The following is a 113,702-nucleotide window of genomic DNA, read 5'->3' as shown; positions in this document are numbered from 1 at the left end:
TGCCAGCCTGGATCGAATCGAGCCACACGGGGCCCTGATCGAACTTAGACAGAATCCCGCGTTGCTGGGACCGCACATGCAGTCCCTCGAAACGCCGCCGCGCAAATCGGGCCAAATCGACATAGATCTCGCGATCGGCCGGGCCAAGATTGAGCAGAGCGACGATTTCGAGGAAGTCGTCAGCAGCCTCAGCGCACGCGAGACGCTTGCCGTGCTGAAGCACCCACACGCCCTCGAGCAGGTCATGCGCATGCCGCGAGCTACCGCTTCCGCGGAAGTCTAGGTCATGGCGGTGTAGGACAGGGGTTGACGACCCGGCTGGGCTTGGGCCGAGAGCGAGATGTCTGCTGTGCGCGCGGTCCCAGCCTACAGCGAACTGCCACCCAAATTCCAGCCGCGACCACCCTCGCCAAAGATCTCGTAACCCGTCGCCGTCACCGCAACCGTGTCCTCGAGCTTGATGAACCCGCGCTTCGGATGCTTCATCGTGGTCTCGATCGACACCACCATGCCAGTTTCGAGCGGCAGCCGCGCATCCGTGTCGTCGTAGGGGATCGGACCTTTGGCCGTCAGGCGAGGGGCCTCGTGGCTGACGAGGCCCATGCCGTGGGCCAAAAACTCCGTGCAGTCGCGCTGGGTGATCTTCGCGAGCTGCCGCTCGGCCGCGACGTAGATGTCGCCGCCCATGGCGCCCGGCCTGACCGCCGCGAAGGCGGCGCGCTGGACCGCCTCGATCTCGGCCAGACAGTCCTTCAGCTCGACATCGGGATCGCCGAGCACGGCCATGCGCGCGAGGTCGCCGATATAGCCGTGATAATTGCCGCCGGAATCGAGCGACAGCACGTCACCTTGCTCCCAGCGCTGCGCCGAGGGCGCCCGGTTGTGGCTGTTGCCGCAGGCGAGCAAGCAGTATTCGAAGGTCAGCCCGCGATTGGCTTCGGCGAGCCGCAAGGCGTCCGACAATTGCTGCTTGGTCGTGCCCGGCCCGTGCCCGGCGATCACCGCCAGCATCGAGGCGATCACCAGTTCGGACGCCGTCTTGAGCTTCGCAAGCTCGTCCGCCGACTTCACCGCCCGCAGCCGCTCCAGCACCAGCAGCGCGTCCTTGAGCTCGGCGCCGGGCAGGGCGTCACTGAGCGCCCGGCCCGCATCCATCGGCAGGAACGCCATCTCGACCCCGACCCGCTTCAGGGGCACGCCGGCATCGCGGATCAGGCTTACGGCCCGCGTAATCGCATCGACCGAGCCGTTGGACTCGGTCCGCACCTGCGCCACCCATGGCGGCGCCACGGCGCGCTGATGGGTTTCCAGACGGTGGCCGACATAAACCGCCTTGTCGGGTGCGCCCTTGGGATAGACCAGCACCGGCAGATAGCGGCTGACGCCGAGCGCATCCATGTAGTCGAAGAAGATCGCGCGCTCGGCACCCAGCAGGTACTGCACATTGTGCTTGGAGGTCGCGACCAGGACGTCGAGCCCGGCAGCCTCCATCAGGCGGTCGAGCTTGGCGGCGTCGAATGGAATGGCGCGCGAGCGGTCTGCGCGGGCGACGTTCTCCTGCATGACGAACCTCCCAATGCTGCCGTGGCGACAACCGCTGCGTCGGTTTGCCCGGGGATTTGTTGGCACAAGTTTGATCCGAAAGAGGGGTTCTGGGTAGCTGCGGAATGATCTGGCCTGACCTGCACAGCCATATCCACGATTCGCATAAGGTATATTATGGAATATCATTATATCAAATCAGATCAGTTATTTAGCTAGAATTCCTCTCATCGCACCTTCGTTCCCGGTCCTTTTCCAGGCTGGCCGTCGGACCTGGTCCCGACTTTGACGGCTACTGTGCATGGGGTTGTTTTTCGGTTTTTGAATCGGGCCGATGCCGCCGAAAGCCGATATTGCCGTGAGGATGTCCGGCTGCAATAAGCGAGGCTTCGCGAGATCGCAGATGACCTTCTGACCTTCCGTCCGTATAGGTTTGCATCTCAGAACAACAACAAACTTTCCGAGGAAGCAGACCCATGAGCTTTTCCCGCCGCACGCTTCTCAAGGCCTCCGCCGCGACCGCGGTCCTGGGCGGCCTCAGTGCGCCCCATGTGGCCCGCGCCCAGAGCGCCGAGTTCACCTACAAATACGCCAATAACCTGCCGGACACGCATCCGCTGAACGTGCGCGCCAAGGAGATGGCCGCGGCGATCAAGGCCGAGACAGGCGGCAAGTTCGACCTCCAGATCTTCCCGAACAACCAGCTCGGGTCTGACACCGACATGCTGAGCCAGATCCGGTCCGGCGGCGTCGAGTTCTTCACGCTGTCGGGGCTGATCCTGTCGACCCTGGTACCGGCGGCGTCTATCAACGGCATCGGCTTCGCGTTCCCGGACTACGGCACGGTCTGGAAGGCGATGGACGGCGATCTCGGCGCCTTTGTCCGCGGCGAGATCAAGAAGGCCGGGCTCGAAGTCATGGACAAGATTTGGGACAACGGCTTCCGCCAGACCACGTCGTCGAGCAAGCCGATCACCCATCCGGACGATCTCAAGGGCTTCAAGATCCGCGTGCCGGTGTCGCCGCTATGGACCTCAATGTTCAAGGCATTCGATGCGGCGCCCGCCTCGATCAATTTCGCCGAGGTCTATTCCGCGCTGCAGACCAGGATCGTCGAGGGCCAGGAGAACCCGCTGGCGATCATCTCGACCGCCAAGCTCTACGAGGTGCAGAAATACTGCTCGCTAACCAACCACATGTGGGACGGCTTCTGGTTCCTGGCCAATCGCAAGGCGTGGAGCAGCCTGCCCGAGGATGTGCGCACCATCGTCGCCAAGAACATCAATGCCGCAGCGCTCAAGGAGCGTGAGGATACCGCCAAGCTCAATGCCAATCTGCAGCAGGAGCTCGCGGGCAAGGGCCTGACCTTCAATCAGCCCGCGGTCGCGCCGTTCCGCGACAAGCTGCGCTCCGCCGGCTTCTATGCCGAGTGGAAAGGCAAATATGGCGACCAGGCCTGGGACCTGCTGGAAAAAGCCGTCGGCAAGCTGTCGTAACGCGTTGGAGCCGTCATGGCTCATCTTGAGGTCGAAGTGAGCGGAGTGGCGGGCGAGGCGGCTGTTCGGTCCCCTCGCCGGCCTTCCTTGCTGGCCTCGACGGAGCGCGCACTCGGTCTCCTCGTCGAAATTCCGGCGGCCATTTTGGTGGTCGCCGAGATTGCGATCCTGTTTGCCGGCGTGGTCGCGCGCTACGGCCTGCACCGGCCGCTGATCTGGTCGGACGAGCTGGCCTCGATCCTGTTCCTGTGGCTCGCCATGCTGGGCGCGGCGGTGGCGTTCCGCCGTTCCGAGCACATGCGCATGACCGCGGTCGTCGCCAGCGCCAGGCCGGCCACGCGGGCCTGGCTCGATCTGGTCGCGACCTGCGCGGCGCTGGCCTTCCTGGCGCTGATCGTCTGGCCGTCCTGGGACTACGCCTACGAGGAAAGCTTCATCACCACGCCGGCGCTGCAGATCTCCAATATGTGGCGCGCCGCGGCATTGCCGGCCGGCATCTGCCTGATGGCGGCGTTCGCGCTGTTGCGGCTGCTGCGCGCAGTCGATTACCGCATGGTGCTGACGGCCGCGGTCGCCGTTGCCGTCGTCGTCGGCTTGTTCTGGCTGGCGCAGCCATATCTGCGGCCGCTCGGCAATCTCAACCTCGTCATCTTCTTCGTCGGCGTCGCCGGCTTCTGCGTCTTTGCCGGCGTTCCCATCGCGTTCGGCTTCGGGCTCGCCATCTTCGGCTATCTGGCACTGACCACGCGCACGCCGGTCATCGTACTGATCGGGCGGATGGACGAGGGCATGAGCCACCTCATTTTGCTCTCGGTGCCGCTGTTCGTATTTTTGGGGCTCCTGATTGAAATGACCGGCATGGCACGGGCCATGGTGGCGTTCCTGGCCAGCCTGCTCGGCCATGTCCGCGGTGGGCTGCATTACGTGCTTGTCGGCGCGATGTACCTGGTCTCCGGCATCTCAGGTGCCAAGGCCGCGGACATGGCCGCGGTCGCGCCCGTGCTGTTCCCGGAGATGAAGCAGCGCGGCGCCAAGCCCGGCGATCTCGTCGCGCTTCTTGCGGCCACCGGCGCGCAGACCGAAACCATTCCGCCGAGTCTCGTGCTGATCACGATCGGATCGGTCACGGGCGTCTCGATCGCCGCTTTGTTCACCGGCGGCCTGCTGCCCGGGGTGGTGCTGGCGATCACGCTGTGCATGCTGGTGTGGTGGCGCTACCGCCACGAGGACATGAGCCATGTCCGTCGCGCCACAGGCGGCGAGATCGGCAAGACCTTCGTCATCGCCCTGCCCGCGCTCGCGCTGCCCTTCGTGATCCGCTACGCCGTGGTCGAAGGCATCGCGACCGCCACCGAAGTCTCCACCATCGGCATCGTCTATGGCGCCCTGGTCGGCCTCCTGGTCTACCGCCGCTTCGACTGGCGGCGGCTGTTTCCGATGCTGGTCGAAACCGCGGCGCTGTCGGGCGCGATCTTGCTGATCATCGGCACGGCGACCGGCATGGCCTGGGGCCTGACGCAATCAGGGTTCTCGCGCTCGCTGGCGTCGGCCATGACCGGACTGCCGGGCGGCGCGGCGACCTTCATCGCCGTCTCGATCCTGGCCTTCACCATCCTCGGCAGCGTGCTCGAGGGCATCCCGGCGATCGTGCTGTTCGGGCCGCTGTTGTTTCCGATTGCGCGTGCGGTCGGCGTGCACGAGGTGCACTATGCCATGGTGATCATTCTCGCCATGGGTATCGGGCTATTCGCCCCGCCCTTCGGGGTCGGTTATTATGCCGCCTGCGCCATCGGACGCGTCGATCCGGCCGAAGGCATCAGGCCGATCTGGGGCTATCTGCTGGCGCTGCTGGTAGGATTGATCGTGGTCGCCGTCTTTCCGTGGATCTCCATCGGATTCCTGTAGGCCGGCGCGTAAGGGAGGTGTCGATGAGCGAGCGGCAGAACCAGTACAATATCGGCCTCGACAAGACGCCCGCCAACTACGTGCCGCTGAGCCCGTTGAGCTTTCTCACACGCAGCGCCGCGGTCTATCCCGATCACGTCAGCACGGTCTACGAGGGGCGCAGCTTCACCTGGCGCGAGACGCATGAGCGTTGCAAGCGCTTTGCTTCGTACCTTGCCGGCAAGGGCATCGGCGTCGGCGACACCGTCGCGGCGATGCTGCCGAACATTCCGGCGATGAACGAGGTGCATTTCGCCGTCCCCATGACGGGTGCGGTGCTCAATGCGCTGAACATCCGGCTGGATGCACCTTCGATCGCATTTCAGCTCGACCATGGCGGCGCCAGGATCATTCTGGTCGACCCCGAATTTTCCGGCGTGATCACCGATGCGCTGTCACAGATGAGTGGCCCAAAACCGTTCGTGATCGACGTCGACGACGCCGCCTTCAAAGGCGGCGGGCGCATCGGCGAGATCGAGTACGAGGCCGCGCTCGCGCAAGGCGATCCTGACTTCGCGGCGATCCTGCCGGGCGATGAATGGGATGCGATCGCGCTGACCTACACCTCGGGCACCACGGGAAATCCCAAGGGGGTCGTCACCCATCACCGCGGCGCCTATCTGAACGCCGTCAGCAATATTCTCGCGGGCCAACTCGGCCAGCATCCGGTGTACCTCTGGACGCTGCCGATGTTCCACTGCAACGGCTGGTGCTTCCCCTGGACCATCGCAGCCGCCGCCGGCATCAACGTCTGCCTGCGCAAGGTCGAGCCGACGAAAATCTTCGAGCTGATCAAGCAGCACGGCGTCACCCATATGTGCGGCGCGCCGATCGTCTACAACACGCTGATCAACGCGCCCGATGCACCGAAGGGCGATGCCGCGCGCCGCGTCGTCGGCCTGATCGCCGGTGCCGCGCCGCCGGTCGCGGTGCTCGAGGGCGCCGAGAGCATCGGCATCAAGCTGACGCACGTCTATGGCCTGACCGAGGTCTACGGCCCCGCTTCCGTCTGCGCCGAGCAGCCTGGCTGGGATGATCTGCCCGCAGCCGAGCGCGCCAGCCTGAAGCGGCGGCAGGGCGTGCCCTACCCGCTCGAGGAAGCCGTCACCGTCATCGATCCGCAGACCATGAGGCAAGTACCGCGCGACGGCGAGACTATCGGCGAGGTCATGTTCCGCGGCAACATCGTGATGAAGGGTTACCTCAAGAACGACAAGGCGACGCAGGAAGCCTTCGAGGGCGGCTGGTTTCACACCGGCGATCTCGGCGTGCTCGACGCGCAAGGCTACGTCATCATCAAGGATCGCTCCAAGGACATCATCATCTCCGGCGGCGAGAACATTTCCTCCGTCGAGGTCGAGGACATCCTCTACAAGCACCCGGCCGTGCTGTTTGCCGCCGTGGTCGCAAAGCCCGATCCGAAATGGGGCGAAGTGCCCTGCGCCTTCGTCGAGCTGAAGGACGGCGCAAGCGCGAGCGAAGCCGATATCATCGCCTTCTGCCGCTCGCATATGAGCGGCTTCAAGACGCCGAAGGCCGTGGTGTTCGGGCCCATCCCGAAAACGTCGACGGGAAAGATCCAGAAATTCCTGCTGCGCAACGAAGCGGGATCGGCGAAGGCGATCTCGGCCTGAGCTTGTCTCGACCTCCGCGGCGGTTGGGTGTCGCCGCGAAATCATTGCGTAGTTTCGACTAGTCGGCTTCGCCGAGGCCCCGTCGTCCTCACATCTTCTTGTAGGCGTCAACCAGCGCCTGGCCGTCGGCTCCCGCCTTCTTGAGCCAGTCGGCAGTGAGCTGCTCGCCAATCTTCTGGAAGCCGGCCTTCAGGGCCGGGCTCGGCGGCTCGACCGTCATGCCCTTTGCCTTGAGCTGATCGATGTACCAGGTGCTCTTGTCCTGCCAGGCCTTCCAGCCGCGGGTTTCCGCGATCGCGGCGGCCTTGAGGATGGCCTCCTGGGTCGGCTTGTCGAGCGCCTCGAACGCAGCCTTGTTGACGAAGGTGTAGTCCTTCGGGATCCAGGCTTGCACGTCATAGAAGTACTTCAGCGACTCCCATGCCTTCGCATCGTAGCCCGTGCCGCCTGACGACATGAAGGAGTTCACGACGCCGGTCGCAAGTGCCTGCGGCAGCTCGGCGGCTTGAATGGTGACCGACTGCGCGCCAACCAGCTCGCCGATGCGCGCGGTCCCAACGTTGTAGGCCCGCCATTTCAGGCCCTTCATGTCTTCGATGGTCGCAAGCGGCTTGCTGACATAGACGCCCTGCGGCGCCCACGGCACGACGAACAGGAGCTTCAGACCCTGCGCATCGAGCTTCTTGGTAATCAGCGGCTTCGACGCCTGGTACAGCTTCATGGCATCCGGGAAGCTGGTCGCCAGAAACGGCACGACGTCGACGCCGAATACCGGATCCTCGTTCTCGTGGATCGACAGCAAGACTTCGCCCATCTGCGCCTGCCCGGTCATCACCGCGCGCTTGATGTCGGGCGCCTTGAACAGTGAGGCGCCCGGATGAACCGTGATCTGGAGCTTGCCGGACGTGCCGGCTTCGACGTCCTTGGCGAACGCGACGAGATTCTCGGAGTGCGGATTGTCGGCCGGATATGCCGCCGGCAGATTCCATTTGGTCTGAGCCAAAGCGGGTGTCGCAGCCAGCACGGCGCTGGCGATCAAGGATGCGCGGAATAAACGAGACATCATCGGGCTTCTCCTCACAGTCAATTTCAAAACCGGTACGCTCAGTCTGGGAAAGCAAGCTTGGGCAGGAACATCACGATCTGCGGATATTCCGTGATGATGAACACGGCGGCGAGCAACAGGACGAAGAACGGGAACGCCGCCCGCGCGACGGTCAAGGTATCACGCCCGCTCATGTTCTGGAGCACGAACAGATTGAAACCGACCGGCGGCGTGATCTGCGCCATCTCCACGTGGATGATGAGATAGACGCCGAACCAGACCAGGTCGAGACCGGCCTGCTTGACCATCGGCAGCACGATCACGGCGGTCAGAACGATCATCGAGATGCCGTCGATCAGGCATCCCAGGATGATGTACATGATGCTCAGATACAGCGCGAGCATGCCCGGCGTCAGCTGCTGGCCCTGGACCCAGGTGGCGAGCGCCGCCGGAATGCCCGTATAGGCCATCGCTGCGGTCGTGTAGGCAGCGCCTGCCAGGATCAGCATGATCATGCAGGTCAGGCGCGTCGCGCTCATGATGCTCTCGAGGAAGTTCTTGCGCGTGAGCGTGCGGCTCCACCACGCCAGCAGCAAAGCGCCGCTGACACCCCAGGCCGCACACTCGGTCGCGGTCGCAAACCCCAGCACGAGCGAGAGGAAGACGGCCAGGATCAGCAGCAGGCACGGAACGAGCTTGGCCGACTCCTGGAGCTTCCGCCGAAACGACATCGGAGGGTCACGCGGCGGAATCTTGCTGGGGTTCAGCAGCGACCAGACGATGATGTAGCCGGAATAGAGCACCATCACGAGCACGCCGGGCAGGAAGCCGCCGAGGAACACCTGAAGCACGGAGACATTCGCCGTGACCGCATAGACCACCATCGGGATCGACGGCGGGATCAGCAGGCCGAGCGTGCCGGAGCCCGCGAGCGAGCCTAGACTCAAGCCCTTATCGTAACCACGCTTGTCCAGTTCGGGCAGCGCGATCTTGCCGATGGTCGCACAGGTCGCCGCCGACGAACCCGACACTGCCGCGAAGATGCCGCAGCCGATCACGTTGACATGGGTCAGACGCCCCGGCAGCCACTGCACCCAGGGCGACAGGCCCCGGAACATTTCCTCGGATAATTTGGTGCGGAAGAGGATCTCGCCCATCCAGATGAACAACGGCAGCGCAGCCAGCGTCCATGACGAGCTTGCGCTCCATGTCGTGGTCGCGAGCACGGAGCCGAGCGGCAGGCTCGTGGTCAGCGCCATCGCCACGAAGCCGACGAGCCCCAGCGAAACCGCGATCCAGATGCCACTTCCCAGCAGCACGATCATGACGCCGAGCAGAATGAACGATAGTTCGATCATGCCGAGATTGGCCATCGTCAACCTCCGCCGCCCTGCGATATCCGCTCGATGAATTCGTCCGGAGTCTCGTCCGGCGAGCCCTTCTCGTAGCTCGGCCGGTTGCCGCTGATGACACTGACCATTTCATCAATGAGCGCGATCGAGAGGATCACGAGTCCGCCGGAAAACCCGAGCTGCGGAATCCAGAGCGGAAGCGCGACGACGCCCTGCGCCACGTCGTTGAAGCGCCAGGAATCGTAGGTCATCTGCACGGCATGCCGGGTGAAATAGAGGATGAAAGCGGCGGCAATACCAAGGGCCACGACCTCCGCCACCTGTTTGGAGCGCCCATGCAGACGCTCCAGCAACAGGCCGACCCGGATCATCTCTCCGCGCTTGAAGGTGTGAGCGAGGCCGAGGAATGCCATCGCGGCCATGCACCATGAGGCGAAATCATCGCCGGCGGGAATGTTGACCGCAAACTGGCGCCCGATCGACATGATCATCATGATTGCAAAGATCGCAACCATGAAGGCGCCGGCGGCGTAGCCCGCACCGAGATAAAGGAGATCCAGCGCGCGTCGCACCGGCCCCCGGCTCGTGACATCGTCCCCTGCCAACGCGATCCCCATCCTCATACGAAGCGATTCAGAAGGTCCCGGCGATCGCACGTCGCGCGCCGGTCCTGCATGAATATCGCCCCTGCCCAGCGCCTGTCTTTCAGACGTTAGATCAACATGATGGGGCTAGCGCAAGCAAGGAGTATGCCGGCTCTCGCCGGAATTTCCCCCGCAGGTTCAGCGGGTCTCCAGCCGCAGCCCGTCATACGCGGGCACCACTCCCGCCGGCAGCGACTGCCGGATCACCTCATAATCGACGTCGGCCGTCATGTTGGTGATGACGGCGCGCTTCGGCTTGAAGCGCTCGATCCAGGACAATGCGTCGTTGATGCTGAAGTGGCTGACATGGCTGGTGTAGCGCAGGCCATCGACGATCCAGAGATCCAGATTTTCCAGCGCGCCCCAGCTCTCGCGTGGGATGTCGTTGAGATCGGGTGTGTAGGCGGCGTCGCCGATGCGATAGCCCAGCGCGGGAATGTTGCCGTGCTGCACCAGGAAGGCCGTCATTGTCACCGGGCCCCCCTTCCCCTGGATGGTCTGGCTGTCACCGGCCTCGATCGACTGCGCCGTCAGGATCGGCGGATAGTCGCTGCCCGCCGGCGAGACGAAGCAATAGGAGAACCGCGACATGATGTCGTTCGCAGTCGTCTGATTGAGATAGGTCGGAATCCGCCGGCGCATGTGCATCACGACCGAACGCAGATCGTCCATGCCGTGGGTCTGGTCGGCGTGCTCGTGGGTCAGGAACACTGCATCGATGTGGTCGACATTGGTCGAGAGCAATTGCTCGCGCAGGTCCGGCGAGGTGTCGATCACGATACGCGTGGTGCCCTCGTCCGATGTCTGCTCGACCAGCAGCGAACAGCGGCGACGGCGGTTCTTGGGATTGTTGGGATCGCAGGCACCCCAGCCGAGTGCCGGACGCGGCACGCCGGCGGAGGAGCCGCAGCCCAGGATCGTCAGCGTCAGCGTCATGCGGCTCCCAGTTCTAAGGTTTCACCCTGGAGAACAGGCGAAAGAAGTTTTCGCTTGTCTGGCGCGAGATCTCGTCAAACGACACGCCGCGTGTTTCGGCGAGCACTTTTGCGACCTCGACCACATAGGCCGGTTCGTTGCGCTTGCCCCGGAACTTGCCCGGCGCAAGGTAGGGCGAGTCTGTTTCAACCAGAATACGGTCGGACGGCAGTTCGGCCGCAAGCGCGCGCAAGGCCTCGGACTTCTTGAAGGTCAGGATGCCCGTGAAGCCGATATAGAGCCCGAGCGAGACCGCCTTCAGCGCCAGCTCGCGCCCGCCGGTGTAACAATGCAACACCGCGCGAAACGATCCCTTTGCCGTCTCCTCTTCAAGGATACGGCCGCAATCCTGGTCAGCCTCGCGGGTGTGGATCACCAGCGGCAGGCCGGTGGCGCGGGCGGCGGCGATGTGGGCACGAAAGCCCCTCGCCTGCGCCTCCGGCGAGCCGTTGTCGTAGAAATAGTCGAGCCCGGCTTCGCCGAGCGCGACGACCTTGGGATGCTGCGTCAAAGCGATCAGCTCGTCCGGCGCGATGCCGTCTTCTTCATCAGCGTTATGCGGATGGGTGCCGACCGAGCAATAGACGTCGTCATAGCGCTCGGAGATGGCCAAAAGCTGGTTCAGTTTCCTCACCCGCGTCGAGATCGTGACCATGCGGCCGATGCCGGCCGCTCGCGCCCGCGACACGATCCCGTCGAGATCCTCCGCAAAATCCGGAAAATCCAAATGGCAGTGGCTGTCGACCAGCATGGTGCGAACGCCTTTAGGCTGCCGGCTCGATATAGCGCGGGAAGGCCGGCGTCGGCGCGGGCAGCGTCGTACCGGGCGCGATGCGCGTTGCGCCACCAAGCGCGGCGAAGTTGCGCTCCGCTTCGGGGATACCGAGGCTGTTCAGCAGCAATCCCGAGGCCGTCGGCATCGCCGGCTGGGCCAGGATTGCGATCTGGCGCACGACTTCGGCGGTGACGTAGAGCACCGTCCTCTGCCTGACAGGATCGGTCTTGGCGAGCGCCCACGGCGCTTCGCCCGCGAAATAGCGGTTGGCTTCCGCGACCACGGCCCACACGGCATTGAGCCAGTGATGGATTTGCTGCGTCGCCATCGCTTCGCGGGACGCCGCGAGCATGTCGTCAGCCTGTGACAGGATCGCCTTGTCGTTGTCGCTGAATTCGCCGGGCTCCGGGAGCACGCCGCCGAGCTGCTTCGCGATCATCGACAGCGAGCGCTGCGCGAGATTGCCGAGATCGTTGGCTAGATCGGCATTGATGCGCGCGACGATGGCCTCGTGATTGTAGTTGCCGTCCTGGCCGAACGGCACCTCGCGCAGAAAGAAATAGCGCATCTGGTCGACGCCGTACTGGTCGGCGAGGTTAAAGGGATCGACCACGTTGCCGACCGACTTCGACATCTTCTCGCCCCTGCTGAACAGGAAGCCATGGGCATAGACCCGCTTCGGGAGGGGGATCCCGGCCGACAGCAGGAAAGCCGGCCAGTACACCGCATGGAAGCGGATGATGTCCTTGCCGATGATGTGCACGTCGGCAGGCCAATAACGCCAGTTGTTGTCGCTCTCGTCGGGGAAGCCGACGCCGGTGATGTAGTTGGTGAGCGCGTCGACCCAGACATACATCACGTGATCCTCGTCGCCGGGCACCTTGACACCCCAGTCGAACGTCGTGCGCGAGATCGAGAGGTCGCGCAGGCCACCCTTGACGAAGCTCACCACCTCGTTCTTGCGAGAGTCGGGCCCAATGAAATCGGGCTGCGTCTCGTACAGCTTGAGCAGCTTGTCCTGATAGGCCGACAGGCGGAAGAAGTAGCTCTTCTCCTCGACCCATTCGACCGGCGTGCCCTGCGGCCCGAGCCTCACGCCGTCCTCGTTCAGGCGCGTCTCGTCCTCCGCGTAATAGGCTTCGTCGCGCACGGAATACCAGCCGGCATAGATGTCGGCATAGATATCCCCGTTCGCTTCCATGCGCCGCCAGATCTCCTGGCTGGAGCGGTGATGCTGCTCCTCGGTGGTGCGGATGAAGCGGTCGAACGACACGTTCAGGCGCTCGTCCATTTGCTTGAAACGGCCGGCATTGCGGGCGGCGAGCTCCGAGACGGACATTTTTTCGCCGGCCGCGGTCTGAACCATCTTCTGGCCATGCTCGTCGGTGCCGGTCAGGAAGAACACATCCTTGCCGTCGAGTCGGGCGAAGCGCGCCAACGTATCGGTCGCGATCGCCTCATAGGCGTGGCCGATATGCGGGCTGCCATTGGGATAGGCGATCGCAGTCGTGATGTAGAAGACGTTGTCGCGCGCGGGGACGGCCACGGGCGTGTTGGCGTGCGGCGCTGCGACGGACTTCGGCGCGCGCGGGGCCTTGGGTTTCGATACATCGGGCTTCGCAGTCTTCGGCGGCGTGGCGACAGGAGCTGGTGCGGCGGTCACTGCGGGCGCAGCCACCCTCGCCGTCTTGGCTATCTTCTTCGCCGGGGCCTTGTTTTTCGCCGAGGCCTTGTTCTTCGCCGAAGCCTTGGCTGGCTTTTTGGTTCCTGTCTTCACCGTCTTCTTGGCGACGACCTGCTTCTTCGCTGCCTTCTTTGCCGTCTTCGCGGCGCTCTTCTTCCCGGTTTTTTTGGCGGCCGTCTTTTTGGTCTTCGTGGCTTTCTTGACGTTCTTGGCAGCTTTGCGCGCGCGCGCGTTCACGGCCTTCTTCGCGCCTTTCTTGACGGCCTTGGTGGCAGCCTTCTTCTTGCTGCTCTTGCCCTTAGCGATTTTCTTAGCTCGCGCTGCCACGACGAATTCCTTTACCGGCTTCTCGAAATTGGGAAACGAACCTGCGTTAGTTTATTGTCTTGAGCACGATCCTATCGGAAAAACCGCTGCACACTTTTCCGGATCATGCTCTAGCGCGTTGCGTCCGCCAGCCAGCCGAACACCGAGAAGACTAAGGGCTTTCGCTCCAGATTATAGGTTTCGGTGTCGCGCGCGGCGCGGACGATCTTTTCCCATACCTCAGCTAGGCGCGCAAGGCGCGGCAGGTTCTGGTTGGCATTGGCCTCGTCGGCGTGCAGGCGTTCCGCGATCCAGCGATCGATGCCGTCGATGAAGGCGGCAAGCGCAACGCGGTCGCTGGTGCCCAGCGAATCGCCGAGCGTATGCAATTCGCGCGGATCGACCTGCGGCAGTCGCGCCAGCAGCGCGGCCGTGCGCTGCTGAAGCTTCAGGGCGTCGCCGCCGAGCAGCGTCAGCGCCCGCGCGACGCTGCCCTCGGACGCCTCCGCCGCCTCGCGCAACGCCGGATCGTTCGGGTCGAGATCGGCAGCGGTTGCGGCTGCAGCAATCACGTCGTCGGTTGCGAGCGCGCGCAGGCGCAGCTTGCGGCAGCGCGATTGGATCGTGGCGAGCACGCGCGCTGGCGCGTGGCTCACCAGCAGGAACAGCGATTGCTGCGGCGGCTCCTCGAGAATTTTCAGCAGCGCGTTGGCGGCATTCGGATTGAGCTCGTCGACGGTATCGACGATGCAGACGCGCCAGCCTTCGGCCGCTGCGGTCGAGCCGAAGAAGCCGATCGTCTCGCGCGTCTCGTCCACGGTGATGACGGTGCGCATCACGCCGCGGTCGTTGGCGGTGCGCTCCAGCGTCAGTAGGCCACCGTGCGAGCTCGCCGCAACCTGCCGCGCCACGGCGTGATCAGGATTGATGGCGAGGTCTTCGGCGCGCTGCACGGAAGGCGCCGACGGCTGGCCGTGAGCGAGCACGAAGCGCGCCATCCGATATGCCAGCGTCGCCTTGCCGATGCCTTGCGGTCCGCCAATCAACCAGGCGTGCGGGATGCGCCCACTGCGATAGGCGGCGAGCAGCACGGTCTCGGCTTCGCGATGGCCGAACAGAACGCTCGTCTCGCGCGGATGAGACATGGCGGTTTCGCGCTCGGTCTGACGCGGGCTCATATGGACACCACCGTTGCCGGCGTCGGGAGCAGGCGATCACGCATCGCGATCCAGATGCGACCGGCAACCGTGTCGGGATCGGAATTGGCGTCGATCAGCACGCAGCGCGCGGGCTCGTCCGCCGCGATCTTGCGATAGGCCTCGCGCAGGCCCTGATGGAAACCGAGCTTCTCGGCCTCGAACCTGTCCGGCGTGCCGCTGCCGCGGCGCGCGGCGGCGCGCTGCAGGCCGATCTCGACCGGCAGGTCGAGGATGATGGTGAGGTCCGGCTTGAGATCGCCGATCGTGACCCGCTCCATCGCGTTGATCAGCGCGGCCGGCACGCGGCCGAGGCTGCCCTGATAGGCCCGCGTCGAGTCGGCGAAGCGGTCGCACAGCACCCACGTGCCCTGGTTGAGCGCTGGCTGGATCACGGTGTGGACATGATCGTCGCGGGCGGCCGCGAACAGCAGCGTCTCGGCTTCGGGTCCGAGCAGCTTGCCCATGCCTGACAGCACCAGATGGCGCATGATCTCGGCGCCCGGCGAGCCGCCCGGCTCGCGCGTGACGAGGATACGCATCCTGGCAGCCTTGAGACGGTCGGCGAGCTTCTTGATCTGGGTCGACTTGCCCGTCCCCTCGCCGCCTTCAAAGGTGACGAAACGCCCGCGTCCGGACGGCCACTTTACCGCGCTTTCACTCATGATCAGAGCTTCTCGGCGCCCGCACGGAACATGCCGATCACCAGCTCGCTGGCGCCGTCGATCGCGCGGCGCACGGTCGAGCCGGTGCCGATCGCGTCAGCGGCATAGACCGGCGTCTCCACTGCGATGTTGCCGCTGCGCCAGACCCTGACCAGCCCGACCTTCTGCCCGGCCTCGACCGGCGCGCGCACCGGGCCGTTATAGACGACGCGCGCGATCAGCTTGTCGCTGCCGTTCTTGTGCACCATCACCTTCACGGGCGTCTTGGCGACCAGTTTGACCGAGCGGCTCTCGCCGCCGAACACCTTGGCGTAGCCGACCGGCTGATCGGCCGCGATCAGGGTGCGGGTCTCGAAATTGCGAAAACCCCATTCAAGCATCTTCTTGGCTTCGGTCGCGCGATCGTCGGGGTCTTCCAGCCCGTTAATGACAACGATCAGCCGCGTGCCGTTCTGCACCGCCGAGCCGACCATGCCGTAGCCGCCTTCCTTGGTGTAGCCGGTCTTCAGACCGTCGGCGCCTTCCATCGAATTGAGCAGCGGATTGCGGTTGGGCTGGCGGATCTTGTTCCAGGTGTATTCCTTCTCGCCGAACAGTTTGTAGAATTCGGGGAAGTCGAGAATGATGTGCCGGGCGAGAATGCCGAGCTCGCGCACCGTCATCTTGTTGGCGGGGTCCGGCAGGCCGTTGGAATTGCCGAAGGTCGATTTCGTGAGGCCAAGCTCGCGAGCTCGCTTGGTCATGAAGTCGGCGGCGAAAATCCGCTCGCTGCCCGCCATGGCCTCGGCCAGCGCAATGCAGGCGTCGTTGCCGCTCTGGATGATCGCCCCGTGCAGGAGATCGTCGACCGTGACCTTGCTGTTGATGGCGGCGAACATGGTCGAGCCGCCGGAGGGTGCGCCGCCCTTGCGCCAGGCGTTCTCGCTGATCCGGTATTCGTCGGTCAGCTTGATGTCGCCCTTCTTGATGGCGTTGAAGACGACCTCGGCGGTCATCAGCTTCATCATGCTCGAGGGCGCGCGGAGCTCGTCGGCGTTCTTCTCGAACAGCACACTGCCGCTGGAGGCCTCGATCAGGATCGCGGTCGGGGCGTCGCCGTCGAAGCCGGAATCATCTGTTTTCTTGGCGCCCTGGACGCTCTGGTTGGCGGCGTAGAGCGCCCCGCTCCAGCCAATGGCCGCCACCAGAGCCGTCGCGATCAGCCCGCGCGCCAGCGCTCCGGCGGTAAACCGGGTGCGCCTAAACGAGGAAAGATGAAATTCCATGGCCAAGCCCTGAGAGCGGCGTTCTAACAGTTGGAGCCGGTGCAAACAACACGGGGTGGCCGCTTGTCCCGAGATTGCACGATTCTCATCCCGCCCCTATCGTGGCACCTCAGATTTTCTGACCAAACCCCTGAAACAAGGCGGAAAAGCGATGTCATCCACCCGCGTGATCAAGGCCAACGGGATCGACCTGTTCATCCGCGAAGCCGGTCAGGGGCCGCTGGTGGTGCTGTGCCACGGCTGGCCGGAACTCTCCTACTCCTGGCGCCACCAGATCCCGGCGCTGGCGCAGGCCGGGTTTCGCGTCGTCGCCCCCGACATGCGCGGCTATGGCCAGAGCTCAGCGCCGCCCGAGGCGACGGCCTATTCGATCTTCGACACGGTCGGCGATATCGTCGGCCTCGTGCAGGCGCTTGGCGAGACCAAGGCCATGGTGGTCGGCCACGACTGGGGTGCACCGGTGGCTTGGCACGCGGCGCTGTTCCGGCCCGACATCTTCACGGCGGTCGCCGGCCTGAGCGTGCCACCGCCGTTCCGCGGCCGCGGCAAGCCGCTCGAACTCCTGCGCCAGGGCGGCATCACCAATTTCTATTGGCAGTACTTCCAGGCGCCGGGCGTTGCCGAAGCCGAATTCGAGCGTGACGTCGCGCGCACCATGCGCATCGTGCTCGGCGGGCGCGGCCTTGCCGATCCCTCCGCGGCCATGTTCGTGCTGGAGGGCAAGGGATTCCTCGGCCACGGCAACCCGGAGGAGCCTCTGCCGGCCTGGCTCACCGAGACTGACCTTGCCTATTTCACCGAAACCTTCCGCAAGTCCGGCTTCCGCGGCGGGCTGAACTGGTATCGCAACCTCGATCGCAATTGGGAGCTGACGGCGCCCTGGCAGGACGCGCAAATCCATCAGCCGTCGCTCTTCATTGCCGGTTCGAAAGACGCCGTCATCACCGGCCTGATCGGAGCCAAGCGCGTCAACGAACTCGAGCGCGTGCTGCCCAATCTGAAGCGAAAGCTGATCATCGAGGGCGCCGGCCATTGGGTCCAGCAGGAGCGGCCCGACGAGGTGAATGCGGCGCTGGTGAAGTTCTTGAAGGAAAGCGCGGCTCAGTAGAGGCCGCGACCGCTCAGGATGCCGCGGGCCTCGGCAGCGCCGTCCGAGGCGTAGGCGCCGGACGATGTGCTCTCGGTCGCATAGCGGCCGTCCCCGTCGTAGGACACGGCGCGGGCGTTCTGTAGCGCCCGGCCCCGGTTGCGGCTCGAGGCCGACATTTCCGAGGTCGCACTGAGTGAAGCCATGTCGGCGGAGGTGTTGCCGAGATTGTAGGGCCGTCCCTCCGGCGTCGGAACTTCGCCGCGCATGGCGCCGCGGTTCGACGACGGCAGCTCCGGCACGAACGGTCGCGCCGAGGCGACCCGGACCATCGAGGGCGACGGCGCCGGGGTCCCGGTGCGCAAGGTCGCCATCAGCTGGCGGTCGTCGGAGCCTTCCAGCGGCGCCCGGCCGACATACTCGACACGGACCTTGGCGATCCCATTGCCTTTGAATTCAAGCAGTTCGGCGGCCTTGTTCGAGACGTCGATGAGCCGGTTGCCGTGATAGGGCCCGCGGTCATTGACGCGGACGATCAGCGACTTGCCGTTCGAGACGTTGGTGACCCGCGCATAGGACGGCATCGGCAGGGTCGGATGCGCCGCGGTCAGCGAGCCCATGTCGAACACCTCGCCATTGGCGGTCAGGCGGCCGTGGAAATCGTCGCCGTACCAGGACGCCATGCCCTCGGCGCGGTAGTTGACGTCCTCTTCGGGCACATAGGTCCGGCCACCCACCACATAGGGCTTGCCGACGCGATAGGCGCCGCCGCCCTTCGGGACCGGATCGCCCAAAGCCACGACCCGGGGGCTCGAGGACACGCCGTATTTCGGATCGACCCGGCTGGCGAATTTGTTGGAGGAGGCGCAATTGGCGAGCGCAAGGCAGGTCGCGGCCATCGCAGCAGCGCGCGCGGCCCGCAAAACCGAATCTGACCGTCGGATCCCCATTCGCCCCAAATACCACTTTGCCGGAGGCGTACCTAACCCGCTTTGGCTACGGGTAGCGCTGTCCGGTCCTTTGCTCCGAGGCGGCCCACCACCGCGTCGGAAGTGGTAACGATAACGCAACCCGAACACGGCGGAAATGGGGAGCGCACGGCGTTCACGCCGGGATGGTAAACAGGGCGTATGCGCTCGCCCCGTTGAACTACGGGGCGCCGGTGCCCTGCTCTGTGCCACGCCTGGACATTCTGTTGCGCCAAATCCTCACTCCACCCCCATTGTCGCGCCGCTCAGTGGAATTCTTTTGACTGTGCAAGGCCGCCCGCGTTTTCTCGCGTGCAGGGCGGAATGGAATGAGACGATGATCGAGACGGTTTCGGCACTGATGGGTTTGGTAAGCGCGGGGATCTTCCTGGCCCATGCGTTTGAAGGTTACCGCACGAGGGCCTGAGGCACTCGCGCGGACGGCAAGCATCACCCTTTCAAGACGGCGCGTTCGGACATTTTTAATCGATCCGATCGAGCATCGCAGACGAGAGCGGCAGGTGTCCCATGCGCAACCATGACCTCGTATCCGATGGCTTCCTGGCATTGACCGCCGGTGGTCTAGTCCTGCTGTGCTCCAGCCTCGTGGCCTTGGCCTTCGCCTGAGCACCCAGCACTTCCCGAACAATACGCTTACCGCAGTCCAAGCAGCGAACGCCGATAAAGACTGTCACGGGCTTCGCTCAGGCAGACGAAGCTGCCGTCAAAACCCTGGCCGTACCGCTTCTGGCCTTTGCCGTAATAGACACCTTTGCTGAAATCGAGCCAGACAACCCGGTCGTGCGGGCAGTGACGCTGCGCCTGCGCCTCGTAGCGAAATGGCGTCAGCGGCGTGGCCGATACCTCAGCGCCGCAGCAGCCGACCAGGATCGTAGCAGCGAGTGCGATCGCGCTGGCCCATTTGCGGAAGCTGCTCCAAGATACTCCGCAAGATATTCCGCAAGACACCACCCGCCTCCCGATCCCAGCCGTCGAGGGCCGGCCTGCTTTCACTTGTCCGCTTCGAGTTGCTGCAACGCCTGGTGCATGCATTCCTGAAGCCTGGCTGCGACCTGTTCGCGCGCGACGCCTTTGGCGGCAAGATCGCCTGCCACCTTGTCGAGGATCTCGTCCATCGAGTGGTTCTCCAGATGGTCCGTCACCAACGCCGTCGCATAGCCGGCCGCGGCATCGCCGCTGAGGCCGAGCTGGGTTGCGGCCCAGAGCCCGAGCAGCTTGTTGGACCGGGCCGTGGCCTTGAACATGAGCTCCTCGTCGTGGACGAATTTGGCCTCAAAGCCCTGCTCGCGCTTGTCGAACGTGGTCATGGTCAGCTCCATTTCGTTTTTCGCTGATCGGGATCGGACTGGCTGGAAGCGAACGTCTCCGTGGTTCAAATCAGGGTCGTTGGAAGCTTCCGGCGGAAGCCAAACGCCGTCAAGCCCGCTGGGCGTGCCCAAGGCACCCACCAGCTCTACGCCAGCCAACCCGGCTAGGCAGAGATGTTTACTGTTCATTAAGCAGACTCAGCGCCGCATGGCCGGGGACATCGAGAGCTGACGCATGAACAAAGAACTGCGGGAGTTTCGACGGCTTGAACGGGTCTGCCTGGAGCAGGCAGCCCTCTCCACCATGGACCTCGCGCGAAGCGGGTTGCTCAAGGTCGCTGACGATTGTCGCGTCGCAGCGGAAGCGATCGAGGCGCAATCGCCTCGCAGACCTTTCGCAAGTGCCGTTCAGGCGCTGAAGCAGGCGTTGAGCGTGACCCGCATCCCTCACCGGCACTGAGACCGGCGCTCGCGGGCAAGGACATCCTTGACGGGGCGACCGCGTACGGTCAGCCCTTCGCCTCCGTCTGTTCACGTGCCAACCGTTCGGCCCTCAGCCGTTCCTTGTTGGCATAAAACGCCTTCTGCGCAGCTTCATGATCGCGCATGGCTTTTTCGGCTTCGACACGGCGTGTCGCATCGCGCGCCTGCCGCTGCTCGGGAGTCAAGGGCTTGCGCCGGTAGGAAATGTCTTCCGTCATGGCCAGATAATGCTGAGGTGAGGAAAGAGTTCCTCGTGGTCCCGCTGAGCGGCACTGCGGGCCGACTGCATAATGTGCGAAAACAACCCCATGCACAGTAGCCAAGTCCTTCTGCAGACAGCACTTTTTTATCGCACTTTCGATGCGTTTGACCCCGCAGGGATCTCGATGTCCGCAATAACAGGCAAATGGTCTGAATAGGCCCTCGCGCCTTCGTCGGTCCAAACCTTCCCGATCGGGCTGTCGGACGTCGCATAGATCCGGTCAAGCCGCAGCAGGGGCAAATGCGACGGGAAAGTTCGCAGCCGCGTACGGTTTGGGCAGACCTGCGCGAGCACGCGCCGCACCGATTTGATCCAGAACCAGTCGTTGAAATCCCCGAGGACGACGGTCCTTCCAGGTTTCACCAGGCTCACCAGCGCCTGAGCCTGCGCGTGGCGCTCGTGGATGCTCAGGCCGAGATGCGTGGCCACCACGCGAACATCGCCAACCGGTGTCAGCAGTCCCGCGGCGATCGCTCGGCGCGGCTCCCGCTCACGATACGACACATCGACGATCTCGGGCGGGCCGGAGAATGGAAAGCGGCTCAGGAGCGTCTGGCCGTAGTCGCCATCGGCCGTGACGATCGACTTGGCGTGAACACCGTGATCGCCGACGACGCTCGCCAGCTTCGCAAACGGATCGTCCGATCGCGATCGCGAATCCACCTCCTGAAGCGCGACGACATCGGGAGCCCATTTGCGAATGATGGAACAGATCCCTTCCAGATCGAACTTCGGATTGAGATTGAAGGTGCCATGCACATTCCACGTCATGAAGCGCATCAGCGCCTCCCGGCGAGCCACGTCGCGACGAATTGCGCGCCGGCGCAGATCGCGAGCCAGCCCAGGAACGCCAGTGCGAGCAGCAACATGTTGACCCAGGAGGCGTTCCTGGCGAGATCAGCGATCTGAGCCCCCAAAACTGCCATGGCGAGAATGCCGGGCGTCATGCCGAGCAGCGTTCCGACCAGGAAGTCACGCAGAGGCAGCGTGCTCGCGCCAGCCACGACATTCACCACTGAGAACGGCGCGATCGGGATCATCCGGATGACGACGACAGCCAGAATGCCCTTGCCGACAACACGTTCCTGGATGCGCGCGGTACGTCGTCCGAGCAAACGCTGGAGGCGTTCGCGCCCGAGTGCCCGTCCGATCGCAAACAGGATAAAGGCGCTGAGCACGACCCCCGTCATGGCGGTGACGAAGCCTAGCCATGGTCCCAGTGCGGCAGCAGTCGCCGCAATGAGCACGAGAACCGGAAACACGACCAACCCGCCGACGACGAAAGCTGCAATCGCGAATGGCGGACCCCAGACGGACTGCGAATAGGCAGACAGGAATGTCGACATTCGGTCCGCGTCGGCGAAATCGCTCAAGGAGGTGTACGACCAGGCCATCGCGAGGCCGAAAAGCGCCATGGCTATCGAGACGATCCCGATGATCGTCTTCGTGCTCCACATCCGCGATGCCGCCCGCTCCAGATGAAGAGGCGCCTCAGGGTCCGCCACCGGCTGAACCATCGTGGCCAGAGCGCTGGTCAGGACCGAAGATTCAACGTCCCGCAGCGCCTTCGTCCCGCTTGCGACGTCGTCCAGGAGCGCAAAAAGACGATCTTCGTTTTGCGCGACGGTCTGTTCATCGAGACCGCAGAAATGGGCGATCAGGCGACGGCGGACCGAGGCGATGAACTCCCGATGCTCGTCTGATGCGGCTTCGAAGATCAGGTCACATTCGCTATCGGCACCCATCGATCGATTGTTCAAATTGGCCGAACCGATCCTCAAGATTCGATCGTCGACGATCATGAGCTTGCTGTGCACCATCACGGCCGCTTCCGTATCCCCGTTCCCCGAGACCGGGTAGACGAAGCGGATGCGATCGGCGACGCCGGCCGAACTGAAGCAATCGATGAAAGCGCCCCGGCCGTTCTGCATCGCTTGGGATTCCAGCCATGAGGAGTGCAGTTTTGGGGTGACGATCAGAACCCGAAGCGAAGGCACGCGCAGCATCTGCTCCGCCAATTCGCGCGCGATCTTGGTGGCGCTGGTGAACTGGTTCTCGATGTACACGAATTTCGTCGCGGACCGCATCGCTGCAATCAGCGAGCGTTCGACCTCCCGGAGCGTCGAACCTGCCGGACAAACCACCTCGGTCCTGGCGATACCCACCGGAATATGTTCAGCCTCGACCGGCACAATCGCCGGCCAGCGCAAGCTTTTCAGCGGGCGCCGATCATCAATCTGTTGGCCCGCCGCGCGCCAGCGTTGCTCCACGAGGTCGAACAACTGCGCCGCCGCATCCCCATCGACCACGCATTGAACGTCATGAAACGGCAGGTATGGCTTGCCCTGGGGATCACAGCGCGATGCGTGATCGGCGCGATGATCACTGGTGTCCCAACGCCTGATCGTCAGATCGAGCCCGCCGACGAACGCCAGTGAACCATCGACACAGACGATCTTCTGGTGTTGGGCCGACCCAAAGGGAAGCGTGGCATCCAGGTGAAACCGGACGCGGCCATCTGTGTCGGCGGTAAATTTGGCCGCGGAATTCCATTCCCTCTCGGAGGCGTAGAACGAGACGAAGTCCCAGACGAGAATGTTGATGTGCAAGGTGGGACGGCGGTGGACCAGCGCGCGCAAGAATGGGCCGAGTTGCTCCGGCAAGCCATCATCCGCTCGCCCGGACTCGCCGACCAGCTTGGTCTCACTATGGATATCCCACCCGACGATATAGACGAGGTCCTGCGCCTGCAGCAGGGTCTGCCGCAGGGCCGCGAAATAAGCGGCAGCATCGTTCAGAACCGCCACACGCCGCGCCTCGCACCGCCGCCAGACGGTGTCGCCGGGGATCAGGGTCGATGAGCTCTGAAGCAGGGAGACCTCGCAATCTGCGTTCGCGTTGAAACGCACTGACGCGCAAGGGGTTCCCCGACTCAGAACCAGAGTGGCCGTTCAGCGTGCGCGGATTCCGGCGCCACAGTCGCCCATTGTCGCTACTTGGTTCGGACAGTCTTCGCACCTGCGCCTTTCAAGGCGTCCGCGATCTTCTCAGGCGCATCGCCGTGAAAATCCACGGAGACCTCGATCCGGCCTTCCAGCTTCTGGTGTCCCTCCGGCGCAGGCGCGGCCTTGGCGTCAGGACCGGCCGGGCGTGTCCCCGACGTGTTCGCGCCACCGACGGGCTGGACGAAGACGTCGCTTCGCGGCACGCCGCATTCCTGCACGACATGCTCAACCGCAAGCTCGGCGCCGCGGCGCGTGTCGAATTCTCCGATGATCGTACTTTCCAAGGGCGCCCTCCATGGCTGGACGAGAGTGCCAACAACGGGTCAGCGAGGGCCAGGTTCCTGAACCCGCGGGCGGTTAGAACCGAACGATCCCGAACAGAACAAGCAGCGCGAGAGTGATCAACCCGGAGACCAGCAGCGAGCCGAGACATCCCAGCCGGTTCGAGAAAAAGAAGAACATACCTCGCCCATCCCATAGCTTCGTGACGAGCTAAGTTCTCCCATTCGACAGCGTTCCTGGAGGCGCTTTGGGGCGCGCGAACGAGGACCAATCCAAGAACCAATCGTTTCGCGGGACGTTGAGTCCGCGATGTCAGACGCTTTTGATTATTTCCGAGCGCACGCGGTCCGAGCCCTTTGCAAGGCCCGGGCGATGCCGCGCGGACGAATGAAACATCTGCAAACCGTCGTGGCCCGGATCTACCACCTGCTGACCAAGGAGGCTGCGCATGGGCCCAACCTGCAGCACATGGACGACTTCCGGGCAGCCCAGAAGCTCGAGAAGTCGATCGACTGAACTGCAATGACGGTGACGCTGCACGCCCTCCCCCGACGCGCTCAGCTCCCTTTGGGAGCGGTCCTTGACTGCGACCCTGCAAGCCCGGGATTGATGGCCAGCGACGCGCCGGCGGCGCCGCCGGCTTCATAGGCCGTCATCGACACCATCCGGCTGCTGCTGCGCTGGGTCCGCATCTTCAGGTCGAGCTTGTCGAACTCCGCATCGACCACCGACGTCTTGAGAACCACCAGCCCGCGGCCGGTGCTTTCGTTGATGTGATCGCGACTGGCCTTGATCGCCACCAGCCTGTCCGCGATGGACCCCACCATCCCGAGCGCGAAGGAGGCATTGGCCAGATGCCGCTCCTGGTGCCGGAACCTGCTGTAGTCGACCGAGGTCTTGAAGCGGCCGAGCTCGGCGCGGACGGCGCCGTCGATCAATTCGGCCAGATAATGCGCGACCTCGATGTCCGCGCCGAGGCCGAAGAACACATAGCTGCTCTCGCCGGCCGTGTTCTTCTCGCGCCAGACCCGACAATCGCAGAAACGAGCGATCGCCCCGATGCAGTCGTCCAGGGGAATTCGCTTCTTGCGAAAAGTCTCGTAGACCTTCCGCTCGCACGGCGACGCCCGCAGTTCGACGTCGGACAGCGACAAATCGTGGCGATCCAGCAGTTCGGCGACCTTGGCGGCCGCAGACAGCGCCTCGTCCTCGGTGCAGCCATTGGCGATGGTCTTGGAACGCAACGCCTGAATGCGGAGCTTCAGCTTGTCGAGTGCAGCTGGATTGGATGTCTGATTCACCGATCACCTGTCCGGGTAAACCCGACGGATAGAACCCGGTCGGATAGACCGGCGGAAGGGGTCTCTTGTCAACTGTATTGATCTTCGACTTTTTTCGAACGGACCTCACTCCTTCTACGTGCGGTGCACGACCTCGCGGCACTGACCATAGAATGCAGAGACGAGGCTTCACTACAATCGCGCTCTCGCTCGATTTCCACCGCAACTGACAAATCACTGTCGGGAGCAGACCACCACAAGCCGAACGGGGTTGCGTGAGCGCCTTGGCTTTGGCGGCGTCGTCGTGTTCACAGTATTTCGAGCTTGCAGCCAGCCGGCTTTGATCCCTGCGCTTGTTGAGGTTAGCCGCAGCAGAGTGGTGGATTGAAGGACGCACTGATCAAGGCCGTCGATCGGTTTTGTGCCGCGACACATAGGGACTGGACCCGCTGTTAAGGTTTAGCGGTCAGGTTAACCCCAGCGAACGTTTGGCTGAGAGCGTCGAACTCGATATGACCTCGAATAGAGGAATATTCGAATGTCCAATAGAACCGCATTTCAAACTGCAGATGCAGACGAGCCCCACAACTTTTTTGATCTCGTCATTCCCCTCACCTTCAGCGCTGTAGCCCTCCTGGCCACAGCTGTTTCGCTGGAGGCGATTGGGTTCATCGCTTGGCAGCCATCCACCTTTCTGGTTGCCTATATCTTTGACTGACGCGATTGGCTGGCATGAGCGAATTCGAAGGCCTCTCTGACCACTTCATTCTGCGGATGCACGAGTTCATTCGCCAAGAGGTTCAAGCAGATAGGCTAGCCGGCGCGCGTTTTGTCGGATTGCCAGCGAGGCTGCGCGCGGAAGCTCTTGCACGGGAAATCGAGCGACGCTGGGCTGGTACGTAGACTTCCCAGATTCCGGAGTCGCTACCGCCACAGCCGGCGCGTGACGTTGAACAACGCCGCAAGCGGGACGCCCACCAACACACCCAGCATGCCGTACGATGTGACCAGCAGCGCAGCGCTAAGCGGCCCTGCGCTTTTCGCAAATCCGTAAGCTGCGCCTAAGCCTCCCAGCGTCACGGCAAAGACGACCATATTGCGGTCGTTGCGCGCCTCGATGTTATAGATCGGGGGCCTTTTGCGGTGAAGAACGGGAGGACCGAACGGCACCTTCGAGCCGCAATTTGGACAGGCCGACGCACTCGGTGAAACCGGGTGGTCACAGTCGTGGCAATCGATCAGCTTTTTGGTCTGTCCCATGCCGCAAATCGTAGCGGCGGAGCGGCCAGTCCACAAGTTCGGCAGCTACTCCCAGCACACCGTCCTGCATGACCACAGCAGGGCCGCTCTGATCCTCCAGCATTCTCCGCGCTTGACCGGCTTGAAAACCTGCGCGCCGCGCGGAAGGTTGACCAGCTCGGGACCTTTCTCGCCCACCATGGCGAGTCCACTCGGGGCCGAACTGGTGCCGCTTGCGAACATGGGAATGGAGAGGCCGCCCGCTCCGGCGCCGAGAGCGGCACCAGACCACGTGGGCACGCTGCTGGAGCCCGCGCTGCCACCAAGCCCAAGCAACGAACCCAACCGTTTTAGATCAAGCGCTTCTTCGACACAGAAAGACGGATTAGGGCACTATTGGACTAGGAGGTGGCGGAAGGGGTGCCGGTCAACCTCGCTGAATCGCTCGTCTTTTCCACCTGCGCCGAGAACAATCTACGGTCCTATCCACGGTTAGTCTCGCAACCTCACGGCCGAAGTTTTCGGCCATCTTAAGCAGCGCGCCGGCCTCGCCTCGCACCCTGCTCTCCTCCACCAGGTCGCGGCACAGTCGCTCCATTGCCGGGAGTTCGTCGGTGTTGTGCTGATCTCGCCCCATGCGGGCGATCAATCATGAACGTATTCGTCGGCGCAGCAGCAGCCTCCGTAGCCAGCATGCCTCTAGAAGCGCTGGCCTCGCCGCTTCCAGCCAGCGTGCCAAAGCTTGCCTTCGATGGCTCCCAATGCGGCGACGCAATGCGCGAGGCCTATTACAAGCTCGATGAAGCGAACGAGGCCTTGAAGCTGACGGCTGCGGACTTCCAAAGGGTATGGAAGGCTTGCGGCGAATGGCAAAAAGCCAATCCGCAGCCGGGCGCCCACCGCGCTCACAAGAAGTATTGCCGGCGCTACGATAAGCACATGGACGAGATCAACTATGATGCGGTCTTCGATGCGCATCAGAAGGCGCGCGACGCCTTCAAGGCCGCACAACTTGCCTTGGCGAACGTCAAGGTCCGCGACCTTGCCGAATTGTGCCTCAAAGCTTGCATGATCTATGTCTTTGAGGACGTCAGGCAGCCGCACCTACGCCATGTCGATCCGGTGATTTCAGTTTCCGTCGCGATGGATCTGGCCGCAATGGCTGCCCCGACGAAGGGCGAAGCCTGAGCCTCCAGGCCCGCCGGTTCACGGCGGGCCCGTTGTTCTCCGGGCGAGAACAGATTGCGCTAATAATAAATCTTCGTTTGTTCCTTGCGCGTGTATTTATAAGCGGAACACGTAGAAGTACGTTGCCTTAGTTGGCGGCCGTATGCGCCGGTTCACGCTGGCGGGCCTTTGCGAACCCATCGTTACGTTGGCTTTCGCAAGCTCGTGGAGCTCAGCCATTGCTGAATATGCAGCGCGTTCTCACTGAGCTGCGCGGCCTTCAAAAGAGCTTCCCGCTTTGGCCCCGGAGGCGTTGCTTCGGCCCGGGTTCGAGCGGCGCTCGCCATTTGAGTTAGGCGTTCAGTGAGAGAAGGGATGAGCTTGACCATAGATGGCTCCGCGTATTTGGCGGGAGCACGTGGCTCTCAGTCACCGATATATGCCGTGATGGGCCGGTGATCGAATTACTAGGCGCCGGTTCCGCAAGAATAGATAGTCAATTCGCCGTAGGTTCTCGGCCCTTCAGAGGACCCCTGTTGCCTCACCTGGCGGCCCTTCGCGCCGCCTCAACATGGCGGGGCTTTCCTGTAGTTGCCGGCGATCTCCAGCAGCGCCGCGCGCTCTACCGGATCGTCAGTCTGGGCCGCCAACGTGCGGCAGATTGACTCAATGTCGGGCTCGCGATAGCGCGCGCTGATTGTACGTTCGATTGTGCGCTGGAGCCAATCTACAAGTCTAAGTAGCTGATTTTGCTGGTGTTTTGGCGGAAGGGGTGGGATTCGAACCCACGGTACCCTTGCGGGCACGCCGGTTTTCAAGACCGGTGCCTTAAACCACTCGGCCACCCTTCCAAGTTCGGAATTGCTGTCGCTTAACGCAGTCGACGGCGCATGGCAACGCGAAGTTGGCGCCCGCCCCTTCCCCGGCATCGGATCTGTCAGGCGAGCGTCAGCCTGTTCCCTTACCCTATGCCCTCTCGGCGATCCCGGACACTGGCGACATCTCCCAGGGCGTCGCCGGTTGCGAGGCCCGGTTTGGAGTCGCCTCCGTTTCCGGGCCTCGTTTGCTGGCTGCAAAGAAAAGCGGCGCTCCCGTTGGGAGCGCCGCTTGAATTCTTCGTAAGCTAGCTTGGCTCAGTACCCGCAGGAGGCACAGTTCATCTGCACCGGGGCGTAATAGGAATAGCCCGGCTGGACCATCTCGACGCGCTGGCGCGTGGCGTATTGCGGCGGGATGCGCTCGTACTGGACGCTCGGCGGCGCCACCATCACGGTCTGCGGCACCATCACGGTGCGGTACTGCGCCGGTGCGCGGTGCGCCACGACGGAGCCGGGCGACACCATCACGGTCTCGTCGACGGTGCGGTATTGCGGCTGCACGTATTGCTGCTGGTAGCAGGTCGTGCACGGCGGCGGCGTGTAGCAATTGTAGCAGCCGGCGGAAGCCGCGCCGGTCATTGAAATCGCAGCGACGACTGTTGAGAAAACGACAGCGAGAGTGCGAGACATTATTGTGGTGCCCCAATTGCCCGAAACGGATTTGCGAAGATCGATGGCAGTATACGCCGCAAAATTCTGAGCTGCCGAAGTTCATCGGGGCATCCTTAATGCAAACGGCCGGCTTGCGCCGGCCGTTCAGAACTTGTTGACCATGCGCGATGCGTGATGCTTGCGATCACACCCGCACGTGACGCACTTACTTCGAGCGCCGCTTCACCTCGCGCACCGCGCCGCGCGCGGCGCTGGTGGTGAGCGCGGCGTAGGCCTGAAGCGCGGTCGAGACGTTGCGCTTGCGGCCGATCGCCTGCCATGCGGCATCGCCCTTCGCCTCTTCCACGGCGCGGCGCCTGGCGAGCTCCTCGTCGAAGACCTCCAGCGTGATGCTGCGGTTCGGGATGTCGATGGCGATGCGATCGCCGGTCCTGACCAGACCGATGTTGCCGCCTTCGGCCGCTTCCGGCGACAGATGGCCGATCGACAGGCCCGACGAGCCGCCCGAGAAGCGTCCGTCGGTGACGAGCGCGCAGGCTTTGCCGAGGCCCATCGATTTCAGATAGCTGGTCGGATACAGCATCTCCTGCATGCCGGGACCGCCGCGCGGGCCTTCATAGATGATCACCACGACCTCGCCGGCAACGACCTTGCCGCCCAGAATGCCTTCCACGGCGGCGTCCTGGCTTTCGAATACGCGGGCGGGGCCGGAGAATTTCAGGATCGAGGCGTCGACGCCGGCGGTCTTCACAATGCAGCCGTCCTGCGCGAGATTGCCGTAGAGCACGGCGAGGCCGCCGTCCTTGCTGAAGGCGTGCTCGAGGTTGCGGACCACGCCCTTCTCGCGGTCGGTATCGAGCTCGTCGTAGCGGCGCTCCTGGCTGAAGGCGACCTGGGTCGGGATGCCGCCGGGCGACGCCCGGAAGAAGGTGCGGACAGACTCGCTCCTGGAGCGCTTGATGTCCCAGCGCTCCAGCGCGTCGCTCATGGTCGGCGCGTGCACGGTCGAGACCGACGTGTCGATCAGGCCGGCGCGGTCGAGCTCGCCCAGGATGCCCATGATGCCGCCGGCACGATGCACGTCCTCGACATGCACGTCGGCAACCGACGGCGCGACCTTGCAAAGGACAGGCACGCGGCGCGACAGCCGGTCGATATCCTGCATGGTGAACTTGACCTCGCCTTCATGGGCGGCGGCGAGCAGATGCAGCACCGTGTTGGTCGAACCGCCCATCGCGATGTCGAGCGTCATCGCGTTCTCGAACGCCTTGAAGTTCGCGACATTGCGCGGCAGCACGCTAGCGTCGTCCTGCTCGTAGTGGCGGCGCACGATATCGACGATGGTGTGGCCGGCCTCGACGAACAAGCGTTTGCGATCGGCGTGGGTTGCGACCACCGTGCCGTTGCCGGGGAGCGCAAGGCCAAGGGCTTCAGTGAGGCAGTTCATCGAATTGGCCGTGAACATGCCCGAGCACGAGCCGCAGGTCGGGCACGCCGAGCGCTCGATCACCTTGACGTCCTCGTCGCTGACCTTGGAGTCGGCGGCTGCGACCATGGCATCGATCAGGTCGACCGCCTTGGTCTTGCCCTGCAGCGTGACCTTGCCGGCCTCCATCGGTCCGCCCGAGACGAACACGGCGGGGATGTTGAGCCGCAGCGCCGCCATCAGCATGCCGGGGGTGATCTTGTCGCAGTTCGAAATGCAGACCATGCCGTCGGCGCAATGGGCATTGACCATGTACTCGACGCTGTCGGCGATCAGCTCGCGCGACGGCAGGCTGTAGAGCATGCCGTCATGGCCCATGGCGATGCCGTCGTCGACCGCGATGGTGTTGAACTCCTTCGCCACGCCGCCGGCCTGCTCGATCTCGCGGGCGACGAGCTGGCCGAGGTCCTTGAGATGGACGTGGCCGGGCACGAACTGGGTGAAGGAATTGACCACCGCGATGATCGGCTTGCCGAAATCGCCGTCCTTCATGCCGGTCGCGCGCCAGAGGCCGCGGGCGCCCGCCATGTTGCGGCCGTGGGTGGTGGTGCGGGAGCGATAGGCTGGCATGGCGGTTTCCGTCCTCGGGTTTGGCTGGCCGGGCGCGGCAAAATTTCGAAGCCGCCTCAGGCCTTTCCGGCCGGATAGCGCACGGGGGGAACGCGCGCAACGGGAACTTGGGCCGGACAGGGCTCCCCTGCTCCCGGCGCGTGGGCACCGGCGGATCTGCGCCGTCATGCCCGGGCTTGTCCCGGGCATCCACGTTCTTGATGCGGAAAGGTCGTGGATGGCCGGGACAAGCCCGGCCATGACGGAATTATTGCAGTTCGGGATCGAGCCGGTCGGCGATCACGGAGACCGGCAGCGTGGTCACGACGATGGTGGTCGCCGGTGCCGGCATGATGAGGGCCACATGCGCTCGCGCGCTTGCATTGGTTTCAGGCAACCGCGCGTGCAGGCGCATGCGCCGCGAAAATTCAAGCGCGATGAAATCCGTAGTGATCCGGAATGGAATCCTATTCCGATGTCGCGTACATCGCGGTACATCGATCGGCGGCCTTCCAAGGGCATCACCCTCTGATCGCGCACCACGGGGTTGGGGGACCACATGGGGCGGGGGGATCAAAGGCTGGGGCAAGGTTACGAGGTCCGGACTCCTAGGCACTCCGGACCTCGGGACTTTCTAGTTTGAACGTGATTTCGCGCCGCCGGTTTGATCAGCCGTGCGGCGCGAAGTCGTTTTGGCGTCGTTATGCCGACACGGCGCTAGCGTGTCTGCGGCTCGATCGTCACCGTGCAGTCGCCCTGCCCTTGCGTCGCGACCACGATGTTGCCCGCGGGAGCGCCGAGGGCGATCGGCGCGGATGAGCCGCCGCCGGGCATCTGGACAGTCACGCTCAGGGAGTCCGTTCGCGCGGTCGAGCCCACGGTCGAGGGTTCTGCCTGGGCCACATTACCCGAGGCGTCACGCCGCATGATCTGGCAGTTCACATTGCTGCCCCCGGCGGCCGCCATGCTCGATGAGGTGCCGCCGCTCATCTGGGCGCGGGCTCGTGAGGGATCGCGGGGCACCTGGCTGACGATGCGATGCGTCCGCGGCTCCACAATGACGACGTCGTCGCCCGTCGAAAAATATTCGTAGTCCCGATACTCGGGCTCGATCGCGACGATCTCGGGCGGAAGCCTGTGGAGGCGCACGCGCGAGGGAATGGTTTCACCGACCCGGATCGAGATGTTCAGATTACGCTCCGGCTCCGCCAGGCGTGCGCGGCTCACCGTTTCGGAGATCCGCACCTGCTTCTCGGACGTCACCTGGGTCTGCTGATTGGCCTGCGTGTTGGTCTGGGGCGTCTGATTGGCTTGATTGGTCTGCGTGCCTGAAGTGGCAGGCGCGGTCTGCGCATTGTTGGTCGGGGCCGTCCGGTTCGTGTCGGTCGCTGTGGCCGGTCGGTTGTTCTGTTGCGCCGGCTGCTGCTGCTCGGCCGCGTTGCGCGGCGGCTGGGTCTGGTTGCGCTCGTTCTGGTTGGCCGCAGCTCCCGTGCGCTCGTTCTGCTGGCCAGACGTGCCGGACTTGGACTTCTCGGACTCGGCCGTTGATTTCTGCGGCGCGGACTTGTCCTGCTTCGTCTCGGCGCTGTTCTTGCCGTCGCGTCCCGGTTTCGGGCTCTCCGCCTCACGGTTGCGATCGCGCGAAGGCTCACGAGATTCCTGGGCCTGATCCTTCGACTTCGGCTGGCTGCGCTCGGCAGAACTGGCCGGCTGGCGCTTGTCGTCACTCGCGTCCTGCTTGGCAGCGCCGCCCTTCTCCTCGCGGCCCGCACCCTGCAATCGCTCCTGGGCGCCCTGCGCGCGCTCTTGAACCCGTTCTTGGGCGCCGCCGCGTTGCGGCCCGGCACCTTTCGCCGGCTCCTCGGTCCGTCTCGGCTCGTCCCTTCGCTCACCGGGCGCCTGGGCGTAGGCGAAGCCGGAAGCAAGCATCAGTCCGATAGCCGCGGTCGATAACATCAAGTGCTTGCGCATGGTCCCTCTCCTGGAAAATTCGCAACGACAGACGCGAACGTTCTGTGGGTGCGAAGGTTCCTGATCAGGAACGAGGGCTGATCACGCGGGTCTCACATCGGGTCCTTCAGCGTGAGCCGCGCCGTGAATGTCACGCTGGTCTTGCCAACCAGCGCCATGCCTTCGACTTCGGCGCCGTCGGCGGAATAGTCGCCGGAAAAGCCGCAGGTCACTTCCCTGCCGCCGAACGCGAGCGGCTTGCCGACGGCCTCGGTGTGCTGATTGACGGTCATGTCGCCGCGCCATTTCCCGTTCCGGAAGGTGTAGCTGCCGGTGTAGTAGAAATAGCTGTCGCCGCCCATGATGCGGCCATCGCAGAGCACGACGACGCCTTTGGCCTGGCCGCGCTTGCCGTCGCGCATCTCGATCTCAAAGATGTAGAGGCCGTTGAGGACCTTCTGTGGGTTGCCGCCCTGCTCGGGCCCATCGCCGGCCGACATCGCTCATCTCCCGTTCAAACCGGCACATTCCGCTCGAGATCTTCAAGCCACGCCGCAGCGCTCGAATCCGACGGCGCACGCCAGTCGCCGCGCGGCGACAACGAGCCGCCGGCCGAAACCTTGGGTCCGTTCGGCATCGCCGAGCGCTTGAACTGGCTGAAAGCGAAGAAGCGGCGCAAGAACACCTCCAGCCAGCGGCGTATTTCCTTGAGATCGTAGGCCTTGCGCTTGTCGGTCGGAAATGCCGGCGGCCACTCGCCCTGGGCAACGTCTTTCCAGGCCTGCAGCGCCATAAAGGCGATCTTGGACGGCCGCATGCCGAACCGCAGCGTGTAGAACAGGTTGAAATCCTGGAGCTCGTAGGGGCCGACCGAAGCTTCCGTGCTCTGCGGCTTCTCGCCCGGCTCAGCCGGAACCAGCTCCGGCGAGATTTCGGCCGACAGGATCGATCCAAGCGTTTGGTTGACGTCGTCGCTGAACTGCTTGGAAGCAATCACCCAGCGGATCAGATGCTGGATCAGCGTCTTCGGAACTCCGGCATTGACGTTATAGTGCGCCATCTGATCGCCGACGCCGTAGGTGCACCAGCCCAGTGCGAGCTCGGAAAGATCGCCGGTGCCGATCACGAGGCCACCATGATGGTTGGCGAGCCGGAACAGATAGTCCGTGCGCAGGCCCGCCTGCACGTTCTCGAATGTGACGTCGTAGACCTTCTCGCCCTTGCCGAAGGGATGGCCGATGTCCTTCAGCATCTGCGTCGCCGTGGTGCGAATGTCGAGTTCCTGCCAACTCGTCTGCAGCGCCGTCATTAGCCCCAGCGCATTGGTCTTGCTGTCGCTGCCGGTGGCAAAGCCCGGCATGGTGTAGGCGAGAATGTTCTCTCGCGGCAGGCCAAGAAGGTCGACGGCCTTGGCGGCGACGATCAAGGCGTGGGTAGAATCGAGTCCGCCAGAGACGCCGATAACGACGCGCTTGGTACCGGTCGCACGCATGCGCTGGACAAGGCCCGCGACCTGAATGTTGTAGGCCTCATAGCAGTCCTGCTCGAGCAGGCTCTCGTCGCTCGGCACGAACGGAAAGCGCTCGACCTTGCGCAGGAAGCCGATATCGGCGGCCGGGGGCTTCAAGGCGAAGCCGACTTTTCGGAAGAAGGCTTCGCGCTGCCGGCGATTGTCATCGAACGTACCCATCAGCGCGCGTTCCTGCCTGAGCAGGTCGAGATCGACGTCGGCCAGCGTGATCTGGCCGCCCTGCCGGAACCGCTCGCCCTCGGCCAGCAGCACGCCGTTCTCGTAGATCGAGGTCTGGCCGTCCCAGGCCAAATCCGTGGTCGATTCCCCTGCCCCTGCGGCGGAATAGACGTAAGCCGCGAGGCAGCGGGCTGAAGTCGATTGGCACAAGAGCGCGCGCGAGCGGGCGCGGCCGATCGTGATCGGGCTGCCCGAGAGATTGATCAGCACGCTCGCACCCGCGAGCGCGAGCTCGGAGGCCGGCGTCACCGGGATCCACATGTCCTCGCAGATCTCGACGCCGATGGTCAGGCCCGGAACGTCCTCGGCTGCGAACAGGAGGTCGACGCCGAACGGGGCATGCAGCCCGCCAAAGGCGACCATCTCTCCGACGATGCCGGCGCCGGAGGCGAAATGCCGCCCCTCGTAGAATTCGCGATAGGTCGGCAGGTAGCTCTTGGGCACCACGCCGAGGATCTTGCCGCGATGGATGACGACCGCGCAATTGTAGATCCGATTGCCAAAGCGCAGCGGCGCGCCAACGATCAGGACGGTCATCAGGGACGAGGATGCCTCGACGACGGCCACAAGCCCGCGCTCGACCGCATCGAGCAGCGGATCCTGCTTCACGAGATCTTCGATTGCATAGCCGGACAGGCCGAGCTCGGGAAACACGGCAACTGCCACCGACTGCGCGTGGCAGTCCTTCGCCGCCGCCAGAACCGCAGCTGCGTTGGCCGTCGGATCAGCCACATGAGAGGTGGTGACGCAGGCCGCCACGCGCGCAAATCCGTGGGCATAGATCGAGTGGAAACTCATCGAGCAAAGTCCCTTTGTCTCGTCGCGACCGGCCTCCGCCAGCTCTGGACTCCATTTAACCCATCGACATGGCCCCGTGCAGGTCATTCAACGGCATGCATAACGGATTTGCAGCTTCGCTGCCCGGCCGTGCCCTTGAGGCAGTCTCAGGCTCTGCGCGCCAGCATGCCGGGCAGATCGTCGCGCAGCCACTCGGCGATCCGGGGCCAGGCATGGGCGTGGGTCCGCGCGCCCATGAACAGGCCAAGATGGTTGCTGGGCTGGGAGGCCGCCGCAATGAAGGCCGGCGGTGTGCCGAGCAAGCCGGCGGTGGCGAGCGCCTGCGCAGCCGGCACGACGTCGTCATCGAGTCCGGCCAAAAGGAAGACCGGCGCCTTCACGTCCTTCAGATCAATCCCGCGGCCGAGTGCCGTGAACTGGCCGCGCGCGATCCGGTTCTCCCGGAAAATCCAGTTGACGATCTCGAGATAATAGGTGCCGGGCAGATTGAGGGGCTCGGCATTCCAGCGCTCGAAGCGCGCCAGCAGCGCCGCACCGTCCTCGCCGGAGAGGTCGCTCTGCAGCGCCGTCGCGATGTCGTCGCGGCTCGGTGCCTTCGACCAGACCCGCAGCATCTCTTCGCCGCTGACATTGCCGCCGCCGCGGGCGACGAGCTGGTCGTAGACCATCTCCGGCGCGTTGCGGGCGAGCTGCGACAGCCTGGAGTCAATGGAGAGGTCGACGGGCGCGCCAGCCAGTACCAGCCGCCGCACCTTGGCGGGAAAGCGCGCCGCATAGAGCAGCGAGAGCCAGCCACCCTGGCACAGGCCGACGAGATCGACCGGCGCGCCGATTTCGTCGATGGCGACGTTGAGATCACCGAGATAGCTGTCGATCGAGAGATAGCGCATGTCGGGTGCGGCCGAGCGCCAGTCGGTGAGATAGACCCGGTCGATGCCGCCATTTTGCAGGGACTGCACAACGCTGTGGCCGGGCGCGAAGTCGGCGATCAGGGCCCGGTGCAGCGCATAGGGCGCGCAGACCAGTGCCGGCTGGCCGGCCCCCGTCCGCGCGCAATTACCCAGGCGCATGGTCGCAAGCTCCAGCGCGACGGAGTTGGGCGTGGTCCAAGGCAGGCTGCTGTCGGCCAGCTCCGACGGGCCGCGCTCGAGCCATCCAAAGCAGGCGTCCATGGCAATCCGCGCCGCAGCGAACGGCCACAGCAGCGGGTCATCCGGGACCGGCTCCGGTGCGCGCAGCTGTTTGCCGGTCTTCTCCGCCATGGCTATCCCACGGTCCTCACAGGAAGGCCTCGAAGCTGACGAGCGAAATACCGCGCTCGCGAAAACTCTGATGGGTCGCGGCCACCGAGCCGTCGAGATCGATGCCGCGGCAGGCGTCCTCGATGACGGCGACCTCGAACCCGGCCTTGCGGGCATCGTCCGCCGAGAAGCGAACGCAGAAGTCGAACGCGAGGCCGGCGACGAAGACGGTGTTCAACTCGCGTTCGCGCAAATATCCGAGCAGGCCGGTCGGCGTTGTCCTGTCGTTCTCGAACAGCGCCGAATAGGAATCGATGCCGCGCCGAAATCCCTTCCGCACCACCAGATTTGCGCGGGTGACGTCGAGATCGCGATGAAATTCGGCGCCTGCGGTGCCCTGCACGCAATGGCTCGGCCACAGCACCTGGACGCCGTAGTCGAGCACGATGGTCTGGAACGGCTGTTTGCCCGCATGGTTCGGCGCAAAGGAGACATGATCGCGGGGATGCCAGTCCTGGGTCAGCACCACATTGGCGAATTTTTGGGCGATCCGATTGATGGCGGGGACGACCTTCTCGCCGCCGGGCACGGCGAGCGCCCCGCCCGTGCAAAAATCGTTCTGCACGTCGATGACCAGCAGCACGTCGCGGTCGGAAATCTTCATCGCAAGGTCCATTCCAGGCCATCCGCGCGAGCGGCGCCGAAGGCACGTCTGCAGTGTCGATCTTCCCGGGCTGCTTCGCAACCAACGAGAAGGTGCGGCGATCTGCGCGAATGCGCCCCGTCGGTCCCGGGATGCAACGGTTTGGGCTGATGCGTGTTGACTAGATCCACCCGGGGACGGATTCTGACAGCCGTTCGCGTCTTGCGATCGGATAGAGCGGAGGAAGCGGTTCCCGCAGCCGGAAAGGCTGCGGCAGCCATACGCACATGACCATCGGCAAGACAGGACAGATTCTTCTCGCCGATATCGGCGGCACCAATGCGCGCTTCGCGCTCAGTCAGGGCGATCAGACCGGACCGATCGACTACGTCAAAGTGGCAGACTTCCCGACCGTCCGGGAAGCCATTGCCGATGTTCTCGCGCGTCGCTGCCACGGCCAACCGCCCCCAAGGGCCGTGCTGGCCGTCGCAGGACCGGTGACCAACAACCGCTGCGTCATGACCAACAGCCCATGGGTCATCGACGGCAACGAGCTTCAGCCGGCCCTCGGCTTCGACAGCGTCCATGTTCTTAACGATTTCGAGGTGGTGGCCTGGTCCCTGCCCGCCCTGCAGCCCGCCGACCTGATCCCGCTCGGCGGACAGGATGGCCTTCCCGGAGAGCCGTTGCTGGTGGTCGGACCCGGAACCGGCTTTGGCGTGTCCTGCCTGGTCGAGCGCCACGGCTCACGGCTGGCCGTCGTCACCGAGGCGGGCCACGCGACCCTGCCGGCGGAGGACGAGCGCGAGGAACGCGTGATCGCGTGCTTGCGCCGACGCCTCGGCCATGTCTCCATCGAGCGCGGCGCGTTGTCCGGTTCCGGCCTGCAAAGCCTGTACGAGGCGCTGGCCGAGGTGGAAGGCGCTCAGGTGCCGCATCGCGATGCTGCTGCCATCACGAAGGCCGCCCTGGAAGGCAGTTGCGAGCTCAGCCGCAAGACGCTGGAGATGTTTTGCGCCATCCTCGGCTCGGTCGCGGGCAATCTCGCGGTGACCTTCGGCGCACGCGGCGGCGTTTATATCGCCGGCGGAATCGTGCCGCGCTTTCCCGACTTCCTTGCAGCCTCCGCATTCCGGGCGCGCTTCGAAGCCAAGGGACGCTTCCAGGACTATCTGCGCGACATCCCGACCAGACTGGTCACGAAACCTGATGCGAGTTTCCTCGGCCTGACGATGTTCGCGGAGCACAACCAGCCTTAAACGGCGCGCGCCTCCGTCCGCGGGTTCCAGTCATGCACAGCTGATTGCGCGGCACGCGCGCGCGACGCGGGATCGTGCTTGCGCGCACGTCCCGGATGAGAAACAATCCTAGCTTGTGTGTGGCGTAGTTGCGGGGGCGTGACATGCGTAAGCAGGATCTGGGTTTCGACTATCACCGCTATCACCGCCTGCTGCTCGAGGCGGACGACGAGGGCAAGCGGCTGGCCCTGATCGAGCTCTTGATCGAGGAAAAGGCGCGTGACCGCCTCGCAGCCCAGCGCGCTTCGGACCGCGCCGCCATGACGGCCCACACCATCGCCACGGTGCTGAAGAACGGGCGCCACTGAAACGCGTGATCGCACTTCAGTGCCCGAAAATGCGGTATCGATTGCGATTTCGTTAACGATCCCTCGAAAGCTCGCGTCAAACTTTTTGCTCTAGGAGTTCCCGACCTGATCCAATTCAGGGGCAACAAAGGGGGGAATGAACATGAGCATGATTTCGATCGCCGCGATGCCGGCCACCAGCGAAACGCGTTTGGCTGATTCTTCGTTTTCTTCGTTCAAGACCATCTTGCTGTTTTGCTGCACGGGCCTGGTCGCCTCGTTCGGCCTGATGGCGCGCGGCATCGATCTCGGCGCCGGCCTGATGTGAAGCCGCGACGAATTCCGTCGCGAAATGGCCGCCCCTGATGGGCGGCCATTTTCATTTTGGTCTCAGTTCGGCGTCTTCGCTGCCGCTTCCGGAAACATCGAATCGATCATCGCCTTGAGCTGATCGATCGAAATCGGCTTGCGCAGGATCGGCCGGCGCCTGAGCAAGGACGGCAGCAGCTCCGGACCGTAGCCCGTGGCGAACAAAAACGGCTTCCCGCGACGCTCGATCAGATCGGCGACCGGATCGACGTAGAGGCCCTTGAGATTGATGTCGAGGATCGCAAGATCGTACTGCGCGGTCATGGCGAAAGCGCTGGCGTCCCGAACATTATCCGCTTCCGCGATGACGTGGTGGCCGAGTTCCTCCACCATGTCCGTCATCATCATCCGGATCAACGTCTCGTCTTCGACCAGGAAAACGGAGAGTCCGTCCGCCATATCAACCCCGCCCATCAGCTTCCCAAGCTAATCATAACCGAATTGCGAAGAGCATTCACGAATTCGTGGCGGGGTCCGTTAATTCGACGCGCCCGATCCGATTCCACTTGATCAATCCAGTCCTCGTTCGTGGCTGAGCCGCACCATCTCCTGCACGAACACCTGCTTTTGTTTGTCATCGAGGCTCGAATAGAGGGGCTCGGCGGCGTCGGCGACATTGCGCTGGTCGGCAGCGCGGTCGATCAGGAATTGGGCCTCGTTGCGCATCTGCTCGACGATGTCGTCGGGAGGATCCCGCTTGGCGCGCGCAACCCGCAGGTTGAGCCGCTCGGCACCGTTATGCCCGAGGTAGTGCATGGCGCTCGAGAAACCGTACCAGTGCTTCTCCTGCTCGGGCGTGAGGTTCAGCTCGGTCTTGATCCGCTCGATATAGGAGTCGCTGTTGGTGACGATCTGGTCGGCGGTCAATTGCGGCGCGCCGGTCTGGGTGAGGACCGTGACATCCTTGTCCTGCGGCGCGTTCTTCGCCTCCTTGCTCGCCTTGGCGCCCTTGCCCGCCTTGGCGCTCTTGGCATCTTTGTCCTTGCCGGCGCCCTGCTTGGCGTCCTTGGCCGCATCCTTGCTTGCATCCTTGCTCGGATCTCTGGCGGCAGGCGCCTGATTGCCATTATTGCCAACGCCGAGCACGCCGGTGAACACACCGACCACACCGCCGATAGCGCCGCCGAGCACACCGCCGACCGGACCCGCCGCCTTGTTCCCGGCCGCCGCTCCTTCCTGAACCCCTTTGACCAGGCCTTGAGCGTTCGCCACCGCGGCTGCGCCGAGCAGCAACACGAAAACGGACCCCAGCGCGAACCATCGTCGCAGGTAAAGCCGCGCGGGCGGCGCCGGGTTGATCATTCTGGTCTCCATCTCGATCTGATTAGGCTCTTGGGGATGAGAACCACCCGCCAGCTGCAACTCTATCGTTTTCACCGCTTCGAGGTCTAGGCGCCGACAAATGCTATCCACGCCCGAAAAGTGTTTGCCGCGAGGTGCTTATGCAGGCTCCTTGGAAACTGCGGCGTAATTGCGCACATGTCGGTCGGGCGCGCCAGCGCCAAGTGTGCGTCGCAAAACAACCGGCCGTGGTTCATGGTCCGCGCATGAGGTCGAGGGCGCTGCCGCGTTCCCGGACACAACGTTAGTTCTAGGCGCAAGCCGTTCGGTTTTCTCGACAGACGCAATCAATCATGATCTGATCGCGCTACCAATTTGCCTTCGAAGCCGACGGCATCAACAAGAAACGTCGAACAAGAAACTTTCGAAAAGAAAATCAAAAGCAGAACTCGGAAGAGTTCAGAGGAACGCCAGAACAATAAAACACCCAAGCGAGGAAACGAGATGTCACGCAAGACACTGACGCGACGTCAATTTGTGGCTGCCACTGCAATGTCCTCCGCGGCGCTGATCACGGCGCCCTATGTCCGAGGCGCTTACGCCGCCGGCAAGCTCTCGATCGGCTTCTGGGACCACTGGGTGCCCGGCGCCAACGATGCCTCCACCGCGCTCGTCAAGGAATGGGGCGAGAAGGAGAAGGTCGAAGTCTCGATCGACTACATCACCAGCAACAACAAGAAGATCGAGCTGACGGCAGCGGCCGAAGCCCAGGCCAAGTCCGGTCACGACATTCTCCAGATGCCGAGCTGGTGGCCGCACGCCTATTCCGAGAATCTCGAACCGCTCAACGACGTCATGGAGCCGCTCATCAAGCAGAACGGCGAGGTGAACGACACCGTCAAATATCTCGGGCGGTCGGGCGGCAAATGGCTCGCAGTGCCCGCGACGCCGGGAAGCCAGATCAAGGGCCCCTGCTCCCGCATAGATCTCATGAAGAAACACGCCGGCATCGACGTGCAGGAGATGTATCCAGTCGGCGCTCCGCCGAAAGCAGACAACTGGACCATGGAGACGTTCCTGAAGGCGGCCGAGGCCTGCCACAAGGCCGGCTTCCCCTTCGGCATCGGTCTCGGCGAGACCACCGACAGCGTCGACACCGCCGGCGCGATCTTCCAGTCGTTCGGCGCCGAGCTCGTCAACGCCAAGGGCGATATCACCGTCAAGACCGATGCAGTGCGGCAGGCGCTCGAATTCTACAAGAAGCTGATCGCCGTCCTGCCCACCGACGCGCCGTCCTGGGACGATGCCTCCAACAACAAATGGCTGATCTCGGGCCGCGGGGCGATGATCCTGAATCCGCCGAGTGCCTGGGCGGTCGCCAAGCGCGACGCACCGCAAGTCGCCGAACAGTGCTGGACGCACGGCTTCCCGTCCGGTCCGAAGGGACGTTTTGCGCCCTTCCTGCCGTACTTCTGGGGCGTCTGGGCCTTTGGCAAAAACAAGGAAGCGGCCAAGAGCTTGCTTGTTCACCTGTCCTCGCCGGCGGCGATCGAGAAGTTCGTCGCGGCAAGCGGCGGGTACGATCTCCCGGCCTACGCGAACATGACGAAGTTCAAGACCTGGGCCGAGGAAGGGCCGCCGAAGGGCACGCTCTTCCACTATCCGGATCCCTACAAGCAGCAGACGATGTCGATCGCCGCGTCTCCGGCGCCGCCGAAGATCGCCCAGCAGATCTACTTCCAGGCGACGCTGACCAAGATGGCGCTGCGCTTTGCGCAAGGAGAGAAGTTGGAAACCGCGCTCGCCTGGGCCGAAGGCGAGTGCGAAGGCTTCATGCGAACCTGAGCCGGGTATGTGCCATGGCGGTTCACGCTTCGCGCGTGAGCCGCCGAGGCACACTCGCTCGATCCGCTTGCCGAATGAAGCCGACGGCTGCGCCGGCTTCGCCGTCCTACATGTCCTGCTACGTGTCCTGCAAAAGAGGCTAACGTCATGGCCGATGTCGTCGTTGAGCAAGGCCGTCCCGCTCGAGCTGCGAGCCCGCGCAAACGGGCGAGCCTGCGCAATGCAATGGGACGGAAATCGACCGTCGCGTTCTTCCTGACGCTGCCGCTGATCCTCCTGATCGCCCTGCTCGTGCTCTATCCCGCCTTCTATTCGGTCTACCTGGCGACGCTGAACAAGGCGATGACGAAGTTCGTCGGTCTCAGCAACTTCACCTTCCTGTTCAAGCGCGAAACGTTCTGGATGGTGGTGAGACAGTCCTGCATTTTTGCGATTACCGCCGTGGTCTTCAAGGCGCTGATCGGCTTCATCGTCGCGCATTTCGTCCACAACATTCCCGGCAAGAAGCAACGTAAATGGCGCGGCATGCTGCTGGTGCCTTGGGTGATCCCACCGGCGATGAGCACGCTGGCATGGCTGTGGCTGTTCGATCCCTCCTACAGCGCCTTCAACTATACGCTGTCGTTCTTCGGCATCGGTCCGATCCCGTGGCTCGGTGACACCTTCTGGGCGCGTTTCTCCGTCATCCTCGTCAACGTCTGGTACGGCGCGCCGTTCTTCCTGATCATGTACCTGGCCGCCTTGAAATCCGTACCCGACCAGCTCTACGAAGCCGCAGCGATCGACGGCGCCAATTGGTGGCAGAAGATCTGGCACATCACCCTGCCGATGATGCGCAACATCATCGCCATCACCACGCTGTTCTCGCTGATCGTCACTTTCGCCAATTTCGACATCGTGCGCATCCTCACCTCCGGCGGTCCGCTGGACCGGACGCATTTGTTCGCCACCTGGGCGTTCCAGGTCGGCATCCAGAGCAGCGACATTCCGCTCGGCGCCTGCGTCTCGCTGTTCATGGTGCCGATCCTCGCCGTCGCAGCGGTCTTCATCCTGCGCGATGTCAACAAACGTGGGAACGAAGCCTGATGAGCACGCTCGCAATCGACAAGGCCGGACCGACACGCAAGGTCAAGCTTCGAAGCATGAGCCGCGACCGCACCTGGGCGCTGCGCTGGTCCTACTTTTTCCTGGTGCTGTTTGCGATCTTCTTCCTGATCCCGCCGATCTACATGCTGATCACCTCGCTCAAGAGCAGCGCGGAGATCTCGGCCGCCACCAATCCGTGGTGGGTATTTCATCCGACGCTGTCGAACTATGTGGAGCTATTGACCTCGAACCAGTTCCTGCGATTCTTCTGGAATTCGTCGATGATCTCGATCGTGGTCGTGATCGTGACGATGCTGATCAGCATTCCGGCGGCGTTTGCATTGGCGCGGATGAAGTTCTGGGGCTCGGCGACGCTCGCGACCGGGGTCTTTCTCACCTATCTGATCCCGGACAGCCTCCTGTTCATTCCCTTGTTCAAGATGCTCGCGGTGGTCCAGGACGTCACCGGCATCACCCTTCTCAACCGCTGGTACGTGCTGGTGTTCATCTATCCGACGCTGACCGTGCCGTTCTGCACCTGGATCATGATCGGTTATTTCGCCTCGATCCCGAAGGAGCTGGACGAGGCGGCTCTCATCGACGGCGCCTCCTGGCTCCAGACCCTGACGCGGATTTTCATTCCGGTTGCCCTCCCTGGCCTGATCGCAGCGACCATCTTCGCCTTCACCGTGTCCTGGGCGCAGTTCCTCTATCCGCTGGTGTTCACGACATCCATCGACCAGCTCGTGCTGCCGGTCGGCATCACCACCACGCTGATCAAGGGCGACGTCTTCAACTGGGGGCAGATCATGACCGGCGCGCTGCTTGGCGCTGCCCCGCCGCTGGTCATCTACGCCTTCCTGATGGACTATTACATTGCCGGCCTGACCGCCGGCGCCACAAAGGGTTGATGTCTTATGGCTGAGGTTGCGTTGCGGAAGGTGGTCAAGCGTTACGACGACGTCGAGGCGGTGCGCGGCATCGATCTCGACATCTCTGACCATGAGTTCATCGTGCTCGTCGGCCCCTCCGGCTGCGGCAAGTCGACGACCTTGCGGATGATCGCGGGACTCGAGGACATCACCGACGGCGACATCATGATCGGCGGGGACGTCGTCAACGACGTGCCGCCGAAGGACCGCGACATCGCGATGGTGTTTCAGAACTACGCGCTCTACCCGCACATGACGGTCGCGGAGAACATGTCGTTCGGGCTGCGGCTCAAGCACTATCCCAAGGCCGAGATCAAGGCGCGGGTGACGGAAGCCGCCCGCCTCCTCGACATCACCGACCTGATCGACCGCAAGCCGAAGCAGCTCTCCGGCGGCCAGCGCCAGCGCGTCGCCATGGGGCGGGCCATCGTGCGCAACCCAAAGGTCTTCCTGTTCGACGAACCGCTGTCCAATCTCGACGCCAAGCTGCGCGTGCAGATGCGGATCGAGATCAAGAAGGTGCACCAGAAAGTGCGCACCACGACGGTCTACGTCACCCACGACCAGGTCGAGGCGATGACGCTGGCTGATCGCGTCGTGGTGATGAACAAGGGTCGGATCGAGCAGATCGGCACCCCGAACGAGCTCTACCACAAGCCGGCGACGCGCTTCGTCGCGGGCTTCATTGGCTCGCCGGCGATGAACTTCATTCCGTGCCGTCTCGAGGACGTCGGCGGCAAGCTCAACGTCCGCCTGACGGATCGCATCTCATTCCCGGTGCCGCCGGCCCGCGCCGCCCGTTACAGCGCGCTGCCCCGATCTGAAAACCTGTTGCTCGGCATCCGTCCCGAACATCTCACGGAATCGCATGCGCATCTCGAGCCGGGTGTCGAGACCTTCGACACCGTGCTTGATGTCACCGAGCCGATGGGAATGGAGACGCTGGTCTATTTCGGACTGGAAGGCACGCCCGTCTGCGGCCGTGTCGATCCCAATGCGGGCGCCAAGGACGGAGCACCCATGCGTTTGGCGATGGACCTCAACAATATGCACCTGCTAAACGAGGCGACCGGCGCCGTCTTGTGACGGCCGGCCAAGAAACTCGCGCAGGTAGGGACGATGTCGACCAACAAGAAGAAAATCTTTGTCACGCAAACTTTGTCGCAAGGGGCGCGCGCCCTCCTCACCCAGCGAGATGATATCGAGCTCATCGAGTTTCCGAACCTGATCTCCGCCAGGGATTTCGAGGCCTTGCTGAAGAGCCACGCGCCGGTCCATGGCGTGGCGCTCGGCGCCACCGCTTTCGGCGAGACCGAGCTCGAAGCCTCGAAGGACATGAAGGTGGTGACCCGGATCGGCGTCGGTTACGACGCCGTCGACGTCCCCGCCCTCTCCCGCCGCAAGGTGCCGCTGATGGTCGCCGGCAGCGCGAACTCGCCCTCGGTCGCCGAACAGGCGCTGTTCATGATGCTGACACTGGCAAAACGCGCGCAGGAGATGCACGCCTGCGTGAAAGACGGCAAATGGGCGGACCGTCTCGGCATGCTGCCGTTCGATCTCTACGGTAAGACCGTCCTCATCATCGGCTTCGGCCGCATCGGCACCCGCACCGCCAAGCGCTGCCTGGCGATGGACATGAATGTGCAGGTCTATGATCCCTACAAGGCAGCCGCAGAGATCAAGGCAGCAGGCTGCGAGCCGGTCGCCGACCTCGATGCCGCGCTGCCTCACGCCGATTTCGTCACCATCCACTGCCCGAAGACGCCGGAGACCGTCGGTCTGTTCGACGCGGCGCGGATCGGCCGGATGAAGCCGAAATCCTACCTCATCAACACCGCACGCGGCGGCATCGTGAAGGAGGCGGCGCTGTACGACGCGCTGGTCTCGGGCAAGCTCGCCGGTGCCGGCATCGACGTGTTCGAGGCGGAGCCGCCACCGGTCAGCAACGCGCTGTTCGCGCTGCCCAACGTCATCATGGCGCCGCACGTCGCCGGCGTGACGGTCGAGGCGGTGAGCCGGATGAGCGAGCAGACCGCGCGCAACATCCTGAGTGTGCTGGACGGCGATCCTATCCGGCAGAACATCATCAATCAGGATGTCCTGGGCTGAGCGCATCTCCGGGCTAGGCGGTTCTCTTGGGCGGGGCGATCAACCCGCCGCCTTCGGAACGCCAGAATGAGTCCCATTTTGGTGCAGATCGAGCCCTCACTCAGCCTTAATCAAACCGCGTAATAGGTCCGGCCGCGGCGGCAGTGGGACAGACTTGCCGGCCGCGTCGAGCTGGAGGATGGACCCTTGTCAGAGATCGACCCGACCGACCACGCGTTGGCGACCATCGCCAGCATCCTGGAGCATCCTGAACCCGTCCTCGTCGTGCGCGAGACCGAGACTGTGCGCGAGACCGAGACTGTCACCGTGACTGAAATGGTGGTTGCTGGTGAGCATGGGGTCGCGGACGAGCACCCGATGGTCGACGAGCATCCGGTGGTCGAGGAGCAGCCGCTGGTGCCGGAGCACGCCGACGCCGACGGCTACAGCAAGGTCGGCCCCGGGCCGATGGTGGCGATCCGTCTGAAATGGACGGTCCATCGCGGCGATGACGGCCAGTTCTACGTCCACGAGACCATCGGCGAGCAGTCCGTGCCCGTGGTCAGCGGCCCGATGACCGGCGAAGCCGCGGTGCATTTCGTCGACGCGCATGAGGACGAGGCGCATCGGCGCTTCGAAGAGCTGCGCAGCGAGATCGCCGGCCGCAGCTCGCTCGCCGATTACGAGCGCAAGGGCGAAGCCTAGCGCGCTCTCGCGCGAAGTGGATGCCGGTTCGGCTTATCGTCGTCCGAGATAATCCTTCTTCACGAGCTCGACGCCTGCGTGCCGCAACAGGTCGTAGGCGGTCGTGACGTGAAAGAAGAACTGCGGAACGCTGAAGGTCAGCAGCAGCGTCCGCCCGGTGAAGGGCAACTCGGTCCCGTTCTTCAGCCTGAAGAAGACATTCCGCTCCGCCGCAGCATTGATCTCTGCGCGCGGCAGGCTTTCGATGAACTCGATTGACGTCGCGATGCGGGCCTGGAGCCCGGCCATGTCGTGCTCCAGCACCGGCAGCGCCACCGGCTCGCGGTCGGCGAGCAAGGCCGCGGCGACCGTGGCGTGGCGACAGGCCTCGCCGATCTGTTGCGCCAGATCGTACATGTCGGGCGCCATGCGCATGCCGAGCAGGACGGCCGGGTTGAACTTCCGGGCCTCGGCATAGGCAACGCCCTTGTCGAGCAGTGCGGAGAGGTTGCGCAGATACGGCACGAAGAGTCCGACCGAGGCGTCATACATTGAGATCGTCACTTCAAAATTCCCTTCAATTCCGCCTCGCCAGAGACGGGCATCTGGTCTAAATCCAGGCCTCAAGACAGGCCTCGAGAGCTGCACAATGACAGCTTGGACATGGGTGGAAAAGAGATGATCGTTCGAATGACCATTCGAATTCTGGCGACTTTGGCCGTGGTCCTGCTGGCAAACCTTTCGGCCCACGCACAGCAGACGGCGCCGTCCCGCCTCGACGAGATAGTCAAGCGCGGCACTTTGCGCGTCGGCATGACCGGCGACTACAAGCCCTTCACCTATCTCGACAAGACGACGCAGCAATTCAGTGGCTTCGATGTCGACATGGCGGAGGCACTCGGCAAGGCGCTCGGCGTCAAGGTCGAATTCGTGCCGACGGCCTGGCCGAAGCTGATGAAGGATTTCGAGGCCGATCAGTTCGACATCGCCATGGGCGGCGTCTCGGTCACGCTCGACCGGCAGAAGAAGGGCTTCTTCTCCACGCCGATCATGCGCGAGGGCAAGACGCCGATCGCGCGCTGTGCCGATGTCGGCAAATACCAGAGCATCACCGACATCGACAAGAAGGGCACCCGCGTGATCGTCAATCCCGGCGGCACCAACGAGCGCTTCGCGCGTGCCAACATCAAGGACGCCGACATCACCGTCTTCCCGGACAATACCGTGATCTTCGACGAGATCGCCAAGGGCAATGCCGACCTGATGATGACCGACGCCTCGGAGACGCGCTACCAGCAGAAGCAGCATCAAGGCGTGCTCTGCGCGGTGCATCCCGACAAGCCGTTCGATTTTTCCGAGAAGGCCTATTGGCTCCAGCGCGACATGGCGCTGAAGGCCTTCGTCGATCAATGGCTGCATATTTCGATGCAGGACGGCAGCTACAAGAAGATCTACGCCGCCTGGTTCGATTAGGGCCGCGTCCTCCTGTCGCTTGTGCCGGCCAAACTTTGGACCGGCTCCGGTGTTATTGAACCCGAAACGCAGAAGCCACGACTCATACGGTGACAGTGATCTAGATCACTTTTTGCGATCGAACCGGGGCGTAAGCGTCGGTGCGGGGACCACCTGTTTCAGGAGATGCGAAATGAGGAAGCTGTTGGCCACGGCCGCATTCCTTTTGGCGAGCACCGCTGCGCAGGCGCAGTACACCTTCGACTATGGCGGGCGCACCATCCGCATTGATCCCGACCGCGGCACGGTGCAAATCCCCGGCGTCTACGACAACACCGGCCAGGGCAAGGCGAAGAAAGCCAAGAACGATGCCAAGGGGGCTCCCAAAGCGGACCCGCAGGCACCGCAACAGGCCAAGGCTGATCCGCAGCCGCCTGCCGATCCGGCGCCGGCCCCAACACCTGTCACGGCGCCGCCGGCGGCCGAGCAGGCCCCTGTCCAAGCTCCCGTCCAAGCCCCCGTGGCCGTGGCGCCTCCTGCCCCGCCAGCGCCTCCGGCCACCACGGCTAACAAGGCTCCGGCCGAAGAGGCGCTTGTGCCGCCGCCTCAGCCGACCCCAAGTGCTGCCCCGACGGTGGCAGTCGCGCCGCCGGCGCCATCTCCGCCTCCTGTCCCGGCGCCTGCTCCCGTTCAGTCGGCCGCCGTCGCGCCGCCGGCTCCCGCAACCGCGGCCACGCGCGACCTCAATTCACCGCTCGGCGTCTGGCTCACCGAGGAGAAGGAAGGCAAGGTCCGCATCGAGCAATGCGGCAGCAATCTCTGCGGCTACTCGGTCGATTCGAAATCGAACCAGAATGGCGAGCAGGTTCTGATCAACATGAAGCCCGGCAAGGACCAGAACAAGGACCCAAAATGGTCCGGCCGGATCCTCGATCCGAACTCCGGCTCGACCTACGATTCAACCATCGCGCTGAAGGGCACCGATCGCCTGCGCGTGCAGGGCTGCGCCTTCGGCGGCATGTTCTGCGGCGGCCAGACCTGGACGCGGGTGAACTGACTTCCCGCGACACTCTGACCGAGACAAAGGGCCCGCAATGCGGGCCCTTTTGCTTTTACCCCTCGCTTTCCGGGATGTGCGCGACATCACAGAGCCCGTCGCGCGCGTGACAGCCCTCACATCGCCGGTTCCGCGTCCGTGACACGATCCCCGCATGATCAACCCTAGGGGCGTGTCATGAACGGATTTCGCAAGGCTCTCTTCGCCACAATCATAGTCATCGCGTTGCCGGCCGCGCAGGCCAGCGCCAGCACATTCGACGGCGCATGGAATGTCCGCATCTCGTCATCGAGCGAGACCTGCGGCAACGGCTCGACCGTCGCCATCGGCATCAACAACGGTCAGATCGCCTCGAGCAGCGCAATGGTGACGGCGTCGGGCCGCGTCGCGGATGCCGGCAGCATCAATGTCACCTTGAGCACCGGCATCAAGCGCGCCGTCGGCTTCGGCCGCCTCAGCGGCACCTCCGGCTCCGGCACGTGGCGCGGCAGCATGTGCACGGGAACGTGGACCGCCGAGCGGATGTAAGGTGTCGTGCCCCGGACAAGCAGCGACGAGAAGCGTTGCTGCGCAGAGCCGGGACTCAGCAGTCCTGATGCCGTCAAAAGTTTTGGGCCCCGGATCGGCGATGCATCGCCGCGGGGCGATGCGTCTTGTCCGGGGCACGAGAGCTAGCCCAACGCGGCCCCATACTCCGCGTCGCTCACCGGCTCCAGCCACGTCGAATAGACGCCGTCGAGCGCTTCTTGCATGGCGATATGGCACATGCCGTTGGTCGGCGATCCGCCGTGCCAGTGCACCTCACCCGGCGGAATCCAGACGGTGTCGCCGGGACGGATCTCCCTGACGGGCCCGCCTTTGGTCTGAACGCGGCCGACACCGGAGATGACGTAGAGGGTCTGCCCGAGCGGATGATGATGCCAGTTGGTGCGTGCGCCAGGCTCGAACGAGACACGCGAGCAGTTCAGCCGTGCCGGCGCGGGCGCCATGATCACCGGGTCCTGCCAGACGGTGCCGGTGAAATTTTCCTTGGGCGCGCGGCGGGTCAGCCGCGTGCCTGCAACAGTGATCTCCATTGGGATTACCTCGCTTCTTTCCCGATTACTTCTTGCTTGCTGCGTAGCGCGCCTTGGTCTCGGCGTTCATGGGATAGAGGCCCGGGAGCACCGCGCCATTGTTCACCTCGTTGACGATCCAGGCTTCCATCCGCTCCTGCTCGACACCCTCGTTGAGCACTTGTTCGAGCATCGCCTGCGGGATCAGCACGCAGCCGTCCTGGTCGGCAACAACGATGTCGTTCGGGAACACCGCAACGCCGCCGCAGCCGATCGGCTCGCCCCAGCCGACGAAGGTCAGACCGGCGACTGACGGCGGCGCGGCATAGCCGTCGCACCAGACCGGCAGGTTGGTGCCGAGCACGCCCTCGACGTCACGCACGACACCGTCGGTGACGAGTGCGGTGACGCCGCGCTTCATCATGCGCGCGCATAGGATGTCGCCAAAGATGCCGGCGTCGGTGATGCCCATGGCGTCGACCACGGCGATGCAGCCCTCCGGCATTGCCTCGATCGCGGTGCGGGTCGAGATCGGCGACGACCATGACTCCGGCGTCGCCAGATCCTCCCGCGCCGGCACGAAGCGCAGCGTGAAGGCCGGTCCCACCAGGCGCGGCAGACCCGGACGCAGCGGACGCGCGCCGCGCATCCAGATGTTGCGCAGGCCCTTCTTCAGCAGGACCGTGGTGATGGTGGCAGTGGTGATGCCGGCGAGGGTCTTGCGGGCTTCGGGGGACAGCGACATGGAAACAGACGAGCTCCGGATGGGCGGGAAAGAACGCGCGCATCTTGCGGGGTGCGGGCCTTGCGTCAAGGGCCAATAGGATACCAATCATGCAGGGCCGCAGCGCAGTTATGCGTCGCGATAACAAGGGTTTATCGCCTCCCCCTGCATTAATTTATTGGACTTGCGGGCGCATTTACGCGAAGCAGGGACAAGCGGAGCTCAAGGCCGAGCCCGCGTATCTCCAGAAGCCCGATTTCGACAGCCCATGTCCGCGACGCTTCCCCCGCCCCGCCTGCTGCCCAGTGGCGACAGCGCCGTCACGGTCGAGTTCAGCCGTACCATCGACGACGACGCCAACCAGCGCGTGCTGGCGCTCGACAAGGCGCTCGCAGCGAGTCCGATCGATGGCATCACCGAGTCCGTGCCGACCTATCGCTCGCTGCTGGTGCATTACGATCCCGGCAAGATCGGCTTTGATGAACTTGGCGAAAAGCTGCTCGCGCTCGCCAGCCAGCCGCTGCCGCCGGCCACCAAGGCCCGCCGATGGCGAATTCCCGTCGCCTATGGCGGCGAGCACGGCATCGACCTCGAGGACGTCGCGAAGGCGCTGAACACCACACCCGACGACATCGTCGCGCGCCACGTCGCCGGCGACTACAAGGTTGCCATGATCGGCTTCACGCCGGGCTGGTCCTATCTCAGCGGCCTCGACAAATCCCTGCAGATGTCGCGGCGGCAGAATCCACGGCTGCTGACGCCTGCCGGCACGATCTCGATCGGCGGCATCCAGGCCGGAATCCAGTGCCTGGCGGCCCCGAGCGGCTGGCACCTGCTCGGCCGCACGCCGGTGCGGACCTATCAGCTCCACCGCAATCCGACCTTCCTCACCGAACCCGGCGATCGCGTGACGTTTTTCGCGATCGACCACAAGACATTCGAGGAACAGGACCGCGCTGCCGAGGCCGGCGAGATCATTGCCGAGCAGGTGGTGGCATGAGCCGGCTCGTGATCGCCAGCATCGGGCCCGCAAGCTCGGTCCAGGACGGCGGACGCCATGGCGCGCAACGCTATGGCCTGACGGTCAGCGGAGCGATGGACCGCCTGTCGCTCGCGGCGGCGAACACGCTTGTCGGCAACGAACCGTTCGCAGCCGCTGTCGAGGTCGGCCCGTTCGGCGCCGCGTTCACCGCGCGCGACGGTGCCGTGCGCGTCGCGATCTCAGGCGCGCCGCGCAATGCGGACATCGCCGGCAGTCCGGTCGCCACGGACACATCGGTGACGCTGAAAGACGGCGAGACGCTGACGCTGGGTTTTGCTCGCGGCGGTGCGTTCACCTATCTGGCGATCGAAGGCGGGATCAAGGGCGAGCCGGTGTTCGGCAGTCTCGCAGTCAACGCCCGTGCCGGTCTCGGCAGCCCCTACCCGCGCCCGCTGCAGGCCGACGACGAATTCAGCGTCGATGCCGCAAGCGGTGCACCGGAACAGCGCATCGAACTGCCGAAGCCGTCGAGCGGTCCGATCCGCGTCCTGCTGGGTCCGCAGGACGACGAGTTCGACGACGCCAACAAGGCGCTGTTCCTCGACAGCGAGTGGAAGATCTCGGCGACCTCCGATCGCATGGGCTACCGGCTGGAAGGTCCCGCGATCAAGCATCTGCACGGCCACAACATCGTCTCCGACGGCACGGTCAACGGCAGCATCCAGGTGCCCGGCAACGGCGCGCCGATCGCGCTGATGATGGATCGCGGCACCTCCGGCGGCTACCCGAAGATCGCGACCGTGATCACGGCCGACGTCGGCCGTCTCGCGCAGACCTCAGCGGGAACGGCGTTCCGCTTCAAGGCGGTCAGCATGGCCGAGGCGCAGGACGAGGCGAAGAAATTTGCGCAGCTGATCCGCAACCTGCCCGATCGCCTGCGTTCTGCCGACACCGTGGCGCTCAACATCGAAGCGCTCAGCGATGCCAACGTCGCGGGCTATGCTGTCAGTGCCGTCGACGCCGGGACCTGGCAGGTCGCGGCCGAGCCGTAAACGACAAGACGACCAGAGACGGAGAGCAACCCATGAAGACGATCGATCTGAATTGCGATCTCGGCGAAGGTTTTGGCGCTTGGGAGATGGGCAATGATGCCGCCATGATCGAGCTGGCGAGCTCGGTCAACGTCGCCTGCGGCTTCCACGCGGGCGACCCCGACATCATGCGCCGAACGGTCGAGCTGGCGAAGGCGCGCGGCGTCTCGGTCGGCGCGCATCCTGGCTATCGCGACCTGCACGGCTTCGGCCGCCATCCGATCGCGGGCCTGAAGGCCTCCGAGATCGAGAACCTCGTCGCCTACCAGATCGGCGCGCTGCAGGCGATCGCGACCGCGGCCGGCCACAAGGTAACGCATGTGAAGGCGCATGGCGCGCTCTCCAACGTCGCCTGCGAGGACGACATGACGGCGAAGGCGATCGCCGCCGGCATCAAGGCGGTCGACCCGAGCCTGATTTTCGTCGTGCTCGCCAATTCCAAGCTGGTGAAGGCCGGCGAAGCCGCCAATCTGCCGATGGTGCACGAGGTGTTCGCCGACCGCGCCTATGAGGACGACGGCAATCTCGTCTCGCGCAAGAAGCCCGGTGCAGTGCTGCATGACGCCAAGGCCATCGCCGACCGCGTGGTGCGCATGGTGCAGGACGGCGCGGTGGTCTCGGTCACCGGCAAGGTCATCAAGATGCGCACCGACACGGTCTGCATCCACGGCGATACGCCGGGCGCCGTCGACATCGCGCGCGGTCTGCGGCAGGCTTTGAAGGATGCAGGGATCGAGGTCGCGCCGTTCAAGCGCGGAGCGTGATCAGAACGGGTGTACCGACAGCGTGCCGAACACGATCGCGGCGATGACGGCGAAGGCGCTGTACATTGCGGCATGATGCACGCTCGCACCGGTCCGCCGCGAGAGCGAGCGCGCGTAGAAGTGCAGCCTGGCTTCCGCCGATAGTTCGCGCATGGTCGATCTCCAACGCCCCATTCGGACGATTATGAAGGATCAACCGGGGTGGCGGGCAAGAGACCGGCGGAAATAGCGATGCGGGTTCTCTGAAAACCCCGCATCGCAGGAGCAAATTCTCCTCGCCCGCCACTTCCGAGAATCTTATTCGCTCAAATCCGAGCCAGTTGGAACCGGCTCGGATGACCGTAGGATGACATCTAGTAGACGTCAGCCTGGAAGCGGCCCGTCTTCTTGAGTTCTGCGACAAAACTGACGGCTTCGTCGGTCGAACGCGCCCCGAATTGGGCGACGATATCGACCAGTGCACGCTCGACGTCCTTGGCCATGCGTTTGGCATCGCCGCAGATGTAGAAATGCGCCCCCTCGGCGAGCCACGTCCACACCTCGCGGCCGACCTCGCGCATGCGGTCCTGCACATAGAACTTCTTCTCGCCGTCGCGCGACCAGGCCAGCGACATACGCGTGAGCAGGCCCGAGGTCTTCATCGCGTTGAGCTCCTCCTGGTAGAAGAAGTCGCAATCGCTGCGCTGATGGCCGAAGAACAGCCAGTTCTTGCCAGGCGCACCGGTCGCCTTGCGGTCGAACAGGAAGGCGCGGAACGGCGCAATGCCGGTGCCGGGGCCGATCATGATGATCGGCGTCTTCGGATCCTGCGGCAGGCCGAAATTGTGCGCCTTCTGCACATAGACCTTGAGCTTCTCGCCCTCAGCGATGCGCTCGCCGAGGAAGGTCGAGGCAACGCCGATGCGCTTGCGTTTGCCGATCACGTAGCGCACGGAATCGACCGTCAGCGACAGCTTTCCAGGCGTCGCATTGTGCGAGGACGAGATCGAATAGAGCCGCGGCTGCAGCGGCTCGAGCGCCTCCACGAAGGCTTCGGGATGCGGCCGCGTGCCCGAGAACTTCTGCAGCGCCGCCATGACGTCGAGCGTTGCGGCATCGCCATCGGGATCCTCGCCCTGTGCCAGCGCCCGCGCCTTCTCGCGCTGCGCGCCGCCGGTGATGAAGGAGAGCAGTTCGAATAGCGTGTCGGGCGCCGGCGACAACGAGACGTCGTCGATCAGCACCTCGCGCAGCGTCTTGCCGTTGACCTTCGTGGTGTGGGAGGCACCGAGCAACGCGATGACCTGGTCGACGAGGCCGAGCTCGTTCCGCGCGAACACGCCAAAACTGTCACCGACGACGTAGTCGAGTTTGCTCTCGGAGAGATCGAACTCGACGTGATAGGTTTCCTTCTCGGACTTTCCCTTGTTGAGAAGACGGCGCGACAGGAAGGTCGCCGCAACGGGGTTGTCCCGCGAGCGGCCGGGCTCGGCGATCGTCACGGTCACGGCGGGGGCCGCCACCGCGTCTTGCTTGTCAGCCGGCTTTGCCGCCGGCGCCTTGTCCAGCTCTTCGTGCAACGACTTCAGCATCCGTGCGGTTTCCTTGCCACCGGGGACGCAGAGGTTGAGGCGCGCTTCACTGCGGCTCGCGATCGCCTCCGAATAGTCGTGGCAATTGTAGCCGCACTGCCCGCAATCCTGCTGCGCCATCGCCGCCATCATCTTGCGCCGCACGGGACGGCCTTCGGCGAGCTTCATCCGATCGGCGATCGGCATGGTCTGGTCGTGCCACGGCGCTTCACCGTCGTCACCGTCACCAGCCTGCATGACCGCGGCGCCCTGCTCCGCCGACAGCGGCGTGGCCGCCTCAGGCGACAGCAGCCCGGCAAAGAAGCCGTTCAGCCAGGAGCGTTGCGCGTCGGAGAACGGGGCGCTCGTGGGAATAATGTCGAGTTTGGGTGGAGGGCTGATCTGGTTCATGAGGACACCTCGGCATCGGCAAGCTTGCGCAGCGTCTCGCCGTCGTGGCGGCGCGCAAAGGACAGGAAGGTTTCGTCAGGAGACGAGCGATGGGCGATATAGGCCTTGAGCAGCCCTTCGACCGTCTTCGGCGCGTCCTCGGCCTTGAGGTCGTGATAGACCTCCTGACCGACGTCGGCGTCAGGACCGAACCCGCCGCCGGTGAAGAGATGATAGCCCTCCACCGTGTCCTCCTCGTTGACAGGCACGCGCGCCCCGATCAGACCGATGTCGCTGATGTAGTGCTGGGCACAGGAATGGTGGCAGCCGGTGACGTGGATGTTGACCGGCTTGTCCATCTCGACGCGCGGCTCGCACCATTCGCCGATCTCGGCGGCGTGACGCTTGGTGTTGGAGGCGGCAAAGCGGCAACCGGCATTGCCGGTGCAGGCGATCAGGCCGGCGCGGATGTGCGAGGCCTCGGCCGCGAGCCCGATCTGCTTGATCGCCGCAACGGCAAGCTCGACATTCTCGTCACGCACCCCTGATATCAGCAGGTTCTGCCAGACGGTCAGACGGATCTCGCCGTCACCGAGGTCCAGCGCCACCTTGGCGAGACCCCGCATCTGATCGCAGCTGATCTTGCCGAGCGTCAGCGACACGCCGATCCAGTTCAAGCCGTCCTGCTTCTGCTTGTGCACGCCGATATGCGCCATGCGGTCCGCGGCCGGCCGCGGCGCAAACGCCTCTTCCGTCACGCGCGTGAACGGCGTCTTCAGCCGCTCTTCGACCAGCTTGAGAAAGCCGTCATGGCCCATGGCGTCGAGCACGTATTTCAACCGCGCCTTGTTGCGGTTGGTGCGGTCGCCGTGCTCGATGAAGACGCGCACGATGGCGTCGGCAACGGCGGTAGCGTCTCCAGGCTTGACGACGATGCCGGAATATTTCGCAAAGTCCTTGTGGCCGGTGATGCCGCCGAGGCCGAGGCGGAACCAGATCCCGGGTTCGACGCCGAACCCATCCTTCACCTCATACGCCGTGAAGGCGATGTCGTTGGTCTCCTCGAGCACCGCGATCTTGCCGGCGCCGTCGAAGGCGACGTTGAACTTGCGCGGCAAGCCATACAACGAGCGATCGTTCAGGATGTGGTAGTGCCACTCGCGCGCATAAGGCCGCGTGTCGATCAGCTCCTGCGGATCGATGCCCGCCGTCGGCGTTCCCGTCACGTTGCGGATGTTGTCGGCGCCGGAGCCGCGCGAGCACAGGCCGAGATCCTGTATGCCCTCGATCAGCTTCACGGCGTTCTTCGGCGGGATCTCGCGAAGCTGGAGATTGGCACGCGTCGTGACGTGGCTGTAGGGCCCGCAGGTTTCATCGGCGAGGTCGGCAAGGCCGGACAGTTGCCAGTGCTTCATGATGCCGTTCGGAATGCGCAGACGGCACATGTAGGAGTCCTGCGTCGGCGCGACGTAGAAGATGCCGTAATAGCGCCAGCGGAAATTATCCGCCGGGCTCGGCGGCGTATTGTCGAGCGCCTGCTGGCGGAGACGCGGATAGGCATCGAAGGGATGCTCGTCGCGCTTGACCTTCTCCTGGTCGGCGAGCTTCTTGCCCGCGGCGATCACCTTGTCCTGCGCCTTGATGTGCACGGCATCGGGACCGGTCGGCTCGGCGTTCGCCTTGCCGGCGCCGCCGCCGAGACCGCGACCGACCCGGCTGATCTGCAGACCGGTCGTGAAGCCTTCAAGGTAGCGTTTCTGGTCGTCGGTAAAGTCGACTGAGACGGTGTCGAGTTTCATGGTCAGTAACGAAGCTCCTGCGGCCACCTGGGTGGTTTCGACGGAAAGTGCACGACCCGCGAGGAGCTCGGCTGGCTCGAGAGCCGGCTGCGCACCCAGCGGTCCGAACAGCTTCGTTGCTGGGGACTGGCGCAGCAGGCATCTGTGACAGGCTGGCCGCACTGCAACATTCAAGTTGCGTGCCAGCTTCGATGAAATGAAAATGTGTGAGGTATCAGGTAATTAAGAGCGCGCCGGGGAACTCTGGGCTCCGGAACTCTTATGAAATTCGAGCAGTCGGCCTAAAATTTAAACTCGGATCTCCAGCGCTCAAAAACGATGCAGACCCGAATCACACCTTCCAGCGGCCCACCTCGAAGGCCTCGAGATGCCCCCGAATATTGGCGGGATCGAAGGCGGGGCCGGCGAATGCGCCGAATGCCGCGGGGGCTTGGGCGGGCGGCCGGCGCCCGAGGGCGCCGTCGTAGAGATCGGGCCTGAACACGGCCATCGCCGTCTTGACGCCGTCGGGCGTCAGCGTCGTCTGCCCCCAGCGCACCATCTGCGCATAGAGCCAGGCGGCCTGGACCGGATCGGGGCGCCCTGCTTCCTCGCGTCCCACCAGGAGGTAGCTGCCGCTCTCGCGAAAGGTGCCGTCCGGCGAAATCTTGAGGCGCCCCGTGAGGGTGCGCTGGATGACTTCGGCATCGACGCCGATCCGCTCCGGCTGCGCCAGGATCTGCGCCGCTTCGGTCCGGTTTTCGGGATGCTCGATGAACTCGGCGGCTTTCACCGCCGCGCGCACCAGGCTGGCTACCACGTCGGGATTCTTGTCAGCCCAGACCTGGCGGAGCGCCAGCACCTTCTCGGCCGCATGGGCCAGGATGTCGGAGACGAAATGCAGGATGTGGCCGATCCCGAGATCGACCGCGATCGAATTCCAGGGCGCACCGACGCAGAACGCATCGACATGCCCATTGGCAAGACTGTCGACCATATAGGGCGGCGGCAGCACGACCAGCCGCACGTCCTCGTCGGGATCGACGCCGGCCGCCGCCATCCAGAACCGCAATTGATAATTGTGGGTCGAGAACGGGAAGGTCATGCCGAAGGTCAACGGATCGGCCCCAGCCTTGCGCCGCTTGGTGACCACGCGCGCCAACGCTTTTGCCGTGGCGAGCGGATCGAAGCGGTCGCCGTCGATCTCCTCCATCAGCGCGGTATGAAGCGCCGGCGAGACCGTGATCGCGTTGCCGTTGATGCCGAGATTGAAGGGCGCCGCGATCGGCACCTTGACGTGGCCGAGCCCGAGCGAGGACGCAATCGCGACGGGAGCGAGCAGATGCGCGGCGTCGAACAAGCCGATATTGAGCTTGTCGCGGACGTTGGACCAGGAGACCTCGCGGACCAGTTCGACCTCGAGCCCTTCAGCCGCGGCAAATCCCTTGTCGACGGCAACGATCAGCGCTGCGGCATCGACCAGCGGAATGAACCCGATGCGGAGGGGAGCGGTCATTTCAGCATCTCCGACGCGGTGATGATCGACTGGGCGATCTCGCCGATTTTCTTCTTCTCGCGCATCGCAGTGGAGCGCAGCAGCACATAGGCCTCGTCCTCGGTGAGGCCTTTCACCTTCATCAGGATGCCCTTGGCCTTCTCGATGACCTTGCGATCCTCGAGCTGCGACTTGGTACGCTCCAGTTCCTCCTGGAGTTTTGCGAAGGCATTGAAGCGCGACACGCACAGGTCGAGGATCGGCTTGATGCGCTCCTTCCTCAGCCCGTCGACGATATAGGCGGAGACCCCCGCCTCGACCGAGGCCTGGATCGAGGATGAATCGCTCTGGTCGACGAACATCGCGATCGGCCGCTTCACGGCGCGGCTGACCTGGAACATCGCTTCCAGCACGTCGCGGCTGGGGTTTTCCAGATCGATCAGGATGATGTCGGGATCGACCGCATAAATCCGGGCGAGCAGGCTCTGCATCTCGCGGATATGGACGATCTGCGTAAATCCGGCCTCCCGCAACCCTTCTTCGAGGATCGCAGCCCGGATCGGGCTTTCGTCGACGATCACGATTTTGGGCGACTGTTCGGCGCTCATTGCTCACTCACCACCAGTGATTCATCCATAGCATGCCCGCGAGCCATGCAAAGGGTTGTAATTATGGGCAATTGGGACTAGCTCAACCCTGTCAATCAGGCAGATTTGGATATGGATCAGACGGCTGCGCCGAAGGTCAGCTTCGTGTCGCTCGGGTGCCCCAAGGCTTTGGTGGATTCCGAGCGCATCATCACGCGTCTGCGCGCCGAGGGCTACGAGCTCGCCCGCAAGCATGACGGGGCCGACATCGTCATCGTCAACACCTGCGGCTTCCTCGACAGCGCCAAGCAGGAATCGCTCTCGGCGATCGGCGAGGCCATGGCCGAGAACGGCAAGGTGATCGTGACCGGTTGCATGGGGGCGGAACCCGAGCAGATCGAGCAGGCCTATCCCGGCGTGCTCTCCATCACCGGCCCGCAGCAATATGAGAGCGTGCTGGACGCCGTGCATCGCGCGCTGCCGCCCGCCCACAATCCGCATCTCGATCTGGTGCCGCCGCAAGGCATCAAGCTGACGCCGCGGCACTATGCCTATCTGAAAATCTCCGAGGGCTGCAACAACCGCTGCACCTTCTGCATCATCCCGAAGCTGCGCGGCGACCTGGTCTCGCGACCGGCCAACGACGTGCTGCGCGAGGCCGAGCGCCTGGTCGACGCCGGCGTGAAAGAGCTGCTGGTGATCTCGCAGGACACTTCGGCCTATGGCGTCGATCTGAAATACGCCGAGAGCCCGTGGAAGGATCGCCAGGTCCGCGCCAAATTCATCGACCTCGCGCGCGAGCTCGGCGAGCTCGGCGCCTGGGTCCGGCTGCAATATGTCTACCCCTACCCGCATGTCGACGAGGTCATCGCGCTGATGAACGAGGGCACGGTGCTGCCCTATCTCGACATCCCGTTCCAGCATGCGAGCCCCGAAGTACTGAAGGCCATGAAGCGCCCGGCGGCGCAGGACAAGACGCTGGCGCGCATCAAGCGCTGGCGCGAGCAATGTCCTGATCTCGCTTTGCGCTCGACCTTCATCGTCGGCTTCCCCGGCGAGACCGATGCGGACTTTGCCTATCTCCTCGACTGGCTGGACGAAGCCGAGATCGATCGGCTCGGCTGCTTCAAGTACGAGCCGGTCGCCGGCGCCACGGCGAATGCGATCGAGAACCCCGTGCCGGAAGAGATCAAGCAGGAGCGCTACAATGCACTGATGGCGCGCCAGCAGAAAATCTCTGCGCGCAGGCTGAAGCGCAAGGTCGGCACGCGCCAGCAGATCATCATCGACGAGGTCGGCCCGACCGTCGCAAGGGGCCGCTCCAAGGCTGATGCGCCCGAGATCGACGGCGCCGTCTACCTGTCGAGCCGCCGCCCCTTGCGCGTCGGCGAGATCGTCACCGCCAAGATCGAGCGCGCGGACCAGTACGACCTCCACGGCAGCGTCGCGGGATTCTGAGATTCCGGTCGCGGCACGCCGGCAAGACCGGCGCGCCTTAGGCATTTTCCACCAGCCGGCGTTCAGGCTGGGCGTGCCCGAACTACGAGGTCATGTCGCTTCTCCCGACGCCTGCTGTTCGTCGCGTGCGGCGAACACTTCCTTGGCTGCGAACAGCCCGTTCAGCGCCGCCGGGAAGCCCGCATAGACGGCCATCTGCATCATGATCTCCACGATCTCGTCGCGAGACAGGCCGACGTTCAGACCCGCCTCGAGATGCACTTTGAGCTGAGGCGCGGCATTTCCGAGCGCCGTCAGCGCGGCGATCGTGGCGATCTCTCGATCGCGCAGGCCGAGGTCCGGGCGGCAGTAAATGTCGCCGAACGGAAACTCGATCACGTATCGTGCGAAATCCGGAGCTATGTCGGCGAGTGAGGCGACGACCTTTTCGCCGGCACTGCCGTCAATACGTGACAGGGCCCGCTGACCGCGATCGAAGCGACTTTCGTCTTGTGTTTGGGCGTGCGTCATTTTCCTTCGTCCTCTGTTCGTCGCTGGCATAGCCGGCGATCTTGGTATCAAGGACGAGCAGGCATTCCTGGAGTTCGGCAATCTGCGTGCGTACCTGTTCCCGGTGGACTTCCAGAATCTGCCGCCGGCTTGTGCCGGTAGCGTCGCCTTCATCCCGAAGCGCCGCGTAACGCAACATGCCCCGGATCGGCATTCCCGTGGTCTTGAGCCGCCCAAGGAATGCGATCCATGTGAGGATCGATGCGTCAAAGTCGCGCTGGCCGGAGCGATCCCGGTCGGCGTATGGCAGCAGCCCGATGCGCTCATAATAGCGCAGCGTGTGCGTCGACAGGCCGGTCCGTTTTGCGAGGTCGCCGATCTTCATGTGTGCCCGTTCTCGTACTGACGCACGTACAGATACCCCTTCGAGCGCGCTCTAAGTCAAGGGGGATCGAAGGTGCAAAGATTTCGGCGCGCCGGCTGGGCGGCAGCGTCGCGGCACTCCGAGCTTCAAGATTCCGCCAGCCATTTCGGCACCCAGCGCTCCGGGCGCGGGGCGCGGGCAAGATCGGCTTGCGCCTCCGACAGCTTCGCGGGCTCGCCCTCGATGGTCGGGCGCACATCATATTCGAAGTTCGGCATGACGCGGCCGTCGGCATAGAGACCGAATTTCATGGCGTACCACAGCCCGAGCTCGGGCTGTGCGCGGCGCATCTCCTCACGCAGATCGCGCAGCAGGGATTCGATCGAGGCGGCTTCCTCGAACGGCTGCGGCCCGCGCGACAGGACGCGCGCCTCGTACTGCTTGCCGACGATCGCGACCTCGAAATGCGTCTTGTCCCAGGCGTTCTTGCCCTTGGGGAGATGCGCGGTCAGGCGCCAGCCGAGCTCGGCCATCAGGCGATGATTGGCCCAATAGTCTTCGCGCTCCCGGCTCCATCTTTCCATGAAGCCGCGAAAGTCGGGCAGCTCCGAGGGATGGTTATCGGCCGCCGCCGTCTCCCCGGTCGGCCGTCCTGTCAGCCACTGCGCGAGTTCGACCGTCTGGCATTCGACCTCGTCATGTGGCTTCAGATCGCTCCAAGCGTTGTCGAATTGCTGTGATGTCAGTTTTGCCAGCAGACCATCGAGGCTCGGCGCCAGCAGCTCGTGATCGCCCTCGGACCCAAGCCCCACGATCGGCGGATTGTCGCGGTCGAGACCCGCGCCATACCAGCCGCCAACAGCCGAGCCATCCGACAGCCGCATGAACAGCGAAAACCGGTCGCGCAAGGGACTGCCGTCAACAATAGGCGCCTGATCGGAAAACTGGCCCTGCAGCGAGAAGCAGCCGACGCTGCCCCAGGGCCGTCCCTTCAGCCAGCCGGCAAAGTCCAGCAACAGCGGCGGCGCCTCGATGCCCGGCGGAAACGCGCCGCGAATGCTGTCGAGGTCGATCGAATAAGGCGTGTCGGACAAGGCTTAAAACTATCTGGTTGGTCCCGCCCCTCTTGGTCCGAACCGTCATCCGTTCGGTTCGAGCCAATTCGCGTTCGCTGATCACAAACGCGCTAGAGACGTAATGGTTTCCAGCCGCCCATCTCTCTCCTGCCCCATGCACGCTGGGCGTGTGGTCTGCAAGGCGGCGCTTGACAAGCCCGGCCATTCGCGTGTATTGCCGCGCCCCATGATCAACGCTCGGACCCATCAGCGCACCGAAATGCTCCGCCGTCGCTTCCGCGACGATGAGAGGGTGCGCCATGTCCGACGACGCCGCTGAAGCACTGAATTCAGCGTAGGTTTTCGAGAAGGCCGTACCCGCAAGGTGCGGCCTTTTTGCTTTTCGCGCCCCCTTTTCCACCCGCCTCCAGAGGAGTTCGACATGACCACCGCCACCCATCCGTATGACGCGTTGATGGACATCGCCGCTCGGCCCAAGGCCGTGTTCGTCCGCGGCGCCGGCTCCTACCTCTGGGATGACAGCCGCAAGCGCTATCTCGATTTCGTACAGGGCTGGGCGGTCAACTGCCTCGGCCACTCCCCGCCCGCGATCGCCAACGCGCTTGCGGCGCAGGCCAAGCGGCTGCTGACGCCAAGCCCCGCCTTCTACAACGAGCCAAGCCTGAAGCTCGCGCAGGCGCTGGTTGCAAACAGCGCGTTCGACCAGGTGTTCTTTGCCAATTCCGGCGCGGAAGCCAACGAGGGCGCGATCAAGCTCGCGCGCAAATATGGCAGCCTGCATCGAGGTGGCGCGTTCGAGATCATCAGCTTCGAAGGCGGCTTTCACGGCCGCACCTTGGCGACGATGTCGGCCTCGGGCAAGAAGGCCTTTGAGCCGCTGTTCGAGCCAAAGGTCGCCGGCTTCAAGAAGGCGAAGCTCAACAACATCGCCTCGGTCAAAAAGCTGATCAACGACAACACCGTCGCCGTGATGATCGAGCCGATCCAGGGGGAATCAGGCGTATGGCCGGCGACCGATCAGTTCTTGCAGGAGTTGCGCGCTCTCACCGACGCGCACGGCCTCCTCCTGATCTTCGACGAGATCCAGACCGGGATGGGCCGGACCGGCAAGCTCTTCCACTACGAGCACACAGGCATCGCGCCCGACATCATGACGCTCGGCAAGGGCATCGGCGGCGGCGTGCCGCTCGCGGCGCTGCTCGCGACCGAACGCGCGGCCTGCTTCGAGCACGGCGACCAGGGCGGCACGTTCAACGGCAACCCGATCATGTGCGCGGCGGGGCTTGCGGTGCTCGACGAGGTCAGCAAGCCGGAGTTCCTGAAGACGGCGACCGAAACCGGGCTGCTGCTCGAAAGCGAGCTGCAGAAGGTCTCGGCGCGGCATGGGCTCGGGGAAGTGCGAGGTCGCGGGCTCCTGCTCGCGCTCGACCTCAAGCTGCCGATCGCGCCCGGCATCGTCGCGCAGGCGTTCGAGGCCGGCGTCCTCCTCAACGCGCCGCAGGTCGACACGTTGCGCTTCATGCCGGCGCTGAACGTCACGCGGGCCGAGATCGCCGAGATGATCGATTGTCTCGACGGTATCTTGACCAGAGCCGGCGCGGCACGGCGAGTGGCGTAGACGGCTCGCTCTCTCTCCGTCATGGCCGGCTTGTCCCGGCCATGTACGCCTTGAGGCGCGGCACGAACAACGTGGATGCCCGGGACAAGCCCGGGCATGACGACTTCGGCAAGACGTTCTCTACGGCTTCAAGATCGACGCGCCCGTGGTCTTGCGACTCTCGAGATCGATATGCGCCTTGGCGGCGTCTTTGAGCGCGTAGGCATGGTTGATCGGCACGTGGAGCTTGCCGTTAATGACGGCGGCGAACAGCGTGTCAGCGCCTTCCAGCAACTCCTTGCGCGTTCCGATATAGTCGTTGAGCTTGGGCCGGGTCGCAAACAGCGAGCCGTGGGTGTTGAGCTCGGCGATCGAGAACGGCGGCACCGGGCCTGAGGCATTGCCGAAGGAGACGAACATCCCGCGCGGCTTCAGGCAGGACAGCGAGCCTGGGAACGTCGCCTTGCCGACACCGTCATAAACCACGTCGCAGCCCTCGTTGCGGCTGATCTGTTTGACGCGCGCAACGAAGTCTTCCTCGTTGTAGAGGATCACATGGTCGCAGCCATTGGCCTCGGCAAGCGCAGCCTTCTCGCGCGAGCCGACGGTGCCGATGACGTGGGCACCCATTGCCCTCGCCCATTGGCAGGCAAGCAGGCCGATGCCGCCGGCCGCGGCGTGGATCAGCACGCGATGATGCGGCTCGACCTTGAAGGTCTTGTGCAGGAGATACCACACCGTCAGCCCCTTCAGCATCAGCACGGCGCCCTGCTCGTGGGTGATGTGGTCGGGCAGCTTGACCAGCCGCTCCCAGGGGATGTTGCGCTCGCCGGTATAGGCGCCGAGATTGTGGTAGTAGGCGACGCGGTCGCCGGGATGGAAATTCGTCACGCCCGGCCCGACCGCGACGACCTCGCCCGAGGCTTCGTTGCCGGCGATGAAGGGCAGCCCCGGCGCCTTGTAGAGGCCGGTGCGGTAATAGACGTCGATGAAGTTCAGGCCGACGGCATGCTGGACGATGCGCACCTCGCCGGGCCCGGGCGCCGGAACATCGACGCTCTCATAGACCAGGGCTTCGGGGCCTCCGACCTTGTGCACACGGACGGCTTTGGTCATCACCTGACCTCCTTTTCTCGCGGGCCAGCGAAAGACATCGCGCCCGCCTTGTCAACTCGACGCGGGCTGGAACGCCTAGACCGACGGCTTGCCGGTCTTCCTGCGGTTGCGTTTCGCTAGCACGTTGAAAAACTCGACCGCTGCCGAGAACGCAATCGCGAAATAGATGTAGCCGCGCGGGATGTGGAATTGGAATCCGTCCGCAACCAGCGCGACGCCGATCAGCACCAGGAAGGCCAGAGCCAGCATTTTCGTGGTCGGATGCTCCGCGACGAACCGCGACACCGGTCCGGCCGAAATGTACATGATGAGACAGGCGATCACGACGGCCGCGATCATGATTTCGAGGTCCTGCGCCATGCCGATCGCCGTGATGATCGAGTCCAGCGAGAACACGATGTCGATGATCACGATCTGGACGATGACCCAGAAGAAAGCGTTACGAGGTGACTTCTCGCCGCCCTCGCCGTCATCGGCTTCGACCTCGCCATGAATCTCGTGCGTCGCCTTCGCAATCAGGAACAGACCGCCGCCGATCAGGATGAGGTCGCGCCAGGAGAAGCCGTAACCGGAAAACGAAAACACCGGCGCGGTCAGGCCGATCAGCCAGACCAGGAGGCTGAGCAGGATGATGCGGAAGATCAGCGCCAGCGCGAGCCCGATCTGGCGGGCGCGGTGCGCCTGCTTCTCGGGAATGCGCGAGACGATCACCGACAGGAAGATGACGTTGTCGATGCCGAGCACGATCTCGAGCGCGGTCAAGGTGAGGAGCGCGGCCCAGGCTTCGGGGCTGGTCAACAGGTGCATCATGCGAAGGATCTTGTCAGCCGTATCAATGCGTCGCTGAAGCTGATCCAGAGCGCGATCGCGCAGAGCGCGACAGTCACACCGGTGCCGACGCGAAAGTCCATCTGCAGCGTGTAGAAGGAGAGCAGAGCCCAGATGGCGATCAGCGACATCGTCAGCCAGCGCAGCCGCACGACGCGCACCGGATGCAGCACGTGGAACGGCACGAAGGTCAGCACCACCAGGGCCGCTACTAGCAGCGTCGAGAGCAGCGGCGGCCAGTGCAGCAGAAACAGATAGAACGCCGCCGCATTCCACAGCGCCGGAAAACCGCGGAAATGATTGTCGTCCGCTTTCATGCGCAGATCGGCGAAATATAATGCGCTGGTGACGATGATGGCGACGCCGAGCAGGGGAGCTGCGACCGGCAGCAGCAAGCCGCTGGCCACGATCGCATAGGCCGGCACGAAGACGTAAGTGACGAAATCGACCACGAGGTCGAGCACGTCGCCCGACCAGTTCGGCTGCACGTCCTTGACGTTGAGCCGGCGCGCGATCGGCCCATCGATCGCGTCGATGATGAGGGCGACGCCCAGCCATTGAAACATCGCCGCCCAGTGCTCACGCACGGCCTCAAGCATCGCCAGCAGCGCGATCGCCGCACCGAACGCGGTGAAGATGTGCACCGAGAAGGCAGCGGCGCGGATCGCGGGCCTGGGCTTCAGGGAATCCTCTTGGCTGTCCATGACTTCTGCTATCAGAATGACACCGGTTTGCACATAAGCCATTGCGGCGCCTGGTCGCACAATTCGTCATAAAATCAGGGAAATATGAGTGGGCTTGAATTTGCCGCGGGGCATGTCCAATGTCGTTCCATGACAGATGCATCGACACTCTTTGACGCGGCCGTGATCGGCGGCGGACCGGCGGGACTGAGCGCCGCCATCGCATTGGCGCAGGCGGGCGCACGGACCGCGCTGGTGGCGCGTCGCATGCCTTATGCCGACAATCGAACCACGGCGCTACTCGGTGCCTCCGTCGATCTGCTGGAGAGCCTCGACGTCTGGCCGCGCTGCAAGGACAAGGCGGCCGCGCTCGAAATCATGCGGCTCGTCGACGACACCGGCCGGCTGTTTCGTGCGCCGGAGGTCCGGTTCTCCTGCCACGAAATCGGCCTCGATGCCTTCGGCTACAACATCGACAACCGCTCGCTGATGCTGGCGCTGGAAGCGCGCGCGGCCGAACTGCCCGATGTCGTCCGTTTCGACGACGAGGCCGAAACTGTCGTCATCGAAGCCGATGACGTCGCGATCCGCACGGCCGCTGCGCAATTTCTCTCGGCCCGCCTCGTGGTCGGGGCCGACGGCCGGCATTCGCTGTGCCGCGAAGCCTCCGGCATCGCGGTGACGCGGCGCGAGCTGACCCAGACGGCACTGACTTTCAACGTCGGGCACGCGCGGCCCCACCGCAACGTCTCGACCGAGTTCCACACCCCGCATGGTCCTTGCGTGTTCGTGCCCCTGCCCGGCGATCGTTCCAGCGTCGTCTGGGTCTCGGCGCCTGCGGACGCCGAGCGGCTTCGCGGCCTGAGCGATGAGGAATTGTCCGCCGCGATCGAGAAGCAGTCGCATTCGATCCTCGGGCGCATGACGGTGGAGCCGGGCCGCCATCTGTTCCCGCTGGCGATCGAACGTCCCAAATCCTTCGGCGGCGACCGCATTGCGCTGGTCGGCGAAGCCGCCCATGTGGTTCCCCCGATCGGCGCCCAGGGTCTCAATCTCGGCCTCCGCGATGCCGCCGACATTGCGAGGCTTGCAGGCGAGGCCATCGCATCAGGCCAAGATCCCGGCGCAGCAGACGTGCTCAAGCGTTATGACCGGGCGCGGCGTCCGGACATCCTGAGCCGGACCTTTGCGATCGACATCGCCAACCGCTCGCTGCTCAACGATTTCCTGCCACTCCAGCCCGTCCGCGCGGTCGGCATGCACCTGCTCGGCGCGATCGGCCCGCTCCGGCGTTTTGCGATGCGCGAGGGGCTCACGCCGACTTGGCGGAAGTAACCGCCGCTCAAGGAAACGCCAGCCGGCCAGTCTGGATCGCCCACATCACGCTGGTCAGCGTGACCACGGACGCAAACGTCCCGAGCAGCACCGCGACGGAGGCAGACTCGATCCAGGCGTCGTTCTGCCGGGCGATGACGAACACGTTTAGCGCCGGCGGCAGCGAGGCCATCAGCACGGCGGTCGCGGCCCAGGGCTGCGCAAACGGGCCGAGCGCCAGCATCAGGCCGAAAGCTGCAAGCGGATGGATCAGGAGCTTGATCGCGATCACGCCCGGCACTTCCCACGGGACCCGATCGAACGGGCGGAGCGCCACGGTCACGCCGAGCACGAACAGCGCGGTCGGAGCGGCTGCGTTCTGGAGGAAGGTGATGGTGCGATCGAGTGCGACGGGCATCTCGATATGCAGCGATGCGAAGGCCGCGCCAAAGCAGGCCGACATGATCAGCGGGTTGAGCACGATCTGCTTCAGCACGACGCCGAAGGCATGCACGATCGAGGGATGATCGCGGTCGGAGAGCTCGATCAGCAACGGCACGATCGTGAACAGGAAGATGCTGTCGCAGCAGAAGATCAGCGCAGTCGGCGCGGAGGCCTTCGGCCCGAGCACGGCGAGCGCCAGCCCCGGTCCCATGTAGCCGATATTGCCGTAGCCGCCGGAGAGCCCGGCGAGCGTCGCCTCGCGCAGCGTCAGCCCGCCCAAAACCTTGCCGACGACCAGCGCGAGTGTGAACGCCGCAACGGTCGACAGGGTGGTCGCGACCAGGAACGGCGGGTTGTTCAATTCCGAAAACGGCGTCTTCGACATGATCGCAAACAGCAGCGCCGGCAGCGACACATAGAGCAGGAAGAAGTTCATCCAGGCGAGGCCCGATTCCGGCAGGGATTTGACCTTGCCACAGGCGAATCCAACGAAGATCAAGCCGAAATATGGTAGAGCCAGATTGAGGATATCGACCATTGATGAAGTGTTTTCTGAAGATTGGGGGCCTATCTGCCCCGCAACCGGGTTAATTCCAGATCAGGGCACTAGCATCGGCCACAATCCTGGTCTATCGACGGGGAATGATTAAAGCGCGGACCGCCAAATTCCAGATCGGACAGGTCGTGCGCCACCGGATCTTCTCGTTCCGGGGCGTGATCTTCGACATCGATCCGGAATTCAACAACACCGAAGAGTGGTGGCTGTCGATCCCCGAGGAGGTGCGGCCCCACAAGGACCAGCCGTTCTATCACCTGCTCGCGGAGAACTCGGAGTCGGAATACGTCGCCTATGTCTCCGAGCAGAATCTCGTGCCGGACGATTCCGGCGAGCCGGTCCGGCATTCCCAGGTCGCCGAGATCTTCGTCAAGGACAAGACCGGCTATCGCCCGCGCAATCCTTCGCTGAACTGAGTTTCGAAGCCATCAACTGGCCAGCAAAAAAGGCGCTCGAACCGAGCGCCTTTTTCATATGCGGGATTGATCCCTGATTACTTCTGTCCGGCCGGAGCGGCGCCAGGCGCTTGCTGCTGCTTCTTCTGCAGCTCTTCAGCCTTCTTCTGGAGCTCTTCCTGCAGCTTCCTCTGGGTTTCCTCGAACACCTTCGGATCGGTCGGCGGGCCGTCATAGGCCTTCTGGAATTCGCCGGCGAGCGGCAGCGGCAGCGTCAGCGGTGCGCCGTTGGCATTGATCGCCTGAACAACGAGGTTCTGGCCCTTCTTCATGTTGTTGATAAACTCGGGCGTGGCTTCGTAGTCGGACATGCAGCCGTTCTGGAAGCAGATCACATACGGGCTCTGCAACGGCGGATTGTTGTCCACGATGATGCGGGTGCCGTGCACCAACTGCATGCCGAGCGGCAGCGTCACGCGCAGGATCTTTTTCGGCTCGCCTTCTGGCTCGATGATGACGGCCGCGATGACCGGCTGGCCCGACTCGATACGGCCGTCCTTGCCGGTGAAGCAGACCTGCTTGGCATTGGCGTCCTGGCCCTTGAGGCAGAACTTGGTCCAGGGGGCGTAGATCAGCTGGATTTGCTGATCGGCCGGCTGGGCCGCGCCCTGCTGCGCTGGAGCGCCCTGCGCCGGAGCGCCCTGGGCGGGTGCCGGCTGGGCCGGTGCCTGAGCGGCCGGCGCCGGAGCCTTGGGGGCAGCCTTCGGAGCGGCCTTCGGGGTCGCCTTGGGCGCGGGCGTGCCCGGAGCTGGCGCGGGAGCCTGGGCCTCGGCGGCAAACGGGACGGCCAACGCCGTCGCCGTCAACAAGGCGAGAAGTCGCCCGCGCGGCCGGACGGACGCGGCCAAGTAACGGAAATTCATTGCGGAAAACCCTTTCTGAACGGGAAGTGCCCGAACCGCTTCGACGCACCGAGCCTGGCCGCGTTGGGCGCGGCTCTCTCCCCGTCAAATGAGGCAGATAAGTGACGGGCTCGGCGCTCTTGCGCGATTGCGTGCCTTCTTAACGTGGCCGACGAAAAGATCAATGCCGACAAGCGCCTTTGACCGCGCGTCGGCGTGCGCCCCCGGGAAAATCCCTGTGATAGGATTCAGGCCTGCGGTCCTCGAATCAACGTGTCCACATGTTCATGTTCCAGCGCCTTCTCGAGGGCCGTCCTGAAGGTCTTTGCGTCCGCCTCTGTGTCCTGGCTTTCGCCTTGGGGCTCCCGTTTTCCTTGGGGCTTCCGGCCAGCGGCGCAGAGGCCGAGGAAGCCCACGCCATCGCCATGCACGGCAAGCCGGCGATGCCTGCCGGTTTCACCCACATGCCTTACGTCAACCCTGACGCCCCCAAGGGCGGCCGGCTGACCTGGGGCGTTCTCGGCACCTTCGACAGCCTCAATCCCTTCATCGTCAAGGGACTGGCCGTGCAGCCGGTCCGGAACTACGTGGTCGAGAGCCTGCTCGCGCGCGGCAATGACGAGCCGTTCACGCTCTACGGACTGCTCGCCAGATCGGTCGAGACCGATGACGAGCGCAGCTTTGTCACGTTCCACATCGATCCCCGCGCGCGCTTCTCCGACGGCAAGCCGGTCCGCGCCGAGGACGTGCTGTTCTCCTGGCAGTTGCTGCGCGACCACGGCCGCCCCAACCACCGGCAATATTACGGCAAGGTGGCAAAGGCCGAGGCGCCGGATCCCCTCACCGTCCGCTTCGACCTTGCGGGAGCCAATGACCGCGAACTGCCGCTGATCCTCGGCCTGATGCCGATCCTGCCGAAACATGCGGTCGACGTCGCGGCTTTCGAGGAGACGACGCTGTCGGGCCCGGTCGGCTCCGGCCCCTATCGCGTCACCGCCGTGAGGCCCGGTGCCAGCGTGACGCTCACCCGCAATCCCGACTATTGGGGCCGTGACCTCGCCATCAATCGCGGGCTCTACAATTTCGAGGAGATCAGGCTCGACTATTTTCGCGAGGCCAACGGCCAGTTCGAAGCTTTCAAGCGCGGCCTCTATGATTTCCGCATCGAGCACGAGCCGCTGCGCTGGCACGACGGCTACGACTTTCCCGCGGCGAAGAATGGCGACGTGATCCGCGACACCTTCAAGCCGGGCGTGCCGCAACCTTCCGAATTTCTGGTGTTCAACACGAGGCGTCCCATATTCGCCGACATCCGCGTGCGCCAGGCCTTGACGCTGCTGTTCGATTTCGAGCTGGTGAACCGCAACTACTTCTTCAACCTCTACTCGCGCGTCGCCGGCTATTTTGCCGGCTCGGACCTCTCAGCGTATGGCAAGCCTGCGGATGCGCGCGAGCGCGAGTTGCTCAAGCCGTTCGCCGCGCAGATCCCGCCTGACATCATGGACGGCAGCTACCGCCTGCCGGTGACCGACGGTTCGGGCCGCGACCGGACCACGCTGCGCGCGGCGCTGAAGCTGTTGTCGGAGGCCGGCTACGATCTCGACGGCACCGTGCTGCGCAACCGTGCGACCAAGGCGCCCTTCACCTTCGAGATCCTGGTCACGACCCGCGACCAGGAACGCGTCGCGCTTGCCTTTCAGCGCGACCTCAGGCGCGCCGGCATCGAGCCCAGCGTGCGATCGGTCGATCCCGTGCAGTTCGACCAGCGCCGGCTCGCCTACGAATTCGACATGATCCAGAACCGCTGGGACCAGTCCCTGTCGCCCGGCAACGAGCAATATTTCTACTGGGGGAGCGCTGCCGCCGACAGTCCGGGCACCCGCAACTACATGGGGGCCCGGGATCCCGCGGTCGATGCGATGATCGCCGCACTGCTGGAAGCCCGTGAACACACGGATTTCGTATCCGCGGTGCGGGCGCTCGACCGCGCTTTGATCTCCGGTTTCTATACAATCCCCCTGTTTAACGTATCCGAGCAATGGATCGCGCGCTGGAATCGGATAGAACGGCCAGAGGCCACCTCGCTGTCCGGCTATTTGCCGGAGACCTGGTGGTCGAAGGGGCAGCCGCAAGCTCATCAAGCAAAGTGACGCCGTGAACCAGCCAGCCGTATCGCCGACGCTCGACACACTGTTTCAGCGCACGCTGATGCGGCAGCCGCACGCGACCGCTCTGCTCGACCCCCTGAACAAGTTCCGCGTGACCGGGCACGAGCCGCGGCGGATGAGCTATGCCGAGGCTGACACCGCCATCGAGGCGCTGTCCGCCTATTTCGTCGAATCAGGCCTGCCGGCCAATTCCGTCATCGCCATCCAACTGCCGAATACGGTCGAGTTCGTGCTCACCGTTCTCGCCGCCCATCGCGCCGGTCTTGTCGTCGCCGTGCTGCCGCTGCTCTGGCGCCATGCCGAACTGACCGCCGCTCTCAATCGTACCGCGGCGCGCGCCATCGTCACCATGAGCACGGTCGACGGCGTCAGCTATGCCGATCTCGCCATGCACGCGGCCGCGGAAGCCTTCTCGATTCGCCATGTCTGCGGCTTCGGCACCAACCTGCCCGAAGGCATGGCCTCGCTCGACGACGTGCAGGCCCGTCCGCCCGGCACAGCGCGCGCCGTGATTCAGGATGGCCGCAAGGCGGCGATGATCTCCTTCGACGTCACCGCCGAAGGCTTTCGTCCGGTGCCGCGGCCGCATTTCAGCCTGATCGCCGGGGGGCTCGCGATGTCGCTGGAAGCCGACATCAGGCAAGGCGCAACCGTGATGGCGGCGTTCACGCCGATGTCGTTCGCAGGGCTCGCCTCCTCGCTCGCGGTGTGGCTGCTGTGCGGCGGCACGCTGGCGCTGCATCACCCCTTCGAGAACGACGTGCTGGAGCAGCAGATCAATGCGCACGAATGCGACGTGCTGATCGCACCGGCACAGTTCGCCCAGCGGCTCGGCGATTCCGAGCTGGCGGCGCGGATGCCGAGCTTGCGCAACGTCATCGGCCTGTGGCGCGCCCCCGAGCAGGTGTCGGCGAGCGAGGCATGGATTGCGCCGCATGCGCCTTTCACGGACGTCTATCTGTTCGGCGAGGCCGGATTGTTCGGCGCCCGGCGTGGCGAGGACGGCATGCCGGTGCCGGTGATGCCGGGACCGCACGGCGCGCCGCGCGAGCAGTCGGGTTCGTCGATCGCCGGCGAGATTCTGCTGACGCCGAAGGGCACGCTCGGGCTGCGCGGCCCGATGGTGCCGATCGCGGCCTACGCCCCGCCGCCGCCGGTCGGCGACAGCCTGATCGCGCAGCCGCCACGCGACTATGTCGACACCGGCTACGCCGCGCGGCTCGACCGTCCCAGCGGCGCGATCTGCATCACCGCGCCGCCCTCCGGGATCATGGCCGTCGGCGGCTACCGCTTCCTCTCCAACGACCTGCAGGAATGGGCGCGCCGGCTCGGTCAGGGCGCGCTGCTGACCGCGCTGCCTGACCGGCTCTCCGGTCACCGGCTCGCGGGCCGGGCCCAGGACAATGCCCGCGCCCGCGAGGCGCTCAGCGAACTCGGGCTTAACCCCCTGATGGTCGAAGCTTTTCGCGACCGTTCCGGGCCGGTCTAAGCGGAGTTTCGACCGTTCCATTGACGCTACATTAAGGCGGCCGGACTAGATTGCGCAGCACCTGTTGCGTGACCAGAGTTTCTCGATGTCCCAGGCCGGCCCGATCCTGTTTGTGTCCAATGGCGAGCGGCCGACCTTCCTTGCGGCGCTGGACGAGGCGCGCTTCTTTCCCGTGATCGACACCGGCTGGGCCGGCGCGGTGCGCGCGGTCGAAGAGGTGCAGCCGGCCGCGGTTCTCGCCGCGATGCATGCCGGGCACGAGCCGCATCTGGCGCCGCTCGCCAGCAAGATCGCAGAGCAATCCCCTTACCTTCCCTTCGTGGCATTGGATGCGGCGGGCGCGCTCCCGCACAACGTCCTGCCCTTCTCTTCCTCGCGCGCCGGCCATTCCGAACGCCTGATCGCGCGGCTTCGCGCCGCTCTACGGATTCGCACGCTCCATGCCACGGTGCTGCGCCGGCTGCCGGAGGTCAAAGTCGCGCTGCCGGAGGCTGATCCCGTTCGCGATGCCACGGTGCTTCTGATCGGCCGCGGCGCGGCTTACCCCGCGCTTTCCGTCGCGCTCGGCGAGCGCGTCGGCGTGATCGGGGCGCTCTCGATCGAGGCAGCGGCCAAGCATCTCAACACCCGCGACCTCGACGGCGTCGTGCTCGCCGAAGGTTTTACCCCCCGCGTGACCGATGCCTTTCTCACGGTGCTCGCCGAGGACACCCGCTTCCGCAGCCTGCCCGTGGTCGTCACTGCGCATCAGTTGACGCAGACTTACGACCTGCCCAATCTCGAACTGATCCCGGGCGAGCCGGCGAAGGTCGCCGCCAACGCGCTGCCCCTGATCCGCCAGCACGCCATGGAAGCCCAGCTGAGCCGTACGCTGCGCTCGATCGATGCCGGCGGCTGGCTCGACCCGCGCAGCGGCCTGCTCACGGCGGAAGCTTTTGCGCGCGATTTTGCCAAGGCGGTCGAGCAGACGCTGGCCCGCGGCGGCGGCCTCTCGGTCGCACGCTTCGCCTTCGATCCCGGCAATTCCCGCGCCCAGCTCGATGCCGCGCGCATTCTCAGCCGGCTGATGCGGCAGATGGATTTTGGCGTGGCGCAGAAGGACGGCTCGGTCGTCGTCGTGTTCGCGGAGACCGACTTCCGCACTGCGCACATGATCGCCCGCCGCCTCTCCGCGGTGATGCGGCACACGTCGAACGGCAAGCACGAGATGCGCAGCGATCCCGTCGTTTCGGTGGATTCGCTGTCGCCCTCGGATACGGCAAGGTCGCTGCTTGGGCGGCTGTCGGCCGAGGCATCGCGGGCGGCGTCGTAATCATCCGCGAGCGCTCGCTGCCGTCGGAGCTCGACTGCTCACATGTGGAAGCTTTACGCGAAACGCACCGTTCGCATTCTCATTCGCGAGGGCCGGCCGCTGGCGCAAAAAACCCGCGGCCGGTAAACGGTCGCGGGTCAAAAAATCAGAAGCTCTGCCAGTACATCCGTGGTCAAAGCAACGTCATTGGGATTGCGACAGCCTATGCGGCGCGCAGATCTTCAGCAGCAGACTTGCCGGTCTTGCGATCTGCAACGATTTCAAAAGAAACCTTCTGCCCTTCGTTGAGGGTATTCATGCCGGCGCGTTCAACGGCGCTGATGTGAACGAAGACATCCTGGCTGCCCTCGTCCGGCTGAATGAATCCGAAGCCCTTTTGGCTGTTAAACCACTTCACAGTTCCCGTCGTCATGGGGATCGTCCTTTAAGATAGATAAACGTTTAGCCGCGCTCAGAAGCGCGGTGGGTGTCGTCGAGATCTGGAGGGAGGGTCGTCAGTCAGGCGCGCTTTTCAGCGGCGAGGCCAAGTCGTTCGGCCGAAACTCGATAGACCGAACCTAGCAACTGTTCGATCATTGCGCAAGTGATCATATGTCGCTGTTCCGAGATCCGAGTGCGGCGCGTCGTTTCGCGCCGCCTCCGGAAACCTCTACGCCGCCTTCTTGCTCTGCGCGAGCTGCGCCAGCTGGCGCATGATCTCGGTGGTGCCGGCCAGACGCTCTTCCGGCGTCTCCCAGTCCTGCAGGAACACCACCTTCATGTCGGGCCGCACCTTCGCGGCCTGGCCGTGGCTGCGGATGAAGCTCACCAGCCGGTCGGGATGGGCGAAGGAATTGTCGCGGAAGGCGATGACGGCGCCCTTCGGACCGGCGTCGATCTTGCCGACATTGGCTTGGCGGCAGAACGCCTTGATCGCGGCGACCTTGAACAAATAGCGCACCTCGTCCGGCAACACGCCGAACCGGTCGCGCATCTCGGCGCCGAAGTTCTCGATCTCCTCCTCGCTGTCGAGGTCGGCGAGCCGGCGGTAGAGTGACAGCCGCACCGAGAGATCGCCGACATAATCCTCCGGAATCAGCACGGGCATGCCGATGGTGATCGTCGGCGACCAGCGGTCGGCCGCGGGCTCGGACACGCCAGCCTTGAGGTTGACGATCGCCTCCTCCAGCATCGATTGATAGAGCTCGAAGCCGACCTCCTTGATATGGCCGGACTGCTGCTCGCCCAGGATATTGCCCGCGCCGCGGATGTCGAGATCGTGCGAGGCGAGCTGGAAACCCGCGCCCAGCGTCTCCAGCGATTGCAGCACGGTGAGCCGGCGCTCGGCCTGCGCCGTGATCTTCTGCTGCGCCGGCAGCGTGAACAGCGCATAGGCCCGCAGCTTGGACCGGCCGACGCGGCCGCGGAGCTGATACAGTTGGGCAAGGCCGAACATGTCGGCGCGATGCACGATCAGCGTGTTGGCGTTGGGGATGTCGAGGCCGGATTCCACGATCGTGGTCGACAGCAGGATATCGAACTTGCCGTCGTAGAACGCCGTCATGATATCCTCGATCACGGCGGGCGGCATCTGCCCGTGCGCAACCGCAACCTTCATCTCCGGCACGTTCTTGTCGAGGAAATCCCTGACCTCGGCGAGGTCGTCGATGCGCGGCACCACGTAGAACGCCTGGCCGCCGCGATAGCGCTCGCGCAGCAGCGCCTCGCGGATCATCAAGGGGTCGTGCGGGGCGACGAAGGTGCGGACCGCGAGGCGGTCGACCGGGGGCGATGCGATGATCGAGAGCTCGCGCACGCCGGTGAGCGCCAATTGAAGTGTGCGTGGAATCGGCGTGGCCGACAGCGTCAGCACGTGCACCTCGGCGCGGAGCTGCTTCAGCCGCTCCTTGTGGGTCACGCCGAAATGCTGCTCCTCGTCGACGATCAGCAGGCCGAGATCCCGGAACTTGATCGACTTGCTGAGCAGCGCATGGGTGCCGACGACGATGTCGACCGAGCCGTCGGCGAGGCCCTTCTTGACCAGATTGAGCTGCTTGGCGGGCACCAGCCGGGAGGCCTGCGCGACCTGGACCGGGAAACCCTTGAAACGGTCGGTGAACGTCTTGTGATGCTGACGGGCGAGCAGCGTGGTCGGCACCACGACCGCGACCTGCTTGCCTTCGAGCGCCACCGCGAAGGCGGCGCGCAGCGCCACCTCGGTCTTGCCGAAGCCGACGTCGCCGCAGATCAGCCGGTCCATGGGACGGCCGAGCTCGAGGTCCTTCAGCGTGGACTCGATCGCACCAAGCTGATCCTCGGTCTCGTCATAGGGGAAGCGCGCGCAGAACTCGTCGTAGAGGCCCGGCTGCACCGGCAGCTTCGGCGCCTCATGGAGGTGGCGCTCGGCGGCGATCTTGATCAGCTCGCCCGCGATCTCACGGATGCGGTTCTTGAGTTTGGCCTTGCGCGTCTGCCAGCCCGAACCGCCGAGACGATCAAGTTCGACCGTGGTCTGGTCGGAGCCATAGCGCGACAGCAGCTCGATGTTCTCGACCGGCAGGAACAGCTTGGTCTCGGCGGCATAATGCAGCTCGAGGCAGTCATGGGGCGCGCCGGCGACGTCCAGCGTCTGCAGGCCGATGAAGCGGCCGATGCCGTGATCGACATGGACCACGATATCGCCGGCGGCGAGGCTCGTCACCTCCGAGATGAAATTGTCGAGCTTGCGGCTCGCCTTGCGCGGTCGGACCAGGCGATCGCCAAGGATATCCTGCTCGCTGATGACAGCGATCTCGTCGGTCTCGAATCCGCTTTCGAGGCCGAGCACGGCCAGCATGGTCTCGTTGCGCGGGGTCGCCTGCACCGTGCGCCAGCTGTTGACGCTGGTCACGGGGGTGAGCTTGTGATCGCGCAGCATCGAGGTCATGCGGTCGCGCGAGCCCTCCGTCCAGAGCGCGATGACCACCTTCTTGCGGTTTGTCAGTAGCCCATGCACATGTGCGACGACGGCTTCGAAGACATTGATCTTGTTATCGTTGCGCTCCGGGGCGAAGTCTCGTCCCTTGCGCGCGCCGGCATCGACCACGCTGGTACCATCAGCGGGCACCGAAAACTGGGTGAGCCGCACCAACGGCATCCCGCTCTCACGCTTGCCCCACTCCTCCTCGGTCAGGTAGAGCCTGTCAGGCGGCAGCGGCTTGTAGATGGCACCGCCGCCCGGATGCTCCATGGCGTCGCGGCGGGCCTGGTAATAATCGAGGATCTGCTTGAAACGCTCGCGGATGGCGTCCTCGGCCTGCGGCTCGATCGCGACGCAAGCTCCTTGCAGATAGTCGAACAGCGTGTCCATCCGGTCCTGGAACAGCGGCAGCCAATGCTCCATGCCGGGATGGCGGCGGCCCTCGCTGACGGCCTCGTAGAGCGCATCGTCGCGCTCGGGCGCGCCGAACTCAGCGACGTAGCCCATGCGAAAGCGGCGGATGGTCTCGGTGACGAGCTGGAATTCGGAGATCGGCACGAGATCGAGCGCGCGCATGTCGAGCAGCGTGCGCTGGGTCTCGGCATCGAAGGTGCGGATCGATTCCAGGCTGTCGCCGAAGAAATCGAAACGGACGGGCTGGTCCAGGCCGGCCGGAAACAGGTCCAGAATGCCGCCGCGCACCGCGTATTCGCCGGGCTCGCGCACGGTCGAGGAGCGGTTGTAGCCGTTGTGCTCGAGCCAGGCGATGATGGTATCCATCGGCACGACGTTGCCGGGGGCGACCGACAGCGCCTGCGCCGCGACGAGCTCGCGCGCCGGCACGCGCTGTACCACGGCGTTCACCGTGGTCAGCACGATCAGCGGCTTGTCGCTACCGGTCAGTGACGCCAGCCGCGCCAGCGTCGTCAGGCGCTGCGCGAGGACGCCACCATGCGGCGAGACGCGGTCATAGGGCTGGCAGTCCCAGGCCGGGAAGGTCAGCACGGGCAAATCGGGCGCGAAGAATTGCAGAGCACGTTCGAGCTGCTGCATCCGCGGCCCGTCGCGACAGATCACCGCGAGGCTGACAGCCGGCTTCTTCGGCCGCGCCGCGATGGCGCGCGCGAGATCAGAGATGACGAGGCCCTCGGCACCCTCGGCAACATTGGCAAGCGTGAGCGCGCGGCCGGGCGTGAGCAGCTCGGCCGGCGATTTCATCCCCTGCTTCATACGTCGCGGTCCGCGATCGGAAACCCCTTGATGCGCGCAAACAGCGGGCCGATGACGTCGGCGGCAAGCACCTTGTCGCCGGTGATGGCGGCATAGAGGTCGGGATCGGCCTCTTCGAGCAGGGTCTCGAGCTGCGTCAGCTCGTCATCGGACAGATTGCCGATCTCGGCATCCGCGAACCGGCCGAGGATCAGGTCCATCTCGCGCGTGCCGCGGTGCCAGCAGCGGAACAGAAGCCGCTTGCGGCGGTCGTCCAGCCCGTTGCTCGATCGTGTCGTTCCCGTCATGTCTCAATTCCAGTCAAACGCCAAAAGCCCGGACGTGCCGGGCCGGGGTGATATAGCCACTCGGGCGGGCCCTGTCAGCCCTCGATTTGTCATGGCCCGCTGCCCCGCAAGGGCACGAAAAACACGTGGATGCCGGGCATAAAGCCGGGCATGACGAGCGAAAACGGTCCTAGATTCGCCTGATGAGCCCCAGCCTGCTCAACCCGCTGTTTGCCCCCGTGACCAGCCTGCCCGGCGTCGGTCCGAAGCAGGACAAGCTGCTGCAATATCTGCTCAGCCGCAATGAGACGCCGCGGCTGGTCGATCTGTTGCTGCATTTGCCGAGCCAGGTGATCGACCGTCGCGCCCGGCCGAAGATCCGCGACGCCGTGCAGGGAACCATGGTGACGCTGGAGGTCACGGTCGACCGCCACCGCCCGCCCCCGCCGCGCAATGCGCGCGCGCCCTACCTCGTTTACGCCAGCGACGACACCGGCGACGTCGTGCTGACGTTCTTCCGCGCAAAGCCCGGCTATGTCGAGAAGCTGCTGCCGATCGGCGAGAAGCGCTTCGTCTCCGGCACGCTCCAGATGTACGACGCCGTCCCGCAGATCGTGCATCCCGACCGGGTGCTGGACGAGGAGGCGATTTCCAAACTCTCCGGCATCGATCCCGTCTATCCCTTGACCGAGGGCCTTGCACTCGGCTCGCTGCGCCGTGCGGTCGCGCAGGCGCTGCAGAAGCTCCCGGCACTGCCGGAATGGATCAGCCCGGAGGTGCTGCGCCGCTGCGGCTTCCCGCCGATCGCCGAGGCGCTCACCCGCGTGCACCAGCCGGTCGAGCTCACCGACATTCTGCCCGACCAGCCGTTCTGGTCGCGCCTCGCCTTCGACGAACTCCTGGCCGGGCAACTTGCGCTTGCCCTGATCCGCGCCCAATTGCGACGCCCGGCCGGTGTGCGCAACGCCGGCGACGGGCACCTCCGCAACAAAATCATCGATGCCCTGCCCTATGCGCTGACAACCTCCCAGCGCGACGCAGCAGCCGCCATCGCCAATGATCTACAACAGCCGGTGCGCATGTTGCGCCTGCTCCAGGGCGACGTCGGCTCCGGCAAGACCGTGGTCGCGCTGCTGGCCGCCGCTGCCGTCACTGAGGTCGGCAAGCAGGCCGCCTTGATGGCGCCGACCGAAATTCTGGCTCGTCAGCATATCAAGACCATCGCGCCGCTCGCCGAGCGCGCGGGCATGCGGGTCGCGATCCTCACCGGCCGCGAAAAGGGCAAGGAGCGGCGTGACCTGCTGGCACAACTCGAAGCCGGCGAGATCGACCTGCTCGTCGGCACCCATGCGCTGATCCAGGACGACGTGATCTTTAGCGATCTCGCCCTCGCCGTCGTCGACGAGCAGCATCGTTTTGGCGTGCGCGAGCGGCTGGCGCTGACGGCAAAGGGCGAGGCCGTCGACGTGCTGGTGCTGAGCGCCACGCCGATTCCGCGCACGCTGGTGCTGACCTATTTCGGCGACATGGACATCAGCGAGCTCAGGGAGAAGCCGGCCGGCCGCCAGCCGATCGAAACTCGCACCATATCGATGAGCCGCCTCGGCGAGGTCACCGACAGCATCGGCCGCGCGCTCGAATCCGGCAAGCTGGTCTACTGGATCTGCCCGCTGGTCGAGGAATCCGAGGCCGAGGGTACCGAGCACCTGACCAATGCGACCAAGCGCTTCGAAACCCTGCAAAAGCGTTTCGGCGACCGTGTCGGCCTCGTCCACGGCCAGATGAAGGGCACCGAGAAGGACCGCGTCATGGGCCAGTTCGCCGCCCACGAGATCGGTCTGCTGGTCGCGACCACCGTGGTCGAGGTCGGTGTCGACGTGCCGGCGGCGACCATCATGGTGATCGAGAACGCCGAACGCTTTGGCCTCGCCCAGCTTCATCAATTGCGCGGCCGCATCGGGCGCGGCTCGGAGGCCTCGACCTGTCTGCTGCTCTACTCCGAGCCGCTCGGCGAGATGTCGAAAGCACGGCTGAAGGTGATCCGCGAGACCACCGACGGCTTTCGGATCGCCGAGGAAGATCTGAAGCTGCGCGGCGAAGGCGATGTGCTCGGCGTGCGCCAGAGCGGCCTGCCCGGCTACCGCATCGCCCGCTCGGAGGTGCACGGCCAGCTCATCACGCAGGCCCGCGACGAGGCGCTGCGCATCCTGAAGGACGATCCAAAACTCAAGGGCGAGCGCGGCGAGGCACTGCGCTGCCTGCTGTATCTGTATGAGCGGGATGAAGCGATCCCGCTGATCGGAGCGGGTTAGCTGGCCGCTCGTTGCCGCCCAATCTCATAAGCCGCCACATGCGCTCGGGCGAGATCCAGCAGGGGCGTGTCGATGCCGAGTGCACGAGCCCGGTTGGCCATATCGCCGAGGATATGCTCCGCCTCGGTGACCGAGCCGCGCTCGATATCACGCAGCATCGAGGCCTTGAGCGGGGAATCCGGGGTCGTGAACAGCTTCCGGTCAAACTCGATGAAAGGCGCTCGCGGCTCAAAACCCGAGGCCGTGGCGACGGCGCAGCATTCGGCAAACAGGCGGAAGATGGATTGCTCGCCGTTCGGAACGGCCAGAATGTCTCCGATGCTTGCACGCATCAGGCAGGTGATGCCGGCGAGCGTCGAGAGCTGGACGAATTTCTCCCACATGTCCTGCATGATCGCTTCGCTGGCGCGCACGTCGATACCGGGCACGTGCAGCAGCGTCTCCAGGGCGAGCACACGCTCGCTCAACGACCCCCCGATTTCGCCGAAGACGATGGTCTGATTGGCCATGAACTGAACGACGCGGCCATCCGCATCGAGCCCGGCACTGACGTTCGCGAGCCCGCCGAGAACCTGAGCGGCGCCGAACCGCGCCGTCAGGGCGTCGACATGTTTCAGCCCGTTGAGGATCGGCAAAATCATCGTGTGGGCGCCAACGGCCGGGGCAAACTGGGCCATCGCATCGTCGAGCGAGTAGGATTTCACCCCGACGAGCACGACGTCGAACGTTTCCTTGAGGTCGTTGGCCAGGATGATCTTCGGCTGCACGGCGAAATCGCCCTGCGGGCTCACGACCTGCAATCCATTCCGCCGCAATTGCTCCGCACGCCCGGCCCGCACCAGAAAGTTCACGTCGCCGCCGGCTCGGACCAGGCGCGCTCCGTAGTAGCCTCCGAGCGCTCCCGCGCCGATCACAAGCACTCTCATTCGAACTCCCATTGCGGAGTGACCGCTTTCGCAGAAACAATAACAGATGAGCCTCGCGACGTCTCCTCAACCGGCGTGCGCGCGCAAGAACCTGCCGTGCTCGGCTTCGGTCCCCTCGTTGGCGGGGAACATGCACTCGAGCCGCAGCTCCTCCCCCGTCACCGTCTGCGGCGTTCCAACCGTCGTGATCAGGGAGAAGTAGTCCAGCGTCACACCGTCCTTGACGAAGGACAACGGGATCATCGGCATCGCATCGGATGCCGACGGCGCACGCCATTCCGGCTTCACCCCGGGGTATTGCGACAGCTCCTCCAGCAACGCCTTCGTCCTGATGTCAACCACGTGTCCGACTGCCTCGCGATACACCCGCGCCAGCAGCCCGCGTGCGGTCTGCGGCCAGTTCGCGATAAAAGGGCGCATGCCCTCCGGATCGAACATAAGATGCAGCAGGTTTCGTGGCGCCGGCCGTGCGGACATGTCGATGAAGCAATTGAACAGAAGCGGCGCGGCCTCATTGGTCATCAGCACGTTCCAGTACCGGTCCATGACGATGGCGGGAAACGGCTCGTGCTGACGCAGCATGCGTTGCAGGGCACGGTTGATGCTCGTCATGGCGGGCGCCTCGAGCGCGGGCTCGGAATAGGACGGCGCATAGCCGGCGGCCAGCAGCAGCTCGTTGCGTTCGCGCAAGGGCACGTCGAGGGCTTGCGCAAGGTCGAGCAGCATCTGGCGGCTCGGAACGCTGCGGCCGCTCTCGACGAAGCTGATGTGCTTCTGCGAGACGCCGGCGTCGAAGGACAGGTCGAGCTGCGTCTTGCCGCGAATGTCCCGCCATTGACGCAGCAGCGCGCCCGCGGAACTGGCGCGCGTCTTGAGGGCACTGGCCGTCGCTTTCATGGCCGACTGATCCTTCCTGTCGATGTGCGGCATCGTCAACGCGCATCGGCGGCGGTAAGTCGGCTTGTCCGAGGCACCACCGCCGATGGTAGCAGGTTCGTGGCGATCAACCGAAGGCGACCGGCCCCACGGCACCGACCCAGTGCCGTACCTTGGTGTCGTTCCTCTCGTCCATGTAGAAGAAGTGCGTCATCGTGGGATGAACCGTCTTCATTGAGGGATCATCGGGTGTCATGTCCACGACACCCCGAAACACCTTCAGCGACCCCGCGTCCCAATATTCGGTGATGTGATGGAGCGCGGTGAATCCGGTGTCGATGAAGGCCTTCAGATTGCCGCGGATCGCCTCGCGCCCCTTCCAATCGGCGACGCCGAGGTTGCAAACGGCATCTTCCGTAAAACAGTCGAAGCCTGGTCCGAAGGTCTTGTTGTCGATCTCCCGCCACATGTCGAGCAGCCATTGCGGCGGCTCCTTCTTCGTAAACACGACTTGCATAGCTCTCTCCTCATGCACCGACACACACGCGACAGGAGGCTTGATGGAATGCTTCCTGTCGGGTGAATGAACCGGGACAGTAGCCAGGCTGCAGATGGGCTCAATTACATGCCAGGTAATAAGGCGCGTTCGGAGGCCTCCTCTTTCCCTTCGCCCGACTTTATGGAACCCTACGACGATGCGCCGGATCATCGTTGTAGGCTGTCAGGGTAGCGGAAAGACGAGCCTCTCCCGAAATCTCGGGCAAAAGCTCGCGCTGCCGGTGGTGCATCTCGACGTGCTCTACTGGCGGCCGGGATGGAAGCCATCCGACAAACCGAACTTCCGAGCACGGGTTACTGAGGCGATCGCGGGCGACGCATGGGTTGTCGACGGCAGCTTCTCGGGACTTGCCTTCGATCTCACGCTCGCGCGCGCCGATACGCTGGTCGTCATCGACCGCCCGCGCTGGCTCTGCCAGTGGCGCATTCTCCTGCGATCCGCCTTCGATCGCGACAAGGCCCGGCCTGATCTCCCAGAGGGGTGCCCCGAGCAGTTCGACTGGAAATTGATGCGCGAGGCGTGGCGCTACGACACCGAGCGCGCGCCTGTCATCGAGGCCGAGCGTATGCAGTATGGCGCTGACGTTCCGGTCGTGCGCTTGAGACGCGATCGAGACATCCAGGGGTTTCTGGATTCGCTGCACGGCACATGATGGATGGCGGTGACGTGAGACGGGACGATCAGGATTTCTTCTGCGCGATGCGCGCGGCGAATGCCTTCATCAGGTCGGTATCCGCCGCCTCGCCTTTCGCATCCTCGGCGAGGTGGTCGAACCAGCGCGCAAAGCCTTCGTAAACCTGGCTCGCCGGATGATCGGGGCCGAGGAAGCCGGAAATCTCCCGCATCTCCGCGACCCAGCGATAGGCTTTCGGAATCATGTCCGGCAGCGCGACTTCGAGCCGGGCCAGAACCGCGGGCTGGCTGAGTGCGAGTTCGTCGCGCAGCGCATCCGCAGCCCCCGCTTTCGTTGCCGCGACCACCATCGCCGCGCCGATCCCGGCGAGGCCCTTGACGATCCCGGCATAGGACATTTTCAGCGCGGACGCGGCACCGACCGGCCCTTCGACGATCCGCACGTCGAGCCCGAAATCCTTCAGCACGGCGACATCCTTGGCGTGCTCGCCCGACATGTAGAAGGCCGGGCTCTTGCCACCGGGCTGGGGCGGGAACCCGATGATGCCGGCATCGACGAACGGCGCCTGTGCCGAGCCGATGATCTCCTCGATCCTCATCACGGTATCGACGTTGACGGCATTGCAATCGACCACGACCGGCTTCTTCTCGCGCCGGACGATCAGCCCGGCCAGCCGCTCGGCGAGCGCCACGGCTTCGCCCGGCGGCACGATCGACAGGATGATGTCGGCGTCCGCGATCGCGTCGTCCTCGGCGCCGATCATGCCGGCATCCGTGGCGCGTTTGCGCGTCGCTTCGCTCCGCCCTCTCAACGACGTCAGCACACGCGCACCGTGCTCGCCGAGACGGCGGGCCACGGCACTGCCCATGGCACCGGGCGCGAGGATCGCAATAGTTTTGGACATCGTGCACTCCAGATCGAAGCCCGAGCAACGCGCTCAGTTCAATCGGAGACTAGCAGAGGACGAGACGCCCGCGTGAACGGCGGCCATCCCGCAGGGGAATGGCCCTACTCCACCTTCGCAGGCTGGGGCTGCACCGCCGCCGAGGCGTTGGCAATACGCGCGGCATTCGCCATGCCCGCCAGCGCCGCTGCCTTCTTCGAATCGGGCGCTGAGCCCGGCTGCACGACGCCGGCCGACATGATCAGCGTCGCGGCATCCTCGGTGCTCATGTCGACCTCGACGATCTTGCTCTTGGGCACATAGAAGAAGAAGCCGGTCGTCGGGTTCGGCGAGCACGGCAGGAACACCGAGACGTGCTCCTCCTGACCCGGCAGGCTGCGGGAGACGTCCTCGTTCGGCGCTTGCGAGATCAGCACGATCGACCACATGCCCGGCGAGGGAAACTCAACCAGGCCGACTTTGCGGAAGCTCGAGCCCTTGCCCGAGAACAGCGTCTCGAACACCTGCTTCAGGCCGCGGTAGATGGCGCGTACCGCCGGGATGCGGCCGAGGAAGGTCTCGCCGACATCGACCAGTGTCCGGCCGATCAAATTGGCCGCGAGGAAGCCGACCAGCGTCAACGTGAAGAATGCGACGATCAGCCCCCAGCCGGGAATGACATAGGGCAGATAAGTCTCGGGCCGATAGGCCAGCGGCACGAACGGCCGCACCACGCCATCGACCCAGGTGACGAACCACCAGACCAGATACAGCGTGATCGCAATCGGCCCCGTCACGATGAGGCCGGTGAGGAAATAGTTACGGAAGCGGCCGATCAGGCCGGTATGCGGCTCGAGCACGGCATCAAGAGGCGCAGGCGCGTCGTCACGGGGGTTCATTCGGGTTCCAAGTCAGTCGCTTCGTCCAAGCTAGGGTCTTCTAGCAGGTTTTGGAAGACCACGAAGCGTCCCGCACTCGACCCTTCTGCCTATTCCACCGTCACGGATTTCGCGAGATTGCGCGGCTGGTCGACATCGGTCCCCATGATGACCGCCGTATGATAGGCGAGCAGCTGAACCGGGACCGCATAGACCATCGGCGTGAACGCCGCCGCCATATCGGGCATGACGATGGTGACGAGGGACTCGACGGTTGCCTCCTGCGCGCCTTTGGCGTCGGTCATCAGGATGATCTTGCCGCCGCGAGCGGCGACCTCCTGCATGTTGGAGACGGTCTTTTCGAACACCCGGTCGTAGGGCGCGATGACGACGACAGGCATGGTCTCGTCGATCAGCGCGATCGGGCCGTGCTTGAGCTCGCCGGCGGCATAGCCCTCGGCGTGGATGTAGGAGATCTCCTTCAGCTTCAACGCCCCTTCGAGGGCGAGCGGGAAGCTGGTGCCGCGACCGAGATAGAGCACGTCGCGAGATTTCGCGATCTCGCGCGCGAGCTTCTCGATCTGGAGCTCGGTGGTGAGCGCATCCGACATCAAACGCGGGATTTCGACGAGCCCGTGAACGAGCTTGGTCTCGTCCTCGTCGGTCAGTTCGCCGCGGGCCTTGCCGGCCGCGATCGCAAGATTTGCCAGCACCATGAGCTGGCAAGTGAACGCCTTGGTCGAGGCGACGCCGATCTCTGGGCCGGCCAGCGTTGGTAGCACGGTCTCGCTTTCGCGCGCGATCGTCGAGGTCGGCACGTTGACGACGGCCACCGTGTGCACGCCTTGGGCCTTGGCGTAGCGCAGCGCGGCCAAGGTGTCGGCGGTCTCGCCCGACTGCGAGATGAAGATGGCGAGATCACCCTTGCGCAAGGGCGCCTCGCGGTAGCGGAATTCGGAGGCGACATCGACCTCGACCGGCACGCGCGCGAAACGCTCGAACCAGTATTTTGCGACGAAGCCGGCGTAGCTCGCAGTGCCGCAAGCCGTGATGTTGATGCGCTGGATGTTCTTGAAGTCGAACGGCAGCTTGACCGGCAGCGAGACCCGCTCGGTCGCCATGTCGACATAGCGTGCCAGCGTGTGGCCGACCACTTCCGGCTGCTCGTGGATCTCCTTGGCCATGAAGTGGCGGTAATTGGCCTTGTCGACCAGCGAGGTCGAGGCCGCGTGCTTGGTCTTCTCGCGCTGGACGGCATGGCCGTCCTTGTCGAAGATCGAAGCGCTTGTATGGGTCAGCACGACCCAGTCGCCGTCCTCGAGATAGCTGATCGTGTCGGTGAACGGCCCGAGCGCGATGGCGTCGGAGCCGAGATACATCTCGCCGTCACCATAGCCGATCGCGAGCGGCGGACCGTTGCGCGCGCCGATCATCAAATCGTCCTCGCCCGCGAAGATGAAGCCGAGTGCGAACGCGCCGCGCAGCCGCGCCAGCGTCAATTTCACCGCTTCCACCGGCTTGTTGCCGCGCGTGAGCAGGTCGTCGACGAGATGCAGCACGATCTCGGTGTCGGTCTGGGTGTGGAACACCGTGCCTTTCTTTTCGAGCTCCTCGCGCAGCTCGCGGAAATTCTCGATGATGCCGTTGTGAACGACGGCGACACGCTCGGTCGCGTGCGGGTGCGCATTGTTCACGGTCGGCTTTCCGTGGGTGGCCCAGCGGGTGTGACCGATTCCGGTCGTGCCCTTGAGCGGCTCGGCCTCCAGCCGCTTCTCCAGATTCTTCAGCTTGCCCTCGGCGCGGCGGCGCTCGAGATGCTTGCCCTCGAGCGTGGCGACGCCCGCGGAATCATAGCCGCGATATTCAAGACGTTTGAGCGAATCCACCAATTGCTCTGCAACCGGCTGGCGCCCGAGAATGCCGACAATCCCGCACATGCGGATCAATATCCCCCAAATCGTCGAAAAATCGCCTAAACGACCAGCTCAGTTTTTAGCGAAGTTCCTAAGGAACCAGATACTCAATAATTATTGCTGATTGTGAGAACATCGGCTTGCCGAGGGCTGTCTAAGCCTGCCACGCCATAGCAGCTAAGCCGATGTTTTGACTAGCATTTTGCAGCATCTTTATGGATAGTCGCGGCCAAGCATTGTCACCGCCTGTCAATGCGCTGCACTCCATCTACCCTCAACAATTGTTTGAGTTCCGAACAATGCCATTTCGCGACGAGCGGGTTGATTTCTCGGATTTCAAGATTCGTAGTCTGAAGCCAACGATCAAGCTCGACAAAATGGGCGCTCCGACCCAAACCCCCAAAGATTTCTATGACGACCGTGTGCGTGGTCTGATCCTCCGCGTCAATCCCGAAGGCACGAAAACCTGGCGCGTTATGTGGTATCTCGCCAACGGGCGGACTCGCGTCACGAAGCTGGGTCGGTACCCTGTAATGTCCATAGCAGCCGCCCGAGACTCGGCACTCGATTTTCTACGGGATCCTCAGAGAGCAATTGGCAAACACAACAGCATCCCTTCGCTGTTCCAGGACGTCGCGGAAACTTTCATACTAAAGCACATCAAGGAAAAAGGGCACCTCACCGGCGGAGTGACAGAGCAACGCATCCGCAAGCACTTGATTCCCGCCTTCAAGGATCAAGAGTTTGCGCTCGTCCGGCGCGCGCAGCTGATCAAACATCTCGATGACACCATCGATAGCCCGTCAATGCGAGATGCGGTCCTTACAATCTTCCGTACAATGGCGAACTATTACGCTCTAAATTTGGACCCCACGGAAGAATATGTGAGCCCAATCATTCCGGGAATGCGCAAATATGACAAGCGTGCTCGAAATCGCGTTCTCACATCTGAGGAAATCGTCGCGTTTTGGCGTGTGACGTACGAACTGGGAACGTTCGGAGCCCTCTGCCGCTTTCTTCTCCTAACAGGACAGCGACGTGAAAAGGCGAACACGCTACAGTGGACGCACATTCGTAACGGTGTGTGGCATTTGCCGGTCGTCGATGGCGCGAAGGGACATCCCGCAGAGATCAAATTGCCCGGCTTAGTATTGCAAATCTTAGATGCTCAACCACGCCTTTACAAATGCCCCTTTGTTTTCCCCGCGCTTCGTGGACGAGGCCCGTTCAACGCCTGGGGACAGATGACGAAGCTCTTGCAAGACAAAATGCGGTCATCTCTTCCGCACTCGCGACCGTTCACAACTCATGATCTGCGACGAACATTTCGTACCACCCTTGATATCATTAAGCCGCCCATCCAGTACGAGGTCAAAGAGCATGCCATTGGCCACTCTGTCGGCACGAAAGTCGCTCGAACTTATTCCCATTATGACTTCCTGGACGAGATCGCGGATGCTGCTGCTGCTCTCAGCATGCACATTTCAAATCTCCTCGACTCTCCCATAAACATCGCCCCGGTTGAGGTGAATCGCACCCGTCCGAACTCAGCACTGATCGCGCCAGGACCGCTTTAAGGGATGCGTTCTGACGCTCGCAGAAAATTTAAACCGTCGCGTCTCTCGTAGGTTGCGCCTGGTACTTGCGTTCGCTTATCAAGTGGTGGCATGATATGAAAGACCACACGAAGTGGTGATCGTCGGGGGGAAGTACCCGACCTCTCGGTTGCGGAACCACCGCGGCATTCCTAACAGGGCCCGGCGCAATCCTTTAACTTTCGCAGCTCATCTCTCCAGAGATGAGAGCGGTAGCTATGGGATGCAGCCATGAAACGGCCAGCAAAACTCAATAATTGTAAGCCCCGCCTTCCTTCTCGTCCTCTATCGCCTGACGCGCAACTGTGTGATCGGCATCAAGCTGCCGAACTTCTTGGCATCAGCTTTAGCAGCATCCGGAATCTTGAGCGGCACGGCAAACTTAAGAGTCGTGCTCTCACAGACTCCCAATGCTCCAAAAGAATGTTTGTAGTTTCGGACGTTCTCGCAATTGCCCAAATCAACAAAGTTTGCCGAATGCTCCCCGAGCTTGGGGACGTCATTGTAGTGAACGGCAAGACCTATCGCAGAGTCGATGACGGTCACACGACATGAGCACGAATGGCCAACGCTATTCCGGCAGTTTCATTCTTGAACGAACAGAGCAAGCTCTTCCGTGGCAGCAGGGAAAACCATCCATGTCCCCCCAAACGTCGCACTACACTACGAACAAGTCGTCGCCCTCTCATTTCAAGGGTGTGATTCCTAGCGCCACGTATGCATACTTTGACAAGATCGCGTTCTGGATTGAGAACGTCTTCACCGAGGAGGAAAAGGCATTCATTCGAAGTCAATGCGGCCCTGGCGGCACCGACATAGATAGAAATTTCCCAGGTCACCGAGCGCGCTTTGATCCGCGGCTAATACAGAGGATAGAGACCAGGCAGCCAACCCCTGCACTCCGCAAATTCCTGAGCACCGTGCCGGGCATCCACCTGAACATGGCCGAATTTACGCTCGACTTAATCTTCAACACCGAAGAAGAGCGCGATGAAATGTGGAAATACCTCGACCAACATCTCGTAAAGCGGAAGCACAAGGGGACAGTTCGGTACTTCAAGGGCACAAGATATACCGACCGCAGATGGGCCTCCCTAAATCACGTCGCATACCGCCCCCTATTTGCTAAGCTGACCGGGGAAGTCTACTGCATACATCTCGAAATCAGGGTCTGCGGTGCCGCCGCTCTTCGACGTTTGAAAATCGGGGGTATTGCAGACTTAGTCGAATTCGATCACCACGCTTTCTGGGAAACTCGACTGCTTCTGAAAAAGGTCAGAGATTTTGGCCAGTTGGGACGATCGTATTTCAACAGCTTAAGGCCAAACAGGAAAGACACGCCGCGCAAACCGCGCGTGTTCAGTACCAGGGCTGGATTCGTGTATTACACTGACAGAAGGTTAGGTCAGACCATTTTGCGGGCGTCACGCACCGTGCAGAATATGATCGATGCGGCCAGCAGATCGGAATTCCCTGTCAATCGCACTCTGGTAAGGATTGATAACACTCCACTGCTCCCCGCAAATAGCAATTTCTGAAAAGGACAAGGGACCGATCCTTTGGCCTCGAGCTTTGCGTTAGGATTTCAATTCTATGACCGACATCTTCAAGTTCTGGAGCCAAATCGGCGCGAAGGAGACAATGCATCCAGCGGATGCGCCTATCTTTTCGCGATTGAAAGGAAAGCACGCCTTCGACCTCCGATGTCTCCCGCTTAATTTTTCCGGACCATTACAAAACGCTCGCGTTGTCCTCTTGTACCTTTCGCCGGGTCTTTCGAAACACGATGCGACTTTCGCGAAGACCTCCGCCGGCCAGCGCTTCTACTCCGAGCAGCGAACGGGCCGAGCGGCTTTGCCCAATGACCCTTCGAGTCTAGGATATGAATGGCGGCGGAGTCGACTGAGGTTTCTCGGCGATTGGGAGAGCGCGCTCGACAGGATCGCTGTTATGAATATCGGGGCCTATCATTCGAAAACCTTCACCGATCACGATGTGCTCGCGGCCCTCCCCTCAAGCCGCAAGGCGCTTGATTGGGCGCAGAACGTGTTGTTTCCAGAAGCGGAGGCTGGCAAGCGCGTTGTGATTTGCATGCGCGCAGCGAAGTACTGGGGGCTGAGGGCCGGGAATGTGTACGGGAGGTCTCTGTTCGCGCCAACAGCCGGGCGAAGTGGCCATATGTTAAAAGGCGCCATGCGAGAGAGGATCGAAAAAGCCGCGCGGTCCGCTCTCGTTCCCTGATCAATATCCATGGCGACAGCGCTGCCGGGCCGACTTGTTTAGTACTCAGCTTTCTAGTGATTGAAACGTTCGATTGGCACCATAGGTGAGCTACCCTCCTAAGACGGTGTATAGGGCTTAACCCTTCAGCTGGAAGAACGTGCGCATCTAACAATTGGTAAGGGCGATTTTGCGCTCTTATTAGCAAGACATTTGACAATTAGAACACGTATCCAACTGTTATCATTGAGGATAATCTATGCGCACAGAAGCAGGCTACATTGTTCACTGATCATGTAGCCCACTTCAGCGCACGTCTGATCGACATTGGCGTCCGTCAATTCACCGCACAGGTGGTGGTGCAAGACGCAAGGCTGAGTATGGATATTTCAAGCAACACGTGCACCTTTGTCACGAGGCCTGACGATTTGACTGGAAGCTACAGTCTTTCACGCTGCACTGGCGCCAGCCTTTCTCGGCGCACTGGAGCTAGTCTATCTCTCCGCACCTGAACTAGTCTTTCTCTCCGCACCGGAGCCATGAGCTTTGGAAGAGACCACCACCAACCGTCGTCTCGCCTCTCACTCCTAATTCCAATCTCTTTTTTGGCCGCTTTGATTGTATTGAAGTGAAGGCCTAAAACGCTCGCAAGTTCTCTCATCTCGTTGGCGGGCTTTGGCCCATCACGCAACGCTTTACATAGTTGGATTGCTGCCTTTTGCTGCTTCGTTACGTGGGGTGTCGGCTTTGATAAAATGACGTTTGGATCGACATCGTCTTCCCACTCGTGAGCCCATTCCACAACAGGTTGCTGGTTCAACCCGCTTCGGATCGCGAAAGCAACGGACTTCTTGTCACGTACAAGATTTGCCTTCTCCGTCATCAGAAGGGTCTGGTCGCTTCCGAGGCTCTTTCCGACCAACAGGACAGAGCGTGATATGTTCACAAGTCCGACGCTTCCGAGAATATGCTCGCGTGCCTTTCGCTTTGTCCCCTTGACGGTATGAAGGACGTTGATTACCGCGATTTTGTATCGCCTCGCTAATTCTGCAAGTGGCGTGAGTAATTGACGAACCTGGTCGTCCCTGTACATGCTCAGGTCACCTGCGAAATCCGTCAACGGATCGAGCACGATGACGCGCACATCCCCAATTTCACGAATCAGGTTCTCAATCTCGCCAAGCTTTGTGTCAATGCGATCAATCACATTGAAGTCTTCAGCATCGGCTGTACTGCTAGTCCCGATAACGCGAACCTTCGATAGATTTGCTCCTGCTGCTTCCAGCCGAGTTCGCATCATCGCCCGCGGGTCATCTTCTTTGGACAGGATTATTGCGGAGCCTGACAATGAGCTCTCGGCTGGCGCATCCTCACCAAAACTAGGCATGGGCCTGCCTACCGTTAGCCGAGCAATGATGTCGTATATCATTGTCGATTTTCCAACCGCACCATCGCCACAAATAGTGGTTATGTAGCTTTGCGGAATGAAAGGCTCAAACAACCAAGTGATTTGCTTGGCGCGAAAGCTGTCTAAGGGCCGCGCTACCAGTTGCTTTTTACTCATGCCAACCTACTCCGCTTCAAGTATCTGGCACATCATTTCCAATTTTTCCGGCCACGTCTATGGCAAGAAAATCGTAGAATTAATCTCCACTCTTGAGCCGATGACGATAAGTCCTGTCCTTTCGAACATGCTCGCGCGCTGTGCTCTTTTTCGCCTGGGGATATTTTTCCATTGCAGCGATCAGAAACTCCTCGTTGAGCTCGTCAGGCACGCTCGTAGTTTGTTTTTTCCGCATATAGGCGTCTCGGAGTCGCCGAACTAGTTGCGCAGCAAACCTTGATTGAAGGGTCTTCGCAGTCTTGCTTGTTGCTCCCTCCGGTCGACCACGGCCCAAACGCTTTCTGATACGGTTCCCGCAGTCGCGCAGTTGATCTGGTTCAAGCGAATCTAAAAACTCGTCTATGCGATCGGCCATGCGGCTCCCTTTTGGCGGATTTCCCGAGGGCATCGCCGGAGGACGGGCAGGTGCGGTCTCGGCTTTTCAACAGGCTGAAGCGGCCCCTTGTCCCCTTCATTATTGTCCCTCGAAACAATTTTGTGGAGACCTTCCGCTATGCCCTCGCGCTTTAGCACGCCTATTTTTGGTAATGTGCTGGACAACTTGAGCGATTGCCGCGTGACAGCCCCATGGTGCTGAATTGGTCGGCGACCTTCCCGCCCTTCGGCTCGGCCGGCCCGGCGTCGAGACTAACTCAGATTGACGTTGTTTCGCCATTCCTCACAAGTATAGCACGATTTTTCCGTATGAGACCGCACCGCGCCGCTATCGATCTGGCGGCTGATCGTGGACTTGTTGACCCCGACTTGCGCGCATCTCGCTGATGCAATCAGCTCCGAATGCGTTGCATCAGGGCGACGCCGCATCAGGCTGATCCCAGCAGCTGTCCACTTTTTTGAGGCCGGGCCACCGATTTTCACTTCGCTCGCCGGAGGACCCGCGGCTTCGCTGGGCGCTCGCGTTCAATTTTGACTGACCTCGCGGGAACGCTGGCTTTTGCGTTGTAGATTCGCGCTGTCTGAAAAAGCTGCAGCGCAGCCGATAGTGTGACGAGGACGGCGTAGAAGAGCAATAGCAGACTCAAAAGATCCAACAACCGAACATCAAGAATCTTTGCCACGATGCCAGTAACGAGCGCTGCGCCTTGCACGAATATGAAATGCACGAGGTTCGCTGTTAACGTTAGGTAAAACGACGTGGGCTCGCCGTCTTCCGACAACAGCTTAAAAATGTCCGCAGATGAAAACGCCAGAACAATTGCCAACGCGCCTACAGTAAACCCAAGGAGGTTGGGCAAAACACCCACGGCAATGTCTGCAGCATGGGCCGCATTCTCGCCCGACGGCCACAACAACCAGCAGATCGCTGTCAGCACGACGGAAACATGAAGGTACGGAGATCTGAGCAGTCCAGATCGTCCGCCGTACACGGTCCAGTAGTTGCGCAGGGTACGTAACTGCCCGCGCCAATGCTCAAAGAAATGATGCAATCCTTGCGAAAAACGTTGCCACTGACGAAGTGCCCACGACCTCAGCCCTGACAGTTTTTGGATGGTCTTTGGTAGACTCGAAGACAGTCTTTCCATCGTCATCCCTTCCCTCCGCCGAAACAGATCCATTGTTGGCGGCGACTTTCGCCAAAGTCCGCGTATCTTCGTCAGGCGTCAACTTCTGAATTCCAGGCCGCTTCTTCAACACGACCGTTTGTTCTTTGGCTCCCTGATCTAGCAGCTTCTGCAGAATTCGTTCTTCCTGCTCATCGAGACTGTCAGGGTTGGGTCGGACGACATTTATTTCGAGCTTCTTCAACCGGGGCATTGCGAAGATCATGTCCAGTGCTTCGGCCGAAGGTACAACGGTAACTTCAACCCTCGGCTCGCCTTCCTCGAGTTCGTCTTTAACGAAGAGCTTTCGAAATAGGGCTTCCGCTCGCCGGGCACCTAAATTCTCCCCGAGCTCGTTCTGGAATTCCACGACCAGCAAATGCTTGCGCTCGACAAACACGAAGTTGAAAGACCGGAAATTCGGGTCAAGATCGTCAGGGATTTGAATGTCGCGTTTTTCAGTCGGCGTCGCCTCCCGATCCTCCGCTTGATTAAGCCATTTGCCTTGTCGGTCGATCTCCGTCCAAACCAGTATGCGACCGTAGAAGCTTGGAGGTTCACTTTCTCGATCAACAGGGGGCGTTATCTTCGCCCAGTCTGACCCCCAGATCTTTACGGGTACGTCGGCCGCAGCTGCAAACAATCTACGGTAGATGCCCGCCGGGTGGGGGTCCGCGGCAATGTTCAACGCGCCCATTACGATCGAAACGTTATCGGCCATTCGCCTCTCCCCCACGAGAAGCGTTTCATACGTGGTTGAGCTCCGCAACCGAGGCGAGCAATGGGTTGGGTGTTATGAACAGGTGCATTGGGCTGTGGAGCACTTCCACATCACGTCAAGAGAGCCGTTGGTCCGAGAGTGAAGCATTTACCGCAATCCGAAATTGATGCAGCACGCAAGATATCAACAGTTGCTCTAAGAAAGCTTGCCATGTTGATTTTTTTCACCTACCAGTAGGTCGAGAAAACACACAAGGCGAATCGATGAACCCCGTCGAGACCGTTATCCTGAGAGAGCCATGGGAAGTTCAACCCCGACTCCAGGAGCTCACCTTGTCCTTGAACAAGCTATTGGAGATCCGCGATATCGCAGTTCTTGAAGGCGCTAACGTCACCGCCTTCCACGCTGCAAACGCAGAAGGTACTTTCAGATATCACCACGGGACTTGGGCGCTACGGGATCGCTTCGTTGGCGGCGATTGGATGGTCAATCGTTCGAATGGGGTCGAAACTATCAGAAACGAGGTGCTCAAGCTCGCAATCGGCTTTTGCAACGTCGATCTCGCGTGTGTTGATCGATATGATCCGCAACCGCGAACAAAGAAAGGAAATGGCGCCGCACGCGCTGCCAGTCCGGGATTGTTCGAACATTTGCCAAAATATGTGCCCGGCATCCCGCGTGAATGGCAGTTCTTCTATCTGATGGTAGACGACAAGGGCGCGGCTGAACTATCAAGGCCAGTTCTGGAAGCTGGCAGATTTATTGCAATGATCGAACGTTTGTACCTCGCTCACGGAAGCGACGATGGGTCAACCATACGGGTATTGGACGTTCCAGACACCGGTCAGGATTTCGATCCGCAGATCGTACGGAAGTAGCTGGGCGCGCAATGTTCAATGGGAAAAGGCTCAGCTTGGCGCGAATGCGCCGGCGGCTGACGGCGAAGGCGCTTGCGGAGACGAGCGACTTAGCCGAACTCACAATTTCTCGGCTCGAGAAAGGCACAAACGATCCTGATGAGGTGACTCTCGAGAAGCTCGTCCGAGCTCTTGGATTTCCGCGCGAGTTTTTCTACGGCGGTGATCCAGAAGAGATAGACACGCTTGCAGTCAGCTTCCGGAGCTTCAGCAAAATGAGCGCAAAGGAGCGAGACGCAGCAGTTTCGGCTGGATCGCTCGGCCTACAGCTATACGGTTGGGTGGAAGCGCGCTTCCAACTTCCCGATCAACAGCTGATCGACCTAAGTTGTGAGAGCAACCCCGAAGCGGCAGCCGTCGCGCTGAGACACCAGTGGGGCTTGGGAGAACGCCCCATCGGGAATATGCTTGCACTTCTTGAGACGAAGGGTGTGCGTGTTCTCTCCCTTGCAGAGAACACGGCTGCTGTTAATGCATTCTCATTTTGGCGAGATGCCAAGCCTTACATTTTCCTGAATAACTTCAAAACGGCGGAAAGTAGCATCTTTGACTCTGCGCATGAGCTTGGCCATCTTGTCATGCACAAGCATGGTGATCCAAAGGAAACGCGCGCAGCGGAACGAGAAGCGAACGGGTTTGCGTCTGCATTTTTGATGCCGGCTAAGGACGTTCGCTCCCAAATTCATCGGCCTGTGACTATCTTGTCTATTTTGGACGCTAAACGCCGATGGCGTGTTTCGGCGATGGCACTCTCATACAGGCTTCACCAATTGGGTCTGTTGTCCGATTGGCGATACAAATCAATTATCATGGAGGCGGCAAAGCGGGGCTACCGTTTGGCCGAGCCCGGCGGGATCGAGCGGGAATCCTCCGTCATATGGGGAAAGGTTCTAACGCAGCTCTGGACGGAGCGGACTACCAAGAACGATATCGCGAAAAATCTGAACTTGCCTCTAGATGAACTCGAAGGCTTGATCTGGAATTTGACCGCTCAAGAAGCCCCTCCTCCCAACGGTCGAAGGCTTACCTCGGTGAAATGAGTAGGGAGCGTTGCTGAACTCCGATAACCAGGCCGGCAGCAAGAGCGCGGAACGATATAGTGATTTTGCAGTTAGCCGCCCTTAACGAGCTCCAGTCCTACTAGGGAGAAGGCCATAGTGGGCCCGTTATCCCGCCCCATCGGAGCCGACGACTCGCAAACCGCTCGACACGGTGAAAATTACGTCGTCGTGCAGACCACTTCTATCCCCATTATGATCCTCGACACAATTTCAACCGATAGTCTGGTATCGGTTCAACGACGTGCCCGCCGATATCGAGATAACTGTAGGCTAAATCTAGCGATTGCGGTCGCGGTCCGCCTCAGCCCGGTCACGCACCTCGTCACGAAGCTGGACATTTTTGAAAGAGTACGATTCGTTTTCCGAGCAGCTGAAGCTGACTAAGCGCCAAGCCGCCGCCTTTTCCACCGCGCCGGGAGTAGATGCCGATTCGGTGGTCATTTTGCGGCTACAAACACGATTGGGTCACGGCGGGTCAGCAGCTGCCAGGTCGGTGGTGGAAGACGGTCGATACTTTAGGTCACGGAAGACCAAGCCGGATGTGCATCATACGCGTTCTGGTACGTCAGCTGGTTCAATCGAAATCGGGTCGGGTCAGCCAGCGAGCGTGGCCCGTCACTCTGGGCAGAGCAATTGCCGGGAAGCAATTCGAGACATCTCGGAACCGAAATTGCGGGCCAGGCCCACTCGACGGCTGGTGGTCTTTAGGGAAGAATACAACGTGGGCCCTCCCCGATGAACGAGGGAGCCAGCCGACCGCCGACGGGCTGATGGGAGAATTGCAATGGCGGCGTCCGACACCGTTCTTGAGCAATCGGGATTGAAGGCGTTTGGCCTACATTGCGTTCGGAAGCAGGCGTCGGATACGTTCGTAGTGTTTGTCCACGGCATTCTCTCCGATGGAGATGGAGCCTGGGGAAAGCCGTCCTGGCCGGAGCTGCTGAAAGCGGAGAACGATTTCCAGAAGATGGGAATCTACATCTTCACCTATCGGACCTCCGTTTCGTCGAGAACATACAGTATAGCAGATGCGGCAGCTGCTTTACGCGAACATCTCGCCATTGAGGGGCTGCTGGATCTGCGCAACATCATCTTTGTTTGCCACAGCCTAGGTGGCATCGTAGTGCGCCGCTTTCTTGTATCCAGCCAAGCAAGGCTGACAGATCTCGGGCCCAATATCGGATTATTCCTGGTGGCTTCGCCTTCGCGCGGTTCGCGCGATGCGAATCTCGCAACGCTATTATCTTTTGCAATGCAACATACGCAAGCTGCGGTCCTGCGGTTTTCGCAAACCAATACGTCGCTTAATGACCTTCATGACGATTTTCAAACGCTGCTTAACAGCGGCAAGGTCCGGATCATTGGAAGGGAACTGCTGGAAGATAAGACGATCCAAGTGAAGCGCTGGATTGGCCTGCGCCGCCAGGTTGTCGAGCCGTTCTCCGCATCTGCCTATTTCCATCAGCCGGGGTTCGAGCCCCTTAAAATCCCCGGCTCTGATCACGCAAGCATCGTTAAGCCCCTTGATGCAAGTAAGCTACAGCATCGCATTCTGAAGAAGTTTTTGTCCGACTTCGAAAAACTCGCTGACGTAATCCACCCTGCGCAGCAGCAGGCAACGGAAAGCTCTAAGGACAATCCCCTCGAATCCAAGATACCGGGAGATAAGTCGACAGACAGACCTGCTTTACAAACTCGGCTAGGGCCCAAAATTGCTGAAATTCCTAGTGCAGCCCAGCCACCAAGCCTGCCAACATCTAACGCCGAATCCGAGGACCAACATGGCCCTTTCTCACTAGACGGCTTAGTTGGTGTGCCCGAGCTTACGCGAAAAATGTTGCCCCGTTCAGAACTGGTCGGGGACGTTGTCAACGCGATCTTGAACTCTCAAGTATCAGGCGAGAGGTTTTTCTTTTTGGCTGGACCTGGTGGCTGTGGAAAGAGCACTACCGCGGCTCTGGTCGCTCGCGCCCCCGAGTTGCGGGCCGCTTTCCCAGACGGGATCTTTTGGGTCAGCATTGGCCAACAACCAGACATTTCCTCCCGCCAAGCTGCATTCCTGAATCTTACCCCCAACCGACCTTCCTCTTTCCCGACAGCGGAAGCAGCCACAATTCATCTACGCAATTTCTTCAAGAATAAGAAATCTCTCATTGTCCTAGACGACGTCTGGGAGCTCAGCGATTTGCAGGCCTTTCAAGTGGGAGGAGAAGACTGTCGCACAATCCTAACCGGGCGCGAAATGAAGTTGGCGTGGCCACTAGATGCTGTCACCTTTGCGGTTCGAAGCCTTTCTCCGGCCGAGGCCTCGGAATTGCTCAGTATACGGGCTGGAGGCGACTTTCATGGTGGGCCGGACATAACAAGCCTTGCCCAAGCCTTAGATTTTTTACCGCTCGCTCTCGAACTTGCCGCTTATCAACTAAAATTCGGCGTCACTGCTCGCAAACTACTGGAACAGCTTAACAGCGAGCAATCCCGGTTGCAGGCGCTCGACATCCCGGGTTACGAGCACGAGAAGAACGAAGAAGTTGCTCGAAACCTCAGTCTAAACGCTTGTATCAATCTTAGCTTACGACGGCTATCGCCTGATCTTCTGCTTCAGTTCGCTCAGCTTTCCATCCTGCAACCCAGCTCAACCTTCAACGCCCTGGTTGTCAAAAATGTCTGTGCGCTCGCTGATGAGATGAACGCGGATGGCGTTCTTCGAACTCTCCGCTCGATGTCTCTCATTGAGCAGGTGAGCATTCCTTCTGAGAATAGACGGGCGGACTACCGTATGCATTCCGTTATGCGCGCAAAAGCGATCGCTGTCCTGTCGACAAAATTCAGTTTGGCGGAGCCTCTCGGATTGGACCAGTCACCAAAGCATGTTTTGGCCGCCTTTCTTCATCGGGTGAATCCGAACTATCCAAACTATTGGCATTTGATCCCGGACGATCAACATACGATCGAATACCTGACTGACTACCTGATCAGGCTAGGCGAGCAGGGATGTCTGCAATCAATTCTTCACACGCGTGCCGACGGTAGCGACGTTTATTCGCCAAACGCCTGGCATTCGCTCAAATCAGCACGATCACAAGAGGATTCATTCCGAGCCGACATTCAAAAGATCTACGAAGAAGCGATCTCATGGGATTGTCGAGAACTGCCCAGCTTTGACATTCTTGTTCGGAGTTTTTTGGGTACAGTCTCAATCAATGAGATGAATAAGAGCATCGATGCGCAAACTTGCGTAAATTTGGTCAAGACCGGTCTGTGGAGCGAAGGCCTTGCGTTATCTCACGCTCGCCTGCACTTCGGATTGTCGGGCATCGCAGAAGTTGCCAGCCATCTAAGCGAACCCCTCAAGAGCACGGCGATTGAGCAGGCTATCAGAATCGCCGAAAGCAGCCTCATGCAAGCGGGCACGGCATCTGCATTTGTGAGGTGTGCCCTGATCTGGGAAGGGCCAATGCGCTCACTCTTAGTGGACGCATGTACCCGACTCCTGCATCAGCACCTCTCAACGAGTCGGAACTTGTGGGACGGCAAAGTCGGGACAAATGCTCTTCGCGCTTCGATCGACCTAGCAAACAACGCCAAGCCTCCTAACTGGTCTCCAGACTCCTATCTGACAAAGTTCGTCGAAGGCGGAAAGCGGTGGCGCCTCCCTCCGCAACAAGAGATCGGCGACCTGGAGATAACATACCTTCCCTCCATCGTCGCCCTCGAAACACTTCTGCATCTAGCTCTCGATGCCACCTTTAACCTAAGGTCCAGAGCGTTAGAGGCGCTCTCGAGCCTCCAGAGCGAGCTCATTCAGCGAGAGGACTACTGCGTTTTCGCATTCAAGCTGAAGGTATACTGTGACCTGAGCACCATCGGCGTTGACTGGAACACCGTCTGCCTGAAGGCGCTCAGCTCGCCGTACACCTCGGCTTATGCCAAGATGAACTTCGAGCATGCTCTAGGCGAATCTGAAGGCATTGCGGGCTTCTCAAAAGCTATTTTAGCGGAATACCGCAACGATCCCGCAGTGCTTTCATCTCTATTGTCCGGCGCAACCAGCTCACCGGCGCGATTGTCACTTTTAGAGCATATATGTGCTGACGATGGCATTTCCGTTTCTCAGCTAATCCTCATGCTAGGCTCGCACGCTTGGTTAGCGGATTCATTTGGTAACCAGGGGAGAATTGCTCCTGTGGGTAACGGTATTTTTCGAGCAGACCAGGAATACCGCGTCATTCTGCGCACAATGATGCGGCACAAAGCTCCAGCCTCTGTCGATCAACAGAACCTATGCGCAGATATTTGTCGTATCAGCAACGATGCTGATCGCGTCGACGTCATTGAAATAACTCTAAGTTATCTCAAGGACCTACGAATAACGGATGCAGAGGCTATTTGCTCGTCCTTTTCAAACCTTGAACGGCGAGCGCTCGCACAACTCATGATCGGGACTCAGGTCGAACGTTTTCACCAACGAGAATTTCTCTTGGCAGCGATTGCAAGCTTTCGCGACGCCAAGTCCTCTGTCGTGGCTCTGCAGGCTCTTGGGATCTATGTCGGATACTACGGCAATCATGCTGCAGAAACGGTTCGGGCCGCAGCCGCATTCGCTGAAGGAATAGGCGATACGGAAGAGTTGAGAATAGCCTTTGCTCGCGCCGCAATAAATTTGGGCGCAGAGGCAACGTCTTCTTTCCTAAGGGCTACTTTTTGGCGCGTGGCAGACAGTTTCCCAGTCGAAGCCCCACCCATCCCTATACCGATCATAAGATCGCTATGCTGCCTGCCATTTTGGCATTCCGCGTTTCCCAGGAAAAAAACCGGCGCTCCGGGCCCGGTGAGGCTACACGACAAGCGCCCTTGGATGATGGCTAGCAAAAATAGCAATGAAGAATTTCTCAACTTCACCATCGCTCACCTCTCCACAATTCCAGAGGACACAACGCGCGTTGAGATATACGAGCAGCTGGCTGACATTGCTCAAGAGTGCACGATGAGGGGGCTAGTTGGTTACGCAGGCATTATCGTCAGCGCTATGTACGAGACTGCAATTATGTTCCGTTAAACACGGCTTCTCAAGCTCTCAAGCTGTACTGTATGTCCACTCGCAAACATCGTAAGCACCCTCCCCCATCGCGCACAGGACAGCTTTCGAAGCTGCCAGCCAGTGAACTATGCGGCTATCGTCGCGAAGCGAGCGGACGCGCCGTTACCGTTCCGGCTTCAGAAGCTCAGAAGCGACGATACCAACTTTTGCAGACGGCCTGAAGATTGGTCGACCGATCAATCCGCGAGCCGCGTCGAATAAACGTCTTATTTGCACACTCCACCGAGCTAGCTAAAGTAGTTCTTTGATCGCCCGCCAACCGATTTCAAATCGAAGATCTGAAGCATGAGCAATGAAGGTTCTTCAGGCCATCTCGTGATCACCGTGCACGGAATACGAACTTATGGTCGGTGGCAAAAAAGGTTGGGCGATGCTCTTGGTCAGGACAGTCGGTGGAACGTTATAGGTGGTGAGGATGAGCTCATGCACTATCGGTATGGCATATTTACATTGTTTTCGTTCCTCGTACCGTTCGTACGAAACTTAGCAGTTAGGCAATTTCGCGCTTACCTGGAGGCCGCGGCAGGATCCCGCAATTGGTCTCGCGTTGATATTGTAGCGCATAGCTTCGGAGCTTACCTCGTCGTCGAAACATTAAGATATGCTGATTTGTCCCCGCAGGTGCGAGTAAACACGGTCATCCTGTGCGGGGCCGCAATCTCTCCCAACACAATCCTCGCCAACGTAGTGGGCGTCGGAAAGCCCGTAGGTCGATTAATCAACGAGTGTGGAACGCGCGACGGCATACTCTTGCTGACCCTGTTGGTATACGGGGTGGGTATGGCCGGGAGAATTGGTCTGCAAGGGCTGGAGGGGCAACGGTTCTGCAATCGATTTCACGGCGTGGGTCACAGCGGATACTTTGAACTTAACTCCGGCGCACCTTATGGCGGCTTCATATCACGATGGTGGATCCCAGTACTTTTAGGTTCTGGCGCGGTCCGACAACGAGATCGGCGCCCCGATCGACCTACCTTTTTAGATCGGATGTGGTCCGTTTTGGGCGAGAACGGTTCTACGCTCACGGTGTCTGTCTATGCCGCCATCCTGGCTCTTATCGCAGGAACATTCTTTTACCTCTGGTTGCAAGCCGATGCCGCGCGAAAAACGGCGCTAATTTCCCAATCCCGATTTCTCGCCGATCTGTCCTCACAGTCTCGGACCGCGGGAAACGGAAGTCGGGCCATGAATTTGGCTTTGGAGGCATTGCCTCAAAAGGGGCAGCAGGGCCGCCCTGTTGTTAGGGAGGCTATTGTCGCACTAGAAAACGCTCTGCGCAGCAACCGCGAACGTCAAATACTCAAACACGCAAAGCCAGTCATAAGAGCGGCCTTCGGCCCCGACTCCCAATCAGTAGTCACGGTCACTAGCGACGAATTATCCTTGTGGGATGTGCCGTCCGGAAAGATCATTGCGAAACTAAATGGCCACACGCTTATCGATGAAAACTCAATCGCATTTATTTTTTTGCCCGACCATAAGTTACTGTCTTACACTGGTGACGAGACTCTCAGGATTTGGGATCTGCGAAGCGGAAAACTGTTGCAAACAATCTGGGTAGGAAAGAACTTTCATCCCAATGTTGTTCATGATCACACTCTCGTCGGAACGAGAGATGATAGCTTTGTCGAGCGCTGGAATCTCAAAACTGGAGAAAAGACAGACTCATTTGAACTTCTCTACCCGGTTGTGAGCCCTGATGGGACCAGAGTCGCGGGACGTGAATCGGACGAAAGCGTATCGATCATAGAGTTGGATTCACAGCGGGCGATTGTGCTGCGCGAAGAGCGCTCTTATAGTTCGAGCGAGATGTTCTTCAGCGCCGATGGCAACTATCTTGTCACAGGAGGTGAAGTTTGGAACGTAGCAACAGGCGCAAAATTCTCCCCGGCCTTCAACTACGAGGGCGTCCGAACATCGGTCGCGTTGAGTCCGGAAAATTCGCGGATCATTATTTCGACCAATCGCGGCTTCGCATATCTATGGGATACACGAAACAGGCGACAAATCGCCGTCTTCCGAGGCACTGAAACCCTCACAGGACAACACCAAGTAAGCTTTAGCCCTGTCGGAGAACGACTGGTGACCCTGTTTGCTAGCGATCGCTTCGCAACAATATGGGATCGAGAGACAGGAGAGAGGATCGCTACACTCGCGGGTCACGAAAAAGCAATCAACGGCGTTGGTTTTAGCTCTGATGGACGGTTGGTGCTTACGTTTTCAGATGACGGCACCGCACGCATATGGAGCGTGGATCAAGACGACCTTGTGTCTGTTCCGCTGAATGAACTCATATTGGACTTCGACTTCGATGATGCAGGGGGGGCTTATGCGATATCCAGTGAAAAGGGAAAGGCGGTTGTCTGGCGCAACGGCATCAAACAGTTCGTCTTAAGCGAAGGTCCAACGAAGCTGACCGGAGCTCTAATCAATCCGACACAAGAACGAATTGTGACAGTTTCGAGTAGTGAGCCGCCGCAGCTGTGGAACACGTTGCCATCTCCTCTAACCGTCTTGGGGAGGACGTCACCAAAGGCATTTTTTTCATACACCGGGCGATACGTCATCACTTATGGAAATGAAAATGGCATAAGTGTCTGGAGCGCTCAGAACGGTGGACTTGTCTCGCATATCCCTGGGAATGCATCGAGACTCGCGATTGACCTTCAAGATGAAAAGCTATTCGCCATTTTCGAAGAAGTTGGTAAGGCAACTATTTGGTCTCTTCGATCGGGCGAGAAGATCAGCGAACTGGCAGACATAGCTGACTCACGGGTTGCTCGATTCAGCACCTCGGGCACCCAAATCCTGACTACCTCTGAAGATCAAAGAGCCCTAATCTCAAGAGATGTCCGAGACGGGGGAATAGCATTCGAGTTAGTCAGGCATGATGACATCATCTATGATGCTAATTTTAGCCGCGACGACACCAGGATCGTGTCTGCGTCGCGGGACGGCTCTGCTCGGATTTGGGATGTGAAAACAAGGAGGCAGATTGGACGAGCCATGTTTCACAGGGAGCCTGTCCGCGTCGCGCAGTTTAGCCAGGATGGGCGATTCGTACTGACGGTATCTGGCGCTCGCGCTTACATATGGAATGCTGAAAACAACGAACTCCTGTCGGATCTTGAAGAACACCGCTTCGCAACAGGGACAGCGATATTTAACAGAAAGGCCGATAGGGTCATCTCAGTCTCTCAAACTGAAGTGCGGCTGTCGAAGATTTTTCTTGATGCAGAAGATCTAGTCGACTTTGCTAAGTCGAAGCTGGCTAGGTGCTTAAGCAGTGCTGAACGTCGTCGATACTACCTCAACGAAGAAGAACCCGCGTGGTGCTCCAAGTTTGAAGGAAAATGAGCTCACGTGGTTTCCAACTAACCCGGTTTTTTTGGGGTAATCGAAGTGCGAACCAAAACGCGCCGATAATGCGACCTAAGGCAAATTCGCTCCCTACCTGCTCGGCGCAAAAGTAGAGCGGTAGATCCAAGTTTTTATTACCCGTCGAAACAATCTTCCGGGGGACTTTTCGCTATCGCAGCGGCGCTTTCAGCGCTTCCGTTTATTCAAGTAGCGTATAACTTCAGCGTTTCAAGTTCTCCCTGCGATCTGCCTATTTGTCGGCGGGCTAGCCTGCCGCACCCATGTGCGACCGAACGTCGATCAGCCTCTCAGCCATAAGAGGTCGCGAACCTCATTCCGTACGTATTCCTGCGTTGAGGGCCGCCTTGTTTGACGGACGGGAACGCTGCAGGTCCTAGGGGTAATCCTAGGAGAAGCGCTATGACGATTTCGAGGGCGGAGGTGATCACGTCGGTCGAGCGGCGGCGCCGGTGGTCGCAGGATGAGAAGGAACGGCTTGTTGCAGCATCGCTCGAGCCCGGAGCCTGCGTTTCCGAGGTGGCTCGCATGGCTGGCCTTCATGTGAGCCAGCTGTTTAGGTGGCGCAAAGAGCTTTGCAAGCACGCTGAAGCGAGTATAGCGCCGTTCGTGCCGGTCGAGATTGGGTCGTCTGTGCCGCCGCGGGCGGTGGCCGAAGCGCCATTGACGACGACGGCGGCGCGTCGACGGAAGAGCCATGGCATCATCGAGATCGACCTTGGTAGCGGGCACCGCATTCGGGTCGACGGCGACGTTGATGGAGACGCCCTGCGTCGGGTTCTCGAGGCTCTGGTGCGCCGATGATCCCGGTTCCGACGGGCGCGCGCGTGTGGCTTGCGACAGGCTACACGGACATGCGGCGAGGCTTTCCGACGCTGGCACTCCAGGTGCAGGAGGTGCTGCGCAAGGACCCGCTCAGCGGTCATCTGTTTGTCTTCCGCGGTCGCCGAAGCGATCTTGTGAAGGTGATCTGGCACGATGGCCAGGGAGCATGCCTGTTCACCAAAAGACTGGAGAGAGGGCGGTTCATCTGGCCTTCGGTTGCCGGCGAAGCAGTGACGATCTCTCCGGCGCAGATGAGCTACCTGTTGTCCGGAATCGATTGGCGCAACCCGCAAGAAGCCCAGCGTCCGACGCGGATCGGATAGCCGTTTTGGGTTTGAATCTGCTGCTTGATCTGATTCAATGGCTTCATGATATCGAAGCCGGACGAACTTCCATCGGACCTTGTGAGTGCCCTGGCGGCGCTGCAGGGCGAGCGTGAGGCGCGGCTGCTCGCCGAGGCGGTGGCTGCCAGTGCGCGGGCGGAGCTGTCGGACAACGCGGCGCTGATCGCGCATCTCGAGCTGCGGATCGAGAAGCTCAAGCGCGAACTGTACGGGCAGCGCTCCGAGCGCACGGCGCGTCTGATCGAACAATTGGAATTGGAACTCGAAGAACTCGCCACCACGGCGAGCGAGGATGAGCTTGCGGCTCAGGCCGCGGCGGCGAAGACCCAGAGCGTGCGCGCCTTCACGCGCAAGCGGCCGGTACGCAAGCCCTGGCCGGACGACATCGAACACGAGCGCATCGTTATCGAGGCTCCGACGAGCTGCGCCTGCTGCGGCGGATCGCGGCTCGCGAAGATCGGCGAGGATGTGACCAAGACGCTGGAGGAGATCCCGCGCCGCTTCAAGGTCATCGAGACAGTGCGCGAGAAGTTCACCTGCCGCGATTGCGAGAAGATCAGCCAGCCGCCGGCGCCGTTCCACGCGACGCCGCGCGGCTTCATCGGCCCACAATTGCTGGCGACGATTCTGTTCGACAAGTTCGGCATGCACATCCCGCTCAATCGCCAGAGTGCGCGCTTTAAGGCCGAGGGGATCGACCTGCCATTGTCGACGCTGGCCGACCAGGTCGGCCACGGGACCTTCGCCGTCATGCCGCTCTTCCACTTGATCGAACGCCATGTGCTTGCTGCCGAGCGCCTGCATGGCGACGACACCACCATCCGCATCCTGGCGAAGGGCAAGTGCAAGACCGGTCGGATCTGGACATATGTGCGGGATGACCGGCCCTTCGCCGGGCCAGCGCCACCGGCGGCGGTCTATTACGCCTCGAGCGACCGTCGAGGCGAGCATCCACAGAAGCATCTGGCCGCCTTCGCCGGTATCCTGCAAGCTGATTGCTACAACGGCTTCGAGCCGTTGTTCGATCCGCAGAAGAAGGTGCTGCCGATTACGCCGGCGTTTTGCTTCGCCCATGCGCGGCGGGGCTTCTTCGAGCTGGCCGACATCGAGAAGAACGCCCGGGAAGGCCACAGGGGCAAACCGGTCTCGCCGATCGCGTTGGAGGCGGTCAGACGCCTCGACGCTTTGTTCGAGATCGAGCGCACCATCAACGGCTGCGGCGCCGACGAGCGGTGCGCCGTGCGCCAGGAAAAGAGCAAGCCGCTTCTCGAGGACATGCATGCCTGGCTGCTCCTCGAGCGCGAACCCCTCTCGCGCTCCTCCGAGGTCCTGAAGCCCATGAATTACATGCTCAGGCGCTGGGACGACTTCGCCCGCTTTCTCGATGATGGCAGGATCTGCTTGACCAACAATTGTGCTGAGCGCGCATTGAGAGGCATCGCCCTGGGAAGGCGCAATTGGACCTTCGCCGGCAGCCTGCGCGGTGCCGACCGCGCCGCCATCATGCTGACGATGATCACCACCTGTCGTCTCAACGATGTCGATCCCAAGGCCTGGCTCGCCGATATCGTCGCCCGTATCGCCGATCTTCCCGTATCGAGTCTGCACGAACTGCTGCCCTGGGAATGGAAGCTCCTCCGCCAAGGCGACACTCCCGCCGATCAGCAGGCTGCCTGATCTTCACGCAACGCCCTTCATAGAGCTCGTCGCGCTCGCGCGCATGCGTCAATCAGGCGGCCTTCGTCGTATGCGTACTTCCGTACTGAGAGTCGATAGTTTCACCTGCGCGCGTGATACCTTTGACCGGCCTTTGCTCATCCGCTCGCCGCCGCGAGGATTCTCCGAGAAATAAAGTTGATCAGACCAGCAGCTGCCGCCTCCTCGGCTTCATCATGAAGTTGGCGCAATCGGTCAAACGTTCTCTTGTGCATTCCTCGAGGCTTTGGAGGAAACGCGTCCGGTACTTCGCCCTCCCCCGCCAACCGTCGCCTGATCTTTTGCGATTTACGAGCGTTCAATTCGTCCTTTGGTAGGTACTGACTGGCGAACGCGAGCTGATGGCAAAGCCTGCACGCAAACGGTGATTTGAAAGCGTACAACTTAGTAGCTCGACGGCTGCAGCGCCTCCCGCTCCGCATTGCTGAACATTTTAGCCATGGGCGTTCTCCACCGAAGCGACAAGGCGTCCAAACGATGTCGACACATTGTTTTTGAACGTCGCTACCGAAGAAGCCTTCCCGACCGTACAGAGCCACCGTGCGACGTTTCGCAGCGCACGTCAGCGAGCCCACCTCTTCGCCGTCGAGAGACCACGTCCGGTCGAATGTCGTTGCAACGCGCAAGTAGCCGTGACGATTCCAATCCAGCACGTCGATAAAGAAGCAATTTTCTAGCAGCAACTTGGTCATGCCGTTATCCGCGCAAGTTCGAAATCGCTTGGCAACTTTGCGCCCTGACGTGTTCGCGACCCTCATTTTAAGACGGCTGCGAACACGTGCGCAGGCTCTTTCTACGAGATTACTCGAGGCTAATTCGGCAATTCGTGTTCGGTCGGTCGGGGCCGTGTTCTTGCGGTAAGGTTTCCTATTCGAAGTGCGGCTCCTCTCGAAGTGTTCTCTCTGGCATATGGGCGCCCCCTTGGACGGGCCCTGGGCGTGCCGCTGTTGCGGAGGCCGCCGGGCTTTTCACAGCTGAAAGGGGTCACTTGGTCAGAAATGGGGCCAAAGCGGACCTAATGGCTGGGTAACTGGCGGAGCCTACGTTCGAAGTGGGGGGACACTCCAGGTTCGAAGGCCATTTCGCGCGCCACACGGCGCCGTGTGGGCGCGGTTCCCCTTCGGCCGGTACATGGCCAACCCTCCAAGCGTTTTAGGCCCCTTGTCGGCCTCCTGTGAAACGGCCCCGGAGCGCCCTCCTGCCCGGCAGGCGCGGCGGAGGAGCCAGTAAAGCTAAGCCTTTTCGGCCTGGGTCGAACGCCCGGAGTTCCCTAGCCTGCCGCGACCGTCCCCCGGCACAAACCTGCTCTCGCCGCAAAGGGATTTTGCTTCCAAGCTTGACTTGCGGTTTTGCTCCAAAACTCGGGCCTCGGGAGTGCACCTCGATTTTGACGTGTCCAGCTCCGCTCTCGGTCCAGCGCCGCGTCATTCGTTCAGTGGGCGCACCCGTAGAGAGCCGCCCAGCAGCGAACGTTGGTGGTCGATATATTCCCGTACTACCTCCGCCATACCGTAAGCATCCGGCGAAGACCGCGCGCGGGTCATTTTCGGCTCAGGCGGCTTGATCAACGTTCCGGATAGCAGAGCGCCAATTCCATGGCAGCAGTTCGTCGAGCCTTTGGACGGGATGCTCTGCGATGCGCGCCAGAACGTCGGCGAGCCAGGCTTGCGGATCGACATCGTTCATCTTGGCGGTGACGATTAGGCTGTACATCACCGCCGCCCGCTCGCCGCCGCGATCCGAGCCGCAGAACAACCACGACTTGCGACCTAAAGCGATGCCGCGCACGCCACGCTCCGCCGCATTGTTGGACATGCAGATGCGGCCGTCGTCGAGGAAGCGTGTGAACGCGGTCCAGCGCTTGAGCATGTAGTCCATTGCTTTGGCGATGTCGTTGCGACGTGAGAGCTTGGCGCGTTGCTCGCGCATCCAGGCTTCTAAATCGGCGATCAGCGGCGCGCTCAGTTCCTGGCGGACGACCCGGCGCCGTTCGGGCGTCTCGCCGTTGATGCCTCGCTCGATCTCGAACAGGGCGTCTATCCGGCGGACTGTTTCCAGCGCCAGCGGCGAGATCACTGCCGGCTTCTTGCCCTGAGCCTTGCGACGCGCATTCTCGGCCAGATCAGCCATCACGAAGAACGGCCGCCGGGCATGGACCCAGCACGCGGCTTCCAGGATCGGACCTGCGTTGCGGCCCGGTTCGTAAAGCCTGCCATAGCCCCCATAGGCATCGGCCTGGAAGATTCCGCTGTAGTTGGCCAAGTGAGCCTGGGGATGCTCGCCGGCCCGATCGCGCGAGTAATAGAACACCGCCCCCGGCGGGGCCGGCCCTCCAAAGGGCTTGTCGTCGCGCACATAGACCCAGATCCGGCCGGTGTCGGTCTTGCCTTTGGCCAGGACCGGGACCGTGGTGTCGTCCCCGTGCAATCGCTCGGCGCTCAGCACATAGGCCTCGAGGCGCTTGAACAAGGGTGCCAGCGCCGCGGTGCAGCCGCCGACCTGGTCGGCCAGGGTCGACAGACTGATCGGCACACCCTCCTTGGCATAGCGCTCCGCTTGCCGGTTCAGCGGCTGATGTTGACCAAACTTCTCGAACAGCACCATCGCCAGCAGGCTTGGCCCCGCCCAGCCGCGGGCAAGCACATGGAACGGCGCCGGAGCCTGGCTGATCTTCTCGCAATCACGGCAAGTAAACTTCTCGCGGACGTGCTGGATCACTTTCCAGGA

General features: G+C 62.4%; 103 protein-coding genes and 1 tRNA gene (2 of these 104 only partly in view). 43 read left to right on the top strand and 61 right to left on the bottom strand.

Translation table 11 applies throughout. From position 1 onward, the window contains the following. Positions 1–283: the final stretch of a glucans biosynthesis glucosyltransferase MdoH gene (mdoH, locus tag BcanWU425_RS21220; protein WP_204511184.1), read on the top strand. Its footprint begins 1,862 nt before the window's first position; only the last 283 of its 2,145 coding nucleotides appear in the window; its start codon lies off the left edge, out of view; it ends in the stop codon at positions 281–283. Positions 284–366: 83 nt separating this feature from the next. Here the strand turns inward: mdoH and BcanWU425_RS21215 are convergent, their stop codons facing one another. Further along, positions 367–1,563, bottom strand: coding sequence for a M24 family metallopeptidase (locus BcanWU425_RS21215; protein ID WP_204511185.1), 1,197 nt, complete (start codon positions 1,561–1,563; stop codon positions 367–369). Positions 1,564–2,018: 455 nt separating this feature from the next. Here BcanWU425_RS21215 and BcanWU425_RS21210 point away from each other — a divergent pair, with 455 nt between their 5' ends. The 3 genes from BcanWU425_RS21210 to BcanWU425_RS21200 are packed head-to-tail and all read left to right on the top strand — an operon-like array spanning position 2,019 to position 6,616. Then, on the top strand, positions 2,019–3,038 hold the full coding sequence (locus BcanWU425_RS21210) for a TRAP transporter substrate-binding protein (RefSeq protein ID WP_018457847.1): 1,020 nt from the start codon (positions 2,019–2,021) through the stop codon (positions 3,036–3,038). Between the two features lie 15 nt (positions 3,039–3,053). After that, complete coding sequence (locus BcanWU425_RS21205) at positions 3,054–4,943, top strand: TRAP transporter large permease (protein WP_204511186.1); 1,890 nt, start codon at positions 3,054–3,056, stop codon at positions 4,941–4,943. Between the two features lie 23 nt (positions 4,944–4,966). Further along, a complete protein-coding gene (locus BcanWU425_RS21200) occupies positions 4,967–6,616 on the top strand; it encodes an acyl-CoA synthetase (RefSeq protein WP_231188537.1) in 1,650 nt (549 codons plus the stop codon). A gap of 88 nt (positions 6,617–6,704) precedes the next feature. Here the strand turns inward: BcanWU425_RS21200 and BcanWU425_RS21195 are convergent, their stop codons facing one another. The 9 genes from BcanWU425_RS21195 to BcanWU425_RS21155 all read right to left on the bottom strand — a co-directional run bounded on the left by BcanWU425_RS21195 (position 6,705) and on the right by BcanWU425_RS21155 (position 16,523). Next, positions 6,705–7,682 (bottom strand): TRAP transporter substrate-binding protein, encoded by a 978-nt coding sequence (locus tag BcanWU425_RS21195; RefSeq protein ID WP_204511188.1) that lies wholly within the window; start codon positions 7,680–7,682, stop codon positions 6,705–6,707. Between the two features lie 38 nt (positions 7,683–7,720). Further along, positions 7,721–9,034 carry a TRAP transporter large permease gene (locus BcanWU425_RS21190; RefSeq protein ID WP_204511189.1) on the bottom strand — a complete coding sequence of 438 codons (1,314 nt, stop codon included), beginning with the start codon at positions 9,032–9,034 and terminating at the stop codon, positions 7,721–7,723. 2 nt (positions 9,035–9,036) lie between these two features. Then, the gene (locus BcanWU425_RS21185; RefSeq protein ID WP_018457852.1) at positions 9,037–9,630 is read right to left on the bottom strand and encodes a TRAP transporter small permease; all 594 of its coding nucleotides are present in this window, start codon (positions 9,628–9,630) and stop codon (positions 9,037–9,039) included. 165 nt (positions 9,631–9,795) lie between these two features. After that, positions 9,796–10,593, bottom strand: coding sequence for an MBL fold metallo-hydrolase (locus BcanWU425_RS21180; RefSeq protein WP_204511190.1), 798 nt, complete (start codon positions 10,591–10,593; stop codon positions 9,796–9,798). 13 nt (positions 10,594–10,606) lie between these two features. Continuing rightward, the gene (locus BcanWU425_RS21175; RefSeq protein ID WP_204511191.1) at positions 10,607–11,383 is read right to left on the bottom strand and encodes a TatD family hydrolase; all 777 of its coding nucleotides are present in this window, start codon (positions 11,381–11,383) and stop codon (positions 10,607–10,609) included. 13 nt (positions 11,384–11,396) lie between these two features. After that, positions 11,397–13,418 carry a methionine--tRNA ligase gene (metG, locus tag BcanWU425_RS21170; RefSeq protein ID WP_204511192.1) on the bottom strand — a complete coding sequence of 674 codons (2,022 nt, stop codon included), beginning with the start codon at positions 13,416–13,418 and terminating at the stop codon, positions 11,397–11,399. Between the two features lie 110 nt (positions 13,419–13,528). Next, positions 13,529–14,575, bottom strand: coding sequence for a DNA polymerase III subunit delta' (locus BcanWU425_RS21165; RefSeq protein WP_204511193.1), 1,047 nt, complete (start codon positions 14,573–14,575; stop codon positions 13,529–13,531). Then, the gene (tmk, locus tag BcanWU425_RS21160) at positions 14,572–15,258 is read right to left on the bottom strand and encodes a dTMP kinase (RefSeq protein ID WP_204511194.1); all 687 of its coding nucleotides are present in this window, start codon (positions 15,256–15,258) and stop codon (positions 14,572–14,574) included. The genes BcanWU425_RS21165 and tmk overlap by 4 nt, the downstream gene beginning before the upstream one ends. Before the next feature lie 2 nt (positions 15,259–15,260). After that, positions 15,261–16,523 carry a D-alanyl-D-alanine carboxypeptidase family protein gene (locus BcanWU425_RS21155; RefSeq protein WP_204511195.1) on the bottom strand — a complete coding sequence of 421 codons (1,263 nt, stop codon included), beginning with the start codon at positions 16,521–16,523 and terminating at the stop codon, positions 15,261–15,263. A 151-nt stretch (positions 16,524–16,674) separates the two neighbouring features. Between BcanWU425_RS21155 and BcanWU425_RS21150 the strand changes: the two genes are divergently transcribed. Next, on the top strand, positions 16,675–17,631 hold the full coding sequence (locus BcanWU425_RS21150; RefSeq protein ID WP_204511196.1) for an alpha/beta fold hydrolase: 957 nt from the start codon (positions 16,675–16,677) through the stop codon (positions 17,629–17,631). On the opposite strand, the gene BcanWU425_RS21145 is transcribed toward BcanWU425_RS21150, so the two are convergent. From BcanWU425_RS21145 to BcanWU425_RS21135, 3 genes are all read right to left on the bottom strand, one after another. After that, complete coding sequence (locus tag BcanWU425_RS21145; RefSeq protein ID WP_204511197.1) at positions 17,625–18,560, bottom strand: septal ring lytic transglycosylase RlpA family protein; 936 nt, start codon at positions 18,558–18,560, stop codon at positions 17,625–17,627. The two genes, BcanWU425_RS21150 and BcanWU425_RS21145, sit on opposite strands and share 7 nt — an antisense overlap. Before the next feature lie 672 nt (positions 18,561–19,232). Further along, the gene (locus BcanWU425_RS21140) at positions 19,233–19,547 is read right to left on the bottom strand and encodes a hypothetical protein (protein ID WP_204511198.1); all 315 of its coding nucleotides are present in this window, start codon (positions 19,545–19,547) and stop codon (positions 19,233–19,235) included. A 41-nt stretch (positions 19,548–19,588) separates the two neighbouring features. Further along, positions 19,589–19,906 (bottom strand): DUF1476 domain-containing protein, encoded by a 318-nt coding sequence (locus BcanWU425_RS21135; RefSeq protein WP_162847233.1) that lies wholly within the window; start codon positions 19,904–19,906, stop codon positions 19,589–19,591. Positions 19,907–20,141: 235 nt separating this feature from the next. On the opposite strand from BcanWU425_RS21135, the gene BcanWU425_RS21130 reads away from it, so the two are divergent. After that, positions 20,142–20,366, top strand: a complete 225-nt coding sequence (locus tag BcanWU425_RS21130; protein WP_007610373.1) for a hypothetical protein — start codon at positions 20,142–20,144, stop codon at positions 20,364–20,366. Positions 20,367–20,415: 49 nt separating this feature from the next. Here BcanWU425_RS21130 and BcanWU425_RS21125 read toward each other — a convergent pair whose 3' ends face one another. From BcanWU425_RS21125 to BcanWU425_RS21110, 4 genes are all read right to left on the bottom strand, one after another. Continuing rightward, positions 20,416–20,607, bottom strand: a complete 192-nt coding sequence (locus BcanWU425_RS21125) for a hypothetical protein (protein ID WP_018457865.1) — start codon at positions 20,605–20,607, stop codon at positions 20,416–20,418. 128 nt (positions 20,608–20,735) lie between these two features. Beyond that, complete coding sequence (locus BcanWU425_RS21120; protein WP_039800285.1) at positions 20,736–21,431, bottom strand: endonuclease/exonuclease/phosphatase family protein; 696 nt, start codon at positions 21,429–21,431, stop codon at positions 20,736–20,738. Then, the gene (locus BcanWU425_RS21115) at positions 21,431–23,458 is read right to left on the bottom strand and encodes a VTT domain-containing protein (RefSeq protein WP_204511199.1); all 2,028 of its coding nucleotides are present in this window, start codon (positions 23,456–23,458) and stop codon (positions 21,431–21,433) included. Before BcanWU425_RS21115 ends, BcanWU425_RS21120 begins: the two co-directional genes overlap by 1 nt. Before the next feature lie 185 nt (positions 23,459–23,643). Continuing rightward, positions 23,644–23,940 (bottom strand): hypothetical protein, encoded by a 297-nt coding sequence (locus BcanWU425_RS21110; protein WP_018457868.1) that lies wholly within the window; start codon positions 23,938–23,940, stop codon positions 23,644–23,646. A gap of 307 nt (positions 23,941–24,247) precedes the next feature. On the opposite strand from BcanWU425_RS21110, the gene BcanWU425_RS37550 reads away from it, so the two are divergent. Further along, a complete protein-coding gene (locus tag BcanWU425_RS37550; RefSeq protein ID WP_204511200.1) occupies positions 24,248–24,454 on the top strand; it encodes a hypothetical protein in 207 nt (68 codons plus the stop codon). Between the two features lie 41 nt (positions 24,455–24,495). On the opposite strand, the gene BcanWU425_RS21105 is transcribed toward BcanWU425_RS37550, so the two are convergent. Further along, positions 24,496–25,239, bottom strand: coding sequence for a DUF7168 domain-containing protein (locus BcanWU425_RS21105; protein WP_204511201.1), 744 nt, complete (start codon positions 25,237–25,239; stop codon positions 24,496–24,498). Between the two features lie 517 nt (positions 25,240–25,756). Between BcanWU425_RS21105 and BcanWU425_RS21100 the strand changes: the two genes are divergently transcribed. Next, positions 25,757–25,936, top strand: coding sequence for a hypothetical protein (locus BcanWU425_RS21100; protein ID WP_085385231.1), 180 nt, complete (start codon positions 25,757–25,759; stop codon positions 25,934–25,936). Positions 25,937–26,142: 206 nt separating this feature from the next. Here the strand turns inward: BcanWU425_RS21100 and BcanWU425_RS21095 are convergent, their stop codons facing one another. Then, positions 26,143–26,478 (bottom strand): hypothetical protein, encoded by a 336-nt coding sequence (locus tag BcanWU425_RS21095; protein WP_204511202.1) that lies wholly within the window; start codon positions 26,476–26,478, stop codon positions 26,143–26,145. A gap of 630 nt (positions 26,479–27,108) precedes the next feature. Here BcanWU425_RS21095 and BcanWU425_RS21090 point away from each other — a divergent pair. Next, positions 27,109–27,645, top strand: coding sequence for a hypothetical protein (locus BcanWU425_RS21090; RefSeq protein ID WP_085358631.1), 537 nt, complete (start codon positions 27,109–27,111; stop codon positions 27,643–27,645). Between the two features lie 740 nt (positions 27,646–28,385). On the opposite strand, the gene BcanWU425_RS21085 is transcribed toward BcanWU425_RS21090, so the two are convergent. From BcanWU425_RS21085 to pncA, 8 genes are all read right to left on the bottom strand, one after another. After that, positions 28,386–28,475: transfer RNA gene (locus tag BcanWU425_RS21085), tRNA-Ser, on the bottom strand. A 282-nt stretch (positions 28,476–28,757) separates the two neighbouring features. After that, positions 28,758–29,081 (bottom strand): hypothetical protein, encoded by a 324-nt coding sequence (locus BcanWU425_RS21080; RefSeq protein WP_085385228.1) that lies wholly within the window; start codon positions 29,079–29,081, stop codon positions 28,758–28,760. Between the two features lie 238 nt (positions 29,082–29,319). Continuing rightward, positions 29,320–31,170: a dihydroxy-acid dehydratase gene (gene ilvD, locus BcanWU425_RS21075; protein ID WP_204511243.1), complete on the bottom strand. Its 1,851-nt coding sequence runs from the start codon at positions 31,168–31,170 to the stop codon at positions 29,320–29,322. Positions 31,171–31,866: 696 nt separating this feature from the next. Further along, positions 31,867–33,120 (bottom strand): DUF1236 domain-containing protein, encoded by a 1,254-nt coding sequence (locus tag BcanWU425_RS21070; protein ID WP_204511244.1) that lies wholly within the window; start codon positions 33,118–33,120, stop codon positions 31,867–31,869. Positions 33,121–33,212: 92 nt separating this feature from the next. Continuing rightward, a complete protein-coding gene (locus BcanWU425_RS21065) occupies positions 33,213–33,599 on the bottom strand; it encodes a GrlR family regulatory protein (protein WP_204511245.1) in 387 nt (128 codons plus the stop codon). A gap of 14 nt (positions 33,600–33,613) precedes the next feature. Beyond that, positions 33,614–35,647, bottom strand: a complete 2,034-nt coding sequence (locus tag BcanWU425_RS21060; protein ID WP_204511246.1) for an NAD(+) synthase — start codon at positions 35,645–35,647, stop codon at positions 33,614–33,616. A gap of 146 nt (positions 35,648–35,793) precedes the next feature. Next, positions 35,794–36,909, bottom strand: a complete 1,116-nt coding sequence (locus BcanWU425_RS21055) for an alpha/beta fold hydrolase (protein ID WP_204511247.1) — start codon at positions 36,907–36,909, stop codon at positions 35,794–35,796. A gap of 16 nt (positions 36,910–36,925) precedes the next feature. After that, entirely contained in the window at positions 36,926–37,564 is a 639-nt protein-coding gene (pncA, locus tag BcanWU425_RS21050; RefSeq protein ID WP_018457894.1) for a bifunctional nicotinamidase/pyrazinamidase, read from the bottom strand. A gap of 254 nt (positions 37,565–37,818) precedes the next feature. On the opposite strand from pncA, the gene glk reads away from it, so the two are divergent. From glk to BcanWU425_RS21035, 3 genes are all read left to right on the top strand, one after another. Beyond that, positions 37,819–38,790, top strand: a complete 972-nt coding sequence (gene glk / locus BcanWU425_RS21045) for a glucokinase (RefSeq protein ID WP_204511248.1) — start codon at positions 37,819–37,821, stop codon at positions 38,788–38,790. Positions 38,791–38,933: 143 nt separating this feature from the next. Beyond that, positions 38,934–39,137 carry a hypothetical protein gene (locus BcanWU425_RS21040; protein WP_018457896.1) on the top strand — a complete coding sequence of 68 codons (204 nt, stop codon included), beginning with the start codon at positions 38,934–38,936 and terminating at the stop codon, positions 39,135–39,137. A 142-nt stretch (positions 39,138–39,279) separates the two neighbouring features. Next, positions 39,280–39,444: a hypothetical protein gene (locus BcanWU425_RS21035; protein WP_162847220.1), complete on the top strand. Its 165-nt coding sequence runs from the start codon at positions 39,280–39,282 to the stop codon at positions 39,442–39,444. Between the two features lie 62 nt (positions 39,445–39,506). Here the strand turns inward: BcanWU425_RS21035 and BcanWU425_RS21030 are convergent, their stop codons facing one another. Together BcanWU425_RS21030 and BcanWU425_RS21025 are read right to left on the bottom strand one after the other, a co-directional pair. Beyond that, entirely contained in the window at positions 39,507–39,884 is a 378-nt protein-coding gene (locus BcanWU425_RS21030; RefSeq protein WP_026233459.1) for a response regulator, read from the bottom strand. Between the two features lie 111 nt (positions 39,885–39,995). Continuing rightward, on the bottom strand, positions 39,996–40,787 hold the full coding sequence (locus BcanWU425_RS21025; protein ID WP_018457899.1) for a Spy/CpxP family protein refolding chaperone: 792 nt from the start codon (positions 40,785–40,787) through the stop codon (positions 39,996–39,998). 483 nt (positions 40,788–41,270) lie between these two features. Here BcanWU425_RS21025 and BcanWU425_RS21020 point away from each other — a divergent pair, with 483 nt between their 5' ends. From BcanWU425_RS21020 to BcanWU425_RS20995, 6 genes are all read left to right on the top strand, one after another. Beyond that, on the top strand, positions 41,271–42,611 hold the full coding sequence (locus BcanWU425_RS21020; RefSeq protein WP_026233460.1) for an ABC transporter substrate-binding protein: 1,341 nt from the start codon (positions 41,271–41,273) through the stop codon (positions 42,609–42,611). A gap of 147 nt (positions 42,612–42,758) precedes the next feature. After that, the gene (locus BcanWU425_RS21015) at positions 42,759–43,697 is read left to right on the top strand and encodes a carbohydrate ABC transporter permease (protein ID WP_007590928.1); all 939 of its coding nucleotides are present in this window, start codon (positions 42,759–42,761) and stop codon (positions 43,695–43,697) included. After that, the gene (locus BcanWU425_RS21010) at positions 43,697–44,608 is read left to right on the top strand and encodes a carbohydrate ABC transporter permease (protein WP_018457902.1); all 912 of its coding nucleotides are present in this window, start codon (positions 43,697–43,699) and stop codon (positions 44,606–44,608) included. The genes BcanWU425_RS21015 and BcanWU425_RS21010 overlap by 1 nt, the downstream gene beginning before the upstream one ends. Positions 44,609–44,614: 6 nt before the next feature. Next, complete coding sequence (locus BcanWU425_RS21005) at positions 44,615–45,715, top strand: ABC transporter ATP-binding protein (RefSeq protein ID WP_204511249.1); 1,101 nt, start codon at positions 44,615–44,617, stop codon at positions 45,713–45,715. Between the two features lie 33 nt (positions 45,716–45,748). Then, positions 45,749–46,738 carry a hydroxyacid dehydrogenase gene (locus tag BcanWU425_RS21000; RefSeq protein ID WP_085353081.1) on the top strand — a complete coding sequence of 330 codons (990 nt, stop codon included), beginning with the start codon at positions 45,749–45,751 and terminating at the stop codon, positions 46,736–46,738. 186 nt (positions 46,739–46,924) lie between these two features. Then, positions 46,925–47,422 carry a hypothetical protein gene (locus BcanWU425_RS20995; protein ID WP_085385225.1) on the top strand — a complete coding sequence of 166 codons (498 nt, stop codon included), beginning with the start codon at positions 46,925–46,927 and terminating at the stop codon, positions 47,420–47,422. Positions 47,423–47,455: 33 nt separating this feature from the next. Here BcanWU425_RS20995 and BcanWU425_RS20990 read toward each other — a convergent pair whose 3' ends face one another. Further along, the gene (locus BcanWU425_RS20990) at positions 47,456–47,953 is read right to left on the bottom strand and encodes a DUF1993 domain-containing protein (RefSeq protein WP_018457906.1); all 498 of its coding nucleotides are present in this window, start codon (positions 47,951–47,953) and stop codon (positions 47,456–47,458) included. A 138-nt stretch (positions 47,954–48,091) separates the two neighbouring features. On the opposite strand from BcanWU425_RS20990, the gene BcanWU425_RS20985 reads away from it, so the two are divergent. The 3 genes from BcanWU425_RS20985 to BcanWU425_RS20975 all read left to right on the top strand — a co-directional run bounded on the left by BcanWU425_RS20985 (position 48,092) and on the right by BcanWU425_RS20975 (position 50,438). After that, positions 48,092–48,874: a transporter substrate-binding domain-containing protein gene (locus BcanWU425_RS20985; protein WP_018457907.1), complete on the top strand. Its 783-nt coding sequence runs from the start codon at positions 48,092–48,094 to the stop codon at positions 48,872–48,874. A 172-nt stretch (positions 48,875–49,046) separates the two neighbouring features. Continuing rightward, positions 49,047–49,910: a DUF2147 domain-containing protein gene (locus tag BcanWU425_RS20980; protein WP_204511250.1), complete on the top strand. Its 864-nt coding sequence runs from the start codon at positions 49,047–49,049 to the stop codon at positions 49,908–49,910. A gap of 177 nt (positions 49,911–50,087) precedes the next feature. After that, positions 50,088–50,438 (top strand): hypothetical protein, encoded by a 351-nt coding sequence (locus tag BcanWU425_RS20975; RefSeq protein WP_007590916.1) that lies wholly within the window; start codon positions 50,088–50,090, stop codon positions 50,436–50,438. A gap of 143 nt (positions 50,439–50,581) precedes the next feature. On the opposite strand, the gene BcanWU425_RS20970 is transcribed toward BcanWU425_RS20975, so the two are convergent. After that, positions 50,582–50,986, bottom strand: coding sequence for a (R)-mandelonitrile lyase (locus BcanWU425_RS20970; RefSeq protein ID WP_018457909.1), 405 nt, complete (start codon positions 50,984–50,986; stop codon positions 50,582–50,584). Positions 50,987–51,011: 25 nt separating this feature from the next. Further along, positions 51,012–51,710 carry a ribonuclease activity regulator RraA gene (locus BcanWU425_RS20965; RefSeq protein ID WP_018457910.1) on the bottom strand — a complete coding sequence of 233 codons (699 nt, stop codon included), beginning with the start codon at positions 51,708–51,710 and terminating at the stop codon, positions 51,012–51,014. A gap of 247 nt (positions 51,711–51,957) precedes the next feature. Here BcanWU425_RS20965 and pxpB point away from each other — a divergent pair, with 247 nt between their 5' ends. The 3 genes from pxpB to BcanWU425_RS20950 are packed head-to-tail and all read left to right on the top strand — an operon-like array spanning position 51,958 to position 54,526. Next, a complete protein-coding gene (gene pxpB, locus BcanWU425_RS20960) occupies positions 51,958–52,689 on the top strand; it encodes a 5-oxoprolinase subunit PxpB (protein ID WP_085353084.1) in 732 nt (243 codons plus the stop codon). Beyond that, a complete protein-coding gene (locus BcanWU425_RS20955; RefSeq protein ID WP_018457912.1) occupies positions 52,686–53,723 on the top strand; it encodes a 5-oxoprolinase subunit C family protein in 1,038 nt (345 codons plus the stop codon). The genes pxpB and BcanWU425_RS20955 overlap by 4 nt, the downstream gene beginning before the upstream one ends. 32 nt (positions 53,724–53,755) lie before the next feature. Next, positions 53,756–54,526: a LamB/YcsF family protein gene (locus tag BcanWU425_RS20950; protein ID WP_018457913.1), complete on the top strand. Its 771-nt coding sequence runs from the start codon at positions 53,756–53,758 to the stop codon at positions 54,524–54,526. On the opposite strand, the gene BcanWU425_RS20945 is transcribed toward BcanWU425_RS20950, so the two are convergent. The 5 genes from BcanWU425_RS20945 to BcanWU425_RS20925 form a co-directional block, all read right to left on the bottom strand. After that, positions 54,527–54,679, bottom strand: coding sequence for a hypothetical protein (locus tag BcanWU425_RS20945; protein ID WP_007590908.1), 153 nt, complete (start codon positions 54,677–54,679; stop codon positions 54,527–54,529). It abuts the gene before it with no gap. 200 nt (positions 54,680–54,879) lie between these two features. After that, positions 54,880–56,487 carry a sulfite reductase subunit alpha gene (locus tag BcanWU425_RS20940; protein WP_018457914.1) on the bottom strand — a complete coding sequence of 536 codons (1,608 nt, stop codon included), beginning with the start codon at positions 56,485–56,487 and terminating at the stop codon, positions 54,880–54,882. Continuing rightward, positions 56,484–58,265, bottom strand: coding sequence for a NirA family protein (locus BcanWU425_RS20935; protein WP_231188528.1), 1,782 nt, complete (start codon positions 58,263–58,265; stop codon positions 56,484–56,486). The genes BcanWU425_RS20940 and BcanWU425_RS20935 overlap by 4 nt, the downstream gene beginning before the upstream one ends. A gap of 331 nt (positions 58,266–58,596) precedes the next feature. Beyond that, a complete protein-coding gene (locus BcanWU425_RS20930; protein WP_018457916.1) occupies positions 58,597–59,760 on the bottom strand; it encodes a CmpA/NrtA family ABC transporter substrate-binding protein in 1,164 nt (387 codons plus the stop codon). Further along, complete coding sequence (locus tag BcanWU425_RS20925; protein WP_007590901.1) at positions 59,757–60,347, bottom strand: ANTAR domain-containing response regulator; 591 nt, start codon at positions 60,345–60,347, stop codon at positions 59,757–59,759. The genes BcanWU425_RS20930 and BcanWU425_RS20925 overlap by 4 nt, the downstream gene beginning before the upstream one ends. 111 nt (positions 60,348–60,458) lie before the next feature. On the opposite strand from BcanWU425_RS20925, the gene rimO reads away from it, so the two are divergent. Beyond that, complete coding sequence (gene rimO, locus BcanWU425_RS20920) at positions 60,459–61,784, top strand: 30S ribosomal protein S12 methylthiotransferase RimO (protein WP_204511252.1); 1,326 nt, start codon at positions 60,459–60,461, stop codon at positions 61,782–61,784. Between the two features lie 90 nt (positions 61,785–61,874). Here rimO and BcanWU425_RS20915 read toward each other — a convergent pair whose 3' ends face one another. The 3 genes from BcanWU425_RS20915 to BcanWU425_RS20905 all read right to left on the bottom strand — a co-directional run bounded on the left by BcanWU425_RS20915 (position 61,875) and on the right by BcanWU425_RS20905 (position 63,731). After that, positions 61,875–62,294 (bottom strand): carboxymuconolactone decarboxylase family protein, encoded by a 420-nt coding sequence (locus BcanWU425_RS20915; protein WP_026233462.1) that lies wholly within the window; start codon positions 62,292–62,294, stop codon positions 61,875–61,877. Beyond that, positions 62,227–62,658 carry a MerR family transcriptional regulator gene (locus tag BcanWU425_RS20910; RefSeq protein WP_204511253.1) on the bottom strand — a complete coding sequence of 144 codons (432 nt, stop codon included), beginning with the start codon at positions 62,656–62,658 and terminating at the stop codon, positions 62,227–62,229. The genes BcanWU425_RS20915 and BcanWU425_RS20910 overlap by 68 nt, the downstream gene beginning before the upstream one ends. 125 nt (positions 62,659–62,783) lie before the next feature. Further along, the gene (locus tag BcanWU425_RS20905; RefSeq protein ID WP_018457920.1) at positions 62,784–63,731 is read right to left on the bottom strand and encodes a hypothetical protein; all 948 of its coding nucleotides are present in this window, start codon (positions 63,729–63,731) and stop codon (positions 62,784–62,786) included. Between the two features lie 403 nt (positions 63,732–64,134). Between BcanWU425_RS20905 and BcanWU425_RS20900 the strand changes: the two genes are divergently transcribed. After that, positions 64,135–65,331 (top strand): acetylornithine transaminase, encoded by a 1,197-nt coding sequence (locus BcanWU425_RS20900; RefSeq protein ID WP_204511254.1) that lies wholly within the window; start codon positions 64,135–64,137, stop codon positions 65,329–65,331. Between the two features lie 120 nt (positions 65,332–65,451). Here BcanWU425_RS20900 and BcanWU425_RS20895 read toward each other — a convergent pair whose 3' ends face one another. The 3 genes from BcanWU425_RS20895 to pcsA form a co-directional block, all read right to left on the bottom strand. Continuing rightward, positions 65,452–66,426 (bottom strand): quinone oxidoreductase family protein, encoded by a 975-nt coding sequence (locus BcanWU425_RS20895; protein WP_018457922.1) that lies wholly within the window; start codon positions 66,424–66,426, stop codon positions 65,452–65,454. A gap of 75 nt (positions 66,427–66,501) precedes the next feature. Further along, entirely contained in the window at positions 66,502–67,236 is a 735-nt protein-coding gene (locus BcanWU425_RS20890; RefSeq protein ID WP_018457923.1) for a TerC family protein, read from the bottom strand. After that, positions 67,233–68,000: a phosphatidylcholine synthase gene (pcsA, locus tag BcanWU425_RS20885; RefSeq protein WP_085353096.1), complete on the bottom strand. Its 768-nt coding sequence runs from the start codon at positions 67,998–68,000 to the stop codon at positions 67,233–67,235. Before pcsA ends, BcanWU425_RS20890 begins: the two co-directional genes overlap by 4 nt. A gap of 87 nt (positions 68,001–68,087) precedes the next feature. Here pcsA and BcanWU425_RS20880 point away from each other — a divergent pair, with 87 nt between their 5' ends. After that, complete coding sequence (locus BcanWU425_RS20880; RefSeq protein WP_018457925.1) at positions 68,088–69,272, top strand: UbiH/UbiF family hydroxylase; 1,185 nt, start codon at positions 68,088–68,090, stop codon at positions 69,270–69,272. A 7-nt stretch (positions 69,273–69,279) separates the two neighbouring features. Here the strand turns inward: BcanWU425_RS20880 and BcanWU425_RS20875 are convergent, their stop codons facing one another. Next, positions 69,280–70,233, bottom strand: coding sequence for an AEC family transporter (locus BcanWU425_RS20875; RefSeq protein WP_204511255.1), 954 nt, complete (start codon positions 70,231–70,233; stop codon positions 69,280–69,282). Between the two features lie 104 nt (positions 70,234–70,337). On the opposite strand from BcanWU425_RS20875, the gene hspQ reads away from it, so the two are divergent. Then, positions 70,338–70,667, top strand: coding sequence for a heat shock protein HspQ (gene hspQ, locus BcanWU425_RS20870; protein WP_018457927.1), 330 nt, complete (start codon positions 70,338–70,340; stop codon positions 70,665–70,667). 77 nt (positions 70,668–70,744) lie between these two features. Here the strand turns inward: hspQ and BcanWU425_RS20865 are convergent, their stop codons facing one another. Further along, positions 70,745–71,569, bottom strand: coding sequence for an invasion associated locus B family protein (locus tag BcanWU425_RS20865; RefSeq protein WP_018457928.1), 825 nt, complete (start codon positions 71,567–71,569; stop codon positions 70,745–70,747). Positions 71,570–71,829: 260 nt separating this feature from the next. Between BcanWU425_RS20865 and BcanWU425_RS20860 the strand changes: the two genes are divergently transcribed. The 3 genes from BcanWU425_RS20860 to BcanWU425_RS20850 all read left to right on the top strand — a co-directional run bounded on the left by BcanWU425_RS20860 (position 71,830) and on the right by BcanWU425_RS20850 (position 76,517). Next, positions 71,830–73,698 (top strand): extracellular solute-binding protein, encoded by a 1,869-nt coding sequence (locus tag BcanWU425_RS20860; protein ID WP_204511256.1) that lies wholly within the window; start codon positions 71,830–71,832, stop codon positions 73,696–73,698. A gap of 4 nt (positions 73,699–73,702) precedes the next feature. Further along, a complete protein-coding gene (locus BcanWU425_RS20855; protein ID WP_085353103.1) occupies positions 73,703–75,205 on the top strand; it encodes an AMP-binding protein in 1,503 nt (500 codons plus the stop codon). Positions 75,206–75,290: 85 nt separating this feature from the next. Next, positions 75,291–76,517, top strand: coding sequence for a hypothetical protein (locus BcanWU425_RS20850; protein WP_085353104.1), 1,227 nt, complete (start codon positions 75,291–75,293; stop codon positions 76,515–76,517). A 202-nt stretch (positions 76,518–76,719) separates the two neighbouring features. On the opposite strand, the gene BcanWU425_RS20845 is transcribed toward BcanWU425_RS20850, so the two are convergent. From BcanWU425_RS20845 to BcanWU425_RS20835, 3 genes are all read right to left on the bottom strand, one after another. After that, positions 76,720–76,929: a cold-shock protein gene (locus BcanWU425_RS20845; protein ID WP_018457932.1), complete on the bottom strand. Its 210-nt coding sequence runs from the start codon at positions 76,927–76,929 to the stop codon at positions 76,720–76,722. Positions 76,930–77,166: 237 nt separating this feature from the next. Next, a complete protein-coding gene (gene mfd / locus BcanWU425_RS20840; protein ID WP_018457933.1) occupies positions 77,167–80,685 on the bottom strand; it encodes a transcription-repair coupling factor in 3,519 nt (1,172 codons plus the stop codon). Next, on the bottom strand, positions 80,682–80,972 hold the full coding sequence (locus BcanWU425_RS20835; protein WP_018457934.1) for an FAD assembly factor SdhE: 291 nt from the start codon (positions 80,970–80,972) through the stop codon (positions 80,682–80,684). Before BcanWU425_RS20835 ends, mfd begins: the two co-directional genes overlap by 4 nt. Before the next feature lie 182 nt (positions 80,973–81,154). On the opposite strand from BcanWU425_RS20835, the gene recG reads away from it, so the two are divergent. Continuing rightward, positions 81,155–83,263, top strand: a complete 2,109-nt coding sequence (gene recG / locus BcanWU425_RS20830) for an ATP-dependent DNA helicase RecG (protein WP_231188527.1) — start codon at positions 81,155–81,157, stop codon at positions 83,261–83,263. Here the strand turns inward: recG and panE are convergent. From panE to BcanWU425_RS20815, 3 genes are all read right to left on the bottom strand, one after another. Beyond that, positions 83,260–84,189, bottom strand: coding sequence for a 2-dehydropantoate 2-reductase (panE, locus tag BcanWU425_RS20825; RefSeq protein WP_018457936.1), 930 nt, complete (start codon positions 84,187–84,189; stop codon positions 83,260–83,262). The two genes, recG and panE, sit on opposite strands and share 4 nt — an antisense overlap. A gap of 66 nt (positions 84,190–84,255) precedes the next feature. Next, positions 84,256–85,086, bottom strand: coding sequence for a helix-turn-helix domain-containing protein (locus BcanWU425_RS20820; protein ID WP_204511258.1), 831 nt, complete (start codon positions 85,084–85,086; stop codon positions 84,256–84,258). Positions 85,087–85,192: 106 nt separating this feature from the next. After that, entirely contained in the window at positions 85,193–85,582 is a 390-nt protein-coding gene (locus BcanWU425_RS20815) for a hypothetical protein (RefSeq protein WP_018457938.1), read from the bottom strand. Positions 85,583–85,760: 178 nt separating this feature from the next. Between BcanWU425_RS20815 and BcanWU425_RS20810 the strand changes: the two genes are divergently transcribed. Then, a complete protein-coding gene (locus tag BcanWU425_RS20810) occupies positions 85,761–86,276 on the top strand; it encodes an adenylate kinase (protein WP_018457939.1) in 516 nt (171 codons plus the stop codon). A 28-nt stretch (positions 86,277–86,304) separates the two neighbouring features. Here the strand turns inward: BcanWU425_RS20810 and BcanWU425_RS20805 are convergent, their stop codons facing one another. The 3 genes from BcanWU425_RS20805 to glmS form a co-directional block, all read right to left on the bottom strand. After that, on the bottom strand, positions 86,305–87,162 hold the full coding sequence (locus BcanWU425_RS20805; protein WP_085353114.1) for an NAD(P)-dependent oxidoreductase: 858 nt from the start codon (positions 87,160–87,162) through the stop codon (positions 86,305–86,307). Positions 87,163–87,266: 104 nt separating this feature from the next. Then, entirely contained in the window at positions 87,267–88,040 is a 774-nt protein-coding gene (locus BcanWU425_RS20800) for a DUF502 domain-containing protein (RefSeq protein ID WP_204511259.1), read from the bottom strand. An 89-nt stretch (positions 88,041–88,129) separates the two neighbouring features. Next, positions 88,130–89,956 carry a glutamine--fructose-6-phosphate transaminase (isomerizing) gene (gene glmS, locus BcanWU425_RS20795; protein WP_204511260.1) on the bottom strand — a complete coding sequence of 609 codons (1,827 nt, stop codon included), beginning with the start codon at positions 89,954–89,956 and terminating at the stop codon, positions 88,130–88,132. Positions 89,957–90,147: 191 nt separating this feature from the next. On the opposite strand from glmS, the gene BcanWU425_RS20790 reads away from it, so the two are divergent. Beyond that, positions 90,148–91,509, top strand: a complete 1,362-nt coding sequence (locus tag BcanWU425_RS20790) for a tyrosine-type recombinase/integrase (protein WP_231188526.1) — start codon at positions 90,148–90,150, stop codon at positions 91,507–91,509. 303 nt (positions 91,510–91,812) lie between these two features. On the opposite strand, the gene BcanWU425_RS20785 is transcribed toward BcanWU425_RS20790, so the two are convergent. Next, the gene (locus tag BcanWU425_RS20785) at positions 91,813–92,073 is read right to left on the bottom strand and encodes a hypothetical protein (RefSeq protein ID WP_231188525.1); all 261 of its coding nucleotides are present in this window, start codon (positions 92,071–92,073) and stop codon (positions 91,813–91,815) included. A gap of 5 nt (positions 92,074–92,078) precedes the next feature. Between BcanWU425_RS20785 and BcanWU425_RS20780 the strand changes: the two genes are divergently transcribed. Continuing rightward, positions 92,079–93,065 (top strand): hypothetical protein, encoded by a 987-nt coding sequence (locus BcanWU425_RS20780; protein WP_231188524.1) that lies wholly within the window; start codon positions 92,079–92,081, stop codon positions 93,063–93,065. Between the two features lie 55 nt (positions 93,066–93,120). Continuing rightward, on the top strand, positions 93,121–93,768 hold the full coding sequence (locus tag BcanWU425_RS20775; protein ID WP_231188523.1) for a hypothetical protein: 648 nt from the start codon (positions 93,121–93,123) through the stop codon (positions 93,766–93,768). 418 nt (positions 93,769–94,186) lie between these two features. On the opposite strand, the gene BcanWU425_RS20770 is transcribed toward BcanWU425_RS20775, so the two are convergent. The 4 genes from BcanWU425_RS20770 to BcanWU425_RS20755 form a co-directional block, all read right to left on the bottom strand. Further along, on the bottom strand, positions 94,187–95,311 hold the full coding sequence (locus tag BcanWU425_RS20770; protein ID WP_231188522.1) for an AAA family ATPase: 1,125 nt from the start codon (positions 95,309–95,311) through the stop codon (positions 94,187–94,189). Positions 95,312–95,390: 79 nt separating this feature from the next. Further along, complete coding sequence (locus BcanWU425_RS20765) at positions 95,391–95,726, bottom strand: hypothetical protein (RefSeq protein ID WP_231188521.1); 336 nt, start codon at positions 95,724–95,726, stop codon at positions 95,391–95,393. 499 nt (positions 95,727–96,225) lie between these two features. Then, entirely contained in the window at positions 96,226–96,684 is a 459-nt protein-coding gene (locus BcanWU425_RS20760) for a hypothetical protein (RefSeq protein ID WP_231188519.1), read from the bottom strand. Positions 96,685–96,781: 97 nt separating this feature from the next. Continuing rightward, positions 96,782–97,633, bottom strand: a complete 852-nt coding sequence (locus tag BcanWU425_RS20755) for a DUF4747 family protein (RefSeq protein WP_231188517.1) — start codon at positions 97,631–97,633, stop codon at positions 96,782–96,784. A 338-nt stretch (positions 97,634–97,971) separates the two neighbouring features. Here BcanWU425_RS20755 and BcanWU425_RS20750 point away from each other — a divergent pair, with 338 nt between their 5' ends. The 7 genes from BcanWU425_RS20750 (at position 97,972) to tnpC (BcanWU425_RS20720) (ending at position 110,936) form a co-directional block, all read left to right on the top strand. Further along, positions 97,972–98,511, top strand: coding sequence for a hypothetical protein (locus tag BcanWU425_RS20750; protein WP_231188515.1), 540 nt, complete (start codon positions 97,972–97,974; stop codon positions 98,509–98,511). Between the two features lie 44 nt (positions 98,512–98,555). Continuing rightward, the gene (locus tag BcanWU425_RS20745; RefSeq protein ID WP_231190892.1) at positions 98,556–99,590 is read left to right on the top strand and encodes a helix-turn-helix domain-containing protein; all 1,035 of its coding nucleotides are present in this window, start codon (positions 98,556–98,558) and stop codon (positions 99,588–99,590) included. Positions 99,591–100,395: 805 nt separating this feature from the next. Beyond that, positions 100,396–104,670 (top strand): alpha/beta fold hydrolase, encoded by a 4,275-nt coding sequence (locus tag BcanWU425_RS20740; RefSeq protein ID WP_231188513.1) that lies wholly within the window; start codon positions 100,396–100,398, stop codon positions 104,668–104,670. 327 nt (positions 104,671–104,997) lie between these two features. Further along, complete coding sequence (locus BcanWU425_RS20735) at positions 104,998–108,069, top strand: hypothetical protein (RefSeq protein ID WP_231188511.1); 3,072 nt, start codon at positions 104,998–105,000, stop codon at positions 108,067–108,069. 423 nt (positions 108,070–108,492) lie between these two features. Next, entirely contained in the window at positions 108,493–108,894 is a 402-nt protein-coding gene (gene tnpA / locus BcanWU425_RS20730) for an IS66-like element accessory protein TnpA (protein ID WP_204513673.1), read from the top strand. Beyond that, entirely contained in the window at positions 108,891–109,238 is a 348-nt protein-coding gene (gene tnpB, locus BcanWU425_RS20725) for an IS66 family insertion sequence element accessory protein TnpB (RefSeq protein ID WP_231188510.1), read from the top strand. Before tnpA ends, tnpB begins: the two co-directional genes overlap by 4 nt. Positions 109,239–109,283: 45 nt before the next feature. Next, positions 109,284–110,936, top strand: coding sequence for an IS66 family transposase (tnpC, locus tag BcanWU425_RS20720; protein WP_231188506.1), 1,653 nt, complete (start codon positions 109,284–109,286; stop codon positions 110,934–110,936). A gap of 137 nt (positions 110,937–111,073) precedes the next feature. Here tnpC (BcanWU425_RS20720) and BcanWU425_RS20715 read toward each other — a convergent pair whose 3' ends face one another. Together BcanWU425_RS20715 and tnpC (BcanWU425_RS20710) are read right to left on the bottom strand one after the other, a co-directional pair. Further along, positions 111,074–111,667: a hypothetical protein gene (locus tag BcanWU425_RS20715; RefSeq protein WP_231188502.1), complete on the bottom strand. Its 594-nt coding sequence runs from the start codon at positions 111,665–111,667 to the stop codon at positions 111,074–111,076. An 859-nt stretch (positions 111,668–112,526) separates the two neighbouring features. Continuing rightward, positions 112,527–113,702 carry the 3' portion of an IS66 family transposase gene (gene tnpC, locus BcanWU425_RS20710; RefSeq protein ID WP_231188500.1) on the bottom strand. It continues 453 nt past the right edge of the window, so only the last 1,176 of its 1,629 coding nucleotides appear in the window; its start codon lies off the right edge, out of view; its stop codon occupies positions 112,527–112,529.

Source organism: Bradyrhizobium sp. WU425 (genome assembly GCF_021052305.1).
Classification (GTDB): domain Bacteria; phylum Pseudomonadota; class Alphaproteobacteria; order Rhizobiales; family Xanthobacteraceae; genus Bradyrhizobium; species Bradyrhizobium canariense_D.
This window is presented reverse-complemented; position numbering and strand designations above follow the sequence as displayed.

Coding starts and splice junctions, on each gene's coding strand:
- BcanWU425_RS21215 (WP_204511185.1), bottom strand. CDS start 1,563: ATGCAGGAGAACGTCGCCCGCGCAGACCGCTCGCGCGCCATTCCATTC.
- BcanWU425_RS21210 (WP_018457847.1), top strand. CDS start 2,019: ATGAGCTTTTCCCGCCGCACGCTTCTCAAGGCCTCCGCCGCGACCGCG.
- BcanWU425_RS21205 (WP_204511186.1), top strand. CDS start 3,054: ATGGCTCATCTTGAGGTCGAAGTGAGCGGAGTGGCGGGCGAGGCGGCT.
- BcanWU425_RS21200 (WP_231188537.1), top strand. CDS start 4,967: ATGAGCGAGCGGCAGAACCAGTACAATATCGGCCTCGACAAGACGCCC.
- BcanWU425_RS21195 (WP_204511188.1), bottom strand. CDS start 7,682: ATGATGTCTCGTTTATTCCGCGCATCCTTGATCGCCAGCGCCGTGCTG.
- BcanWU425_RS21190 (WP_204511189.1), bottom strand. CDS start 9,034: ATGGCCAATCTCGGCATGATCGAACTATCGTTCATTCTGCTCGGCGTC.
- BcanWU425_RS21185 (WP_018457852.1), bottom strand. CDS start 9,630: ATGGGGATCGCGTTGGCAGGGGACGATGTCACGAGCCGGGGGCCGGTG.
- BcanWU425_RS21180 (WP_204511190.1), bottom strand. CDS start 10,593: ATGACGCTGACGCTGACGATCCTGGGCTGCGGCTCCTCCGCCGGCGTG.
- BcanWU425_RS21175 (WP_204511191.1), bottom strand. CDS start 11,383: ATGCTGGTCGACAGCCACTGCCATTTGGATTTTCCGGATTTTGCGGAG.
- BcanWU425_RS21165 (WP_204511193.1), bottom strand. CDS start 14,575: ATGAGCCCGCGTCAGACCGAGCGCGAAACCGCCATGTCTCATCCGCGC.
- tmk (WP_204511194.1), bottom strand. CDS start 15,258: ATGAGTGAAAGCGCGGTAAAGTGGCCGTCCGGACGCGGGCGTTTCGTC.
- BcanWU425_RS21155 (WP_204511195.1), bottom strand. CDS start 16,523: ATGGAATTTCATCTTTCCTCGTTTAGGCGCACCCGGTTTACCGCCGGA.
- BcanWU425_RS21150 (WP_204511196.1), top strand. CDS start 16,675: ATGTCATCCACCCGCGTGATCAAGGCCAACGGGATCGACCTGTTCATC.
- BcanWU425_RS21145 (WP_204511197.1), bottom strand. CDS start 18,560: ATGGGGATCCGACGGTCAGATTCGGTTTTGCGGGCCGCGCGCGCTGCT.
- BcanWU425_RS21135 (WP_162847233.1), bottom strand. CDS start 19,906: ATGACCACGTTCGACAAGCGCGAGCAGGGCTTTGAGGCCAAATTCGTC.
- BcanWU425_RS21130 (WP_007610373.1), top strand. CDS start 20,142: ATGAACAAAGAACTGCGGGAGTTTCGACGGCTTGAACGGGTCTGCCTG.
- BcanWU425_RS21125 (WP_018457865.1), bottom strand. CDS start 20,607: ATGACGGAAGACATTTCCTACCGGCGCAAGCCCTTGACTCCCGAGCAG.
- BcanWU425_RS21120 (WP_039800285.1), bottom strand. CDS start 21,431: ATGCGCTTCATGACGTGGAATGTGCATGGCACCTTCAATCTCAATCCG.
- BcanWU425_RS37550 (WP_204511200.1), top strand. CDS start 24,248: ATGTCAGACGCTTTTGATTATTTCCGAGCGCACGCGGTCCGAGCCCTT.
- BcanWU425_RS21100 (WP_085385231.1), top strand. CDS start 25,757: ATGTCCAATAGAACCGCATTTCAAACTGCAGATGCAGACGAGCCCCAC.
- BcanWU425_RS21095 (WP_204511202.1), bottom strand. CDS start 26,478: ATGGGACAGACCAAAAAGCTGATCGATTGCCACGACTGTGACCACCCG.
- BcanWU425_RS21090 (WP_085358631.1), top strand. CDS start 27,109: ATGAACGTATTCGTCGGCGCAGCAGCAGCCTCCGTAGCCAGCATGCCT.
- BcanWU425_RS21080 (WP_085385228.1), bottom strand. CDS start 29,081: ATGACCGGCGCGGCTTCCGCCGGCTGCTACAATTGCTACACGCCGCCG.
- ilvD (WP_204511243.1), bottom strand. CDS start 31,170: ATGCCAGCCTATCGCTCCCGCACCACCACCCACGGCCGCAACATGGCG.
- BcanWU425_RS21070 (WP_204511244.1), bottom strand. CDS start 33,120: ATGCGCAAGCACTTGATGTTATCGACCGCGGCTATCGGACTGATGCTT.
- BcanWU425_RS21065 (WP_204511245.1), bottom strand. CDS start 33,599: ATGTCGGCCGGCGATGGGCCCGAGCAGGGCGGCAACCCACAGAAGGTC.
- BcanWU425_RS21060 (WP_204511246.1), bottom strand. CDS start 35,647: ATGAGTTTCCACTCGATCTATGCCCACGGATTTGCGCGCGTGGCGGCC.
- BcanWU425_RS21055 (WP_204511247.1), bottom strand. CDS start 36,909: ATGGCGGAGAAGACCGGCAAACAGCTGCGCGCACCGGAGCCGGTCCCG.
- pncA (WP_018457894.1), bottom strand. CDS start 37,564: ATGGACCTTGCGATGAAGATTTCCGACCGCGACGTGCTGCTGGTCATC.
- glk (WP_204511248.1), top strand. CDS start 37,819: ATGACCATCGGCAAGACAGGACAGATTCTTCTCGCCGATATCGGCGGC.
- BcanWU425_RS21040 (WP_018457896.1), top strand. CDS start 38,934: ATGCGTAAGCAGGATCTGGGTTTCGACTATCACCGCTATCACCGCCTG.
- BcanWU425_RS21035 (WP_162847220.1), top strand. CDS start 39,280: ATGAGCATGATTTCGATCGCCGCGATGCCGGCCACCAGCGAAACGCGT.
- BcanWU425_RS21030 (WP_026233459.1), bottom strand. CDS start 39,884: ATGGCGGACGGACTCTCCGTTTTCCTGGTCGAAGACGAGACGTTGATC.
- BcanWU425_RS21025 (WP_018457899.1), bottom strand. CDS start 40,787: ATGATCAACCCGGCGCCGCCCGCGCGGCTTTACCTGCGACGATGGTTC.
- BcanWU425_RS21020 (WP_026233460.1), top strand. CDS start 41,271: ATGTCACGCAAGACACTGACGCGACGTCAATTTGTGGCTGCCACTGCA.
- BcanWU425_RS21015 (WP_007590928.1), top strand. CDS start 42,759: ATGGCCGATGTCGTCGTTGAGCAAGGCCGTCCCGCTCGAGCTGCGAGC.
- BcanWU425_RS21010 (WP_018457902.1), top strand. CDS start 43,697: ATGAGCACGCTCGCAATCGACAAGGCCGGACCGACACGCAAGGTCAAG.
- BcanWU425_RS21005 (WP_204511249.1), top strand. CDS start 44,615: ATGGCTGAGGTTGCGTTGCGGAAGGTGGTCAAGCGTTACGACGACGTC.
- BcanWU425_RS21000 (WP_085353081.1), top strand. CDS start 45,749: ATGTCGACCAACAAGAAGAAAATCTTTGTCACGCAAACTTTGTCGCAA.
- BcanWU425_RS20990 (WP_018457906.1), bottom strand. CDS start 47,953: ATGTATGACGCCTCGGTCGGACTCTTCGTGCCGTATCTGCGCAACCTC.
- BcanWU425_RS20985 (WP_018457907.1), top strand. CDS start 48,092: ATGACCATTCGAATTCTGGCGACTTTGGCCGTGGTCCTGCTGGCAAAC.
- BcanWU425_RS20980 (WP_204511250.1), top strand. CDS start 49,047: ATGAGGAAGCTGTTGGCCACGGCCGCATTCCTTTTGGCGAGCACCGCT.
- BcanWU425_RS20975 (WP_007590916.1), top strand. CDS start 50,088: ATGAACGGATTTCGCAAGGCTCTCTTCGCCACAATCATAGTCATCGCG.
- BcanWU425_RS20970 (WP_018457909.1), bottom strand. CDS start 50,986: ATGGAGATCACTGTTGCAGGCACGCGGCTGACCCGCCGCGCGCCCAAG.
- BcanWU425_RS20965 (WP_018457910.1), bottom strand. CDS start 51,710: ATGTCGCTGTCCCCCGAAGCCCGCAAGACCCTCGCCGGCATCACCACT.
- pxpB (WP_085353084.1), top strand. CDS start 51,958: ATGTCCGCGACGCTTCCCCCGCCCCGCCTGCTGCCCAGTGGCGACAGC.
- BcanWU425_RS20955 (WP_018457912.1), top strand. CDS start 52,686: ATGAGCCGGCTCGTGATCGCCAGCATCGGGCCCGCAAGCTCGGTCCAG.
- BcanWU425_RS20950 (WP_018457913.1), top strand. CDS start 53,756: ATGAAGACGATCGATCTGAATTGCGATCTCGGCGAAGGTTTTGGCGCT.
- BcanWU425_RS20945 (WP_007590908.1), bottom strand. CDS start 54,679: ATGCGCGAACTATCGGCGGAAGCCAGGCTGCACTTCTACGCGCGCTCG.
- BcanWU425_RS20940 (WP_018457914.1), bottom strand. CDS start 56,487: ATGAACCAGATCAGCCCTCCACCCAAACTCGACATTATTCCCACGAGC.
- BcanWU425_RS20935 (WP_231188528.1), bottom strand. CDS start 58,265: ATGAAACTCGACACCGTCTCAGTCGACTTTACCGACGACCAGAAACGC.
- BcanWU425_RS20930 (WP_018457916.1), bottom strand. CDS start 59,760: ATGACCGCTCCCCTCCGCATCGGGTTCATTCCGCTGGTCGATGCCGCA.
- BcanWU425_RS20925 (WP_007590901.1), bottom strand. CDS start 60,347: ATGAGCGCCGAACAGTCGCCCAAAATCGTGATCGTCGACGAAAGCCCG.
- rimO (WP_204511252.1), top strand. CDS start 60,459: ATGGATCAGACGGCTGCGCCGAAGGTCAGCTTCGTGTCGCTCGGGTGC.
- BcanWU425_RS20915 (WP_026233462.1), bottom strand. CDS start 62,294: ATGACGCACGCCCAAACACAAGACGAAAGTCGCTTCGATCGCGGTCAG.
- BcanWU425_RS20910 (WP_204511253.1), bottom strand. CDS start 62,658: ATGAAGATCGGCGACCTCGCAAAACGGACCGGCCTGTCGACGCACACG.
- BcanWU425_RS20900 (WP_204511254.1), top strand. CDS start 64,135: ATGACCACCGCCACCCATCCGTATGACGCGTTGATGGACATCGCCGCT.
- BcanWU425_RS20895 (WP_018457922.1), bottom strand. CDS start 66,426: ATGACCAAAGCCGTCCGTGTGCACAAGGTCGGAGGCCCCGAAGCCCTG.
- BcanWU425_RS20890 (WP_018457923.1), bottom strand. CDS start 67,236: ATGATGCACCTGTTGACCAGCCCCGAAGCCTGGGCCGCGCTCCTCACC.
- pcsA (WP_085353096.1), bottom strand. CDS start 68,000: ATGGCTTATGTGCAAACCGGTGTCATTCTGATAGCAGAAGTCATGGAC.
- BcanWU425_RS20880 (WP_018457925.1), top strand. CDS start 68,088: ATGACAGATGCATCGACACTCTTTGACGCGGCCGTGATCGGCGGCGGA.
- BcanWU425_RS20875 (WP_204511255.1), bottom strand. CDS start 70,233: ATGGTCGATATCCTCAATCTGGCTCTACCATATTTCGGCTTGATCTTC.
- hspQ (WP_018457927.1), top strand. CDS start 70,338: ATGATTAAAGCGCGGACCGCCAAATTCCAGATCGGACAGGTCGTGCGC.
- BcanWU425_RS20865 (WP_018457928.1), bottom strand. CDS start 71,569: ATGAATTTCCGTTACTTGGCCGCGTCCGTCCGGCCGCGCGGGCGACTT.
- BcanWU425_RS20860 (WP_204511256.1), top strand. CDS start 71,830: ATGTTCATGTTCCAGCGCCTTCTCGAGGGCCGTCCTGAAGGTCTTTGC.
- BcanWU425_RS20850 (WP_085353104.1), top strand. CDS start 75,291: ATGTCCCAGGCCGGCCCGATCCTGTTTGTGTCCAATGGCGAGCGGCCG.
- BcanWU425_RS20845 (WP_018457932.1), bottom strand. CDS start 76,929: ATGACGACGGGAACTGTGAAGTGGTTTAACAGCCAAAAGGGCTTCGGA.
- mfd (WP_018457933.1), bottom strand. CDS start 80,685: ATGAAGCAGGGGATGAAATCGCCGGCCGAGCTGCTCACGCCCGGCCGC.
- BcanWU425_RS20835 (WP_018457934.1), bottom strand. CDS start 80,972: ATGACGGGAACGACACGATCGAGCAACGGGCTGGACGACCGCCGCAAG.
- recG (WP_231188527.1), top strand. CDS start 81,155: ATGAGCCCCAGCCTGCTCAACCCGCTGTTTGCCCCCGTGACCAGCCTG.
- panE (WP_018457936.1), bottom strand. CDS start 84,189: ATGAGAGTGCTTGTGATCGGCGCGGGAGCGCTCGGAGGCTACTACGGA.
- BcanWU425_RS20820 (WP_204511258.1), bottom strand. CDS start 85,086: ATGAAAGCGACGGCCAGTGCCCTCAAGACGCGCGCCAGTTCCGCGGGC.
- BcanWU425_RS20815 (WP_018457938.1), bottom strand. CDS start 85,582: ATGCAAGTCGTGTTTACGAAGAAGGAGCCGCCGCAATGGCTGCTCGAC.
- BcanWU425_RS20810 (WP_018457939.1), top strand. CDS start 85,761: ATGCGCCGGATCATCGTTGTAGGCTGTCAGGGTAGCGGAAAGACGAGC.
- BcanWU425_RS20805 (WP_085353114.1), bottom strand. CDS start 87,162: ATGTCCAAAACTATTGCGATCCTCGCGCCCGGTGCCATGGGCAGTGCC.
- BcanWU425_RS20800 (WP_204511259.1), bottom strand. CDS start 88,040: ATGAACCCCCGTGACGACGCGCCTGCGCCTCTTGATGCCGTGCTCGAG.
- glmS (WP_204511260.1), bottom strand. CDS start 89,956: ATGTGCGGGATTGTCGGCATTCTCGGGCGCCAGCCGGTTGCAGAGCAA.
- BcanWU425_RS20790 (WP_231188526.1), top strand. CDS start 90,148: ATGGATAGTCGCGGCCAAGCATTGTCACCGCCTGTCAATGCGCTGCAC.
- BcanWU425_RS20780 (WP_231188524.1), top strand. CDS start 92,079: ATGAGCACGAATGGCCAACGCTATTCCGGCAGTTTCATTCTTGAACGA.
- BcanWU425_RS20775 (WP_231188523.1), top strand. CDS start 93,121: ATGACCGACATCTTCAAGTTCTGGAGCCAAATCGGCGCGAAGGAGACA.
- BcanWU425_RS20770 (WP_231188522.1), bottom strand. CDS start 95,311: ATGAGTAAAAAGCAACTGGTAGCGCGGCCCTTAGACAGCTTTCGCGCC.
- BcanWU425_RS20765 (WP_231188521.1), bottom strand. CDS start 95,726: ATGGCCGATCGCATAGACGAGTTTTTAGATTCGCTTGAACCAGATCAA.
- BcanWU425_RS20755 (WP_231188517.1), bottom strand. CDS start 97,633: ATGGCCGATAACGTTTCGATCGTAATGGGCGCGTTGAACATTGCCGCG.
- BcanWU425_RS20745 (WP_231190892.1), top strand. CDS start 98,556: ATGCGCCGGCGGCTGACGGCGAAGGCGCTTGCGGAGACGAGCGACTTA.
- BcanWU425_RS20740 (WP_231188513.1), top strand. CDS start 100,396: ATGGCGGCGTCCGACACCGTTCTTGAGCAATCGGGATTGAAGGCGTTT.
- BcanWU425_RS20735 (WP_231188511.1), top strand. CDS start 104,998: ATGAGCAATGAAGGTTCTTCAGGCCATCTCGTGATCACCGTGCACGGA.
- tnpA (WP_204513673.1), top strand. CDS start 108,493: ATGACGATTTCGAGGGCGGAGGTGATCACGTCGGTCGAGCGGCGGCGC.
- tnpB (WP_231188510.1), top strand. CDS start 108,891: ATGATCCCGGTTCCGACGGGCGCGCGCGTGTGGCTTGCGACAGGCTAC.
- tnpC (WP_231188506.1), top strand. CDS start 109,284: ATGATATCGAAGCCGGACGAACTTCCATCGGACCTTGTGAGTGCCCTG.
- BcanWU425_RS20715 (WP_231188502.1), bottom strand. CDS start 111,667: ATGACCAAGTTGCTGCTAGAAAATTGCTTCTTTATCGACGTGCTGGAT.